Here is a 114,276-nt window from a genome sequence, read left to right on the forward strand (position 1 = left end):
GATGCCGAACGAGAGCAGCAGTGAAGCCCCGATGACGAGGATCGCGCGCCGCAGCGCGGGCCGGTCGGTGGCGAGAAGAAACTCGTTGACCACTGTCGCGGCCAGGAACACCAGGACACCGATGACGGCGATTTTCGTGTACCGGGCCGGATCCAGAGGATGGTGGACCACGGCGCCGCTGATGAGGCCCGCCCCGACGAAGTACAGCACGTATCCGATGTAACGGCCCGCGAGCGGTGCGGGCTTGCGGGCGCGCCGCCGTCCGCGAGCGCGGCGAGCGGCCGCTCGGCCCCCTGAGGGGGGCGGCTGAGGTGCGGAGCGTACGGGGTGTGCGGGGCGATCGGTGACAAGAGACAAGGCAGGGCCTTTCGGCGACTCGTAGTACACGAAGTTCGGGAAGGAGGTGATCGCAGGCAGAAGCGCCACGGCAGCGCTCAGCCGCAGTCGAAGGGGCGCGGGTGCGTCGCTGCTTGGCTGTGTCAGGACGTGCGAAGCCCTTCACGGAGCTGGAACGTGCGCTCGTGAACAGCGGTCAGGGCGGGGTGCGCCCCGTCTGTCTAAATGCGCAATACGGACGTTGCGGTCACGGAATCGGTGACCAGGTCCGCGACGCCGGTCCTCGTGCCGGAGTGCGGCAACAGGCGGCAGAGTGCGGTCACTTCGAGTGGTGAGTTGCCGGGCGGAGGCACATCGAGGGCCTCATTCGGCTGGCTCGGGGCGCAGTTGTGCGCGGAGTCCGCGAACTCGCCGTCCTCGTGCTGACGGTCCTCGTCGTCGGCCGGAGGCTCCGGTTCATCCACGGGAAGTGACGCGGTGACGCCCGCTGCGAGGTGCCCGGCGGCACTCTCTCCATGCAGTCCGTGAGCGAACAGCAGGCTGAACAGCAACATTGCGAGCCACAGCAGACGGGACAGCTGCGGAGCCCGCGTACGGGCTCGCGGCGGGGCTGCGGCCGTCCGTTCCGTGAGCACGGCGTGATCATAGCGAGTCCGGACGACGCTGCGCCGTCGACTTCAAGGTTGCTCGCTCGATGTGGCACTTCCTCCCAGTATCCCGGCTTCGGCACTCTTGGAGTTATACGCCGCGCCTCTAATGGAGACGCTCTGAATTTGGCAGAGACAGTGTGTCTCGATAAAGCTGGTCATTGTCATGAGGCCTCGGGCGGCGATCCGGAGCGCCCGACGCGACGGGAAGGACACCGGCATGGCCGGCTCACTCCATCACCCCCACCTCCAGCCCGGCTCCGGGGAACCGCTGGAGCCCGACGACCTGTACGCCGAGCCGCCGCCCTGGGACATTGGGCGACCGCAACCGGCATTCCTCGCCCTCGCCGAGGCGGGTGCCATCCGGGGCCGGGTGCTGGACGCCGGTTGCGGGACAGGCGAGCACGTGCTCATGTGCGCGGGCCGCGGTCTGGACGCCACCGGCGTCGACCTCGCCTCCCGGGCCCTGCGCGCCGCGGAGGGCAAGGCTCACGAGCGGGGCCGCACGGCGCGGTTCCTGCACTGGGACGCCCTGAAGCTGGCCGACCTGCACGAAACCTTCGACACCGTGCTCGACAGCGGCCTTTTCCACATCTTCGGCAGCGACGACCGCGCCACCTACGTCGACAGCCTGCGGGCCGCGATCCGGCCGGGCGGCCGCTACTTCATGCTGTGCTTCAGCGACCGGCAGCCCGGCGAGTGGGGACGGGTGCACAAGCTCACGCGAGCCGAGATCGAGGCCTCCTTCGCCGAAGGATGGCGCATCGACTCCATCGAGCCCAGCACCATCGCCATCACCACCGACCCGGACGGCATCCGGGCCTGGCTCGTCGCCCTCACCAGGATCTGAACCCGAGAATGGCCCGGAAAGGAACGCCATGCTGACCGCGGAAGCCCGCGTCGAGACCGAGCGCGCGAGCCGCTACTTCGACCAACTCTGCCGACACGCCGAGCAGATGGGCCGACACCCCCACTATCGGCAGGGCGCTCGCGGCGGCACAGACACGCACAGGCCCCCCGTGGTGCATCACGTCGAATGGACCGACACCGACGGGACGGTCCGCCTGAGCCTGGGCCGGTGGACCTTGCGGGCCACCCCGGACGCGCTGGTGATGCATGTTGAGGCCGCAACCGAGGAAGATCTGCAACGGATGCGGGATCTCATAGCCGCACGCGTCGAAAAGATCGGCAGGCGCGACCACCTGACAGTGACCTGGCGACAGCCTCCGGAAGCGCCCAGCGCTCTCCCCGGAACAGGCGACCAGGAAGACGCCCCGCACCCGATGGAGCACGGTCACGGAAGCGGCACGACCCGCCGGTGGACCGTCCGGGCAGTCATCGGTGCCGTGGCGCTGCTGGTCGTCGCGCATCTGGTGCTGGGCGGCTCCGTGCTGGCGGCTTCGCAGTGGCTGGGCTGGGGGGCCGGCGCCGTCGTCGTGGTGGTCGTCCTCGTGAAGGTCATCGGAATGGGCGGCTTCGTCGCCCACCACCGCCGCAGGCGCACCCGGTGACGCGGACGCGCAGATCGCAGCCGACCTCGCCCTCGGCGGCGTTGAGGTGACGTGGGTGACGCAGCGCCCGTCGTGGTTTCTGGCCGACGACGTCGACGGCCGCGTCCTGTCCGACGTCGCCACCGCTCGCCGCCGCGCGCTCGATGAGGCCCGCACCGACACCGGTGGCGTCGCCTCGCTCGGCGACATCGTGGCCGTCCCGCCGGTGCGCGCCGCCCGCGACGCCGGACTCCTCCACAGGACGGAGCATCCTGGCGGCCTGGCGCCGGGTGCGCTGAGCGGCCAGGATGCCGCCCTGACTGCCCTAGGCGGCCTTGGTGACCGTCAGCTCGCACCCGCAGTTCTCATCGGGGCAGCGATAGACCTCGCCCTCACGGAACGGCATCGCGCCCACGACCCTGTTTACGCGTTCGGTTCGTCGCGAGCGACGCTAGAACCTGGCCCCAGGGGCAAGGTCAACACTGGACGGGAGGAGGAGCGAGCATGGAGATGCCAGGGATGAGCATCGGGCAGGCGGCGCAAGCAGCCGGGCTCACGCCCAAGGCCGTCCGGATCTATGAGGCCAAGGGGCTGCTGCCGAAGGCGGAGCGCAGCGCGGCCGGCTATCGGCTGTACGGCTGGGATGACGTCGAGCTGCTGACATTCATCCGTCGGGCGCGTGCTCTGGGCCTGCACCTGGAGGACGTGCGTGAGGTGCCGAAGATCCGCCGCGGCGGCACACCGCCGTGCGACGGCGTCCGTGACCTGCTGGACGCGCGCATCGCCGAGATCGACGCAACCGTCACAGATCTCCTGGCACTGCGGCAGGCCCTGGTGGAGACCCGCCGGACCGCCGACGACCGGCCGCGGGGAGAGCTGGCCACGGTCTGCTCGATCATCGAGGACGTCTGAGTGACGCGCCCGGACATGGCCGCAGGCCGACGGCGCTCCGCCAGGTCCACGCCGCGTCACCGGCCGACGCTCCCGCGTGCCGACGCGGAAAAGAGCACGCCGCCCGGACGCTCGCTCTCGCGGCTGTCGCGCCAATCCTCCAGGACCGGCGCGCAGACGCGGTCGTTGCCAGAATGGGATGCACACCCTCTCGCCGGTGAGGAGGTCGCCATGGCAGACGAAGGCCCTGCGAGGCCGCAGCCCGGGACGGTGAGGATCGCCGAGGCTGACGGGAAGCGCGTCGTCCTGGCCTTCTCAGGTGTCCTGGACGCACACGTGCTGCGCGAGCTGGAGGAACGTCTCCGCGACCAGCGCCTGCGGCAGGCAGGCGCCTGGGTGCTGGAGATGAGCGACCTCGAACGGCTGGACCTCGCGTGCGCCTACGCTTTGCTCCGCGCGGTGACGAGCGCCCCGGAGCCGGCCGCCCTCACCGTCCGTGGGGCTCGCCGCAACGTGCAGCGGACCCTGCGGCATGCCGGCATCGATGTGGTGGCGACGATCGAGGAGTAGCCGACGACACCCACGCACGCGAGGATCCCCTGGGTGAAGGTCAGGTTGCTGGGGCGGCTGTGGTCAGCAGCTTGTCCACCGAGAAGCGCGACAACCCGCTCGAACTCCAGGTCAAGGCCACCCTTGCTGAGCAGGACCTGACCCGCTGGTTCCCCCTCTGGGCCGCCCCCGGCCTGTGACCTGCCGCCCTCCGAGTCAACGGCTGACGACGTTGCGTCCGATCGGTCCGGTGGCCTGCCACTCGCGATCCAGGACATCGGTCATCGCCGATCGATGCTGCCCGGTGTGTCGCGATGCGTGGCGCCAGGAACCTGATGGCCGCGGCGCCGGGGCGGCGTGTTCCGCTGATTCGCGCGGCTCGGAGTGCTGACCACGGCATCAGCAATGTCCCGTCGATGACGGTGAAGGAGTATGCGGCTGCGCGGAGTTCACGGTCTGTTCCAAGCAGTGCTCTGTCCGGGGATCGGCGTGTGCGTGATCGTCGGCCTGCTGGGTGGCGAGGACGAGCACGGCGACCCGGTGGTCGGACTGGACCAGCGTCACGCGTAGCGGGGCTCCCGCCCCGTTCGTCAGGACGTATTCGTAGAGCGCGGGCGCCGTCGAGCCGTGGTCCTGCGTATCGGGACTTCGGGTCTGGTGCCAGCCGCACCTGTGCAGGGCTTCGGCCAGCTGTCTTACGGCTTGCTGGGCGGCGGAGTTGTCCGCGTACGCCGCGATGCGGTGCTGTGCCGTCGCTCCGCTGTCTCCTCTGTACGTACGAGCGATCTGGTCCTTGGTGCCGGTCCCGTCGAACCACTGCAGAGCGCAGTCACCCGCCCCGCCGGTGGGCAGGGGAGTGGTGGCACCGTTACCTGTGGTTGTGGTGCGCCAGTGATAGCCGGCGTTCCAGGGCAGCGCGGACGGGGACAACAAATCCGTACGCGGGAGACCACCACCGCTGTCCGGTGAGGGCAGGATCGAGGCGGCCGAGACCAGACCTGGGTTGGTCCGCTCGGGACGGTCGCCCGGCGCGCTGCCGGGCAGGGACGTCAGGCCCCAGAGGCCGAGGGAGAGCAGGGCGGCGCAGCCCGCCGTGGTGACCGCCAGTCGGCGGTGGGTCCGGTGGCGGCGCACCCGCTCGTGCACGTCGGTGACGCGCCCACTCACGGTGATCAGAGGCTCGGCGTCGTCGGCGTAGCCGTGGAGCAGCGTGCCGAGGTCGTCCTGCGGGGGACGGCGGGTGTCGTCACTCATGAGGGAGGACCTCCTGCCGGGGTTGTGCGGCGGTCGCTGTACGGCCTGTTCGTGCCGTCGGCGTGTCCGGCGAGTCGGTGAGATGGGCGCTGAGAACGCGGCGGGCCCGCATGAGCCGTGAGCGTACCGCCGTGCTGGTCGACCCGGTCTGGCGGGCGACCTCCTCCACCGGGAGGTCGAGGAGATGGTGCAGGACCACCGCGCGCCGCTGTTCGGGGTTGAGGCGACGCAGGGCGGCGACCAGGGCGACGTGGTCGGGTGCGAGGCCGGGTAGATCGGGCGGCGGACCGTGCCGGAAGTGAGCGAGGATCCGGTTGCGGGTCCTGCGCCAGGAGCTGACCGCCAGGCGCAGGGCGACCGTACGCACCCACGGCGTCGGATCCCCTTCCGCGACCAGCTGCTCCCACCGCGGCCAGGCCCTGGCGTACGCCTCCTGGACCGCGTCCTCCGCCTCGCCGAGGTCGCCCGTCACCGCATACACGACGGTGACGAGCCGCTTCACGCTCTCGGTGTAGAAGCGCTCGAAGTCCCTACGTGCGTCCGGTGGTTGCCCCTGGCTCTCCGTCATCGCCCCCTCCTGTGACGGCCACTCGCTCCAAAACGGCGGGTCAGCGGAGCAACGAGCTCGCCGACCTCGGGGATGCGCAGCGGACGCGCCAACACCACGACCGACAGGCCGATGACGGCGGCGCCGAGCACTAGGCCCGAGGCGTCCCCCGTGAGACCGCCGCCCAGCCGGTCCGTGAGCCAGCCGCTCACCGCGTACGCCAGGGCGGCGCCTGGCAGGCAGGCGACGCCGAGGCGCAGGTGCGTGCCGAGTGCCCTGTCCAGGGGACGGCCCAGCCTGCGGCGCAGCACGAGCGCGGTGCAGCACAGGCCCGCCGTACAGGCGATCGCATAAGCGGCCGCGATGCCGGTGACCGCCCAGCGCGCGGGCAGCAGGACGTACGAGGCCGCGGACAGTCCCGCGTTGACGGCGGCGATGACGAAGGTCAGCAGGAACGGCGTACGGGTGTCGCCGAGTGCGTAGAAGCCGCGCGAGAGCACGTACTGCGCGGAGAAGGCCGCCAGCCCAGGCGCGAACGCCGCCAGCACCCAGCCGATCGCCCGGGCATCGGCGTCGCTGACCTGCCCGTACTGGTAGGCGAGCCCGGCGAGTTGAGGCGCGAGCACCAGGAAGAGGAACACGGCGGGCACGATCGCCACCGCTGTCGTGCGCAGGGTCCGGGACAGGCCGGCGCTCACCTGCGTCAGGTCCCCGTCGGCGGCGGCCCGGCTCATCCGTGGCAGCAGCACGGTGACCAGGGAGACGGTGACGATGCCCTGCGGCACCACCCACAGCTGATAGGCGCTGCTGTACGCGGTGTAACCGACGCCCTCCGTGACGCCCTCGGCGACGGCACGCACCCCGGCGGACGTGGACAGCCGGGTCACCACCCAGTACGCGACCTGGTTCACCAGGACCAGCAGCAGAGTCCACACGGCGGCCCGCACCGGCCGCCCGAGCCCCGATCCGCGCCAGTCGAACCGCGGCCGCCACCGGAACCCGGCCGCCCGCAGCGACGGCAGCAGCGCCAGCGCCTGGACGGCGATGCCCGCCGTACTGCCCAGGCCGAGCAGGAGCAGCTGGCCGTCCGTGACCTCGCCCGCCGTGCTCGCGGTACGGGCGATCACCAGGTACAGCCCGAACACCGCGATCACGATGACGTTGTTGAGCACCGGGGTCCACATCATCGCCCCGAACCGGTCGCGGGCGTTGAGGACCTGGCCGAGCACGGTGAACACGCCGTAGAAGAGGATCTGCGGCAGGCAGTAGCGGGCGAGCGCGACGGTGAGGTCGCGCTGGGCGCCCGTGTAGTCGGTGTACGCCGAGACGATCCACGGCGCGGCGAGAACGGCTGCGGTGGTGATCGCGGTCAGGGCGGTCAGGCAGAGCGTGAGCAGCCGGGCGGTGTACGCGGCCCCGCCGTCCGCGTGCTCCTTCGCCGCCCGCACCAGCTCCGGCACGAACACCGAGTTCAGCGCTCCGCCGATCAGCAGGATGTAGACGATGTTGGGCACGGTGTTGGCGACGTTGTAGGCGTCGCCGAGCAGCGCCGTGCCCAGTGCGGCGACCACGACCGCGCCGCGGACGAACCCGGTGGCCCGCGACGCCAGGGAACCCAGCATCATCACCGCCCCGCCGCGCAGCCGGGGTGTCGAACGGGACTTCGGAACCGACCCGGTGGCGGCTTCCACCTGTTCCTGAGCCGTCACGCCGCGTGTCCTCCCCGCCGGTCGGGCAGCTCGGTGAAATTCCCCGCCACAGGCCGGGGCCGCCAGGCGTGCAAGAGACAGGCGGGTCTGTCCCGCCGCCCTCCCGGCGGAGGAGTACGGAACAGATCGAGGAGACCTGCCACATGGCCGTGACAGAGGCGCAGATGTCCGAAGCCACACACACCCGCAGCTACGAGGTGCTCACCACGACCGCCGAACAGCACCTGGGATATCTGGACTCTCTCCCCGGACAGGCGAGCTTCCTGCAGTACCCGTCCTGGGCTGCGGTGAAGGCAGGCTGGAAGGCGGAACGGCTCGGCTGGTTCGACGGCTCCGGACGCCAGTGCGGTGCGGCCCAGGTGCTGTACCGGCAACTGCCCAGAACGCGCCGGTACTTCGCCTACCTGCCGGAAGGGCCGGTGGTGGACTGGGCGGACCCGCGGCTGCCGCATCTGCTTCAGCCGCTGCTGGACCATCTCCGGTCGGCCGGCGCCTTCGCGGTGCGGATGGGGCCGCCGCTGCCGTACCGCCGCTGGAATGCCGCGACGCTCAAGGAGGCGGTCGGTCCCGGCCGCCGTGTCGGGGACGTACTGCCGGACCTCGTCGACCCGGTCGGCGCGGCCGTCGCGGACCGGCTGCGGGCGGCCGGCTGGCGGCGCTGCGGAGAGGAAGGGGACTCCGGCGACGCACAGCCCCGCTACCTCTTCGAGGTGCCGCTCGCCGGCCGCGGCCTCGACGACCTGTGGGCGGGGCTGAACCAGGAGTGGCGGCGCAACATAAAGAAGGCGGCGAAGGCCGACGTCGAGCCCTGCGTCGGTACGGCCGACTATCTGCCGGAGTTCTACCGGCTGCTGCAGCTCACCGAGCGGCGCGACGGTTTCCGGCTCGGACGCTCGCTGGACTACTTCCAGCGCCAGTATCAGGAGCTCAACACGGAGGAGCCCGGCCGCATGCGGCTGTACCTGGCGTGGCACGACGGGGAGGTGCTCGCCGCGCACACGCTGATCGTGGCGGGGCGCCGGGCCTGGTACCAGACGGGAGCGTCCGCGGACCACCGCCGCGAGGTGCGGCCGAGCAACGCCCTGCAGTGGCGGATGCTCCGCGACGCGCACGCGCTGGGTGCCGAGGTGTACGACATGCGGGGCGTGCCCGATGTACTCGATCCGCAGGAGCGGTCGTTCGGCCTGATGCGCTGGAAGCTCGGAACGGGAGGCCAGGTCGTCGAGACGCTCGGTGAATGGGAGCTGGCGCTTGAGGGCGCTGTCAACAAGACCCTGCACCGTGCCATGCAGAGGTATCTGGCACGGCGCTGAGGGCAGCCCCGGGGCGTGCGGATCGGTCATGGGGCAACAGTAGCCGCGAAGTGCTAAGTAATTTAGTACTGGGTTCCGCTCTGCTGAGTGAATGGGAGCCCCGGGGCGCGGGAGGTCATGCGTGTGATCAGCTAGGACGGCGGCTTGGACCGCGAACTCGTACTCGTGGACGGGTTGAGCCCTGTGGACGTAGCGCTTGTTCATCGCGAGGCGCTTCGGGTCCTGCGCTCCGGCATCGAGGTGGCCCACCTCGACGCCTACTGCGACGACGCCTGGCCACCAGCAGTGGTGCACTTGTACGAACGCGCGCTGTCCCTGGCCCGGCAGGCGGTGGCGGACGGCAGTCGCTCGCGGCGCGCCGATCCTGGGATGGGGATCGACATCGACGTCCGCGACGACGCGCAGTTCGAGCTGCTGTCGGATCTGGCGCCCCACACGATCAACGCCGAAGGCTGGCGTGGGGACCGGCTGGTCTTCAGCGCCAGTGACTCGGGAACCACCCTGTGGATCGCCGTGACACAGGAGCAGGAGGCAGAACTCCTGTCCCGACTGGACACACTGGGGATCCCACCAACCGCGCTTCTCGTCCAGCCACGCGGCCACTGAGGCGCAATCACGATGCGGGCTCGCGAGCCACAGGATCGGGTCGGCGCCGCCGGTACGCGGCAAGTTGGACTCCGGGCCGGTAGCGTGCCGCGAGCTTGTCGAAGTAGTTGGCGGTGTTCGACCACGTTCCGGCCGTTCGGGGATCGTCGCGCGGTACCGCGCCGTCGGCACGGGCACGGGTCGCTCGCGAGCCCGTTGATCACCTGTCGGTGATCCCATCAAGGGCGTCCACGCCCGTTCACGCCAGGGAGCGGCGACTGCGCTGCTGCTCGCAGTGATGAGAGCCGGCGCCTTGTAGCCGGGGCGCGAGCCCAGCGTGGTCCGATCCCTGACAGGGTCGACGCTGTTCTATGGCTCGCGCTCCGGCGCATATGTCATTTCGCGCCGAGGGCCTTCTGCAGCGCGGTGAGGTTGGCTTCCATGACCTCGACGTAGTTGTCCCCGCGGGACTGCTCGGTGATCCCTTCGACGGGGTCGAGGAGATCTGTCTTCAGGCCGGTGTCCTTGGCGAGCGTCTTCGCGGTCTCGTCACTGGCCAGGGTCTCGAAGAAGACCGTTGTGACCTTGTCCCGCTTGGCGATCTCTTGGAGTTCCTTGATCCGAGCGGGGCTGGGCTCGGACTCCGGATCCAGTCCGGCGATGCCCTGCTGTTCCAGGCCGTACCGCTGGGCGAGGTAGCCGAACGCGGTGTGGGAGGTGATGAAGACCTTGCTCGTGGAATTCTTCAGACCGTCGGTGAACTTGGTGTTGAGGTCGTCGAGCTTGTTGACCAGCGCGTCGGTGTTCTTCCTGTAGTCGGCGGCGTTGTCCGGGTCGGCCTTCTCCAGGGCTGTGCCGACGCCCTTGGCGACCTCGGCGTACTTCACCGGGTCCAGCCAGACGTGCGGGTCGAGTGACGTTCCCGTGCCGCCCTCCTCCTCGTCCTCGGTGTTCGCTGTGCCGAGGTCCTCCAGGGTGGTGAGGGTCGTGGCATCAACGGCGCGCTTCACACCGGACTGGGCGACGGCCTCGTCGACGGCGGGCTGGAGGTCCTTGAGGTAGAGGGTGAGGTCGGCCTCGCCGAGTTGGGCGGTCTGCTGCGGGGTGAGTTCCAGGTCGTGGGGCTCGACGCCGGGCCTGGTGAGAGTGGTGACGGAGACATGGTCGCCCCCGATCTCCTCGGCGAGGTACTGCATGGGGTAGAAGGACGCCACCACGTTGACCTTGCCGCCATCCTCGCGGCTGGCGGCAGCGGTGTCGGAGGTGCTACAGGCGGACAGGCCGACGAGAGCGAGCGCTGTGACTCCGGTGACGGCAGCGGCGGGTATGGGGAGGAGTCGTACGGTCATGGCACCCAACACTCAAGGAAAATGGCAACCATTGTCAACGAGTTCCCCGCCGTGGCGATGTAGTCTGTAGGAACCTACTAAGCCTTTTCGTAGACTGGTCCCTTCTTCCCGCGCGCCCGCAAGCCTGCGACAGGAAGCGGAGTGCTCGGTGTCGGGTCGCGCGGCGGTGGTTTCCGCTGGCCCAGGGCCCGGCTGAAGCGCGATGCGGAAGGTTGCGTGCACGGTATTTCCTGTGTGTGTGGGGGGGTGCTGCGGGTTGAGCGGTTGCTGGTGGCCGTCTGGGCCCGGAGGGCCGGGCGCGTCCGTGGGCTGCCGTCGAGCCAGTGCGCCACTCGGGCGTTAGCCGGAACGCGGCGTCGGGGAGGCAATGAGGACCTGTCTGTCGATCGCCAATGTGCCGCGCCCAGGCTGCTGAATCTTGAGGATGTGCGCCATGACGTGAGGAGATGAAGTGCCTGGAGGTCGCGCTGCCGAAATTCGGCAGTCTGGACCGCGTTCCTATCCACGAAAGTACTTAGGAGTCATGCGCACTTTGCTGGGCATCACGGATGGCCATGTCGATGAACGCGAGCGCCTCGGAGCGGCGTTCGAAGGGGCTGCGGTACAGCGACTTCTCGGGCGTGGCGCACCTGATGCGCAGGCACTCCTCGACGATGCGCTCCCAGGCGTCGTCGAACCGTGTGAGCGCGTACTCTCCGGCCCCCCGCTTGGAGGTGATCCGGCCGGTGGTCAGGGTGTAGTGCAGGCGGCTGACGCCGAGGACACCCCAGGCCGGTCCCCAACTGCCCAGACAGGCAAGGCCCAGTGGAGAGGGAAGCCGTGACGCACGTCGCCACCAGGGATCCCAGTAGTCAGCAAGGTTCCCGCGCGTCCATCCGGCGAGGCCGGCGTGGTCGGTATGGATGTGGATGTCGCCCGGGAGCGGCCCGCGCAGGGCGGTGCCGTGGTCGGCCAAGGTGTGCCAGGTCACGGGGTGGCGGTCACCGCGGGACGTGCGGCTGAACCTGTGCTCGTGGACGTGTGGACCGGGTACAGCCAGCAGCGGGTCCGAGGCGAGCTCGTCCCAGGTGACGTACGAGCCGTCGAAGTAGGGGCGGGGATACGCGTCCGCCACATGTGCGTGAAGCCGCTCCAGAGTGGCGATTTGGCGGTCGTCCGGGGGAGTCGCCGAGACGGCCACGAAGTCGATGTAGCTGGCCCCGGGATGGAAGTCGTGCAGAGCCACGGAGCCCACGAGGTAGAGGCCTTGGACGAACCCCGGGAGCGCCGTGTCAACGGCGTGCACGTAGGTCTGGACGACCACGTAGACGGAAGGATCCAGGATCATAGGGGCAGAGGGTGCGCCTCAGTCGTCGTCGGCGCCAGTGTGCATTCCCCGTCCCGTGCGGAGTCGATCAGTCCTCTTCTGAGATGCGGGGCCTGAGTGCCCACTTCTCCTCGATGCGGCCGTAACGCCAGATCAGCAAAGCGGCGGCCCAGGTGACGACGAAGAGGAGGACGACGGCGTACCCGACGCTGTTGAGGTCGATGCGGCCGATCCACTCCCAGAACGCGCCGTGCAGAGAAAGCTTCTCTGCGGCGATCGAGAGCAGCTCGACGGTGCCGATGATGAGCGCGGCGGCGACCGACAGGCCGGTGATGGTGATGTTGTAGAAGACCTTGCGGACCGGGTTGGAGAAAGCCCAGGAGTACGCGAAATTCATGAACGAGCCGTCGATCGTGTCGAGCAGGCTCATCCCGGCCGCGAACAGCACCGGCAGGCAGAGGATCGCGTACCAGGGAATGCCTGCGCCTGCCGCGCCCGCCGCCAGGAAGAGGAGTGAGACCTCGGTGGCGGTGTCGAAGCCGAGGCCGAAGAGGAAGCCGAGCGGGTACATGTGCCAGGGCTTGCCGACGGCTCGCGTCGCACGACCCAGGATGCGGCTCATCAGCCCGCCGCCGGCGGTGAGCTGTGCCTCCAGGTCGGCCTCGGTGTGGCGACCGGCCCGCATCCGGCGGAAGACACGCAGGATGCCGATCAGTGCAACGAGGTTGAAGGCCGCGATGACGTAGAGGAAGAGGCCGGAGACCGAGGTGCCGATGAGGCCGAGCGTCTGCTGCAGCGCGGAGCCGTCGTCCTGCACCGGACCGGCGAGGGAGCGCACCCCGAGCGCGAAGAGCAGGGCGAGCAGGAAGACGACAGTCGAGTGCCCGAGGGAGAACCAGAAGCCCACGGACAGTGGGCGCTGGCCGTCGGAGATCAGCTTGCGGGTGGTGTTGTCGATCGCGGCGATGTGGTCCGCGTCGAAGGCGTGCCGCATGCCGAGGATGTATGCGGTGACGCCGAGGCCGACGCCGAACGCCCCCTCGCTGCCCAGGTCGAAGTGCTGCGGGACGACGACGAACAGCAGCGTGCCCCAGCCGATGACGTGCAGGGCGAGGATCGCGGCGGCCAGTACGCCGGCCCGGGCCCATTCACGCGGGGTGAGTGCTTCGCGCACGCGCCGGACGAGGCCCGGCTGGGGGTGGGGTGCAACGGTCATAGTGGTGTCCTTGATCCGGGTCGTGCTTACATCGCACTCCATTCTCTATGGCGCTTAGTAGTTAGGTGCAAAGGGATTGCAATAACTTGGACGAGGGTGCTGCTCAGGCTGATGCGGGGTCGTGGGACGAGGGAGCGAGTCAGTGGCCTGAGTGCCCTACGCGGCGGCCATGGTGCTCTTGCCGGCTCGCCGAACTCTGGTTATCCGGCGTGAGGTGCCCCTCGCGCAGCCCGGACAGGGTCACCGTGACGAGCCGGTCGGCCGCCGCTTCGGAAGGCAGGGCGGCAGCGGCCGTGAGGGCGTGGAGGCAGTACGTCGCCAGCTCGTCGGGTGCGATGTCGTCACGGAAGGCGCCGGTCTGCGCACCCTCGGCCAGGAGGTCCCGGATCATGCCGTGGAGCTGCTGCTGCGCTCGGACGACGCGCTCGTCCCGGTGAAGGAGCGCGGAGAGTTCGGTGCCGTGGTGCCCGCGGGACTGGCGTGAGATGTGAGCGAACGCCCTCAGGACCGCCTCGAGTTGTTCGCCGGCTCCATCGGTCTGATCGCGGACCTCGGCGAGCTGTCCCAGGTGTTCGGTGATCTGGCGGTCGTGCCAGGCGAGCAGGATCGCCTCGACGTCCGGGAAGTACTTGTACAGCGTGGCCCGGCCGATGCCGGCGTTCTCGGCGATCTGCGACATCGTCACCGACCGAAGGCCGTGCTCGGCGGCCAGCTCGGCGGTGCTGTTCAGGATCGCGTCGCGTACGGCGCGGCGGTGCGCGTCGATCGTCTCGTTCCACAGCTTCGGCACTGGGTCAGTGTACGTGGCGGCGATGTCGATACGCTCTGGTTGACATCGTAGACATCGTGTCTCGTAAACTGCGGCTGCCGCGAACCGTATGACATCCACGCACTGTGAGGAACACGCACATGGCTGACTCACCTTCTCGCCCCGACGCCGCCGGTCATGGGCCTGGTCCCGCGGCGCATCCCGGCATGCCGCGCTGGGCGAAGACGCTGGCGATAGCCGCCGGAGCCGCCCTGCTCGTGGCGTTCGTGCTCATGCACACGCTCGGTGGCAGCATGGGGAACCACTGATCGCGATGACCATGAACCCTCGCCTTCGCAAGTTCGCGCTCACCGCGCACGTCACTTCGTCGGTCGGCTGGCTCGGTGCCGTCGCCGTCTTCCTCGCCCTCGCCGTCGTGGGGCTGACCAGTCAGAACGCCCAGACCGTTCGCGGAGCCTATCTCGCGATGGAGCTGACCGGCTGGCTCGTCCTGGTCCCGTTGAGTCTCGCCTCGCTGCTCACCGGGGTTGTCCAGGCCCTGGGTACCTCGTGGGGTCTGTTCCGCCACTACTGGGTCCTGTTCAAGCTGCTGATCACCGTTGTTGCGACCGTTCTTCTGCTGGTGCACATGCAGGTGGTCGGCCACGTCGCCGATGTCGCGGCCGGGACGAACCTGTCCAGCGGCGATCTCGTCGGGATGAGGATCCAGTTGCTCGCCGACGCCGCCGCTGCCCTGCTGGTACTGCTCGTGGCGGTCACGCTGTCGGTGTACAAGCCGAGGGGCCTGACACGTTACGGATGGCGCAAGCAGCACGAGCCGCGAGTCCAGCAGCGGCCCGCAGCCCGAGGCGACCAAGCAGCAGGGCTGCCCGTCTCCTGAAGCGGTACGAGGAATACGAGGAAGTGGTGGGCAGGGTCAGGCAGATGCCGCTTCGATAGGTGAGCGGCGCTCATCGGATTGAGCAGGCACGATCGCTATCCCTGTTCTGCGGGGGTTTCGCGAGCCTCGACCGTGTGTCCCACGTGCTGTTTCTTCCCGAGCAAAGTGGCCACGAGGCCGGCGCCGAGCATAAGGAGGGCTGCGGCGACGGTGAGCGCCAACGAGAAGCCTTCCGTCGCGGCGCGCTGCGGGGTGGCGGAGTCGGCCAGGTCGTTGCTGCGGTGTGCTGCCAGGGTGACCAGCGCTGCCAACCCCACGGCGCCGCCGACTTGTTGCACCGAGCTCAGGACCGCCGAGCCGAGGCCGGCGTTCTCCCCAGTGGTGCCGGTGAGTGCGGCCATCGTCAGGGCGGGCAGGCTCAGTCCGCATCCGAGGCTCGTGACGAGCATGCCGGGCAGCACTCCGGACGCGTAGCCGTCGCCAGCTGCCACGCCGGACAACAGGAGCAGTCCGGCTGAGCTGGTCACAAACCCTGTGACGAGCGTCAGGCGTATCCCGAGCCTGACCACCGCACGGGAGGAGAGCCACATGCCGGCGAGGATGCCGCCGCCGTAGGGCAGGTAGGCGACGCTGGCCGTGAGCGGACCGTAGTGAAGAACGGTCTGCAGGTGCAGCATCAGTAGGAAGGCCATCGCATAGAAGGCGGCTGAGAACAGCAGGGTCGTGCCGTTGGCGACGGCGCGGATCCGCGAGGCCAGGAAGCCCAGCGGTACGAGGGGCTCGGCGGTACGTGTCTCGACCGCAAGGAACGAGACCGCCAGGACGACGGCAAGGACCAGGGGGACGACGGAGGCCGCGTGACCCCAGCCCGACTCCCCGGTCTCGAGCAGGCCGTAGACCAGGGATATGAGCGCGCCGGTGCCCAGCACCGCACCGGGTACGTCGATGCGTGCCCGGTGGCTGGCCCGGCTCTCGGCGACCAGGCGGGGAAGCAGTGCGAGGGCGAAGAGGGCCACTGGCAGGTTGATGAGGAAGATCCAGCGCCAGGACGCCAGACCGGTCAGCGCGCCGGAGATCACCAGGCCCAGCGTGCCACCCAGACCCGCGATGCCGCCCCAGACGCCGAGCGCCTTGGCGCGCTCATCAGGGCCGGGGAACAGGAGTGTGATCAGTGCCAGCGCGGCGGGGCTGGCCATGGCCGCGCCCGCACCCTGGACGAACCGTCCGGCCACGAGCTGCCAGGGTTCTTGTGCGAGCCCGCAGGCCAGGCTTGCCGCACCGAACAGCGCGACACCGGCCAGGAAGACACGTCGGCGGCCCAGCAGATCGGCCGCGCGGCCGGACAGCAGCAGCAGTCCGCCGAAGGCGAGGAAGTAGGCGTTGACGACCCAGGCCAGACCTGCGGTGCTGAAGCCGAGATCGTCCTGGATGCTGGGGAGCGCGACGCTCACCACCGTGTCGTCCAGGACGAGCATGAACTGCACGAAGCACAGGACGATCAGCGCGGGGAGACGGCGGTTGGCGCCTGAGGCCGGGGCCGGTGCCGAGGTCATGCCGGGTATCCGGTCGTTGACCTGTCCAGCGCGTTCGTACGGCGATGGCGGCGCCCGTGGCGCTGATGAGTGATCGGCATAGGGCGAGGCTATGTACCGGCCCCATGTGGCTGCGATGCGCTACGAGGCCAGGTCGTATCGTGTTGAGGACATACGCTGGGACGCATGGATGAGGCTGTCGCGTGTGCGGCCCCAACTGGGGTAGGGGCGATCGTCGTTGGGAGCTTCCCGCTGTCGTCGGGGCAGTGGTTCGATTCGCACAGCCATCCGCAGCACCAGTTGGCCTGGACTCGACGTGGTGTGCTCGGTGTCGCCGTCGGCGACGCCTACTGGATCCTGCCGCCCACCCGGGCGTTGTGGTTGCCCGCGGGGGTCGTTCACCGGACCGGTGCGACCCGCGACGCCGTCCTGTGCAGCCTCTATCTCGAACCGGACCGCTGCGGCCTGGACTGGGCCGAGCCCACGCCGGTTGGTGTAGACGGGCTGCTGGCCCACCTGATCGCTTACCTTGCCCGTGAGGATCTCGCCGATGACGCGCGGCGGCGGGCCGAGGCGGTCGTGTTGGACCTGTTGCGCCCGCTGCCCACCACGCCCATCGACGTGCCGTATCCCGTCGACGACCGCCTGCGTGCCGTGGCCGACACACTTCTCGCCGACCCTGCGGACCCGCGTCGCCTAGATGCGCACGCCCGGGCCGTCGGAGTGAGCCGCCGCACCCTGACACGGTTGTTCGTGGACGACACCGGCATGAACTTCGATCGCTGGCGGACTCATGTGCGGCTGCGTGCCGCGCTGTCTCTCCTCGCCGAAGGCCAGCCTGTGTCCCGTGTTGCACACACCGTGGGGTACGCGACTGCGAGCGCCTTCCTTGCGGCGTTCCGGCGAACTGTGGGTACCTCCCCGGGTCGCTATCTCAACGGCGACGCCATGTTTGGGGCGCCCGAGGAGAGCCCCGACTCCGACGGATGACACCGCGCGCCCGATCTGTCGCACCGCGACCTGGAGCGCCCGGCGGCGTAGGAGTGGCCGCAGATGCGTGCTTCTGATGAGGATGTGTCTGTCGGCTTTGCGAAGCCGGGTCAAGAAGCAAGCGGCGCCAGCTCGGAGAAGGTCTTGCCGCCGTCCCGCGACTCGTACACACCCGTCATCGTCGCCGCGAGGACGTGGTCGGCGTTCACTGCGGTCAGTGCCTGGGGCTGCCCGCCGGGCACGGTCGTGAGCTCCTTCCACGTCTTACCGCCGTCCGCGCTGCTGCTCAGCTTCCCGGACGTGCCGATGCCGAAGAGGGACTTCTCCGCGGGCCAGGACACAAACGCCTGCACCGGCTCGGCACCCTTACCGAAGGTACGGCCGCCATCCGTGCTGGCGACGACACCCTCCGCCGTGGTGGCCAGCAGCTTGTCCCCGGAGAGGCTCACCGCGAGGTCGAGGGCCTCCAGCGTCGCCCGGTCGTCCCAGCTCTTGAGGTCGCTGCTGACCCGGATCCGGCCGCCCTCGTATCCGTAGACGGTGCCCTTGGCCGAGTCCAGGGAGTGGAAGTCGGCCTCCCCGGACAGGGACTGGGACGTCCAGGTGCGGCCCGAGTCCTTGGTCTCGATCAGGCCGACGTTGCCGGGACGGTCGCTCCCCGGGGCGCCGTGTCCGCTGGCGATGAAGGTGTTCTCGCCGGTGATGGTGAAGCCCATGAAGTCGTCCTTGCGGTCGCCGACGAGCTTCGGCTCCTGTCCCTTGGCCACGGTGTAGAGGCCGCTGTGGGTGGCGACGTAGACGCGTCCGTCAGCGGGATCGACGCCCAAGCCGTGCACGTGGGACAGCGGCCCCGACGAGTCGGATGCGTCTGCTGCCGTCTCCGCGTCGGGAGAACCGCCTCCGCAGGCGGCGAGGACCAAGGCGGCGATCGAGGTGCCGGCGGTGGCGAGCAGGGGGCGGCGGACAGGCGGGTGCGCGGTCACGGTGGTTCCTCGGGTGGTGGTACGGGGGTTGGTGCTCAGGGCCTGCTCGCGGCGAAGAACGGCATGGAGTCCAACGGGACGATCTCCACGTTCTTGCCCGTGCGCGGCGCGTGGATGGCCTTGCCGTTCCCGACGTACATACCGTTGTGCTGGTTGTCGTTGTACCAGTAAATGATGTCACCCGGCTGCAGATCGGACTTGGCCACCTTCCGGCCGGCGTCGTACTGCTGCTTCACGGTGCGCGGCAGCGAGACGCCCGCCGCACGCCAGGAGGCGCCGGTCAGGCCCGAGCAGTCGTAGGAGTTGGGACCGGTGGAGCCCCACTCGTAAGGCTTGCCGAGCTGCGCGTACGCGAAGTCCAGCGCGACCTTGCCGCGGCCGCTGGCCGGGCCGTTGTAGGTGGTCGGCGCGTCGCTGGCGCCCGCGGCGGCGTCCTCACGCTCCTGGTCGGCTTCCATCTTGGCGCGCTGGGCAGCGGTCAGGCTGTTGAGGAGCTTGCGCGCCTTCGCCAGCTTGTCCTGGACCTCGGCCTTCTTCTCGCCGGCCTTGGTGCGCGTCTCCTCCAGAGCCTTCAGACGCGTCTGGGCGGCCAGGCGTTCCTGCGTGAGTTCGCGCTGCTTGCCCTGCATCGCGCTCAGGGCCTCGGCCTGCCGGTTGCTCGTACGGTCGAGCATCTGGGCCTTGTCGAGGTAGTCGTCCGGGTCGCCGGACAGGAAGAGCTGCACGCTCGGATCGATGCCGCCGCTGCGGTACTGCGCGGCCGCCAGCGGGCCTATCTTCTCGCGCAGCTCGTTGATCTCCTGCTGCTTGCGGGCCAGCCGGTCCCGTGCGCCTTCCACCTCGCCCTGCAGCTTCTTCTGCTTCTCGCTGATGGCGTTGTACTCCTCGGTGGGAGCCTCAGCCTCCTCGTAGAGCCGCTCCACCTCCTTGCGCACCTCATCCACGGTGGGGTTGGGGGCCGCCTGGCTCTGCGTCGGCAGGAGGCTGACGGCGCCGGCGGCCATGCCGAGCGTGGCGATCCGGGCGCGGCTGGGCGGTTTCGGCCGACGGTGCGTTCCCATCGTGGAGTGACTCCTCTGCGCGTCTGTGGACCGAGCGACGGGCTCTGGTCGTCGGGCGACGCCAGTCAGCTTCGGCACTGTTCCCGTGGACCCGACGGTGGGCGCGGGTTGAACTCGCCCGCGCCCAGCGCCGCATCATCGAGCGGGTTAGAACTTAGTAGCTTCGTATTACGCATCGCAAGTGAGTCCGAGTCACAGCAGCCTCACGCGGAGCTGGAATGCCCCGGCGTCAGCCGAGACCTGGCGGGCAGGCGACCAGCAGTGGCAGCAGCGGCACTGCCACGACCGCGGCGGCCGCCGAACCCCACAGGGCGGGGTGCGGGGCCTTGCGGGGGCCGAGGACTCGCTTCAGGCGGATCAGGACGTTCTGGCCGCCCGCGGCCAAGGCGCCCTTCGGCGTGCGGGCCGAGGCCATCTCGTACATCGCCGTTGCCAGCACCTCGTGGGAGTGGCTTCGCAGTGCGCGGTCGTCCGCGATCATCTCCAGCAGGAGCGCCGTCTGCTCCCGGGCATGGCGGGCCAGCGGCAGCCACCGGAACACGGAGTAGAACGCTTCCACGGCGGCCAGGAACAGGTGGTGGCGACCCGCGATGTGGGCCTGTTCGTGCTCCAGTACGGCGGCGAGCTGCTCGGGCGTCAGTTCGCGTACGGCCGCGTCGCTGATCACGATCCGGGGATCACGGCCGGGCAGACAGTAGGCGGCGGGCACGTCGTACGGCAGGACGGTGGCGCTGAGCCGGGCCGAGTGGCGGCCCACCAGGTCGACGGCATCCCGGTGCTCTGTCCGCACCCGACGGGCTCGTACGACATGGAAGACGAAGCTCGCCACCAGGGCGATCCCGATCGCGGCGGGGACACCGACGGCAAGCCGGTCTGCGGTGTTCGGATCGGGCTGAGCCGTGCCCACGTCCAGTCCGCAGGTGTGCAGCAGGCCCACGAGGCCCGCGTGCAGGTGCTCGGCCGGCATGGCCAGGCTGTACGCGGCGAGCGCGGCCCCGATCGAGAAGGAGACCGCCAGGGCGTGCCACACCGCTGCTGCCAGCGCGGGGGCCCGGTGCTGCCAGCTGCCGCGCAGCATGAGGCGCGGGGCGATGAAGCCCACCGCTGCGGTGTAGCCGACCAGGGCCGGGGCCGCGTTCACGACTCGGCCTTGTCCTGTCGTCCCACGTTCCGCAGGGCCTTGCGCAGGGCGGACTGTTCTTCCTCGGACATGTTCTCGACGAAGTGGACCAGAGCTGTCCGGCGGTCCTTGCTCTCTCCCAAACCGTCCTCCATGAGCGCGGCGGAGTACGCCTCGCGGCTGCGCACAGGTGTGTACAGCCAGGCGCGACCCTGCTTGCCCCGCAGCAGCCAGCCCTTGGAATACAGGATGTTGGTCACGGTCATCACCGTGGTGTACGCGACGGGACGGGTCTTGTTGATGTCATCGACTATGTCGCGCACGGTCGCCGGACGGTTCCACGTCCAGAGACGATCCATGATCTCTGCCTCGAGATCCCCCAGCCGTCGCATCGCCCTGACTTCCTTTCGCCACCGTGTACGCAAGGCCATAGTAGACGGCCGCTCGGTCGGGCTTACGGCGCAAGGTGAAACGTCACGCCCGCCCTGTGAGTGCGTAACCCGCCTCGTCGATCGCCTCGCGCACCCGAGTGTCGTCGAGTGGGGTGGTGGACGTCACGGTGACGCGGCCCGTGGGGGCGTCGACCTGTACGTCGACGACGGTGTCGAGCGCCGAGACCTCTTCCTTGACGGCATTCTCGCAGTGGCTGCACGTCATGCCGGACACGGAATACTCGGTCGTCAGTACGTCGGACATAGTTCCTCCCGGCGAGATCTGTAATACCCTGGGTGGGTATCACGTCTCCGTGTCTACTCTCGTGGCCTCCGGGATGCAAGAGGCTGCTGATCTATGCCTACGATGAGGCCGTGACCCGCTTCGGACAGCTCGCTCGACCGCACTCGACGGTGCGGTCCGGTGGGCTGCTCGTGTGCGCGCTGCTGCTGGGCCTGCTCGGCATGCACGGACTCGGGCCGGTTCCGGAGGTCACCGCTGCCTCGGGGCACGACCGGATGGTGTCGGTCGCGCACACGGACGTCATGGCGTCAATGCCGGGCGAGTGCGATCACGGCGAGGGCGGCTGTTCGGGCCACACGGACCATGCCGATCCGACCTGTGCTTCAGCGTCCGTCGCCGGAGGTCCCGTGGTGGCACCGGTGCTCCTGCCCGATGTGGCGGCCTGCGTCGGCGCGGTGGACGTGCCTGCCTCTTCGGTCGGCAGTGATCCCGACGGCGGTCGCGCTCCGCCCTCACTCTCCGAACTCCAGCTCCTGCGGATATAGAGCGACCCGCGCGACGCCGTACGCCCACAGGGCGGGCGCCGCGTCTCGGCATGCCCTACACAGATCCGAACGCAGGAGTTCACTTCATGACCGCACACCGCAAGCTCATCCGCCGTACCGCTCTCGCCGCCACCGCGGGGGTGGCAGCCCTCGTGCTCTCCGCCTGTGGCGGCGGGGGGCACGACATGGGGTCCATGGGCTCCGACTCTGCCAGCCCGTCCGTCTCCGCCTCGGCAGAGGCCGGCAAGCACAACGACGCCGACGTCTCCTTCGCCACGGAGATGATCCAGCACCACCGTCAGGCCGTCGAGATGGCGGACCTGGCCGCCGACCGCGCCTCTTCGCAGGAGGTCAAGGACCTCGCCACGAAGATCAAGGGAGCGCAGGACCCGGAGATCAAGACCATGTCCGGCTGGCTCACCTCGTGGGGCGAGGAGGTCCCCGCCGACATGTCCGGCATGGAGGGCCACGACATGGGTGGCATGTCGTCCATGCCCGGCATGATGAGCAGCGAGGACATGGACAAGCTGGAGAAGGCATCCGGCGCCGAGTTCGACAACATGTTCCTCGAGATGATGGTCAAGCACCACGAGGGCGCCGTCACCATGGCCAAGACGGAGAAGGCCAACGGCGAGTACGGTCCCGCCGTGAAGCTCGCGGACGACGTGATCACGGCCCAGACCGCCGAGATCGAGCAGATGAACAAGATGCTCGGCAAGAGCTGACCCGGCGACAGAAGCGGCGCGGCCGGGCGGTGCATACCGCCGTCCGGTCGCGCCGTTTTCTGTTCTCGACGGCCGTCGCACGGGGTCAAACGAGACGTTTGCGAACGATGAAGTCCCCAGCTGTTCGGTGCGGTTGGTCCTTCCAGGTGACCCTGGCGCCGTCATGTGGCTGGGTTCACGCGATGTTCTCCTGAGACGGCGTGCCGGGGCATCGCGAGCAGGTTAGGATCACGGCATGATTACGGCCTGGTGTCCTTCCCGTATGCCGAGGAGCCGCTCATCAGCGGCTCTGTGGCGTGCGCTGGGGCTGGGCCTGTTCCTCTTCGGTCTGCTGTATACGCATGCCGTCAGCCCTGACGCGACGGTGAGTCACCTCGCCTCCGATAAGGGAGTCTCGGCGTCGGGCGTTCATTTCGAGCCAATTGCCGAACATGAAAACGTTGCGAGTGCCACGTCGATGCAGGTGGCGGATGAGCAGTCTGAGGGCCATCACGACGGCCACGGACAGCAGCACGCCGGTGAGACCTGTGCGGTCGGGCAGCCTTCCCAGGGTCCCGCTGTGGCTGTGCCCTGCCTGTCTCCGCTGAGCTCGGAGAGCGGCGACGAGGCACTCGGCTCCGCGCCGGCCCGTCACGCCACCACGGCACGGGACTTCGGGGCCCCGAGAACCCAAGCGGCGGACTCTGCGGTTCTTCGTATCTAGATCAGCGCCTTCCGAACCGGTCGACATTTCCCGGGATTTCTGGACTAGGCCCAAGGCCGCGTCACGTCTTCTCCTGGCGACCGGTCCATGGCGTCTGACCTCCTGCGCACAGCGCCCCACAGCGTGGCGTGGGGACGGTCGACGGCTCTCTTCCCTCACCCCCCACCGATCCCTGCCTTGACCGGGAGAGTTCCCGTAGGGCAGTGACCGCCGCGCGGAGGACCAGTGCCGCCCACCCCTGCCCTTTCCCGTGCCGATGCCTCATGTGTACGTCCGCTCCGGAGGAGCCGGCTCGTCCGGAGCACGCTGTACGCCCTGCTGTGCATGCTGCTGGTGTGCCTCGGCGATCAACTCCATGCGCCGGAGTCGCCCGCTCGTTCAGCCGCGGCGTCAAGTGAAGCCCCGCTGCCCGCGGAGGGTTCCGACGGCGAGAATCTCGACCCGTCCGGGTCTCCCGACCGTTGCCACGGTCCCCGCCTCACGCAGGCCGTCTCCCCACAGTCGTCCCCGCGGGTCCCGCCGCCCGCCGTCGCCGCGCTGTCGCTGACAGACGCCACAGCAACTCCCGTGCGCCAGCCCGCTGGCGCCGTGCGAAGACTGCTGCCCAGCGGCGGCCGGTCCGCCCTCACCGCCATCTGCCGGTGGCGCATATAGGAGCCCCCCGCGGGTCGGCCCCGGTCGCCCCGCCGCGCGGCGCGCCTCGGCCGTCGCGCGAGACGAGCATCCGCACGCGTCCATACCGATATGAGAGCGAAAACAACATGCACTCCATGACCAAGAGTGACCTCACTCCCGCCGGCTCCGGCTCTGGCTCCGCCCTACGGGGGCTTGTCGGCAACACCCCGCTACTGCGCGTCTCCCAGCCCTTCACCGAGCCGGACCGCGGCTTCTGGGCGAAGCTGGAAGGCTTCAACCCCGGCGGCATCAAGGACCGTCCGGGCCTGCACATGGTCGAGCGTGCCCGCGCCCGTGGCGAACTCCAGCCGGGCGCCAGGATCATCGAGTCGACCAGCGGCACCCTCGGTCTGGGACTCGCCCTGGCCGGAATGGTTTACGGACACCCGGTCACGCTGGTCACCGACCCGGGGCTGGAGATGTCCATGACCCGGCTGCTGACCGCGTACGGGGCTCAGGTCAATCTCGTCTCCGAACCGCACCCCACCGGGGGCTGGCAGCAGGCCCGCCGCGACCGGGTCGCCAAGCTGATGGAGCAGCACCCCGGCTCGTGGTGCCCTGATCAGTACAACAACCCTGACAACACCACCGCGTACACCCCGCTCGCCCTCGAACTGGCCACGGAACTCGGCCATATCGACGTGCTGGTGTGCAGCGTGGGCACCGGCGGACACTCCGCCGGAGTCTCCCGCGTACTCCAGCAGCTCTACCCGGACCTCAAACTGGTCGGAGTCGACACCATCGGGTCGACCATCTTCGGGCAGCCCGCCCGGCCCCGGCTCATGCGGGGCCTCGGCTCCAGCATCTACCCGCGCAATGTCGCCTACGACAACTTCAGCGAGGTGCACTGGGTCGCCCCGGCGGAGGCGGTGTGGAGCTGCCGCCAACTGGCCGCCTCCCACTACGCCACCGGCGGCTGGAGCGTCGGCGCGGTGGCGATGGTCGCCGGCTGGCTGGCCCGCACCCTGCCCGCGGACGCCCGGATCGCGGCGATCTTCCCGGACGGCCCGCAGCGCTACCTCGGCACGGTCTACGACGACGACTACTGCGCCGCCCACGGCCTGCTCGACTCCCCGCCCGCGCCCGAACCGGAGGTGATCGGCCGCCTGGACGAGAAGGAGGTCACCCGCTGGACGCGGTGCGAAAGCGTCATGGACCCGCTCACGCTGGCCGACTCGGAGCCGCGGTCCGACATGGCCGGTCCGCTCGACGCATCCGAGGCGGAAGCCGGGGTGTCCGTGGACAGCGCCGCCGCCGAACAGCTTGACGGCGGCGACGCGCTTGCGGAGGGGAACCGGTGAGGTCGACCATCGCGCAGGTTCGTTCCTACGAACGCAGTGTCCAGTTGTTGATGGTGAATCAGTTCACCATCAACCTCGGCTTCTACATGCTGATGCCGTACCTGGCCGCGTATCTGGCAGGCCCGCTGGGCCTGGCGGGCTGGCTGGTCGGGCTGATCCTCGGCGTACGCAACTTCAGCCAGCAGGGCATGTTCCTGCTCGGCGGAACGCTGGCCGACCGGCTCGGCTACAAGCCCATGATCATCGCCGGGCTGGTGCTGCGCATCGTCGGTTTCGCGACCCTCGGACTCGTGGAGTCCGTACCCGCCCTGCTGGCCGCTTCGGCGGCGACGGGCCTGGCCGGGGCGCTGTTCAACCCGGCCGTACGAGCCTATGTGGCGGCGGACGCGGGTGAGCGGCGGGTCGAGGCATTCGCGCTGTTCAACGTCTTCTACCAGGCCGGGATCCTGCTCGGCCCGCTGGTGGGCATGCTGCTGACCGGCGTGAGCTTCCGCGTCACGTGCCTTACCGCGGCCGGGATCTTCGCTCTGCTGAGCATCGTCCAGATCCGGGCCCTGCCCGCTCGCCGGGGCGACGACGCCAAGCGCGGACAGGACCAGGAAGGCGTGCTGACCCAGTGGCGCGGCATCGTGGCCAACCGGCCGTTCCTGCTGTTCTCGGTTGCCATGATCGGCTTCTACGTCATGCAGTTTCAGGTCTATCTCGCCCTGCCGCTGGAGGTACGCCGCCTGGGCGGTGACGGGACTTTCGGCACGGGGGCGGTGGCGGTGCTGTTCGCCGTGTCGGGCCTGAGCACCATCCTCTTCCAGACCAAGGTGACCGCCTGGTGCAAAGCCCGCATGGAACCGGGCCGCGCCCTGACCTGGGGCCTGCTGACCATGGGGCTGGGGTTTGTTCCGCTGCTGGTGGCCACCGCGATCCCGGTACCGGACGGCGGCGTGGGGCTGTGGCTGCTCGCGGCCGTGCCGCCGGCGCTCTCCGCGCTGCTCCTCGCGATCGGCACGATGATCGCGTACCCCTTCGAGATGGACACCATCGTCCGTCTCTCCGGCAACCGCCTCGTCGCCACCCACTACGGCCTGTACAACACCATCTGCGGTATCGGCATCACCCTCGGAAACCTGCTGACGGGTGCCGCGCTCGACGCCGCCCGGGCCGCAGGGATGTCCGCGCTGCCGTGGGTGGCGCTGTTCGCAGTCGGCCTCGCCTGCGCGGCCGCCCTCTACGGGCTGCATCGCACGGGCCGCCTGGCACCACCGGTGCGCGAGGCACAGCCAGAGCCCGCGAACGCATAACACGACGTCCTGTGCTGGAGGGGGCGGACGAGTTCGCTTCCGTCCCCTCCGGCCGGCCACGCCCACGTCGATCGTTGGGCGCGTCGGCCGGCGTGTGCGCCCACGGACACCAGCACCGCCAGGCGCTCGCCCGCCCGTGCCACGACCACCTGGCCCGGCACGTCATCTGCCCTCAGGACGTACTCGCGCATCACGCCGCCGTCGCCCCGTGCGCGGGCGCGGCACGTTACGTCTCTATGCCGGCCGCACTCCTCCAGCATCCGCAGAACCACATCGCAAGCCGCCACCACCTTCGGCCGCCGAGACGGCCGTCCGCGAAGCAATAGGTAAGGACTGAAGACCACCGTGAGCCCGAAACCTGCCGTACTGATCGCTGAAGAGCTGTCGCCCGCCACCGTTGACGCACTCGGGCCGGACTTTGAGATCCGGCACTGCAACGGCGCCGACCGAGCCGAACTCATCCCGGCGATTGCCGACGTCGACGCGATCCTCGTGCGCAGCGCGACCAAGGTCGACGCCGAGGCCATCGCCGCGGCCAGGAAACTGAAAGTCGTCGCCCGCGCCGGTGTCGGCCTCGACAACGTCGACGTATCCGCCGCCACCCAGGCCGGCGTGATGGTCGTCAACGCCCCCACGTCCAACATCGTCACGGCCGCCGAGCTCGCCTGCGGCCTGCTGATCGCCACGGCACGCAACATCCCGCAGGCTGACACCGCCCTGAAGAACGGCGAGTGGAAGCGCAGCAAGTACACGGGTGTGGAGCTGAGTGAGAAGACCCTCGGCGTCGTCGGCCTCGGCCGCATCGGTGTCCTGGTCGCCCAGCGGATGTCCGCCTTCGGCATGAAGATCGTCGCGTACGACCCGTACGTACGGCCCGCGCTGGCCGCGCAGATGGGCGTCAAGCTGCTCACACTGGACGAGCTGCTCGAAGTCTCGGACTTCATCACCGTGCACCTGCCGAAGACCCCCGAGACGCTGGGCCTGATCGGCGAGGAAGCGCTGCACAAGGTCCAGCCGCACGTCCGGATCGTCAACGCCGCGCGCGGCGGGATCGTCGACGAGCAGGCGCTGTCCAACGCCCTGAAGGAGGGCCGGGTCGCGGGCGCGGGCCTGGACGTGTACGCGCAGGAGCCCTGCACGGACTCCCCGCTCTTCCAATTCGACCAGGTGGTGTGCACCCCGCACCTCGGCGCCTCCACGGACGAGGCCCAGGAGAAGGCGGGCATCGCCGTCGCCAGCTCCGTCCGGCTCGCGCTCGCGGGCGAGTTGGTCCCCGACGCGGTCAACGTGCAAAGCGGCGTCATCGCGGAAGACGTACGGCCCTGGCTGCCGCTCGCCGAGAAACTCGGCCGGATCTTCACTGCCCTGGCGGGCGAGGTCGCCGTCCGGCTCGACGTCGAGGTGTACGGCGAGATCATCCAGCACGACGTCAAGGTCCTCGAACTCTCCGCGCTCAAGGGCGCCTTCCAGGACGTCGTCGACGAGACCGTGTCCTATGTGAACGCCCCACTCTTCGCGCAGGAGCGCGGCGTCGAGGTCCACCTGACCACCAGCTCCAAGTCCCCGGACCACCGCAACATGCTGACCGTCCGTGGCACACTCGCAGATGGTGAGGAGGTCTCGGTCTCCGGCACCCTCGTCGGCCCCAAGCACATCCAGAAGATCGTGTCGGTGGGTAAGTACGACATCGACCTGGCGATGGCCAGCCACTTGGTCTTCCTGCGTTACGCCGACCGCCCGGGCGTCGTCGGTACCGTCGGCCGGATCCTCGGCGAGTCCGGCCTCAATATCGCCGGGATGCAGGTCTCCCGCCTGGATGAGGGCGGCGAGGCGCTGTTCGTGCTGACCATCGACAACGACGTCCCGACCGACGTCCTCAGTGAAATCGTCCAGGAGATCGGCGCCACCTCAGCCCGCTCGGTCAACCTCGACTGACCGACAGGCACCCGCTGAGCGGCGCGGAGCGCCGTTCAGCGGGCAACCGGGTACTTGGCGCTCGTATGGTCGCCCGGCGCACCTGCTCGATCTGCACCCCTTCTTGTCCGGGCTCGACCTGTATGTGCTTTCCCTGCAGCTGATCGCACTGGGCGGCCCATTGGACATCGGTTGCCTCCCGCACGTGATCCGGGACGAGGTTGAACCACCCGGTGCGGACGTATGGAGCCTTCGGCCGGTTGAGGCCAGGGGCTCGGAGAGTTTATGGAGGCCGGGCTGGTCTAGTACCAGTTGTTGGCCTGCCAGAACTGCCAGGCGCCGCAGGGGCTGTCGTAGCGGTCGTTCATGTAGTTCAGGCCCCACTTGATCTGGGTGGCCGGGTTGGTCTGCCAGTCGGCGCCGGCGGAGGACATTTTGGAGCCGGGCAGCGCCTGCATGAGGCCGTAGGCGTCGGACGTGGGGTTGTCCGCCTGGTAGTTCCAGCTGGACTCGCGCTCCACGATGTCGCTGAAGCACTGGAATTGGTCGGCGGGCACCATCTGGCGCGCGATCGCCTGCACCTCTGCGGCGGTGTACGCGCTCTGGACCGGGAAGGAGGAGGAGCCACGGGTCGAGCGGCTGGCGGCCTCCTGTTGGGCTTCCTCCCGCTCCTTCGCGAGTTTCTCCGCTGCGGCTTTCTTCTCCGCCTCGGCCTTCTTCTCCGCAGCTTCTTTCTTGGCCGCCGCATCCTCGGCCGCCTGCTTACGCGCCGCCTCTTCGGCGGACTTCTTCGTGGCGGCGTCCGCCGCGATGGCCTGGGAGTCGGCCTGCTGAGCCATGCCCTGGACCTGGGCCTGCTGGCCCGCGGGTATGTCCGCGAGAAGGGTCGCGTCGGCCGCGGTCGCATCGAAGTCGTTCGATGACTGTGCGGTGTTGCCCGGGGCAACACCCGCGACGGCGCCAACAGTCGTGACCGCAGTGGCGGAGGCCACGGCGAATCCCCGGATCCGGCTCACACGGTGTCCTTCCATCATCGCCCGCTCCAGGTTGGGTGACCTAGCGGGCGCGATTGAGCCCCCTGGCGCTGGCCTCCGTTGCTGACAGGTCACGGGAGGCACGGGCCCGGTGCGCAACTCCCTTGCGGGGAGTGTCGCGTGGTGATCTCGGGCGGCATGCGGCGACTCGCGATGTTGTTCCGGAGAAGTTCTGGGGTCGTGTGTCGTCACGGGTTGCTGTGTCGCATGCGGGGCCTGACGAAACCCAGACTCTGCCGGATCGGGACGCCGCGAGGCAATCCTGAGTTGCATGGGAAACGTCACACCCCTTTTGCCCTGACGCCTGGGTGCACATCGGTCGGATCCAGGCCCTTCTTGCGGTCATCCACTCCGCGAGCGGGAAGCGGCCTACGGCCGTGTCCCGTTTTCTGGTGTGCCGGGGCGCCGCCGTGTCCACCGGTCGGGGTTCATCGGTGGTGTTCGCCGCTGGTTTCGATGATGCGGCAGACGACAACGGTGTCGCCGTCGCCCCCGCGTGCCGGGGCGGCGGTGTGGTGGGCGCTGACCAGGGACTGCCTCGGCTTGCAGCTCCGGCGCTCCGCAAGACCGGCGGCTGCGGGCCGTGGCCGACGGCGCCTAGCGGCTATGCCCATCTGCGTAGCGCGCGTCACATTCCAGGGCTATCGGATCTCGCCGTCCGGTGATGTGCCACACAGGCGTTTTGTCCCTTACTAGGCGGAATAGTGGCGAGGATTGCCATGAATCGAGGTGCTTTCAGCCCATGGCTTGGCGGCGGTTTGGGTGTCAGGGGCCGGAGCGGCAGAAAGGCGACCTGATGGGTGCTATGTGCCGCTTGTGTAGTGCGGGTAAACCTCTCCGCCGAAGGTGGGCGGATGGTGTTTTGGGATGATTTATTCGCTGAGTCATAGGTGCCGAAGGGGTGGGGATTCGAGCGCCCGGCTACGGTCCCGATTAGTAGAACCGCCCTTTGAGTAATGGAGGGAGCGCGGGTACCAAGGGGTGGCCCGCCCGGCATGTGGCTTGTGTGCCGGGTCCATTCATGCCCGGAGGTAATCCCGAATGTCCCAGCGCACTCGCTCCCGCAATCCCGGCTCGTCCCTGCTCCGTACCCGGGCGGCCGTCATAGCCGTTGGTCTCGGAGCGTCGGCTGTGCTGGGCGTGGGCACCGCGGTGGCTGCGCAAACCGGCAAGACCGCCTCCGCGCTGCCCGGCTCGGTCACCGCCCAGGCCGCTGAGAAGGCCGCGAAGAAGGCGCCCTCATGGGTCGCCCCGGTCAAGAAGTACAAACTCTCCGCGGGCTATGCTCAGGCGGGGAATATGTGGTCGTCGACCCACTCCGGCCAGGACTTCGCCGTGCCCCTCGGTACCCCGGTCGGCGCTGTGCGCGGCGGCACCGTCGTCAAGGCCGGACCGAACGGCGGCGGGGACGGACCGGCGTACGGCAATGCCGTAGTGATCAAGCACGGCAACGGGACGTACTCGCAGTACGCGCACCTGTCCCGGATCGATGTGAAGGCCGGGCAGGCCGTGAAGACCGGGCAGACCATCGCCCAGTCCGGCAACACCGGCAACTCCAGTGGCCCGCACCTGCATCTCGAGATACGTACAAGCCCGAACTACGGCACCGCGATCAACCCCGTCGCCTTCCTGCGCTCGCAGGGCGTCACCGTCTGACGCGCGGTCGGAGACTCAGTCCGGGGCATGGGCCAGGTGCTCGCGCGCGTCAGGACGCTGCTGCCAGGCGTCCGCGTGTGCCCGGGGCGTGCGGGCGTACGCGGCCATGTCGTCGTCGATGACCTGGGGCCGCCGGTGGTGGGACCGCGCTCGCCGGCGTATGCCTGGCCTTCGAGAGTTCTCGCGGATGTACGCGTGGACTTGGCCATGCCGGTGAAGAACGCGAAAGGGGTGGCGTGGTGCCCGGAGGTGCGAGGTCGCGGGTCTCATGCGCAGGCGGTCCGCCAACAGGTGAACCGCCTGCGTGGTCGGCCCAACTCGTGGAGGCCTGGTCCTGATCCCTGTAGCGGCGAATTCGTCTGGATCGGCGGGTTCCCCGTGTGGTGCCGCGGTACGACTGGTGCTCACCACCTTCGACCTGGACGAGTACGCCCACGCCGCACTGCGCGCCGGAGCCAGCGGCTTCCTCCTCAAGGACGCCCTCCCGGGCGAGTTACTCGCCGGGATCCGTGCTGTCGCCTGCGGCAACGCGGTCATCGCCCCCCCGTCTGGCCCCTCGTTTCCTGGACACCTACGCCCACAAACTGCCGGGGCATGCCGGCGGCCGGACAACCGACGACGACCCCGGGGCGCTCACTACCGAGCGGGAGCGCGAGATCCTGGTAGCCATCGGCCGAGGCTGGATGGTGAAGGCCCAAGTCGGACCGAAGATCGGCGCCAGGGACCGGATCCAGGCCGTGATCCTTGCCTGCGACCTGGGACTGACCCGGACCAACACCCCCGGCTGCCCCTTGGTCCGGCCGCCTCAGGAAGCCGCGCAGCAAGGCGGAAGGCCCCTACTCGCCGCGGCCGTTTGATCCAGGCGTGGAGGCCGACGTCGCCGCTGTTAGCCGTCCGCGGGAACGGAAGCCGCCGAAGGGGCGGGCGCGCGGCAGCAGTGAGACCCCGAACGGCGACCCAACCATCTGCGCCCCCCTTTCGCGATCACCGGCGATCGTGACCGAGGTTACCGCTATCCAACTAACTGACTTAGTTACCTAGGAGATAAGGTGTGTGCCTACCAGTCGAGGAAAATCGGCGCGGCGGAGAGACGAAACGGCACCGCCGCTCTCGGGTACTGCGGAGAACAGGAGCTGTCGTGTCCATCGCGCAGTGCTCGGCTCGCCCCGCGCCGTGTCGCCGCCCGTTTCGGTCGCCCAGGGAGTGCCTTCCCCGGCTCGGCCACTGGAGGCGGGTAGCGGCGGACCGGCCGGACTGGCACCCAGGAGCCTGGGCCGGGTCGACGCGCACGGGCAGCCCGCAGCGGTCGACCCCTCACGGCCCCGCGGCGGCTGTTCGTCGGCACTCGGGACTCCCGGCGAGATTCTCCGCCGGTGCAGGAGGAGCCGTTGCGCCGGTGCGGGACCGGATCGGGAGTGCTGTCGTCGGCGCTCCGCCGTCCTCGGCCCGGCTCCGGCGGTCAGGTCAGGGGTCTCCGCTCGGCGAACCGGCGGCCGGGCCTGTCCACCAGTGCACCAAGGCCCTGCCCGCAGGGAACCAACGCCCCGACGGGGCGGCAGACGGCGGCTCCTGAGCGGGCCGGTGACAGGGCTTGTGGTATCACCGCAAACCTCTTCTTATCGGCACTCGGCAAGCAGCCCCCGTGCGGGTTCTGCCCGCGGCACGCGACAGTCACATACGAGGAGAACTAGTGAGTCGCTCATCCCTACTCGACCCGCCCGCCGACGCCACGTCGGCCGGTCGTCGCCGAATAGGCCGTCGTGTCGCGCTCGTGGCCGGGGCGGTGGTTGTCGGTTTCGGTGGGCTGTATCTGGTGGGCCTGCTGGTGTCCGGTGACGACGTTCCCGCGGGCACCCGGGTGAGCGGTGTGGATATCGGAGGGCTGAGCAGCTCGCAGGCGCGGGAGAAGCTGGACAACAGCCTGGGCGGGGCCTGGTCGGAGCCGGTGAAGGTGCGCCTCGCCGACAGTGTCGGCACCGTCGACGTGGACGGCATCTCTCTGGACAGTGAGGAGACGGTCACCCAGGCCGCGCAAGCGGGATCCGACCCGTTCACCGTGATCGGCCGCCTGTTCACGAGCGATGGCCGTGAGGTCGAACCGGTGATCCGCGTGGACGAGGCGAAAGCCCGCGCGTCACTGGCCGAGGAGGCGAAGACGTACGACCGGAAGGCCCGGGAGGGTGCCGTCACCTTCCACGCGGGCGAGCCGGTGCCGACGCGGCCGGTCACCGGGCGGTCCCTGGACGTGAACGGCGCGGTCGACGCTCTGGCTGCGGTGGTCCCGGGCCAGGCGAAGGAGCAAGTGCGGCTGCCAGTACGCACGACCGAACCCAGGATCGGCGCGGCGGAAGTGAACCGCGCGATGAAGGAGTTCGCCACCCCTGCGATGTCGGCGCCGGTCACGCTCAACGTGGGTGGCCGGGAGATCGAGATCAGCGCGGCGACGCTCGGCGAGCACCTCACCATGAAGCCGGAGGGGGACAAGAGGTTGACCTCCGTACTGGACGGCAAGGAGCTCTTGGCCGATCCGGCGGTGTCCAGCCCGCTCGCAGAGGCCGGCGGCGAGGCGGTCGACGCGAAACTGCGCCTGGACGGCGGGCGAGTGGTGGTGGCCTCGGACGGCAAGAGCGGGCAGGAGGTGACGGCCGAGGCGCTCAGGAAAGCCGTACTGCCGCTGCTGACCGAGACCGGGGCGGCCCGCACCGGGGCGGTGGCCACCGAGAAGGTGGACCCCAAGCTGACCCGGGGCAACGTCGGCCGCCTCGGTATCAAGGAGGAGATGTCGACCTTCACGGTCAACTTCGAGCCCGCGCCGTATCGCGTCACGAACATCGGCCGTGCCGCGGAGCTGATCAACGGGTCGGTCGTGCTGCCCGACGAGACCTGGAGCTTCAACCGCACCGTGGGTGAGCGGACCGAGGAGAACGGGTTCGTCGAGGGCATCATCATCAACAACGACCAGTTCGAGAAGGCGGCCGGCGGCGGTGTGTCCGCGGTGGCCACCACGGTCTTCAACGCCGTCTTCTTCGCTGGCGTGAAGCCGGTGGAGTACGGCGCGCACTCCTTCTACATCGAGCGTTACCCGGAGGGCCGGGAGGCGACGGTGGCCTGGGGCAGCCTCGACCTGAAGTTCAAAAACGACTCGGGCAACGCCATCTACATCGACGCGCGCGCCACGGACACGTCCATCACGATCACCTTCCTCGGCACCAAGAAGTACGACACTGTCGAAGCGGTCAAGGGCCCGCGCACCGACGTGAAGCAGCCGGCAACCCGCGAGGGAGCATCCGGAGAGAAGTGCGTGCCGCAGACCCCGCTCGAAGGCTTCAACGTCGCGGTCGACCGGGTCTTCAAGGACGGCGGCAAGGAGGTCGAGCGGGAGACCTTCAAGACGCGGTACGTGCCCCGCGACGAAGTCACCTGCGACTGAGCGACGGCCGGGTGAGTGCGTCGGACCCGGCGGCGCACTCACGGGCCGGAGCCGGCCGACAGGGCCTCGCACCGTGGTCGGCCGCGTGAGCGGCCCAGAAGAGTCGCGCGAGGACCTTCGGCCGAAAGCGCGGGGATGAAGCATTCCCGCGCACCACGTGCCGACTCGTTCTCCTCAGCCCGGAAGTGCGCTGTTCACCGCCAGCCGCGTGATGTGGAGCAGCGATAACGGCTCCGGCGTGCGCCCGAGCCGCAGGATCATGCCGGGATTTGACCAGGCTGGCCACCGTGGTGACGGCCAGCACCCCGCCGATGACCGCCAGCGACAGGGGTGTAGGGATCTCGGGAACCTCCTCATCACAAGGTCCCCGGCCGCGGCCCGGCGCCCCTCCGGCACATCTACCGCCGGTGGGCAGGCTGCAGGCTGAGTTGCTGCCGCGGCGCGGCAGCAATGAGCAAATCGCGCTGCTGCAGGCGTGCCAGAACGGGACTACCGACCTGTCTCGCCGTAGGTCAAACTGGCTCGACGGCCTTCGGCGGAGTGCCCTTGCGCCGCGCCCGCCGCGCGATGGCGAGGGTGAGCACCATCATGATGGCGATGGCAGCGATCGAGAAAAGAAAGGCCGGCGAAGCGGGGGATGAGGCCGTGGCTCCGGCGATCACGTATGCGGCGGTGCCGGGCAGGACACCGAGCGCGGTCGCGGCCGTGAAGGACCACGGGCGCACTCCGGAGAAGGCGGCCGCGAAGTTGACCCCTTGGAACGGCACGCCGGGCACGATGCGGAGGAGCAGCACGCTGACGAAGCCCTGATCGGTGAGGCGGCGGTCGAGGGTGGCGAGGATCTTCCTCTTCAACAGTGGCTGAAGCGCCTCCCGGCCGAGGCTGCGGCCGAGCCTGAAGGCGAGCACCGCGCCGAGGGTGGTCCCGATCACGGCCAGCGCCAGCCCTTCGGGGATACCGAAAATCGCCCCGGCGGTGACATTGAGCACCGGCTTCGGAAAGAAGGCGAGGGTGCTCAGCGCGAAAACTACGGCGAAGCCCGGTCCCGCCCAGATCCCGGGCACCACGGATGTGAAGCCTTGGGAGAGCAGCCGGTCCGGGTTCCATACCAACAGGGAGCCGGCAGCAGCCAGGAGCAGCCCGACGAGCAGTGCGAGGCGGGCCTTTGGGTGCAGCTTCGGTATTTTCTTCATCTTCCTTGTCCGGTACGGGCTGGCATGGCATGCGGTGACGGAGGCGGCCGGCTGTTCGGGGCCTCTGCGCGGAAGGCCCGGAACGGCACGGGCGTGACCGACGGGATCGGAGTCGGTCGAGCATGCCCTGCATCTGCTTGACCTCGGTGGACTGGTTCTTCACCACATCGTCGGCGAGCTTCTTGTCAAATATTACGGCCGTTCTTCTGCTCGTCCTCGCCATCTCGATCACACCGCTACGAGGCTCGATCATCATTTCCGCGAACCTGCGGTGGAAGTCCGTGCACTTGGCGGCCAGGCCATGACGTCCTTCCTTTCCTGCTCAGAAGCCGCATACGGCCGACGTGCCAGCCGAACTGGGACTCCCGGTCTACCCTCTCGGGCCGCAATGGGTTCGCGGTTCACACGGCAAGCCCCGCCCCGACCAGGGTACTGAACTACTAAGTTTCTACGCAGTGTAGTAATTTCTGCTATGTGGACGCCGACATGCGCTCAGCCGCACACCCGAGCCCTGCCCGACTCGCCCCGGACCAGATCCCCGCTGGGCCTCCGAGTCCGGTGACGAGAGACGCCCGCCCCGCGGCGCACGGCGGCCTTCGAATACGGTCCATGGACCCTGACGACATCCCGTTCGTGGTCGCCGAGCACCTGAGGTACTTTCCGGACAGCTTCTTCGCCCGCCTCGGGCCGAAGTTCCTGACCGCGTACAACGGGACCTACCTCACCGGTCCGGACGCGCGCGCCTACATCGCGGAGATGGGCGGGCAGCCGGTGGGCTTCCTCATCGGTGCGACCGACCCGGCGGCGCACCGCCGCCATGTGCTGCGCGACTACGGGCGCGGACTGCTGTTCCGAGCCCTGGGCGGCCTGTGTCTGCGGCCCCGCCTCGCGCTGCACTTCCTGCGTACTCGGCTGGTGCGCTACGGCCGCAAGCTGATACCGAACCGGGCGGCCCGGCAGACTCCCGCCGTCGGTCACTCTGGCGTCACCGCTGTTCTGGACTACGTCGTCGTGGCCGAGCACGCCCGTTGCCGCGGCATAGGGGCTCGGTTGATCGCGCGGTTCGTGAAGGACGCCACCGACGTGGGCTGCGCGCGTGTCACTCTCGTCACCGCCGCCGAGGGCGGGGCCGGACCGTATTACGACCGGCTCGGCTGGCGGCGTCAGGGAGAGATCCGCACGCCCGAGGGCCGCCGCCTCCTCACGTACGACCTCCCGCTGAACGACGGCCCGACGCCAGAGCGACACTGAGGCACCGGTCCTGGCCGACCAGTCCCGACCAATCAGACCATCCCCGTACCGGGATCGCGGCCGTGCCCGGCACGGGTGCCCCGGAAGCACTCCAGGAGATTTTGCTTGACCAGCCATGCACCGCAGACGGAGCGCATGCGCGACGCGGCCCACCTCCATCACCCGAGCAGGGACACGGCACTATCGGCCCGCGAGCGTGGTCGGCGCCGGAAGCTTGCCCTCGGCAGCCTTGCACTGCTTTCCGCGACGGCACTTCTGGCCGGCGGCTGCTCGTCTTCGTCGGCGTCGGGGGGCACCCCGTCCACGGCGGGTGCCGGCAGCTCCGACGGGACCTTGGCACGGCCCTCCGCGACTCCCAGCGCGATCCCCACCCCATCTCCCACCCCTTCCCCCACAGCGTCCCTGGACGCCGCGGTCAAAGTGATCACGGACGCCCAGTGGTCCCGCATGGTGGCGGCGGGGCTGTGGCGCAAGGGCTGTCCCGACGTCCGCGACCAGCTGCGCCGCGTGGAGATGAACTACGTGGGCTTCGACGGCGAGGTGCACCGCGGCGTCCTCGTGGTCAACGCCGATGTGACGGCCAGCGTCGTCCGCATCTTCACGCGACTGTTCGAGGAAGGATTCCCCATCCGCCGTATGGAGCCGATGGAGGCCTACGACGGAGACCTGAACGTCAGCCTGCGCGCCGACAACACCTCCGCTTTCAACTGCCGTCGCCCCGACCAGATCAACGCCCCGTTCAGGGAGTCCCCGCACGCCAACGGACGCGCCATCGACATCAACCCGCTCGAGAACCCGTGGAAGGACCTGCGCAGCAAGCGCTGGTCGCCGAGCGCCAAGTTCGCCGCGCGCACCGAGGGGAAGGGCAAGATCCTCAAGGAGGGCCTGGTCTGGCGGGCGTTCATGGAGGAGGGCTGGGTCTGGCAGGACATCAAGGTGCCCGATTACATGCACTTCGACACCGGGTACCCGTCCAAGCCCTTCAAGGGCCCGTCGGCCACCCCCTCCAGCTCCACGGCCGAGGAGTCAACCCCCGCGGCGTGAGTGGGGGAGACCGGTCGGCGGCGTGAGGGCGTACGCCCCGGACGCCGCCGACGTTGCCGTCCGTACCCGCTGGGCCGTGACGCGGGCTGCGCCGACCGTTGGACCTGGTCGGGCCTGCCAGCGGGTTGTCACTCAGAGACGACACAGTCAACGACCTTGTCGATCAGCGCTCGACGGAGGCTCCTGGGCGCGGGTCGTTGGCGTCCGTCACGTCCCGCGCCGCCACAGTCGTATACCTCATGAGGAGGTCAGCCCGCCGGCGCAGGTGGCGCCCGGCTCGGGAGTTTGCGCGCCCTGGACGTACTTGGTGAGGAACTGCTCGACCCTGGGGTCGGACGCCTTGCTGACGCTGAGCTGGCGGCCCCAGGCCGACAGCGTGATCGTTCCTGACTGGTCCTCGTCCGGACTCATCAGGGTGTAGGGCGTCTTGGAGACCTTGTCGCTCAGCGCCTTGATGTCGGCGTCGGTGGCCTTGTCGTTGTACGTCACCCAGACCGCGCCGTGCTCGAGGGAGTGGACGGCGTTCTCGTTGGCGATGGCCTTGGTGTAGACGGTGCCGTCGCAGGTCATCCACGCCTTGTTGTGGTCGCCGCCGACGGGCGGCTTCGTCGAGTAGTCGACGGTGCCCTGGACATGTTTCTGCGTGAGCTTCTTCGCGTCCCAGGTCTTCTCGCCGCTTACGGGCTTCTTCGCTGCGGCGGCCTTCTGGTCCTCCTTCTCGTTGGCGCTGTTGATGGCGTACGCGCCCCAGCCGACCAGCCCGGCGACAATGACCGTGCTGAGTGTGATGGTGATGATCCGGTTTCGGCGATCGCGGGCCTGTTCGGCGCGGCGCATCTCCTCTACCTTGGCCCGCCGTGCCTCGGCGGTCGCCTTCTTGCTGGACTTGCTCATGGCTGTGTGTTCCTCGTCTCCGCCGCGCGGTGTCGTCGGGCGGCGGTGGGTGCAGGTGCGTTGGATGGCGAAAGTCGGCTGGCCGTGCGCGCGGGCGCACGGTGCCGTGGCATCCGTCTAGGTCCGTTGCACCTGGAGGACGTGGAGATCGGGAGCGCGGCAGGTCGGCGCGGGGTCGGCGAAGCGTGACGGGGTGTCCAGCTGCTTCGGGATGTCCGGCATACGGGGCAGGACCGCTGGGAGGGGTTGGGCGGGAGCGGCGGGCACGGCTCGTACGCCGTCGGCAGCCGGGCTGCAGCACACGTCGTCGGGAAGGCAGCCGGACGGGTGTGAGGCTGTCGTCGCGTGGTGTTCGACTGGGGTGCCGGTTGGGATCGCCGTGGCGGACATAGAGGTCGTAGAGGCGGTGACCGGGGCGTCGCTCTGGCCGTGGGCCAGGAACCCCAGGCAGATCACCAGTGCGGCGAGCAGCACGGCCAGAGCAGGGCAGAGCGCCGCGATCCGTGTGGTCCACTGCGTTCCGCGGGCCGTGTGCTGTCTCCGGCTCCCCATCACAGTTGATATTAGGCAGGTCCTGCGGGCGAGCCGACGGTTTTGCCCCGGGGGCTCAGTGGTCATGGCCGTCCTCGTCCGTCTCTGGGTAGACGAAGGTGCGGGTGACGAGGTGGTTGGGGGCGGTCAGGGTTTCGTGGAGGATGCGGCCAGTCTCGTCGAGGGTGAGGTCGAGCTGGGTGTGCTCGGCGGGGTAGGCGAGGGCCAGGCGGCGGTGGCCGTTCTCGTCCGGCAGGCGGGTGATCACGGGGGCGGTGCCGCTGCCGTACGGTTCGGAGGCGAGGAACTCCGTGCCCGTTATGGGGAGTTGCTTGAGGTCGCCGAGACCGCGCGCGGTGTTGCTGGTGACCAGCTCGTGGAGGGTGAAGCGAGGGGTCTTCTTCATGGCGGCGACCGTCTCGCCCAGCAGGGCCGTGTCCGGGCGGGGCGGCCAGGTGACGGCGAGGCCCGCGCGGCCGCCGGCCCATTCCTCACCCGCTGACGCCGTGAGGGTGAGGCGGCTGGTGCCCACGCGCCAGGTGACCGGGGTGTAGAAGCAGCCGGTGCCGCAGCCGCGAAGCTTCAGGGCCCGGCGGGTGCCGCGCGGGTCGGCGAGGGTGGCCTTCAGGCCGTACGACTGCTTCTCATTGCCGCCGATCTGGGGCGCGGTGAGGTCGATGACGAGCCGGCCGGTCGCGGCGCGGGCGCTGATGCCGATCTCCCCGGCGCGGGTGCCGGCGGGCACGACCGGGCCGTCGAGCGGCGGGGCGAAGGGGAGGGAGCGGTTGGCGTCGGCGGGGACGGACAGCACGGTGAGTGTGGCGGAGAACGCGAGGACGACGGCGAGCACGCCGGTCTCGGCCCGAGCCGGGCGCTGGGGTGACCCCGCCCCGGTGCGGCGCAGGCGACGGCGAGCGGCGAGGGCCAGACCCCCGACCACCGTGATCAGGGCGATCTTGACGAGCAGGACCTGCCCGTACGTGGTGGTGGCGAGGTCGCGGAGCGGGACGAGGAGCAGCGCGGAGATCAGCCCGGTGACGACGACGGCGGCGAACAGCCAGGCGGCGAGCCGTGCGTAGGAGAACAGCAGGGCGCGGACGGGGGAGCGTTCGCCGCGCCACGCGGCCAGGGTGTGCAGCACGTGCAGCAGCGTTCCGGTCCACAGGACGGCGGCCGTGAGGTGTACGAACGTGAGCACCGGGCCCGCGACGGCTTGCTCGGCCTGCGGGTGGGCGCGCAGAGCCTCGGCGACCAGGACGGCGGTGAGCGGGACAACCGCCCAGGTGCGGCGGCGTACCAGCACCGCCAGGGCGACGAGAGCGAAGCCCGCGACTTCGACCAGGGACAGGACTCCGGGCCTGGTGCCGGTCAGGGAGGAGAACGAGCCGTCCCCGAGTTGCAGGGCGGCCAGTATGAGTGCGGCGGTGGCGCCGATGAGCGAGGCAGGCAGGGCCCAGGAGCGTGGGCGCCGGGTCGGGGTGTCGGGGACGCGGGCGGTGAGGCGTCGGCCGGCCGCCTCACCAAGCATGACGGCGAGGGCCGCGAACAACAGCCAGCGCAGGATCGTGGTGGGGGTGGCGTCCTTGGCAGCGGTGGTCTGGCCGGAGGCGAGGGCGATGGTGCGAGGGCCGACGGCGAAGCGGTAGCTCCCGGTCATGACGTCGCCGTCGCGGGCGGTGACCTGCCAGTTGATGGCGCGCACGCCCTCGGCAAGGGGGGAGCGGACGGGGACGGTGACCTCTTGGTTGCCCTGGCTGAGCGTGGCGGTGCCCAGGCGGGCCGAGGGCTCGACGCGTACGGAGGTTCCGCTCAGGCTGACCGGCTGGTCGAAGACCAGGACGAGCGACTTCGGCGAGTCGGCCACCGTCGCGTCCGCGGCCGGGCTGGTGAACAGCAGGGTGGCGTGCGCGGACGCGGGCGCGGCGGTGCCAAGCAGCAGGACCAGGACGAGCGAGACGAGCGGGACGATCGTGACGACGGAGCGCCGGACCGTTGGTACGGAAGAGGTCACTTGTCGAGGATCTCCGGTCCCTTGGAGGGGGCGGCAGGCGGGGCGGCCTGTTCGCGCAGTTGCCGCACTTCCTCGCGGGCGCGCCGCAGCTCTTCCTGGAGCTCGGGATCGTCCGCGCCGGCCTGAGCGGCGTGGCAGGCGCGGTCCTTGGCCATGGGGCGTATACAGCACCACCAGGTGAGAGCTGCGGCGAGTGCGGTCGCCACCAGCGGGAGCCAGACGCCCGTCATGCCGGGCGGTCCTGCGGGGTGGTTTCCCGGGACGCCTGCTCGCTGCGCAGGGCGTCGATCTCCTTGCGCAGGCGGGTCAGCTCCTGTCGGTCCGCAGTGGGGCCGGCCTGGGCGCCGTGCTTGGGGCGCATCATGAACCACATCATCAGGCCCATACCGACTGGGCAGGCGAGCACGGGGAGGAGGTAGAGCAGGTTTTCCATGGCGCGACTCCTTGTCCGTTCAGGTCTGGGGGAGGCGGTTCAGCTCACGTCGTAGCGGGCGGGCGGCAACGCACCCGTCCGCGATGAGCCGGTCGTCGCCGAGGAGGCCGGGTGCGAACAACAGCCGATGGGCGGCGGAAGCCGGTGGCCAAAGACGTGGGCACATCACGGCCACGCGGCAGGACGCGAGCAGCGCGCCGCGACGTTTCCGAGGTACGACGCCAGCAGCGTCGTACCGAACAGAAGCTCTCCCATGCGGACGACGCCTTCCGTATTTACCCGTGACCTTAGCTCCTAAGGAGGTTAGGTCAATGTGAATGGCGGCGTCCAGCCGGGAGCGTGCAGTGCCCCTCGACCGGGGTTGCGGGGAGGGTCAGCGCATGGTCGTGACCTGGGCGGCCGGGGTGCCGTCCGGGCAGTAGTTCAGCTGGGTCGCGGCCGCCGCAGGGCCGCCGACGACCAGCAGCGGCACGGCGAGCGCGACTGCCGCTGTCAGTGAACCGGCCACGATGCGTGTGCGGCTGAGCGGGCGGTGCGGCTCGATGAGGCGGCGTACCCGGCGGGCGGCGGTCGAGCCGCTTGCCGAGAGGGCCACGGCCGGGGCGCGCCCGCCGGCGACCGCGAGGAGGGCGGCCGCGGTGGTCAGCCGCCCGGAGCGGGCAGCCGCGACATCGTCGGCGCGCATCTCCACCAGCCGCGCGATCTCCGCCTCGGCGATACGGAACAGAGGGATGCGCGGGAAGGCATTGGCCAGCACCTGCGCCCAGGCCAGTACGGCGTCGTGCCGCTCGGCCTGGTGGGCGCGCTCATGGGCGAGAACGGCTTCGAGCTGGTCGTCGTCGAGGGCGCGCAGGGCTCCGGTGGTGATCACGGTGCGGCGGTGGCGCCCGGGCAGGCAGTACGCGGCGGGCTCGTCGTGATCGAGGACGACCACGCCACGGGCCGTGTCCGGCCGCCCGACCATGTCGAGGACTTCGCGGTGCTCGCGCCGCTCGCGGCGGATCCGCACGATCGCCTGCCCGGCGCACCAGAGAGTGCGTCCCAGCACCGCGAGGGCGAGCACGGCTCCGGCCGCGCCAGCAGCCGCACCGCCCGGCGAGGCGTACTGCTCGGTCAGCGCCATCACGCACGCCTGCAGCAGCTCGGCGAGGTCGGCGCTGACGCGGACCGTGGGCACGGTCAGGGCGAGACCGGCCAGGACAGCGGCGGTGAGCGCCGAGGCGCCGAGCGCCTGCCAGACCACGATGCCCAGCCGGGGCGCCCGCTCGGCCCAGTGCGCACCGCGCAGCAGCCGCGGCGCCAGGGTGCTGAGTAGGGCTGCGTACGCGAACAGGACGGCGGCGACGATCACTTCGGCGCCTCCCTGGCTTCGCGGGCCACCGCCTGGCCGAGCAGGCGGTGCAGTTCCTCGGCCTCGCCGGGCTGCATCTGCTGCACGAAGCGGGCCAGCGTCGCGGTACGGTCCTCGGCCACGGCGAGTGCCTCGCCCATCAGGCCGGCGACGTACTCTTCGCGGCTCGTGGTGGCGCCGTACCTGTAGGCCCGGCCGTCCTTCTTCTTCGACAGCCAGCCCTTGCGGTGGAGAATTTCGGTGACCGTGTGGACGGTGTTGTAGGCGGGCTCGGGGTCCCGGTCGAGGTGTTCGAGGATCTCGCGGACGCGCAGCGGTTGGCCCGCGGCCCACACCGCGTCCATGATCGCGGCCTCAAGTTCGCCGAACTGCGCCATGCGTCCTCCTCCCGGACCGGAAGGCCCTGCAGACATCCTAAGCGGCCTAGGTGGACGGCCGGGCGGTGCCGATGATCGACGGGGAGGCGGGGTTGGCCCGGCCGTTGATCAGGAAGTAGAAGCGGCGGATGTCCTTCACGGTGAAGCCCGCCTCCTGGATGGCACGTTCGGTGTCGCGGGTGAGGTGGCAGCCGCCGCCGGGCAGCCGCCACAGCGGGGCCAGGACCTGCTGGACCCGCCGGAAGCCGGGCCGCTCGGAGCGTACGTGCTCGTAGAAGCGCAGCTCACCGCCCGGCTTCAGCACCCGCCGGGCCTCGGCCAGCGCACCGGGCACGTCCGCGATGGTGCACAGCACCAGCGAGCACACCGCCACGTCGAAGCCGTCGTCCTCCAGCGGCAGCTCCTCCGCCAGCCCGGCCACCACCTCCACCGGCACGGGTGCCTCCGTCGCCGCCTTCTCGGCTAGCGCCCGCAGCCTCGGCTCCGGCTCCACCGCCATGACCTGAGTCACTTCAGGCTGATAATGCCGGAAGTTCGAGCCCGTACCCGCCCCGATCTCCACCACCCGCCCACGCACGCCCGCCAGCATCTCCTGGCGGTGCTCGATCGAGCCGTGCGCGTCGGCGAAGGCGGCGATGCGCGGATAGACACGGGCGAAGACCGGATGCGACAACGCTTTGGCCATGACGTCCTCCTTGGTGGCGGTGGAGGCAGGCACCCCCCTGACCCTTCTCCTAAGGAGGTTGGGAGTATGTTCGCTCGGGTGGTCCGACGGGGCGCGCGTTCCTCTTCCACCCTGCCCTGGAGGCCGTCCTTGAGCCAAGGCGTATCCGACCTCGTCTCCAGCGGCCCGCTGCTGCCGGCGGCGCCGCTCGTTCTCCTCGGGGGGCGGGGTGTCGTTCTTCTTCACCGTGCTGTCTGCCGTTTGTACCCGGCTACGTCGCGTACGCGACCGGCATATCAGCGGCCGACGTACAGGCGGGGCGGGATGGCCGGGCGTCCTGGTAGCCGGGTTGGTGCCTTCACCCTCGGCTTCTCCGCCCTGTTGTCGGCGCCGCCGCCCCGGCCGCTGCTCGCCTTCGTCTACGGCGTCGGCCTGGGCCCTGCCCTTCCTCATCGCCGCTCTGGGCTTCCGCCGTGCGTTGCGGCGCGTTCGGGTCAGCGCGCCGCAACGCACGTACGGTGATGCGATTCGGCGGGGCGCTGCAGGTTATAAGCAGGTCAGCTGCGCATGGGGGCATCTGACCGGGATGCTGCGCTCCTGGGTCGCGGACTGCCAGCCGGCGCTGTGAATCACGGAATGGCGAGGCTGGGGGGCGCGGGCTAGCATCCCGTGCCATGGCCAGGACACGCATGCGGCTGTCCCCAGCCCGGCGGTGTGCCGGGCTGCTGGCCGTGCTCGCCCTGGTCCTGTGCGCCACGGGGCTCATTCAGCCCGCCACGGCGACCTCGATGGAGATGACGTCCGCAGTCTCGTTAACGTCCACGGCCTCGATGACGTCATCATCCTCGGCGCAGTCCGACGGAGCGAACGTCCGGGCAAGGGCCGCGTCGTCGTGCCCCATGGACGCCATGGTCATGGACTGCCAGCCCTTCGCCCATCAAAGGCCGTCCAGTGCCCCGCCCTCGCTCGCGGCGCACGCAGCGTCTCCGGCCGGGCGGGAAATCGCCGGTCTGGCCGATGTCCAGCGGGCACCTCCGTCTCCCGCTTCCCGTGAGGGGCCCGATACCCACAGGCTGTGTATAAGTCGGACCTGATCGTGCACGCCCGCCAGACCGTACGGCCCGGCGGGCTCCGCTGCCCGATCCGATCCGGCATGCCGCCATGCGCGCGTGCCGTCCTCTGCCACCACGGAGTTTTTCAGGCATGACCTCGACACTCACTCTGTTCGTCACCAGCGTCGGTACCGGCCTGCTCGCCGGGGGCGCCTCCTGCGCCGCCGTGCAGGGCGGCCTGTTGGCTGGCGCGGTCACCCGCCGCAGTCCCGCCGCCGTACCGTCCCCGGCTCTGGCCGGGGCGCGCCGTACGTCCGGCGTTGCCGTGAAGGACCGTCGCCCGGGCCGGTCACCGGTCGCCGATGCGCCTGCAGAACCGAAGGCGCTGGTACCGGTCGGCGCGTTCCTCGCGGGCAAGCTCGTCTCCCACACCATGCTCGGCGCGCTGCTCGGCGTCTTCGGCGACGCGCTGCAGCCCAGCCCGCGAGCCCGAGCCGTGATGCTCATCGCGGCCGGAGCCTTGATGGTGCTGTTCGCCCTGGACCTGTTCGGGGTCAAGGCGGTCGCCCGGTGGGTGCCGAGGCCTCCGGCGCCGTTCGGGCGGCTGCTGCGTCGCAGCGCCAAGGCCGACTCGGTCGCCACCCCGGCGTTGATCGGGCTGGCGACGGTGCTGGTGCCCTGCGGGGTGACGCTGTCGGTCGAGCTGATCGCCGTCACTTCCGGTTCGCCGCTGGCCGGGGCCGCCGTGATGGCGGGGTTCGTGCTCGGCACCGCCCCGCTGTTCGCTGTCCTCGGCTATCTGTTCCGCCGTACCAGCCGGGCGCTGTCCGGGAGGCTCGCGGTCCTCACCGGTGTGGTGGTGCTCGCCGTCGCCGCCTGGACGGTGGCCTCCGGCGTCCAGGCCGGTGGCTGGGCCACCCTCAACCTCAGCGGCTCACCCGAAGCGGCCTCCGTCGCCTCGCCGTCGACCTCCGCCGAGGCCACGCTGGGCAGTGAGCAGAAGAAGCCAGTCACCAGCGGGCCGGTCCGCATGGACGCCTCCGGCACGCAGATCGTCACCCTGACGGTCACGGACTTCTACGTGCCCACCGAGTTCACCGCACAGGCGGGCGTGCCCACCACGCTGGTGCTGCGCGGCAAGGACTCCGGCGGCTGCGCCCGCGCCTTCACCATCCCCGAACTAGGAGTCCAGGAGATCGTCAAGCGCAACGGCGACACCGAGATCGACCTCGGCACCCGTAAGGCCGGCGCGCTGCGCTTCTCCTGCGCCATGGGCATGCAGACCGGCACCATCACCTTCCAGGAAGGCGCGTAATGGCACTGTTCCGTCGTAAGGAGGAAACGGAGACCGGACCGGCGGTCGTTCTCAAGGTGGAGGGCATGCACTGCAGCAGCTGCGGCCTCTCCATCGACGACGAGTTGGAGGAGGTGCCCGGTGTCCGCTCGGCCCGCACCGACGTGCGCAGGGGACGTTCCGCCATCCGCCTGGTGGAGGGCGCCACCGTGGACACCGACGCCCTCGTCGTCGCGGTGCGACGCGCGGGTGACTACGAGGCGTGGCCGGTCGACTGACCGGCAGAGCGGCACGATGAACACGGCGCGGCCCGCCAGGGCATTCCGTCCGGGCCGCGCCGTCGCTACGGGCCGACGTCCCTCGTAGTCGCTGCGGCGGCTGCTCGTCGGCCGGGAACGGCGCGATCAGGACTGAGCCCGGGGTCGTCTACAACCGCGCCTGGTCAGCGCATAATCGCACCAAAGTGATGAACCGGTCGGTGTGGCACTCACCGACCTGCCGACCAGAGGCGTGGAGGACTCGCACATGGCCAGGGCTTGGCTGCTCGTCATCGCCGCCGGGCTGTTCGAGACCGGCTTCGCGGTGAGCCTCAAGCTGTCCGACGGCTTCACCCGGCTCTGGCCGACCATCGGGTTCTGTGTTTTCGCGCTGGCCAGCTTCGGTCTGCTGACGCTCTCACTGAAGAAGCTGGACGTCGGGCCCGCATACGCCGTGTGGACCGGAATCGGCGCGTCGGGCACCGCGATCTACGGCATGGCCTTCCTCGGCGACGTGGTGTCCACTCTCAAGATCGTCTCGATCACGTTGGTGATCGTGGGGGTCGTCGGGCTCCAGCTGTCCGGTTCCTCCGGTGAGGCCCGGGCCCGTCGGCCGCAGCCCTGAGCAGCTGGTCGAGGCCGCAGACATGTGCGGGTTCAAAGGTCTACGAGAGTGCTGGCCTCCGCCGATCGACAGTGGTGTGCCGCTTCGGCATCCTTGACGAGCGCCGGTTCATCACGGTCGGTGCGCCGGTGTCACCCACGAACTGCGCACGCTGTCTGCCGTATTGCGCAAGCGCGCAGCCGCACGACAACCGGTGGCCATCGTGTCCACGGCTGCCTTCATCGTGCCGGGCACCGGGTACTGCCGGGGCCGGCGCTGAGAGGAGGCGTCGGTCTGTTGTCATGGATGCGCTTCGAGTGAGAGAGGAGGGCGGCTCCCGCGGGGCGGCGTCAGGCGCCCGGGCGGCTCCGATCACGGCGATGGTGAGGGAGACCGCGGCGCCGGCAGCGAGGACGGCGGTGGTGAGCTTCATGCTTCAACGGTCCTTTCGATCAACGGGTTTGTCGTCGGGCGTTGAGTTGGTGGAGTCTGTGGACCGTTGCGTCATGCGGCCCCCGCGAGCACGACGGTTGGGAGGCGTGCGAGCGTGACGGGCAGCTGTGCGGGCCGGCACCCCAGGCGAGAAGGGCGCGCACGGTCTTAGCTGCTGAGTACGGCTTCCCGGGCTGCTCGGGACCAGATGGATTGCTGTCGGAGTGCGAAGCCCATTCGGTTCCAGTGGAAGATGACGTGCCGAGCGAGGATGCCTCGCTTGCCGAGGCTGAGCGTGCCGCTCTCCGCCGCGTCCGCCAGAGCCCGCCCGTCCCGCTCCAGTCCCTCGACCCACGGGCGCATGGGAGCAAGGCCCTCACCGTCAAGAAGGGGGCGAGCGTCGGAAAGAAGGAGGCGACGCAGAGGTTCGACCATGGTGCTCACCTGTTCCGGAGGCACATCGTCGGCCAATGGCCGATGCTGTTCGACCCGTCCCCATACGTCACCCTGCTCGCCGAACTCCAGGCCGGCGGCGCGCATCATCAGCGTCATGACCAGGAGAGACGTCGCCTTGGAGTCCAGCGCCTTCAGCTGGCCGTTGGCTGCGGCATGGAGGTAGTCGATCACGCCGGTGCTGTCGGTGTGGAACAGCGTGTGCGCGAGCGCCATCCCGGCCGGGCCGCCGAAGGCGGTGGTCTCCGGTTCGTACGGGATGGAGGTCCAGTTGGTGGTCACGCCCCAGGAGACGGAGCTGTCGAGCGCTTCGCTGATGTGACGGACGGCGTCCTCGGGGGAGGCGTCCGGGGCGGGGTAGTAGCGCAGGCGCCAGTGCGGGTGCTTCCGGACGAACCACCAGGTGCCGACGGGGCCGCCGCGGAGGGCGGGCGCGAGGTATGCGCGGAAGGCTTGGGCGGCGGTTGGGTAGTCGGCGAAGCGGATGTTGGCCTGGTGCCAGCCGGACGGCTCGGCTTCGAGCGCCGCCCGGCCGGCGGCCTGGTATCTCTCGATCGCCTCGGACAGGGCGGCGGGCTCGGTGCCTGCCGCGCGGGCGGCTTCTTCGGCGGGCGCGCCGCCGAGGACGGCCAGGACGGCGTCCTCGATACGGTCCGTGTCGTGCACGGCGGCTCCTCTCACGTCAGCAGGAGGCAGCCGTCCCACTGCCCTTGGGGCGTGGTGCCCGACTCGGCGTCCTGGAAAGCGAGGGATGCGCCGGCTTTCCCGGTGAGGAACCCCGTCTCCTCGGGGGCGTCCGCCGTCAGGACCCTGCTCGTAATGAGCCTGATCCGGTCACCGAAGATGGCTGGGGCTTCGGCCTCCTGGGCGACGCGCTGCACGGTGCGGAGGAGACCGCCGAACCCGTGACACAGGCCGCGGTCGGCAACCTTGTCGAGCTGGGCCGGGTCGCTCAGGCAGTGCAGAAGAGCACGCTCGGCCATCCGCTTGCGGTCGCCGTCTTCGAGGGCGATGCTGGCGAGCTGCTGGGCACGGGCCAGGCCCGGGGTGCCGTAGCACCACGATGGGGTGGCCGGCTGCGCGGGCGCGGGTCCTCGGTGGCTGATCCAGCGCGGCCAGCGCGTTCCGCGGTAGTCGCTCTGCCGTATCTGATCGAGCCACCGGCAGATGCGGCGGATGGCGACTTCGTGTCCGTCCACGGTGACGCCCGCGCGCAGGGCCAGGGAGAGGAGGGCGAGCGGGCCGCCGATGCCGTGTGCCAGCCCGGCGTTCGCGTGACCTCCGGGGGTGGCCGTCTTGTCGCTGGCCGGGGCGTGGCCGACCCACCAGCCGGGCAGTGTCTCGCCCGGCTGGTGGGTGACCGGCTCGGTCAGGCGCACCAGGTACTCGAGGACGCCCTTCAGTTCGGCCCCGTGGGGCTGACGGCGCAGAAGCAGCGCACCGATGCCGGTGAGGCCGCGGAACAGGTCGTACTCGGCGAAGGTGGCGTGGCGGCCGGCGTCGATCCGGGCGTGCGCAGTGGTCAGGCGCTGCCGGGCGTGTGCGGCCACGACGCCGTCGAGCGTGTGCAGCGCGCCCGCGTAGCGGTCGGTACCGTCGGCGGCCAGGTGCAGGACGAGGGCCATCGCGGGGGCGCCGAGGAAGAGGTTGGCGTCCCGCCCGTCGATCAGGGGCCCGATCCCCGCGAGGGCGCGGTGCACCTCGCTCCAGTCTCCGGTGCCGCGGCGGGCCCGCTCGACGTGCAGCAGAGCGATGCCGAGGGGACCGTGGGCGAGGGATTGGTGCGTGGAGGTGTCGGTGGTCAGCAGGGCGGTGGTCACGCCTCGTCTCCTTCGGGGATGAGTGTCCAGGACAGGGATGCGGCTCTGGTTATCCGGCGACAGGCGGCCTCTGCGGTGCGGTCGGTGCCCGCGACGCGGTTGTGGTGCATGTGCAGCAGGGACGGCAGCACGGACTCGGGGGCGTCGTCGGCGAGCGCCAGCCGGTAGCGGGCGAGTGCGCGCCTGCGCTCCTCCCAGGCGTCGGCCACAGCGTCTCCGCCGTCGATGTCGGTGAGGACGCCCGGCGCGGCCGGTTCCGACAGCCGCAGAGCGAGGGCCTGCACGTTGCGGGGGACGCTTTCGCCGTCGCCGCGCAGCAGGTGTTGGATCAGCCAGGTGCAGGCATCCTTGCGGGTGCCGAGGAGCCCTGTGGCGATGTCCACGAAGGATGCGGCGGTGACAGCCGGCCGGAGTTCGGCCGGTACCGCCAGGGCTAGTTGCGCGACGGCGGCCGTGGAATCGGCCACGAAGTAGTCCTCCGCCGCTTCCAATGTGGGGCCGGTGCCGTAGCGGCCGGTCTCAGGGTGGTCGGTGTCCCACTGCACCCGCTGGATCAGGCCCTCGCGGCGCAGTTCGGCGGCCCACCGGGCGACGGCCTGCGCCGTGGCGCCGAACGCGTCCGGCCCTGGAAGACGCAGCCGAAGACGGAGGTGGGGGTCGGGGTCGGCGTAGCGGATGAACCAGGCGGGCGGCGGGGTGGCCCATTCGTCGTGCAGGAGGCGCGGGAGGTGAGCGGTCAGCACCTCGGGGACGCGCGCGGTGCTGCCGTACAGCTTCAAGAACACCCAGTCCGAGGCGCCCGGCAGCCGGGCGGTATCGCGACTGGCGGATGCCCGGACCACGGGTGCGGCGGTGGGCTTCTGGTCCGAGGCGAACGTCATGGCGACCTCGTGAGCGCGGTCGATCCAGCCGTACGCGCTTTCCTCGGGGGCTTCGTGCAGGACGGCCACGGTGTGTCGCCGCAGCTCTGCACGGAGAAGTTCTTGGTGGACTGGCTCATCGAGGTCGAGGCGGAGGCGCTGATCGCTGGCGCCGAGGAACACGGTGCGCGGCAGGCCGTACTTGCTGCGCCAGTTACTGAACCGCTCTGGCCAGTCGTCTCCGTCTCCGAGGTCGCGCCGCCGCAGCCGCCACAGGGCCGCGGAAAGAACTGTGCGCCCTACGCGGACTTCGGGCAGGAACGGCAGCCGGGTCGCGGCGCCCCAGAAGAACGGCAGCAGGACGGCGGTGTGGGAGCGGTGAAGTTCGCAGACGAAGCGGATCAGGGGGTGGGTGCTGTTCGACAGTTCGACGGCGTTCATCACCGTCGGCTCCATGATCCGGCCGGTGGACAGCGTCACGAGGTAGAAGCGGCCTGCGTCGGCGAGGACACCGAGGTCGTCCAGGTCCAAGGTGGCGTTGGGATTGTGTTCGCCGACGGACAACAGCTCCGGCGAGAGGGCGAGCGAGCGGCTGACGTTGTTGATCGGCACTTTCAGCGGCGGCCCCGAAACCTGCCCGCGGACCGCGCGGTCGGTCAGAGTGGGCAGAGAAGTGTGGACAGCGGTGATCCGGTCGAGATCTGCGGCTTCGAGGGTGGGGAGGAAACGCCCTGTCGTGATGCCGGCCGCGAGCGACAGGCCGACCGTGGAGAGCGTGAAACGGCCTTCGTTCAGGGCGCGTTGAGACTGTGCGAGCACGGTGAAGGTGAACTCGATGTGCGCGGGGACTTGGGTGGGCGTACCGGTGGACAGGGCCTCGATGTCGCCCTCGGTGAGCACGATCTCGTGCCGGTCGGTCAGGGCGGCCTCCTGTGTGAGCGCGAGGAGGTGTTCGTCGCGAGCTGTCGTTGCCAGGACGGGACGGGGAAGCACGGTGCCCCGGTAGCCGACGGGGAAGCCGAGGCCGGTGTCCGGATCGGTGAGTTCCCGCACCGGCACGACGGTGCCCATGCTGTAGCGCTCCAGGAACCGGGTGAGGTAGTCGCGCCAGGCCGGGGAACCATTCGGGTACGGGGTGACGCGTGCGATCACGTCCAGCGCCCGGCTTGCCTCTTCGGCGACCTCTTGCGGGAGGGTGATGTCGCAGTCCGGACGCAGGTTCACCGCGAGACTGCGGTCAGCGACCCCGGTGAGACGGTTCATGGTGGCAGTGGCCTGCGCCCGGAGGTCACGCTGTTCGTCCGGGTGGGCGCGGTCGTGCCGGTGGAGGAGCTGGTGAACGCGGCGCAGGTTCTCCACCTTCGCCTGCATCGCGGAGCCCGGGGCTCCGGCGCGCAATGTCCGGTCGAGCTGATCGACGAGGTGGCCAAGAGCGTCGTCACAGGTCATCGGGGCATGGAGGCTGGTGAGCAGGACGCGGTGGGCGACCAGGTTGCGCACCATGTCCTCGATCTTCTGGACCGGGGTGTCGGGGTAATTGGCCTGGAGCTTGGCCACCAGTTCGCCGAAGGTCGTGGGCGACTGTGCCAGGGACAGTGCCAACTCTGATGCCCGGGTGCGGCGGAGGGTCGTTTCGGTGGGCCCCTTGTCGCCGGGCTGGTGGGGCACGGAGATCTGCGCGCCGCGCACGGTGTATGTACGGTCGGCGACGACGTGCAGGTGATGGAGAACGTCCGGGTCCTGCTCCAGGGTGGTGATGATGTCGTGCAGCCAGGTGGCATCGGCCCTGGCGAACGCCGTGTGCTGCGTCCCCCAGCGGACGACACTGCTCGGGCCAATGCGTACCGGTGCAGGCCCGGCGAACGTTCCGAAGGGCGTCGCGCGGAACTGCATCCGCAGGAGATAGCGGGTCAGGGAGAGTGTGATTCGCCGGATTCGGGAGCGGCGGGCCTCGCCGTTGATGGCTTTGCGGATGCTGGCGGCCAGGACCGGCGCGGCGAGTTCGATGGCGCTCGCACGGTCGTTGTCGCTCCAGACCTGCTTGATCCACCGGCGGCAGTTCTCCGCGTCCACGGCAGGGTCGGCGGCGGGAGCGGGGCAGGAGGGCAGCGAGGCCACCAGCGGAAACACCGATGCCCTGATCATGCCCGCGTCAACTGCTTCATACATGGCCGTTCCTCCTTCGCGGGTGCGGTACCCGGGGCGGGCTGCCCGGTCTCCCGGCCGGCCCGCCCCGGAGGGGTGGTGCTGGTCAGCCGCAGGTGCTGTTCGAGCAGGCGGACTGGCAGGTGGAGGTGCAGCCGTCGCCGGTGTCGTTCAGGAGGGCACCGACCACGGGCAGCGCCGAGACGGTCTCGATGTTCAGGTCGAAGTCCGACCCGGTGTCGGCGGTGAACGGCGTTCCGGTCTGCGGCTTGGTGCTGATCTGCGGTGCCATCGCGTGTCTCCTCGTTGAGGGGTCAGTTGACTGTGCGGGTCGTGCTGGTCGTGCTGGTGGTGCCACCTGGTAGCGACGCCGGTGGCGTCACGGCCAGGAGATGGTGACCCGCGTGTGCGGCCGGTCGATGACCCGACCTGCGGGAAGTCGGTCGTCGGGCGTGCCCGCCGGGTAGACCTCGATGTGCGCGCGGTCGCCGCGGTGCCCGTCGTTCCACGCCTGGATCTCCTCGACCAGGCGCTCGGCGACCTTCCGGCCGTTGGGACCGTGACCGATGGCGCCCAGCTCGTAGCGGTCCTCCTGGTCGGTGGCGCGAGTCGTGCGGTACGCGAAGCTGTCGCCGTCCACGAGCGCCGGGAGTCCAATCGGTGAGGCCACGGCGACGACGCCGCGCTGCCGGGCCGCGGCCTTGGCCGCCATGATGGGAAGGTTGTCCAAGACGGTCGTGAGCCACAGGTCCAGGTGCTCCTTCGACTCCTCACCGCCGACCGTCACCCCGGACCACACCTCCGCCCGAGGGGAACGCAGCGCGGCCCGAAGCGCCTCGGTGTCCGGATCGGGGTGGTCAGAGTCCAGTCGGAGGGCGACCTCGGCGCCTTCCTCGTCGTGGAGGACGGCCAGGCTCATCCGGTTCTCGCCGTCACCGCGCATCGGTACGAAGCCGCACTGCTCGAACCCATCGCTGACCAGTTGGTCGCCGTCGCGGACGAACGCCACGGTGCGGGTCATGCCGCGCATCCGCAGCGGCACGACGAGCCGGCCGCCGTCCTTGAGCTGTTCGATCCAGGCCGGCGGGATGTCTGCGGCCTGCACGGTGACGACGATGCGGTCGTACGGTGCGTGCTCCGGTACGCCGTGCTCGGCGTCGCCCGTGACTACGGTGATGTTCCGGTAGCCGGTGGCCTCCACGAACCGTTCGGCGCGTGCGGTGACATCGGCGTCGATGTCCTCGGTAATGACTCGCCCCTCGGGGCCGACCATCTCGGCGAGGTACGTGGCGTTCGGCCCGCCGGAGCCGATCTCCAGCACCGTCATCCCGGGCTGGATGTCGGCCTGCTCGATCTGCATGGCCTGAATCCGCGGCGCCGACACGGAGCTGATGTCCACGCCGCTCTCGTCGGTCTTGGTAATGGTGGCTGTCTCAACCTCGTACGCCTTGGCGGGGTCCACCTCCGGGGTGGCCAGGTGCCGGGGAACGGCACGGAAGGCGGCCACGACACGGGGGTCTCGGGCGGCCCCGACCTCGATGAGCTGCCGCACCATCTTGTCGCGCAACTGCTGTTCCGTAACTGCCTCTGCTTCGGTGTTCGTCGTCATGTCGGGGACGTTATCCACGCGGCTTCTCCTCCTCGGCGAGTTCGCGCCGAGCCTGGTTGAGCGGACTTACGGGTACCGGCGCGGGGCCGCGAGGGCTCGCACATCAGGGACGAGACGACGGCTCCGCGCCGGGGTGGTGACCGCCCGACGACCCGGCCCGTCACATCCGGGTGGCCGGACGGCTGTCTACGCGCCGGGCGTCAGGTCGCCACCGCGAGAGGCCGGCGGGGTGCGACGATCCGTCCGTCCGGCAGCAGCTCACCGGTGTCCTCGAAAGTGAGGACGCCGTTGCACAGCAGGCTCCACCCCTGTTCCGGGTGGTGCGCGATGGGCCGCGCGGCCTCCCTGTCGGGAGCCTCTGCCGTGGGACACGGCGGGGTGTGCGCGCACATGGTGCTCGTCCTCTCGGGGCGCGGGCGGGAAGTTGGGCCCTCTTCAGCGGGCTACGAGGCCGTGGGGGAACGGTTCGGAGGTGGCCGAAGAGGGGGTCTGTGGGTGTCGCCGCACGAACGCGGCGATGGCGGCCTCGCTGTAGCCGTAGAAGCGGCCGAAGACCGCGTCGTCCTCCCACCAATCGGGAGCGGGATCGCCCCACTCGACCGTGTGGCAGGTGTCGCGGTACGGCGACCAGCGGACGCGGAGGTTCGGGAAGCCGGGCTGGGTAATCGAGCAGACCGCGGGTCGCCATGGCCAGCGACAGAAGGTCGAAGGACATGTACCCGCCGCGGCGCGAGCCGCCGACCGGTACGGCGAGCAGCGGCGCCCGGAACACGCGGACGGCGACCGCGCTGGCGAGGATCGCGGGCTCTGCGAGGCGGTCACGGAAGTACTCGAAGTCGTACGCTTCTGCGGCCGGACGGAGGGCGACGGAGCGCGCCGGCACTGTGGCGGTGGTCAGCATTCGATCAACCCCCGGACGATGCCGGTCTCCTCCAGCCGCTCGGCGAGATCCAGGGTGGCTCGGCCCAGCTTTCGTAGGAGCGCGAGGGCCTGTAGCTCATCGCCAGGAAGTTCCTCGGAGCGCACCGCACGGGCCTTTTCGATCAGGTCCCCGATGTCCGGGTACTTCTTGGTGGCATCGTCGCGCAAACCTCGGTTCACGAGCTGCATCAGGGCCCCGCGGAATCGCTGGGCGAGTTCGTCGGCTTCGTCGTACGAGGGCACGGCGGCCCCGGGACGGCCTGCTCGCGCGCCCGCGGCATGGTGACTGACCTCTTCGTTCAGGACCATGTCCAGATCGTCGAACACTGCGTCCCAGTCCACCGGCTCCCATGCGCGCACCGCATTCAGTAGGTCGCGGAGGCCCGGTCTGTCGAGCGGCGGCGACCAGGGGTTCGTCGGGACCGTCGGGTCTTTGACGCGGACCGGCACCGCTTCGGGGCCCGCGTGCGCGCCTCGTACTGCGGTGCTCGCCATCAGCTTGCCGCCAATCTCAGCTCGCACCATGTGGTGGTGCCGGCGTCCTCAACACCCCAGGAACCTCGTCCCTCTTCGGCGAGCGACTGGACGAGCACCAGGCCGCGGCCGTTCTCGTCTGCGTCACGGGGTGCCTTGGGTCGGGCGTGGAAGCTGGGGACACCGTCGCGTACGTCGATACGCAGGAACCCGGAGCGGAGCGAGAGCGTCACCGTGATCTCCCGGCCGCCGCTGTGCACGATGGCGTTGGTGACCAGCTCGGAGACGATCAGGACCGCCTCGTCGGCGACGTAGGCCAGCCCGCGGGCGCTCAGGCGCTGTCGAGTCCGGCGCCGCATGACGCCGACCTTCTCGCCGTCCTCGGGCGGCGGAGGCTCGCCCGGTGGCCGCTGCTTGATCTCGAACGTGGCGCTCATGAGGTCGCCGTCGCGGTGGGGGGCGCGGCGTGGCCGAGCGGCAGTCGTTGTCATCACGTCCTCTGGGGGGCTCGGAGGACCGCCCGGACCGCGGATACCGCCCTGCTAAGAGGGCTCCGCTCGTCGTCGGGGGCGAGGAGGGAACGTGCTTCGGCAAGGCAGCGGACCAGTTGCACCGGAGCGGTGAGCAGAGGGGCGTCACCTATGGCCGACTCGGTGCTGGGCGCTTCCAGCCACTCCACCGGTACGCCCTGCGCCGATGGCGCGAGCCCGGGGATACGAACCGCGTGGCCGGCACCGAGGCACATCGGAACGGCACTACGGTCGAGCCAGGAGGCCCCGGCAACCAGCCTGCCCCAGCGGGCTGCGGTGCCGGGCGGCACGAGGACGGCCGCCGTGGTCAGGTTCGTGAAGCGGACAGCCGGCCCGACGGTCTGTTCGTACCGGCGCAGGATGTCGTACGCCAACTCAACGAGAGGGCGGTGCGCCAGTACGACATCGAAGGTGATGCCGGTCGGCAGCCGCCGGGGGAAGTCGGGCGTACGGCGCCAGGCGCTAATGGACTCCGCCGGCGAGGGAGTGGCCGCGGCGAACCACGCGGACAGGCGCTCGGGCTCGCCAGTCACGGTGCAGGTCTCCATGGGCCCCTCCCAGGTCGACATCCGATCTGTCAGCACGCACAGTGCGTCCGCCGTCACCTAGTGCATCGGAAGGCCCGGGGCGGTGAACAGGTCTTTTCACCGGAACCCTGGTCGCCTCCCACTCGCCCTTCACCCGCCCTTTTGACCCCCATTTCCGTCTCACCAGCGCTTTCGCTGACGACACCTCACGCAGCTCGCGAGATGACCGCTACGGTGAGCTGACACCAGTCGGTAAAGGGGGTGTCCGGTGAGCCGCAGTCCGATGAGAGCGTTACGCGAGAGCCGAAACCGGACCCAGGCGAAGGCGGTTGACGAACTCAACTCCCTGGCGGAACGGCTTGCTGCCGAAGGGCGGGTCTCGAAGCGCCCGACCTTCACCGTCCGCCAGATGTCGAAGTGGGAGAGCGAGACCAGGCCGCGCCCATACCCGCACCCGGACACACGGGTGGTCCTTGAGCTGTACTTCCAGCGGTCAGTTGAGGAGCTGGGGCTCCGCCCGGGTGCCGGAGACGGCACTCCCGACACTTCCGCTGTGCCCGTCGTGACGCCGGTCCCGCTCATCGAGCAGTCGGCCGCCACGGTCCCGCTTTTCTCCGGAGGCGACCAGGACCCGCCGCCGTGGCTGGCTCAGACGACGACCGATGTGGCCAGCTCCGAGGACTGGAAGATCGCCGAGGACGAGGTCGAGCTTCTCCGCGAGGCTGCGGACGACATGGACGCACAGGACCAGCAGTTCGGCGGCAACCGGCTCTGGCGGCCGACGCGTGCTCACCTGCTCTGGGTGCACCACATGATCGACCGCGGTATCTACGACGAGCAGCTTGGCCAGCAACTGCACGCTCTCGCAGGGAAGTTCACTACCAGCCTTGGCTGGTTCTCTTACGACGCCGGGCTCCACGCCCAGGCTCGGCAGTACTTCTCCGAGGCCCTGAACGCCGCGATGCTGACCGGCGACGATGTGCTCTCCAGCCGCACGCTGAGCAACATGGCCCGCCAAGCCGTGGACCTGAACAAAGGACGGGAAGCGATCCGCTTCGCCCGGCTCGCCCAGACGCACGCCGAGATGTGGAGCGCACCGACGCGGGTCACGGCGCTCCTGGCGATCCGCGAGGCCCAGGGGCACGCCCGGGTTGGCGACCGCTTCAACTGCGAGTCCGCGATCAAGAGGGCCTGGAAGGAATGGGAGCGCGGGACGGATGACCGCGACCCCGATTGGACGACGTTCCTCAACCAGGCCGAATTGGTGTGCCTGGAAGGGATGTGCCGCCTCGACCTCGGCCAGACTGCTCGCGCCCAGAACCTCCTGGCGCAGTCGGAGAAGCTACAGGACGTGGCGCACTCGCGGAACAGAGGCATGTGCCTCGGCCGCCTTGCGACCGCGGCCATCGGCGCAGGGGACATCGACCACAGCGTCGATGCCACGAGGAAGGCCATCGGGTTGATCCGGACGGCGGGAATGTCTTCCGCTCGGGCAGTCCAGCAACTGAAGATCGTCCACGACGGACTGGCCCCTCATCACCGCGCCCGCGGAGTAGGGGACCTGCTTGAAGAGATCCGCGCAGTCGTCGCGTGATTCAGCAAAAGGAGAGATGCAACCAGTGGATGCGGAGTACCAGCGGTACGACGGGGCGTCGGTCAAGGCCATCACCGACGAGCTGGTCGAGGTGTACGCCCGGGTGTACGACACGCCCCCGTACATCGGCGATCCGTTCTTCTCCGTCGCCTCCTTCCGGGAGCGGCTGGAGGCTGCCTTCGGCAGCGAGGGCTTCGAGACGGTGACCGCCCGCCGGGACGGGCAGATCATCGGTTACGTGCACGGCGCCACGCTGCCCGCCGAAAAGCCATGGTGGATCTCGCTCGGCAATCGGAGGCCGGCGCAGCTCCAGACCCTCGCGGATGCCGGGCAGGTCTTCTGGCTCCGAGAGCTGATGGTCCTCCCCGAGTACCAGAGCCAGGGACTCGGCAGAAAGATCCACGACACCGTGATCTCGGGACGTGCGGAGAGCGCCACCACCTTGACCTGCATCATCGATAATCAGCCGGCGCACGACGCCTATCTTCGGTGGGGGTACACGGTGATGGGGGAGATCAAGCATGCCCCCGAGTCGCCGACCTACGACGCCATGTACCTGCCCAGCTCGTGATGACCGGAACGATCATGCACAACGCAACCGCACAGCCCTTCCCGGTCCCGACGGCTGCCGGTCGCCGGGACCGACTCTCGCCGGATGCCGCGCTCCTGTTCGCGTACGGGACGCTCCAGTTCGATGCCGTCCTCGAGGCGCTGATCGGCCGGATACCGCAGCGCGTATCGGCCAGCGCGCCCGGCTGGCGCGCGGCGTCCCTGGAGGGGCGCGTCTACCCGGGACTCGTGGCGGCGCCCAGCTCTGCGGCGCCCGGAGTGCTGCTCACCGACCTCAGCCGGAGAGAGTGGACGATCCTCGACGCTTTCGAGGACGACCGCTACGACCTGCGCGAGGTGACGCTGACCTCCGGCGGGCGCGGGCTCGCGTACATCTGGCCAGACGGCGAGGTCCGCGACGAGGATTGGGACGCCGAGCAGTTCAGGGCCCGACACCTCCAGGAGTACGCCGCTCGATGCGCACGGATCGCTCCGGGATTGGCCGCCGAAGCTGGCCAGTGAACCGGCCGGCGTACGTACGAGCGCAACGAAAAGGAGAAAGACGAGCGGCGACTGAACGCTGTCCTTGCGGCAGCGCGAGGACTTGTCCGAGGGCGGCCCCTGGTGTGAACCAGGGGCCCCGCTTTGTTGGTCGACGAAGGTATGAGACGGGTTTACGGTGCCTGCGAATGGCTCCTTTCGTCCCATCAAGGTCAAGGTCAGCGATTCCTCGGCGTTGACCGTGGGCATTCGCTCACGGCAGACGGGAAAGAACTCCAAAAGACTGGATACCTCCGCCGGGACTATGTCAACGTACAACGTCCCGGAAAAACACCAGGTCAGACGGCGGGGCTACTCGGCAGGGTGGCGAACAACTCTGCGACCCAACCGCGTGAGGTTGCCGCGCTGGCATGGTCCGTACTTGGGAGGCATATCTGTCTGAATCCGCTATCCGATCCGCCCGCTTCACGTCACCCGCACTCTTTGCCCTCGGCGGACTGAACGCCTGGGTCGGCCAGACGGCGGGTGACTACCTTGCCGTATCCACCGGGCTCTGCGTCTGTGTCTGCGCGGCCGGCCTGTTCGGCGAGGATCTCTTGCAACGGGGCTATCGCGCAGATCGTGCTGTCCTCGCGTATGTCGCGGCGCATCCCGGAGCCACAACACGGCAAGTGGCACAGGCGATTGGGACTCCCGAGCGCCTCGCTGCGCAAAACCTCGACCGACTTACGGATGACGCCCTGCTGACGGTCACCACGGATGGCGTTCCCCGGGTCCTGCTGCGCTCCTATCGACTGGCCCTCGCCGACGGCGAGCTTACGGAGGCGTCGGGTTCGTGATGCGGCGCGCAACATAGACCACGATCGCCGGTTAGCCAAACCGGCGATTCTCACGACCATTGAGGAGTTCGCGGCAGCTGCGCTTGGCGGTGGAGTTGCTGTGGACGCCGTGGCGGCACCGGAACTCGGTGGTCGAAGAGCAGGGTGCTGTCCTCGGCTGCACACATGACCGCGGTGCCCGTCGCGCAATCGCTACGGCACCTCGCCGAGGGAGATGCGCAGTGGCTGTCTGGCCGAAGAATGCCGGTGGAGCGACCGAGGGCGTGACGACTTGACCGCCGGCGGGAGCAATCGCTTGCTGACCCCGGAAGAGGTAGCCGCCTGGCTCAAGGTGAGCGAAATCACCGTGAAGAACAAGTATCGGACGTGGGGGATCAAGGCCCAGAAGGTCGGCCGTCTCCTGCGATTCCGGGAACGCGACATCGTCGCCTACCTAGAAGAAAACTATGGGTGAGGCTGTTTGGCCATGCCTCGGTATATGAAAGGGGCCGCGTGGCTACCGTTTTCCAGCGCTGCAAGACCGACAAGCGGAACAAGAACTATCCGTGCGAGAAGGTGCGATGCGGGCATGACTGGACCGTTCGCTTCCGCGAGCCAGGTGGTCGAACTGGCCGACAGCGCGAGGAAAGCTTCCCGAAGAAGACTCAGGCCGAGGCTTACGGCAACAAGATGGAAGCCGACAAGGACCAAGGCGTCTACATTGACCCGAGCGCCGGAAAGATCAGTCTGCGGGTGTACGCAGATGACTGGCTGCAGCGCCGGAGTGTCGGTGAATCTACGGCTTCGAACTATCAGGGTTTCCTCGATAATCACCTCATACCGCACCTTGGGGCGAAGACGCTTGTCTCGATCACAAAGCGGGATATTGAGCACTTCAAGGCGGCGATCCTCAAAGTCCTCGCTGAAAGCACCGTGCATGACCGCATGAAGATGGTGAAGCACATCTTCTGGTCGGCCAAAGAGGAAAAGCTGATCCAAGAGGATCCGACCAGGGGTGTCGACACCAAACCCACAAACGTCGCGGTCGATGAGGACGAGATCCCGACGCTGGTCGAGGTGAACCTCATCCACAAGCACATCTCCCCCCAGTACAAGCTGACGGTCCCCCTCCAAGCCGGAGCGGGCCTGCGCATCAGCGAGGCGCTGGCGTTCCACACCGGCTGCCTGCGTGACGACTTCATCCGAGTTCGCTGGCAGATCAGCGCGAAGGCCAACCGCGAGGACTGCAAGACGAGGCTCGTTCCGCTCAAGCACCGACAGGAGGGCGAGTACCGCGATGTGCCGGTGGCGCCGTTCATCCTCGATGAATGTCATGAGCATGAGGTCTTGTGGCGTCCGATCCCCCTTGAGTTTCAGGACAAGGCCGGACGGCCGCGGGTGGTCGAGGTCTTCTTCGCGCCGCGTGATCGGGGGAAGGGCGTCATGCCCACGGCTACCACCTACGCGTACCACTTCCGGAAGGCGCAGATCGCGGCTGGCCTCACCAAGCCCGATGGGACCGCGAAGTACACCCCGCACTCGCTGCGGCACTTCTTCGCCTCGACCGCATTGGCAAACGGCGTGCCGATCCACGAGGTCTCACGCTGGCTCGGCCACAAGTCGATCAAGACCACCGTGGACATCTACGGTCACCTGGTCCCCGAGGCGTGGGACCGTTGTCGAGACGTCATGCAGAACGCCATGCGTCCAGCGGTGACAGACTCGGACGAGTCCGCCTCCGCAGCGTGACGTGCTGGATGTGCTGGATGAGTCCCGACGGTGCTGGATCGGTGCTGGATACGATCAGCTTGACGGACGTTTTCGCAGGTGGGAGCGCTGCACTGAACGTTCCGCTTCAACGTCTGAGCGGATGACATGACACCGCGCCGCTGATGCGGCGGACACGCAGGTCAGAAGGGGTCGGGCTCTGGGGAGCCCGGCCCCTTCTGCGCATGTCCGGAGCGGCGGGCGCGTCGGGTCGGCCGACTCCTCCGGTGTGGCGCGGCGGTCCCGTAGGGCAGGGATAGCCGGTTCGGTTCGGGCGGATAGAGGGGGGCGCAAGAGTGTTTCTCGTCAAGCCACCCCCCACCGGATCGTGAGGACCTGAAGATGACCGAAACCCAACTCCGCCCGGCGACGGGGGAGGTGACGTCACCGGATGCCGCCGTGCTCAGCTCGGTCGTGAAGCGGTTCGCCAATGCCAAGGGCGAGGAGTTCACCGCCGTCGACGGGCTGGACCTGCGGATACGGCGCGGCGAGGTCGTGGCGTTTCTCGGACCGAATGGCGCGGGCAAGACGACCACGATCGACATGCTCCTGGGCCTCACCCGGCCCGACGCGGGGCAGGTGTAGCTGTTCGGCGGGGCGGCGCAGCAGGCGGTGCGCGCCGGCCGGGTGGCGGCGGTCCTCCAGAGCGGCGGACTCCTGCCCGACCTGACCGTCGAGGCGACCGTACGGATGCTGGGCTCGCTGCACCCCGGCGCCGACCCGGAGACCGTGATGAGCAGGGCCGGCGTCACCAGGCTGCGGGACCGCCGGGTCGCCGAGTGCTCCGGCGGGGAGCAGCAGCGGCTGCGGTTCGCGATCGCGCTGCTGTCGGACCCGGAGTTCCTGGTGCTGGACGAGCCGACCGCCGGGATGGACGTGGCGGCCCGCCGCGAGTTCTGGGCCACCGTCCGCGAGGACGCCCGGCACGGCATGACGGTCCTGTTCGCCACGCACTACATGGAGGAGGCAGATCGGTTCGCCGACCGGGTGGTGATGGTCGACCGGGGGAGGGCCGTCGCCGACGGGTCCGCCTCCTCGATCCGTGCCCGTATCAGCGGCCGTACCGTCTCCGCGCTGATCAGCCCGCAGGACGCGGCTTCCGTGGCCGGCTCGTCGTCCGTGCGGTCCGTCGCGGTCCGCGGCGACCGGCACTTCTTCGACACCACCGACTCCGACGCGCTGCTGCGGCTGCTCGTCAGCCGGACCTCCGCCACCGAGATCGAGGTCGCCCCCCGAAGCCTCGAAGAGGCCTTCATGGCCATCACCCGAGCCGGCCGCACGAATCGCACCGGCCGCACCGGCCAGGAGGGCCCGCGATGACCACCCTGACCGCGCCGCCCGCCCGCCCCCGGACCTCGTCGTTCAGCGGAGTCAACCCCACCTTCGTCCGCTACGAGCTGGCCCGCCGCTTCAACCGTCAGACCACGATCTTCACCCTCCTCCTGCCGGCCGTCCTCTACCTCGCCCTGTTCCGTACCGCGCCCGCCCACGGCACCCTGCCGCACGGCAACTTCGCCGCCTGGATGATGATCGGCCTCGCCGTGTACGGGGCCGCGATGGCCGCCACCAGTTCCGCGGCCACCATCTCGGTCGAGAAGTCGGCCGGCTGGATGCGCACGATCGCGCTGAGCCCCCTCGCCCCGCCCGGATACCTGCTCGTCAAGGTCCTGTGCTCGGTGGTCATGGCCGCCGTGCCGGTGGCCATCGTCGGAGTGCTGGGCTTCGTCACCGGTGCGCACGCCGACGCCGAGGTGTGGGTGACGTCCCTGATCGTCGCCTGGCTCGGGGCCGCGGTCTTCGCCGCGCTCGGCATCTCGCTGGGCCTGGCGCTCAAGCCCGACGTCGTGATGCACATGCCGGGCCTGACGATGACCGCGCTGGCCTTCCTCGGCAACCTGTTCATCCCGCTCAGCGGCACCATGCTCGAGATCTCGCGGTACGGCTCCGCGACCGTCCGGCGTGGGCGGTCGCCGACCTCGTCGAGCGCCTCGCGCACCCGGCGCGGCGGGCCCGCTGTCTGCGCACCGCGGAGCGCGACCTGATGGCCGTGCTGCGGGTGTCCTACGACCATCTGAGCGCGCCCGAGAGGCAGTTCAGCAGGCTCATCAGCCTCCAGCCGGCCGCCTCCTACGACGTCGCCGACGCGGCGCTCGTCACGGGTCTGCCGGCCGGGGAGGTGGAACACCACTTCGACGCGCTGATCGAGAACAACCTGATCCGGGAGGACACCCCGGCCCGGTTCTCCTTCCACGGCCTGATCCGGGACTGCACGCGGGCACTGCTCGCCGAGGAGGCGGGCGCGGCCGCCTGAACCGAATCTCCGTTCCGCCCCAGGTGGTGGCGCGCTTACGATGCGCGCAGTCGTACACCTGCCTGAACCGTCCGAACCAGGAGCACGGTACTCGTGTCCATACCCCCGCCGCCCGGGCCGCACCAGCCCCAGGACCCGTACCAGCCTCCGCAGCCGCAGAGCCCGTACCCCCAGGACCCCTTCGCCCCACCCCCGCAGACCCCGACGGGACAGACCCCGACGGGTCCGGGTCCGTACCCGCAGGCCCCTTACCCGCAGGCCCCGTACCCGCAGCCGCCGTACGGCGGGGTGCCCTATCCCGTCTGGGGGCAGGGCTACAGCCCCTACGGCCGGCCCTCGCCCGTCAACGGCGTGGCCATCGCCGCCCTCGTCCTCGGCCTCCTGTGCTTCCTGCCGGGGGTCGGGCTGCTCCTCGGGATCATCGCGCTGGTGCAGATCAAGAAGCGGGGGGAGCGCGGCAAGGCGATGGCGGTGGTGGGCACGGTCCTGTCCTCGGTCGGACTCGCGGTGTGGGTCCTCGCGCTGTCCACGGGCGGCGCCTCCGACTTCTGGGACGGCTTCAAGGAGGGCGTGACCACCGACTCCAGTTTCACGCTCGCCAAGGGCGACTGCTTCGACGTGCCGGGGGAGACCTTCGACGAGGACGTGTACGACGTCGACGAGGTGGCCTGCGCCGGTGAGCACGACGCCGAGGTGTTCGCCACGGTCCCGCTGTCCGGCGACAGCTTCCCGGGCGAAGACCACGTCACCGACGTGGCCGACGACAAGTGCTACACGCTCCAGGACGCCTACGCGATGGACCCCTGGGCGATCACCGACGAGGTCGACATCTACTACCTCACGCCGACCGCCGACAGCTGGAGCTGGGGCGACCGTGAGATCACCTGCGTCTTCGCCAACGTGGACGAGAGGGGCACGCTGACCGGTTCGCTGCGCGCCGACGCGACGACGCTCGACCCCGACCAGTTCGAGTTCCTCAAGGCGATGGCCGCCGTCGACGACGCCCTCTTCGACGAGCCGGAGGAGTACGCCGAGGAGGATCTCGCGAGCAACCGCACCTGGGCCGGTGACACCGGCGAGGTGACCGGCAATCAGGCGGACCAGCTGGGCAGCCACCTCTGGGGGCCGGACCTGGACGCGCCCCTGGCCGCCCTGGTGAAGGACATGCGGACCGCGAGCAAGGAGTGGGCCGCGGCGGCCAAGGCCACCGACGCCGACGCCTTCTACGAGCACTACGACAAGGCCTACAAGTACGTCGACGGCGCCACCACCGTCACCGCCCGCAAGGCTCTGGGCCTGGCCACCACCGTGCCCTCCTACGACGAGGACTCCGACAGCGGGAGCGCCGGCACGGGCGGGGGCGACAGCGACAGCGGTCTGGATGTGTGATCGCGTCCGCAGCGGGGAGAAAGTGCCTGGGTGGAGGGTTACCCCGGCACATGTCATCACATCGAGTGATTCTCTGGCCTTTGCTTGCACGGTACAACCCACGGTTGCCAGGCTGTAGCTGTCTGTACAACCTGATGGGAGTGGCCAGTGACATTCGGTGAGCAGCCGGCGTACCTGCGTGTCGCGGGTGATCTCCGCAAGAAGATCACCGACGGGTCGCTGCCACCGCACACCCGGCTGCCTTCGCAGGCGAGAATCCGGGAGGAGTACGGGGTCTCCGACACCGTCGCCCTCGAGGCGCGCAAGGTGCTGATGGCCGAGGGGCTGGTGGAGGGCCGCTCCGGTTCCGGCACGTATGTGCGCGAGCGCCCCGTGCCGCGCCGCATCGCCCGCTCCGGCTACCGCCCCGTGAGCGGCGCCACGCCGTTCCGGCAGGAGCAGGCCGAGGGGCACACGCGGGGGACGTGGGAGTCCCGCAGCGAGCAGGCCGAGGCGGGCGTCTCCGTCGCCGAGCGGCTCGGGATCGCGTCCGGCGACCGCGTGATGTGCACCAGGTACGTCTTCCGGGAGGCCGGGGAGGCGATGATGCTCTCCACCTCCTGGGAGCCCCTCGCCGTCACCGGCCGCACCCCCGTCATGCTGCCCGAGGAGGGTCCCCTCGGCGGCATGGGGGTCGTCGAGCGGATGCGCGCCATCGACGTGATCGTCGACAACGTCACGGAGGAGGTCGGCGCCCGGCCCGGGCTCGCCGAGGAACTCCTCGCCCTCGGCGGCGTCCCGGGGCATGTCGTCCTGGTCGTCCAGCGCACGTACTACGCCTCTGGCCGCCCGGTCGAGACGGCCGACGTGGTGATCCCGGCCGACCGCTACCGGGTCGCCTACCACCTGCCGGTGAAGTAGCCGCCGGAGTGAGCCCGGAGCGTCCCCCGGCGCACTCCGCGGGAGCGGCCCGGGACGGCCCTCGCCGGTGGCGTGGGGGAGCGGTGGGGGCGGGGGCGGCGGCCGGGGCGGTAGCGCATGAGCTCGGGCGGCGCACACCCTTTCGGCAGTTGCCCCCGGTATCCGCCCGCCGTGAACCCGCCCGCGCGCCGTCGGAATCCGGTCGTTTCCGGTTGTTCCCGCAGGTCGCCCCGTAGGTGCCCGGAACCCCGCCGACCGGACGCATCGCGGCGCGCGGACGGCGCGTTCGGTCCCGTGCGCCCCCTGCGTCTTGGCTGGTTGCGTACCTCTTTGTGCAAAGTCGTGTTCGGTGCGTAAAGGTAAGGCGTACGCTCGGGCATATGCGGATTGCGGTTTCCTTGGCAGGCGGGGCGCGAGGCGTGCCGCGGACGGGATCCGGGCGGGTCGGGGCGAGAAGGGGGCGTGGGGGGCGATGAACGACAGCACCATCTCTCTGCCCTGGCTCGTCATACGGCAGGACGACAACGGCAATCGCTACCGCGTGGGCAGGTACGCGACCCGGGCCGAGGCCCAGAAGATCGCGGACAGCCTCGACAGCCGCGGCCACAAGCAGCTCTACTGGGTCGAGCGCATCGGGCAGACGCAGGGCCAGGCACAGACTCATGGCCAGGCCCAGGCCCAGGCCCAGAACGGTGACGGCACCCGGAACTGACGTTCCGTCCGGTCCCGTAGGCTCCGGCCCATGACCGAACGGATCGTGGTGGTGGGAGCCGCCCTGCTCGACGCCGGCCGCCTGCTCGCCGCGCGCCGCAGCGCACCCCCGGAACTCGCCGGGCGCTGGGAACTGCCCGGCGGAAAGGTCGAGGAGGGCGAGGCGCCCGAGGCGGCCCTCGTGCGGGAGCTGCGCGAAGAACTCGGCGTCGACACCGAGACCGTCGAGCGCGTCCCCGGGGAGTGGCCGCTCGGGCCGCCCTACGTCCTGCGGGTGTGGACCGCCCGGCTGCGCCCCGGTTCCGCCGCCCCCCGGCCCCTCCAGGACCACGACGAGCTGCGCTGGCTCACCCCGGCCCAGATCTGGGACGTCGACTGGCTGCCCCAGGACGTGCCCGCGGTCCGCGAGACCCTGTCGAGACTCGGCGGCGGAGCCCGCTGAACCGGAGGCCCGCTGAACCGGAGGCCGCTGAACCAGGGGGCCACCGAACCGAGAGCCCGCCGAACCGGATGCCGCTGGATCCGGGCCGGTCGGAGCGGAAGTCGCCGGTCCGGGGGCGCGTCGGACGGCGGTGGGTCCGGTGCGGGGGAGCCTCGTGCGGGCGCCGGGCCGTCGCGTACGCCGTTCGTGCCACAGTGCGCCCTGCTGTGCGGTACTGCCTCCCGTATATCGGGTATGTGGCCATTAACCCCACGAAAGCGGACATGGGTGTACTCGCTGGCCCGGGAAGTGATCGGCGTGATCGACACCGACGGAGAATGCGCCGAGTGGACGTTCCCCGCAGACCCCGGTGCGGTGCGCACCGCCCGGGGGGCCGTCCGCGGCCAGCTGCACCGCTGGGGTCTCGACAGCCTGAGCGACATCGCGGCGCTGCTGGTCAGCGAGCTGGTCACCAACGCCCTGCGGCACGCGACCGGCCCCATCGGCCTCCGTCTGGTCCGCCCCGCCGGACTCGCGGGCGTCCTGCTGGTCGAGGTCTCCGACCCGCTGCCGGAGCCGCCGCGCGAGCGGGTCGCCCGGCCCGAGGACGAGAGCGGGCGCGGACTCCAGTTGGTGGCCTCCTCCTCCCGCCGCTGGGGTACCCGGCCCGGCACCACCGGAAAGACGGTCTGGTTCGAACTGGCGGTGCCGGGTTGACGGGACGTCTCGCGGGGATGAGCCGGTGTACGGCGGGGCTCGCGACGTCGTCCGTTCGGTTCCGGTCTCCGACCGGTCCCGGAAGAGGTGGTTCGAGGGCGTGTCCGCTGGTTAGAAGACTGGAAGTGTTGTCATGGGGCGGTCTCAAAAACACCTGGACCGTGCTGTGATCGTGAACACCGTGTCGTGCGGACCCGTAGTGCTGGATACTGCGGGCAGCCGCCGTCGGTGACCGGTACCGGACGCGGTGAGCTGGAGGGGACGGTTCGCGTGAGCGAGATACCAGCGAAGGCCACGGAGTCCGAGGACCCGTCGGGCGGCGCGAGGGCGAAGGCCGCGGGTGCGCTCGCCGCCGACGCCCCGCACGGCCTCGCCGACGGCCGGGGCGAGGCGGCGGCGCCCGGTGACGCCATGTGGCAGAGCAGTCCGCCCGGCTCGATCTACGACTACATCAAGGTCGCCTCGTTCTCGATCGGCCCCGACGGGCTCGTCGACCAGTGGAGCCTGCGCGCCGAGCAGATCTTCGGCATCCCCGCCGACCGCGCCGTCGGCATGGACCCCATCGACGCGTTCATCGACCCCGACCTGCGCGAACGCGGCCAGCGCAAGATGGCCGAGATCCTCGACGGGCGGGAGTGGACCGGCGTCGTCCCGTTCCGGATGCCGGACCCGGTGACCGGCGGCGGACGCGGCGAGCGGGGCCTCGCCGAGGTCTACGTCATGCCGACGCGCAGCCTGGACGGCGAGAAGGCCGCTGTGTGCATCGTCGTCGACGTCCGCACGCTGCGCAGCATCGAGACCGACCTCGCCGCCTCGCAGGCCATTTTCGGCCAATCCCCGTTCGGCTTCCTGCTGATCGACCCCGACCTGCGCGTGCGCCGCGCCAACCACCGGTTCGCCTCCATCTTCGGCGGCACCCCCGACGACCACCGCGGCAAGGGCGTCCACGACTACCTGCCCCGGCCCGAGGCCGACCGGGTCAGCGCCACCCTGCGCAGGGTCCTGGAGACCGGCGACTCCATCACGGACATGCACGTCACCGGCTACGTGCCGGGCTCCGACGAGCGCCGGCACTGGTCGATCAACCTCTACCGCGTGCACAGCGGCACCGGCCGGCCCATCGGCGTCGCCTGGCTCGGCACCGACATCACCGCCCGCCGCGCCGCCGCCCGTGAGGCCGCCGCGGCCCGGCGCAATCTCGCCCTGCTGAACGAGGCGGGGGCCCGCATAGGGAACTCCCTCGACCTGGAGACGACCGCGCGCGAACTCCTCGACGTCGTCGTGCCCGGCTTCTGCGATCTCGCCACCGTGGACCTCTACCAAGGGCTCCTGGCCGGTGACGAGACCCCGCCCGGCCTCGCCGACGGCAGCGCCGAGCTGCGCCGGGTGGCCTTCTCCTCCGCCGTCTCCGACGCCCCCTTCGCCGGCGCCGGCGCGCCCGTCGCGGTCGGCGCGGTCCACCACTTCCCGTTCAACTCCCCCTGTGCGGACGCCCTGCGCACCGCCCGCCCGCAGGCCATCCCCGGCGAGGAGGGCGGCCTCGTGCAGTCCACCCTCGCCGTCCCGATGGTCGCCCACGACACCGTTGTCGGCCTCGCGCAGTTCTCCCGGACCAAGGGCAGCGAGCCCTTCGGCGACCGGGACCGCGATCTGGCCGTTGAGCTGGCGGCGCGGGCGGCGGTCTGTATCGACAACGCGCGGCTGTACCGGCGGGAGCACGAACGGGCGCTGATACTCCAGCGGTCGCTGCTGCCCCCCGGGGACCCGGTCGCCTCCGGCCTCGACATCGCCTGCCGCTACCTTCCGGGCAACGCCTCCACGGGCCGTCCGAGCGAGGTCGGCGGCGACTGGTTCGACGTCATCGAACTGCCCGGCCACCGCACGGCGCTGGTGGTGGGCGACGTCATGGGCCGCGGTCTGCGGGCGGCGGTCGCGATGGGCGAACTGCGCACGGCCGTCCGGACGCTGGCACTGCTGGACCTGGAACCGGCCGAGGTCCTCTCCGCGCTGGACGAGATCGCGCGCGGCCTCGGCACCCCGGGCGGCGTCCAGCAGGCCACCCGGGCCGCCCGCCGGCCCCGTGAGGCCGACCTGTCCGAGGTGTACCTCGCGACCTGCGTGTACGCGGTCTACGACTCGGTGACCCGGCGCTGCACCTTCGCCAACGCGGGCCATCTGCCCCCGGTGCTCGTCGAACCCGGTGAGCCGGCGCTGATGCTCGACGTGCCGCCCGGCATGCCGCTCGGCGTCGGCGGCGAGCCCTTCGAGGAGGTGGAGGTCGAACTTCCCGAGGGTGCCCTGCTGGCGCTCTACACGGATGGACTGGTCGAGTCGCGCGACCACCCGCTGGACGAGGGCCTCAACGCATTCGTGGGGGCGCTCACCGACCCCTCCGCCCCCCTGGAGGACGTCTGCGACCACGTCCTCAACACCCTCGACTCGCACCACGGCGAGGACGACATCGCCCTGCTGATGGCCCGCGTACAGGGTCTGCCCGTCGACTCGGTCGGCGACTGGACCCTGCCGCGCGAACCGCGCAGTGTGGGCCGGGCCCGGGAGTACGCCCGCGGCCAGTTGCTCTCCTGGGACCTCGAACCCCTCGTCGACACGACGGAACTGCTGGTCAGTGAGCTGGTCACCAACGCCCTGCGGTACGGCGAGGGTGAGATCAGGCTCCGGCTGCTGCTCGACCGCACGCTGGTGTGCGAGGTCTGGGACGCGGGCCTCGTCCAGCCGCGCCGCCGTCGCGCCCGGGACACCGACGAGGGCGGCCGGGGCCTCCAGCTCGTCGGCCTGCTGTCGGCTGCCTGGGGCTCGCGCCGCACCCCGCGCGGCAAGACGGTGTGGTTCGAACTTCCGCTGCCGGACGGCGAGACGGGCCTGGCGGACCCGGCGGAGGCACTGCTGAGCCTGTTCTGAACCCGCCGCGGGTTCGGCCCCCCACTACGAGGCAGCCGCGCGCCTACGAGGCAGGCGCGCGCCTTTGCGGCGGTCGGCCGACGTTCACCTGGGGTCGGGTCGGGTCCCGGTGGGCCGGGCCGGGCCGGCGAAGCCCGCGGGGGTGCCGTCCTCGGGGTCCTCGGCGGGGACGATGCCACCGAGTACGGCCCCGCCCGTGCCGGCCGTCACCCCGGCGCCCGCGGCTCCCACGTACGGGTTCCCGTGCGCTCGCACGTCGAGCTCGGCCAGTTCCCGGGCCTCCAGGGCGAGGACGTCGGCGGGCGGGCGGTCCGCCGGGTCGCCCGTCGCGAGGAGCCGTTCCGCCTCCGCCAGCCGGGTGCGCGCGGTGGCGCCGACCGCGCCCCGGTGCGTCGCGACGAAGTCGGCGGCGGCGGCGGTGGCGGTGCGGGCGGTGATCAGAGCGGCGGCCGGCAGCACCCCGGCCCGTCCCGAGGCGACGGGCGCGGTGGCCCGTACGATCCGGCGCAGCACTCCGACCGGATCTGCTGGCTGACCGCCGGTCAACTCCTGCCGTACGGAGCCGAGCACGGCGTCGACATGCAGCAGCCGCACGTGGAAGCCGGCCGGGGTCGCCCCCGGGGTCGTCCCGCCCGGCGTCGGTCCGGCCGCACCGGGCGGGGCGCTCGTGCCGGGGCCGGAGCCGGCCGCGGCCCGGGACGAGGAGGCCGCGGGCTGCGGTGCCGCCGGGTCCGTCCGCCGTCTGGCCCAGGCCAGCTCCGCCTCCGCGCCCGTGAGGGCGGCCGGGACGGTCCGCTCGGCCGCCCGCAGCTCCACGGCCAGCCGGTCCACACCGTCCACGAAGACGGCCGCCTGCGCCACGGCGCCCTCGGCGGCGCGCAATTGCCGGGCCGCCCGCTCCGGTCGCCCCGCATCGGCCGACTGCCGGGCCTGGTTGAGCCGGACGGTGGCGAACAGCAGCCGGTCCTTGGCCTGTTCGACGCTCCCGGTGACCGAGGCGGTGGCGGTCGGCGCGTAACGGTCCCGGAGCCCCGCGAGCACCGCTTCCGAGGCCCCCGCCCGTCCGGCCAGCTCCCGGAACCGGTCCTCCGCGGCCCCCAACGCCTCGCCCAGCCCCTGCTCCAGCCCCCGCAGCCGGGCGAACTCCCCGGCCAAGGAGTCCAGCCGCCGCCCGGCCTCCGCACACCGGCCGACGATCCCGGCGAGCGCGTGCTCCCGGGCCGCCGCCTCCGCCGGCACCCCCTCGTCGTACCGCTGCCGCATCCGGAACGCCGCGGCGAGTTCCGCCTCCGCCTCGCGGACCGCCCGGTGGAACGCCGCCGGTTCTCCCGCCGTGCACAGCATCTCGGCGAAGCCGAGCTCGGTGCGCGCCGCCCGCACCCGGTTGTCGGCCTCGACCAGCGCCGCGCAGGCCTGCTCGTCGAGGGCGGCGAGGGGCGGCGTCGACCGAGGCGACGGCGCGCCGCCGGTACCGCCGGGAGTCGTCCTGACGCGGGTGCGGCGGACGCGCCGCAGGTACCCGTACCCGGCGATCGCCCCGGCCGCGCCGACCGCCACGAGCGGCAGCACCAGATCGACGGTGGACCTCTCGTCGGCCTCGGCGGCGGCGCTGCTGACGCCGGGCGCCGGGTTCTTGATCGCAACCGGAGCGTCTCCACCGGACGTCATCCCTGGCAACACCAGCCACACGACCCCGACCGCACCGCCCAGCACGGCATGCGCCACCCGCACGGATATGTGCGACGTGGCACGCCGCGGCCGGCCCCGGAACAAGGAAGAGGTCACATTTGGGAGCGTATGGCCGCGATTACGGCCACGCGACCGGGATGCACCCGACACGGGGGCGGTGGGGCGGAACGACACGCGAGGGGGAACCGCGATGGAACGGCCACCGGGTCGGACGAGGACGCAACCGCTGACGGAACCGGATTCAGAACCGGAGACGGGGACGGAGCAGAAGAAGACGGAGACGGAGACGGAGACCGGGGAGGCGCGGGGCAGGCCCACGGCGGCCGAGAACGAAGGTGCCGCAGGCGGTTCCGGAGCCGGAGAAACCGGCGAAACAGGTGGCACCAACGGGACCGACGGTACCGAGGGGGCCGACGGTACCGAGGGGGTCGACGGCGCCGACGGGAACGGGACCGGTGGCGATCCGGGCGGTGGCCCCGGTGACGGTCCCGGTGACGGGAAGGGCCGTCGGCGTGGGCGCCGGGGACGGCTGGTGCGGCGTACCGCCCTCGCCCTGGTCCTCCTCTTCCTCCTCCCGGTGCTCGCCGCCGAGACCGCCCTGCGCGTGAACTACCTGGGCGACCCGGCCGACGGCACGCACACCCGCGGCAGGGACGCCATCTGGCTGGGCCATGCCTGGGTCGACGGCCGCAAGACCGACGCGGACGTCAAGGCCCTCGCCGACCGCCTCGGGAAGACCGGCATCCGCGACCTGTACGTCCACGCCGGCCCCCTGGAGCACAACGGCACGCTCCCCGCGTCCGCCTACGCGGGCGCGCCCCGCTTCATCGCCGCGATCCACCGGGAAGCACCCCGGCTCCGCGTCCAGGCCTGGCTCGGCGACGTCCTCGCCAGCGAGAGCCCGAACGGCATGCGGCTGGAGCGGGCCGAGACCCGCGCCGCGGTCGTGCGGTCCACCCGCGAGATCCTCGCCGCGGGCTTCCAGGGCGCCCACTTCGACCTCGAACCGCTGCACTCCGGCGACGGCGACTACCTGGGCCTCCTGGACGACCTGCGTGCGGTCACCAAGGCCCGGAACGCCCAACTCTCCGTCGCCGCCCACCAGATCGACCCGGTCCCCGGCTTCCACTCCTTCTGGGGCACGACCACCGGCCACCCCAAGTGGTGGTCGCAGAGGTTCTTCGGCCAGGTCGCCCGTCGCGTCGACCAGATCGCCGTGATGTCGTACGACACCATGCAGCCGCTGGAGAGCACGTACGGCGGTTACGTCGCCCAGCAGACCTCGCTCGCCCTGGAGGTCACCCCGGCCTCCACCGACCTCCTGATGGGCCTGCCCTTCTACCACGAGAACCGGTTCGGCCACTGGAATCACGCCGAGACCGTCGCCGCCGCCGTCCGGGGCGTCCGGCTGGGGCTGTCCCGTACGGACGCCGACCGTGCGAACTTCGGCGTCGCGGCGTACGTCGACTTCGCTGCCACCGAACAGGACTGGACGTCGTACGAGAAGGGCTGGGTCCGCTAGCCGCGGCGGGTCCGGCGGTTCCGGTGGACCCCTCCCCGCGTACCGGTCCAGGTGGGATCATGAGCGCATGCCGTACTGGACTCTGGTGGTCACGGCCGTCGTCTGTGTGACGCTCATGGCGGTGGTCGGTATCGCGGCGGTCGCGCGGGAGTGGGTGCCGCCGTTCGGCCGCAGGCGGGTGCTGCGGCCGCGACTGTGGGGTGCCGGAGCCCTGATGAGCGCCCTGGGCCTGGGCCTCTTCATGTTCCTGGGCCCGATGGCCTCCCACGACCTGGCCGTCGACCTGTACGTCCCGCCCGCCGGAATGGCCGTCAACCTCGCCGGGCTCGCCGTCCAGGCGCTCGCCCAGCGTCCCGGACGCACGCCCCGGCTGCCCCCGGCGACTACGAAGAGCGCCTCCTGATCTTCGATCCCAGCCATACCAGCGGGTCGTACTTGCGGTCGACCGCGCGTTCCTTGAGGGGGATCAGCGCGTTGTCCGTGATCTTGATGCCCTCAGGGCAGACCTCCGTGCAGCACTTGGTGATGTTGCAGTAGCCGAGGCCGTGTTCGTCCTGGGCCGTGCGCCCGCGGTCCAGGCCGGACTCCTCGGCCGCGTCCAGCGGGTGCATGTCCAGTTCGGCGACCCGCATGAGGAAGCGGGGGCCCGCGAACGCCGTCTTGTTCTCCTCGTGGTCCCGGACGACATGGCAGGTGTCCTGGCACAGGAAGCACTCGATGCACTTGCGGAACTCCTGCGACCGGTCCACGTCCTCCTGGAACATCCGGTACTCGCCCGGACCGACCCCCTCCGGTGGCACGAACGCCGGAATCTCCCACGCCTTGCGGTAGTTGAAGCCGACGTCGGTGACGAGATCCCGGATCACCGGGAAGGCGCGCAGCGGTGTGACGGTGATCGTCTCCTCGCGGTCGAACACCGACATGCGGGTCATGCACAGGAGCCGGGGCCGTCCGTTGATCTCCGCGGAGCACGAACCGCACTTGCCCGCCTTGCAGTTCCAGCGGACGGCGAGATCGGGCGCCTGGGTGGCCTGGAGGCGGTGGACGATGTCCAGGACCACCTCACCGTCGTTGACCTCGACCTCGAAGTCCTTCAGGCCGCCGCCCTCGATGTCGCCCCGCCACACCCGGAAGCGGGCCTCGTAGCTGCTCACTCGTAGAGCTCCTCTTCGGCGAGGTACTTGACCAGCTCTTCCTTCTCGAAGAGGGCGAGCAGGTCGGCGCGGATGGGTTCGGTGGTCTCGCGGGTGAGGGAGATCCGGCCGCGGGCGGGGTCCGTCGCCGCCAGGACCCCGGTGGGGTCGGCCGGTGCGCACAGCAGGTTGACGTTGCGCCACGCGCGCTCCATCGTCGGGTGGTCCTCGCGGGTGTGCCCGCCGCGCGACTCGGTGCGTTCCAGTGCCGCCCGGGCCACGCACTCGCTGACCAGCAGCATGTTCCGCAGGTCGAGCGCCAGGTGCCAGCCGGGGTTGAACTGCCGGTGCCCCTCGACCCCGGCCCGCTGCGCCCGCACCCGCAGCTCGGCGAGCTTCTCCAGGGCGTGCTCCATCTCGCCCTCGCGGCGGATGATGCCGACCAGGTCGTTCATGGTCTGCTGGAGCTCCTGGTGGAGGGTGTACGGGTTCTCCGGCGCGTGGCCCGCCGGGTCCTCGGGGCTCTCCGCGGAGAACGGCCGCAGCGCCTCCGCGGCCGCCGCGTCGACCTGGTCGTCGTCCACCGGGGGGCGCCCCGCGGCGAGGTCCGCGGTGTAGCGCGCCGCGTACAGTCCCGCCCGGCGGCCGAACACCAGCAGGTCGGAGAGCGAGTTGCCGCCGAGCCGGTTGGAGCCGTGCATCCCGCCGGCCACCTCGCCGGCCGCGAACAGCCCCGGCACCCCGCGGGCGGCCGCCGTCTCGGAGTCGACCGCGATACCGCCCATCACGTAGTGGCAGGTCGGCCCGACCTCCATGGCCTCCGCCGTGATGTCGACGTCGGCCAGCTCCTTGAACTGGTGGTACATGGAGGGCAGCCGGCGCTTGATGACCTCGGCGGGCATCCGCGTCGACACGTCCAGGAAGACCCCGCCGTGCGGGGAGCCGCGGCCCGCCTTCACCTCCGAGTTGATCGCGCGGGCCACCTCGTCCCGCGGGAGCAGCTCCGGCGGTCGCCGGTTGTGGTCCGGGTCCTCGTACCAGCGGTCGCCCTCCTCCTCCGACTCGGCGTACTTCTCCTTGAAGACGTCCGGGACGTAGTCGAACATGAACCGCTTGCCGTCGGAGTTCCTGAGCACCCCGCCGTCGCCGCGCACCGACTCGGTGACGAGGATGCCCTTCACCGACGGCGGCCAGACCATGCCCGTCGGGTGGAACTGCACGAACTCCATGTTGAGCAGCGGGGCACCCGCGAGCAGGGCCAGCGCGTGGCCGTCGCCCGTGTACTCCCACGAGTTCGACGTGACCTTGAAGGACTTGCCGATGCCTCCCGTGGCGATCACCACGGCGGGCGCCCGCAGGACGAAGAAGCGGCCGGTCTCGCGCTCGTAGGCGAAGACGCCGCTCACGCGTGAGCCGTCCTTGAGGACCCGGGTGACCGTGCACTCCTGGAAGACCTTCAGCCGGGACTCGTGGTCGCCGGTCTCGCGGTGGTCCTCCTGCTGGAGCGAGACGATCTTCTGCTGGAGCGTGCGGATCAGCTCCAGGCCCGTGCGGTCGCCGACGTGTGCGAGGCGCGGGTACTCGTGGCCGCCGAAGTTGCGCTGGGAGATCCTCCCGTCCTCGGTGCGGTCGAAGAGCGCGCCCCAGGTCTCCAGCTCCCACACCCGGTCCGGGGCCTCCTGGGCGTGCAGCTCGGCCATCCGCCACTGGTTGAGGAACTTGCCGCCGCGCAGGGTGTCGCGGAAGTGGACCTGCCAGTTGTCGTGTTCGTTGGCGTTGGCCATGGCCGCCGCGATGCCTCCCTCGGCCATCACCGTGTGCGCCTTGCCGAACAGCGACTTGCAGATGACGGCGGTGCGGGCGCCGCGTTCGCGCGCCTCGATGGCGGCGCGCAGTCCGGCGCCTCCCGCGCCGACCACGACGACGTCCCACTCCTGGCGGTCGACCACGGACATCAGCAGGCCCCACTCATCTAGAAAAACCTCGGATCGTCGAAGACACCGGACGCGACGAGATACACGTAGAAGTCGGCGAGCGACACGCTCACCAGCGACACCCACGCCAGCAGCATGTGATGGGCGTTGAGCTTCCCCACGAACCGCCAGGCCCGGTAGCGCACGGGGTGCCTGGAGAAGTGCTTCAGCTGGCCGCCGACGATGTGCCGGCAGGAGTGACAGGAGATGGTGTACGCCCAGATCAGCGCGATGTTGACCAGGAAGACCAGGGTTCCGAGACCCATGTGCCCCCACGCGTAGTGCTCGTCACGGAAGGCGAGCACGGTGTCGTAGGTGAGGATCCCGGCGACCAGGATCGCGGCGTAGAAGAAGTACCGGTGGATGTTCTGGAGGATCAGCGGGAAGCGGGTCTCGCCGGTGTACTTCCTGTGCGGCTCGGCCACCGCGCAGGCGGGCGGGGACGCCCAGAAGCCGCGGTAGTAGGCCTTGCGGTAGTAGTAGCAGGTCAGGCGGAAGCCGAGCGGGAAGATCAGGATGAGGATCGCGGGGGACAGGCCCCACCAGCCGCCGAACAGCTCCCAGTTGGGTCCGGAGCGCATGCTCTGGCAGTTCTCCGCCAGGCACGGGGAGAAGAAGGGCGAGACGTACGGCGCCGCGTAGTAGTCCGCGTTCGCGAAGGCCCGCCAGGTCGAGTAGACGATGAACGCCAGCAGGCCGGCGGCGGTGGCCGCGGGAGCCAGCCACCAGCGGTCGGTCCGCAGATGAGGAGCGGCGATCGCGGCGCGTCCCGCGCCGCGTACGCCGCTCGGGGGACGGTGGTCCGTGGGTGAGGGTTCCGTACCAGTGGCCAACTCAGGACTCCGGTCGGGTCAGGGGGCGTGCCGGCCCCGGGCGCCGAGTCCCTCGTCGTCCGTGTCGATCCACAGGGAGTCGTCGTACGGGGTGTCGGGGATGGTGACGAGCTCGGGCCTGCGCGGCGAGCCGGGCTGGGAGGCGGCCTCGCGCAGCAGCGCGACGCTCTCCCTGAGATGCTCGGCGTCGGTACGCACCCGGCGCATTTCCAGGCCGCCGCTGCCGAGCTGCTGTTCCAGGCGACCGACGGACCGGGAGAGGTCGTCGAGGCAGCGCTGAGCCGTCGTCAGATCGTCGTGCACGGACATGAGCAGTCCTCGCTTCCGTGTGGGCCGGGCCCTGGACGGCAACGTTCATGCGCCTGCGAGTGTTGCGCGTCACACCGGTCGATGTGAAGGCGTGTGCAGCGATTGGCGGGTGCGTTGCTCCGCACGAGTGGCCTTGGCGGGCCGCGCCGCCGTGTCGCCCACGGCAGGCGAACCCTTTCCTCTTCAGTGAGCAATAGATCTGATCAACTCCAAAATACCGCCAAACGTGATCAAAACGCACCCACGTCGACGTATGCGCGTCCAGGTTTCCGGGGTGTTCGGGTCACCGGCGGCAGCGGCTCACCGGAGGTACCAGAGATGTCCCACGACGGCGTCGGCCCGCGCGCGGTGATGCGCTCGGTCGCCTTCCTCACCGCGGGCGCGCTCGCGGTGCCCCTGCTGTCCGGCTGTGGCTCCGCGGACGAGGCGGGCAAGCCCCTGGCCCGCCAGGACATCGCCCCGGCCGGCCGCGCCCGGGTCGCCGAGGGCGGCACCCTGCGCTGGGCGGTGGACGCGGTCCCGGAGACCTTCAACACCTTCCAGTCGGACGCCGACGCCACGACCACGCGGGTCGCCCAGGCCGTCCTGCCCTCGATGTACCGGCTCGACGCGACGGGGCGCCCGCAGCGCGACTCCGACTACCTGGAGTCCGCCAAGGTCGTCGACACCGAGCCCAAGCAGGTCGTGCTGTACAAGCTGAACCAGCAGGCCGTCTGGAGCGACGGCCGGGAGATCGGCGCCGCCGACTTCGCCGCCCAGTGGCGGGCCCTGGCGGGCAAGGACAGCGCCTACTGGACCGCCCGCAACGCCGGCTACGAGCGCATCGAGAAGATCGAGCGCGGGGCCAACGACCTCGAGGTCCGGGTCACCTTCAAGCGGACCTACGCCGACTGGCGGTCGCTGTTCTCCCCGCTGTACCCCAAGGACGTCATGGGCACGCCCGACGCGTTCAACGACGCCGCGCGCCGCAAGCTGAAGGTGACCGCAGGGCCGTTCGTGGTGAAGAAGGTCGACCGCAAGAAGAAGCAGGTCCAGCTCACCCGCAACGCCCGCTGGTGGGGCCGGCCGGCCAAGCTCACCGAGATCGTGCTGACGGCCGTCCCGCGGGACGAGCGGGCGTCCGCGCTGGCCGCCGGGAAGATCGATCTGGCCGAGATCGACCCTGCCGCCGCTCAGCGCATCGACGGCGCCGCGAACGGCACGGCCGGACCGCTCGCCGGGCCCGGCTCCGGGCGCACCGCCGCCAAGGCGCTGCGTTCCTGGGCGCTCGCCCACGGCTCGGACGAGGACACGGCCGAGGACGAGGTCGAGGCCCGCAGCGAGCTGACCGAGGCGATCGCGAAGTGGGAGCAGCAGCAGAAGGCGCTGCGCGACTACGAGGTGCGCAGATCGCTGGAGCCGGCGTACACACAGCTGGCGCTGAACGGCGCGGACGGCCCGCTGGCGGACGAGCGGGTGCGGAGGGCCGTCGCCCGCGCGCTGGACCGCAAGGCGCTGGCGAAGGTCGTGCTGAAGCCGCTGGGGCTGCCCGCGGAGCCCGTCGGCAGCCACCTGGCGCTGGCCGGGCAGGACGCGTACGCCGACAACAGCGGGGCGCTCGGCGGCCAGGACACCACCGAGGCGCAGGCGCTGCTCGCGGACGCCGGATGGGTGCCCGGTGGCCCGGTCGAGAAGCAGGAGAAGGGCGAGAAGGCGGCGGGGTCGGAGGGGAAGAAGGCGGGCTCGGGCGGCAAGGGCAAGGAGAAGGACTCCGACGACGACTCCGCGGACGGCGACGACACGTACATCGTCGGTGCCGACGACAAGGCGCGGGGTACGGCGGTCCGCGAGGAGAGGCCGCGGCTCATCGAAGGGGAGAGCGCGCGCAGGAGCGAGGACGGCGGACGGCAGCTCGCCCAGGACGGCAAGCAGTTCAAGCAGGTGCGCCAGGGCGGCGCCCAAGGCGCCTACGCCCCGAAGGGCACCGCGGCGCCGGCCGCGGCCCCCGCCAAGGCGCTGGCCAAGGACGGCAAGGCGCTCAGCCTGCGGTTCGTGCTGCCGTCCGGCCCGGGGTCGGAGCCGCTGGCGGCGGTCGCCGAGCGGATCACGAGGATGCTGGCGAAGGTCGGCATCGGCACGGAGATCACCAAGGTCCCGGACGAGAGCTACTTCAAGGACCACATCGCCTCCGGTCAGTACGACCTCGCGCTGTACTCCTGGCCCGGGTCCGCCTTCCCCGCCACCGACGCCCGGCCGATCTACGCCAAGCCGGTGCCGGCCGCCGACGGCTCGCTGAGCGTCGAGCAGAACTACACCCGGGTCGGCACCGATCAGGTCGATCAACTGTTCGAACAGGCTGTCTCGACGCTGGACGAGGAAGAGAAGCGGTCCCTGATCCGCAAGGCCGACTCCCGCATCTGGGCGGCTGCCGGATCGATTCCTCTCTACCAGCGCCCCCAGCTCACCGCGGTACGGAAGAACGTGGTCAACGCGGGTGCGTTCGGCTTCCAGACCCCTGTCTACGAGGACATGGGCTTCCTGAAGAAGGGCGCGCGGACGGGCGCGAAGGCCTCCGCGAGCCCCTCCCGGAAGTGAGTTCGCGATGAGCTGGAAGTGAGCCGAGTGGCCCTGCGGGGGCCGTCCCCCGCCGGGCCACGTACCATGGGGTGAGGCCGTGGCGTGTCAAGCCCGGCAGGGCCCGCGTAACACGTACGCAGCAGGGTCGCCCTCACACTCCGGGAGAACGCCGCTTTATGGCCACGCGCCACGACATCCGCAACGTAGCCATCGTCGCCCACGTCGACCACGGCAAGACGACTCTCGTCGACGCCATGCTCAAGCAGGCCGGCGCCTTCGCCGCGCACGCAGCAGAGTCGCTCGACGACCGCATGATGGACTCGAACGACCTGGAGCGTGAGAAGGGCATCACGATCCTCGCCAAGAACACGGCGGTGAAGTACCACCCCAAGGACGGGGGGGACGTCATCACCATCAACATCATCGACACCCCCGGTCACGCCGACTTCGGCGGCGAGGTGGAGCGCGGCCTGTCGATGGTCGACGCCGTCGTGCTGCTGGTGGACGCCTCCGAGGGTCCGCTGCCGCAGACCCGCTTCGTGCTGCGCAAGGCCCTCCAGGCCCGCCTGCCCGTCATCCTGTGCATCAACAAGACGGACCGGCCGGACTCGCGCATCGACGAGGTCGTCAACGAGGCCTACGACCTCTTCCTCGACCTCGACGCCGACGAGGACCAGATCGAGTTCCCGATCGTCTACGCCTGCGCGCGGGACGGCGTCGCCTCGCTGACCAAGCCGGAGGACGGCACGGTCCCGCAGGACAGCGACAGCCTGGAGCCCTTCTTCTCCACCATCCTGTCCCACGTCCCGGCTCCGGAGTTCGACGAGGCGGCCCCGCTCCAGGCGCACGTCACCAACCTGGACGCCGACAACTTCCTCGGCCGGATCGCGCTGCTGCGCGTCGAGCAGGGCGAGCTGCGCAAGGGCCAGACCGTCACGTGGATCAAGCGCGACGGCACCATGTCCAACGTGCGCATCACCGAGCTGCTGATGACCGAGGCGCTCACCCGCAAGCCGGCCGAGAAGGCGGGCCCCGGTGACATCTGCGCCGTCGCCGGTATCCCGGAGATCATGATCGGCGAGACCCTCGCCGACCCCGAGAACCCGATCGCGCTGCCGCTCATCACGGTCGACGAGCCGGCCATCTCGATGACCATCGGCACCAACACCTCGCCGCTGGTCGGCCGGGGCGGCACCGGCAAGGGCGCGGAGAACAAGGCCGCGGTCAAGGACCGCAAGGTCACCGCCCGCCAGGTCAAGGACCGCCTCGACCGCGAGCTGGTCGGTAACGTCTCGCTCCGCGTCCTGGACACCGAGCGCCCCGACGCCTGGGAGGTGCAGGGCCGCGGCGAGCTGGCGCTGGCCATCCTGGTCGAGCAGATGCGCCGCGAGGGCTTCGAGCTGACCATCGGCAAGCCGCAGGTCGTCACGAAGGACGTCGACGGCAAGGTCTACGAGCCCGTCGAGCGCATGACGATCGACGTGCCCGAGGAGCACATGGGCGCGGTCACGCAGCTCATGGGCGTCCGCAAGGGCCGGATGGACAACATGTCCAACCACGGCTCGGGCTGGGTCCGCATGGAGTTCGTCGTGCCCTCCCGCGGTCTCATCGGCTTCCGTACCGAGTTCCTGACCGGTACGCGCGGCACGGGTATCGCCCACTCCATCCACGAGGGTCACGAGCCCTGGTTCGGCACGCTGACGACCCGTAACAACGGTTCGCTGGTCGCCGACCGCTCGGGTGCCGTCACCGCGTTCGCGATGACGAACCTCCAGGAGCGCGGCGTGCTGTTCACCGACCCCGGCACCGAGGTGTACGAGGGCATGATCGTCGGCGAGAACTCGCGCTCCGACGACATGGACGTGAACATCACCAAGGAGAAGAAGCTCACGAACATGCGGTCCTCGTCGGCCGACTCGTTCGAGGCGATCGTGCCGCCGCGCAAGCTGTCGCTGGAGCAGTCGCTGGAGTTCTGCCGCGACGACGAGTGCGTCGAGGTGACCCCGGAGGCGGTTCGCATCCGCAAGGTCGTGCTCGACCAGCGTGACCGCGCCCGCACCGCGAGCCGCGCCAAGCACGGCTGATCCGCGGGTAGCTCACCGCCGCAGCACACTTCGAAGCCCGGGTGTCCCCATCGTGGGGATGCCCGGGCTTTTCGCAACCCGTTTTCCGGAGTCCTCGCGGTGACGTCTGTCCGCAATGCGGAGATCGTCGCCCGATAGCCATGTAACAAGTCCGTTTCGCGGCCTTCTCGCGCCAGAGGCTTTGTCCGGATTTTGGAAGATCTAGGCGTCAGCTGTGACTGAATTGAGATTTAAAGACAGTGGTCGGCACATGGCGCATGCCAGATAGTTAGCCGCGTAACGCTCGGGTCAATGGGTCTCGCGCTGTGGGGACAGCGCCGACTCGCGAGCACCAGGGGGTGTCTGACCCTCCGTCAGGGGTGTCGGAGGTCGGACGAACGCCCCCTCCTGTCGGTGAACACGTGGAGTCACAAGGAGGATCCCCATGCCAGTCAACCGGCCCATGCGGTCCATCACCGGTCTGTCCCTGCCCGCCCGCGGCGACTGTCACTGACCTGAAACTCCGGCCGCTCATCGCGGCCGTCCGGCTACGCGCGTCCGGCTGCGGCTTCTTCCGAGCCGTCCGTGCGGCGCGTTCCGGCGTCCCTTCATGCACCGATCGGCGATCACGTGGCGGCAGCCCGCGTCCGTCGCCGGCTCGGCACACCCACACCCGTGAAGTGAAATGGGCGAACTGTGACAAGTCCTACCGACATCGAGGGCGGCGGTACGTCGGTCGTGGTCGACGGCGACCAGGAGCCGGCGGCGGTGCCCGAGGCCGAGGTGCCCGTGGGCCGGTCCCCCGGTCAGCTCATGTGGCTCCGCTTCAAGCGGGACCGCACGGGCGTGATCTCCGCCTACGTCGTGCTGTTGTTCTTCCTGGTGGGCCTGCTCGCCCCGCTGATCGCGAAGCTCTACGGCAACAACCCGTACACCGTGTACGCGGACGAACGGCCGGAGTTGTTCGACAGCGCGGGTGTGCCGGTACAGCCCAACGGTGGGATCAGCGGCGAGTTCTGGTTCGGCCTGGAACCGGGCAACGGCTACGACGTCTTCACCAAGCTGCTCTACGGAATCCGCAACTCCCTGGGCATCTCCCTCGCGGTCACCCTCGCCACCGTGCTGACCGGCATCGTCCTCGGGGTCGCCGCCGGATATCTCGGCGGCAGGACGGACTTCCTGATCAGCCGGGTGATCGACTTCCTGCTCGCCATCCCGGCCCAGCTGTTCTTCATCGCGAGCATGCCGGTCGTGGTCTCCCTGTTCGTCAGCCCGCGCGACGAGACGCCCGTCTACGTCCGGGTCGTCGCCCTGATCTCGGTGCAGTGGTTCCTCGGCTGGATGAGCCTCGGCCGCATCCTGCGCGGCACCAGCCTCGCCCTGCGGGAACGGGAGTTCATCGAGGCCGCGAAGGTGAGCGGGGCGCCACCGGGGCGGATCATCCGCAAGGAGATCCTGCCCAACGTGGTCACGCCGATCCTGGTGCAGGCCACGTACATGCTGCCGAACTTCGTGACCGCCGAGGCCGGACTGTCCTTCCTCGGCGTGGGACTGGTCGAACCGACGCCGGACTGGGGCCAGATGTTCTCCAAGGCGGCGACCGAACTCGTGATGCAGAACGACATCACCTACATGTTCTTCCCCGGTGTCTCGATGATCATCTTCATCGTGGCGTTCAACCTGCTCGGGGACTCGGTCAGAGACGCCTTCGACCCCAAGACGGCGCGCTGATCCGCACATCACGTCTTCTCGATTCACAGACTGCTGGACTCAAAGAGATGGGTGGGAAACGAGTGATGGGTAAGGGTGGACGCCGCGCGTACGCCGCGCTCTCGCTGGTCGCCGCCGGAGCGCTCGTGCTCTCCGGTTGCAGCGAGGGCGGCAGCAAGGAAGGCAGCAACAAGGACGACAAGGAGAACGCCCAACGGCAGCAGTCCTCCATCGACTTCGGCGACGCGAAGGCCTCGACCGGACCGGCCGCCGAGGTCCCCGGCGCCAAACCCGGAGGCACGGTCACCGTTCTCCAGAGAGACAGCTACGCGCACCTCGACCCCGGACAGATCTACGTCTCCGACGAGATGGCGCTGTCGCAGCTCATCCACCGCGGTCTGACCGGATACAAGGCGACCAGCGAGGACGGCAAGAAGCACGAGGTCGTCGGCGACCTGGCCACCGACAGCGGCACCACCACCGACGGCGGCAAGACCTGGAAGTACACGCTGAAGGACGGGGTGAAGTGGGCCGACGGCTCCGCGATCACCGCCACCGACGTGCGCCACACCTTCGAGCGGCTGTTCGCGCCGTTCGTCGCCAACGGCCCGACCTTCATCCAGCAGTGGCTCGCCGACACGCCGGGCACCGGCTACCGCGACCTGCTCAAGGGCGGCCCGTACGGCGGCAAGCACCTGCCGGACACCATCCTGGAGACGCCGGACGCGAAGACGATCGTCTTCAAGTTCAAGAAGGCCAAGCCCGACCTGCCGTACGCGCTGGCCATGGCCGGCTACTCGCTCGTCTCCAAGGCGAAGGACACCAAGGAGAAGTACGACAAGGCCCCGATGACCGCGGGCCCGTACAAGATCCAGGACTTCAAGTCCGGCAAGTCGATGGTCCTGGTGAAGAACACCAACTGGGACCCGAAGACCGACCCGATCCGGCACCAGTACATCGACCGGTTCACCTTCGCGTTCAACAAGCAGTACGAGGACTCCACCAAGGCCATCCTCGACGACTCCGGGGCCAACGCCACCGCGGTCAGCTTCAACAACGAGGTCGACGCGGGCAACCTGTCCAAGGTCCTCGCCGACGCGACGCTGAAGTCCCGCACCGTCGCCGGCTACCAGCCGTACGTGGGTCAGATCGACATCAACCTGTCCCAGAAGGAGATGCAGGACAAGACGGTCCGTGAGGCCATCGCCTACGCCCTGCCGATCACCCCGTTCGTGCGCGCCTTCGGCGGTACCGCGGCCCGCGAGGTCGCCGGCGGTCTGATCAGCCCGACCGTCTCCGGCTACAACCCGAACTTCGACCCGTTCGGCAAGAAGAAGAAGCCCGCCGGTGACCCGGCCAAGGCCAAGGAACTCCTGGAGAAGGCCGGCAAGGTCGGTCTGAAGCTGACCTTCGGCTACATCAACACCCCCGAGGGCCAGCAGTACTCCACCGCCATGGCCGCGGGTCTGGAGAAGGCCGGCTTCGACGTCCAGCGCCAGGAGATCCCGGCCGAGACGTACTACGACCAGGTCGGCAAGGTGAAGAACAACTTCGACATCTACCACACCGCGTGGGGCGCCGACTGGCCGAGCGCGTCGACCGTCATCCCGCCGCTGTACGACGGACGCCAGATCCAGGACGGCGCCGCGAACTACTCGCACATCAACGACCCGAAGGTGAACGCCGACATCGACAAGGCGAGCACCATCACCGACCCGGTCAAGGCCGCCGAGGCCTGGAACAAGATCAACGAGTACATCGTGAAGGACGTCGTCTCCAACATCCCGACGGCGTACTACAAGCAGACCCAGATCGCCGGTTCGAAGATCGGCGGCCTCGTGTACGACGACGTCATCGGCGGCATCGACCCGCGCAGGCTGTTTGTGAAGTAACCCCTTCCCGAGCGCGGCGCCCGGTGCGTCCCGTCCCGTGTCAGCGACGGGGCGCACCGGCCCGCACGGCCCTTTGAGCCGGCTCCACGAGCCGGCCTCACGAGCCCGAAAGCTGCCACTGAGATGCTGCGCTTCCTCCTTCGCCGGACCCTCGGATCGCTGGTGATCCTGGTCCTGCTGACCGTCGTCGCCTTCCTGCTGTTCTTCGGCATGCCCCGGGACCCGGCGCTGCTGATGTGCGGCAAGACGTGCACGCCCGACGCGCTGGCGAACATCCACCGCACGCTCGGCATCGACAAGTCGATCCCCGAGCAGTTCTGGATCTTCCTCCAGGGGCTGGTCGCGGGCCGGGACGACTTCGCCCAGGGGCCCTGCCCCGCCCCCTGTTTCGGCTACTCGTACCACACCAACGAGCAGGTCTGGTCGACCCTGATGGACCGGCTGCCGCTCACCGTCTCGCTCGCGCTCGGCGCCACCGTCGTCTTCCTGTTCGTCGGACTCGGCACCGGCATGCTGGCCGCCTGGCGGCGCGGCACGCTCATCGACAAGTCGTTCACCGCGGGCTCCATGGTGCTCAGCTCGATGCAGATCTACTTCCTGGGCCCGCTGGCCCTCGCCGTGCTGGTGTACCAGACCCATCTGTTCGACGAACCCCGGTACACCGAGCTCACCCAGGATCCCGTGGCCTGGTTCACCGGGCTGATGATCCCCTGGGTCGTGCTGTCCACGATCTTCGCCGCGCAGTACACCCGTATGGCGCGCTCGTCGATGATCGAGCAGCTCCAGGAGGAGCACATCCGCACCGCCCGCGCCAAGGGGATGAGCCGGCGGTACGTCTTCTTCCGGTACGCCTGGCGGGGCTCCCTCATCCCGATCGTCACCATCCTCGGCATCGACCTCTCCTCGATGCTCGGCGGCGCGATCATCACCGAGTACACCTTCGGACTGCCCGGCCTCGGGCATCTCGCGGTGGAGTCCGTGCAGTTCAGCGACCTTCCGCTGCTGCTGGGCGTGATGCTCTTCGCCGCCGCCGTGATCCTGCTGTGCAACATCGTCGTCGACGCCTGTTACGCCTTCATCGACCCGCGCGTACGGCTGTCCTAGGCCGTTTCCCGGCCTGTCGTCAGGAGCTTTGTCGTGACCACTGTGACCAAGGAGGCCGGGGCGCCCGTCCCGGCCGACGCGGGCGCGTTCCTCTCGGTGCGGGACCTGCACGTCAGTTTCGCCACCGAGGACGGCGCCGTCCGGGCCGTCGACGGGCTCTCCTTCGACCTCGAACGGGGCCGCACGCTCGGCATCGTCGGCGAGTCCGGATCCGGGAAGTCCGTCACCAACCTCACCGTCCTCGGGCTGCACAACCCGATGTTCACCACCGTCGAGGGCGAGATCCTGCTGGAGGGCCAGGAGCTGACCACGGCCCGGGAGTCGGAACTGGAGCGACTGCGCGGCAACAAGGTCGCGATGATCTTCCAGGACCCGCTCACCGCGCTCTCCCCGTACTACACCGTCGGCCGGCAGATCGCCGAGCCGTACATGAAGCACCGGGGCGCCTCGAAGAAGGCCGCCTGGGAGCGCACGGTGGAGATGCTCGGCAAGGTCGGCATCCCCAACCCCCGGGAACGGGCGAAGGACTACCCCCACCAGTTCTCCGGCGGTATGCGCCAGCGCGCGATGATCGCGATGGCGCTGGTCTGCGACCCCGACCTGCTGATCGCCGACGAGCCGACCACCGCGCTGGACGTCACCGTCCAGGCGCAGATCCTCGACCTGCTCAAGGACCTCCAGCGGGAGTTCGGCACCGCGATCATCTTCATCACGCACGACCTGGGCGTCATCGCCGACATGGCCGACGACATCATGGTGATGTACGCGGGCAGCGCGGTCGAGCGCGGGACGACCGAACAGGTGCTGCGCTCGCCGCAACACCCCTACACCTGGGGCCTGCTGAACTCCATGCCCCGGCTGGACTCGGACCTGGGCACGCCGCTCGCCCCGATCCCCGGCGCCCCGCCGTCGCTGCTGAACCCGCCCTCCGGCTGCCGGTTCCACCCCCGCTGCACCTTCCGGGACCGGGTCGGCGGCGACCGCTGTGTCACCGAACGTCCCCTGCTGGCCCCGGACCGCGCCGCCGCCTGCCATCTCACGGCGGAACAGAAGCGGTCCATCTTCGTGGACGAGATCAGGCCCCGGCTGGGGTAGGGGCAGGACCCCGAGGAGAAGGCAGAGGAGCAGGTACGTGAAGAAGGGCCAGGAGGAGCACGTGAAGGAAGAGGAACTCGTACTCCCCGCCCCGCGCGCGGCGGACGCCGGCGGCGAGGGCGACGGCGAGGATCTGCTCGTCGTGACGGGGCTCACCAAGCACTTCCCGGTCAAGGGCGGCTTCCCGATCCGGCGCACGGTCGGTCAGGTGCAGGCCGTGGACGGCATCGACCTGAGCGTGCGGGCCGGCGAGAGCTTCGGCCTGGTGGGGGAGTCGGGGTGCGGCAAGTCCACCACCGGGCGGCTGATCACGCGGCTCCTGGAGCCCACGGCCGGGACGATCACGTATCGCGGGCAGGACATCTCGCACGCCTCGCGCCGGCAGCTGGCGCCGATCCGGTCCGAGATCCAGATGATCTTCCAGGACCCCTACTCCTCCCTCAACCCCCGGCAGACCGTCGGCAAGATCATCTCCGGGCCGATGGAGGTCAACGGGATCGAGCCCGAGGGCGGCCGGGAGAAGCGGGTGCGCGAGCTGCTGGAGATCGTGGGTCTCAACCCCGAGCACTACAACCGCTTCCCGCACGAATTCTCCGGCGGCCAGCGGCAACGGATCGGGGTCGCCCGGGCGCTGGCGCTCGAGCCGAAGCTGATCGTGGCCGACGAGCCGGTCTCCGCGCTGGACGTGTCGATCCAGGCGCAGGTGGTCAACCTGCTCCAGCAGGTGCGGCAGGAACTCGGCATCGCGTTCCTGTTCATCGCCCACGACCTGGCCGTCGTGCGGCACTTCTCGCAGCGGGTGGCCGTCATGTACCTCGGGAAGATCATCGAGGTCGGCGACCGTGACTCCATCTACACCCGGCCGCGGCACCCGTACACCCACGCGCTGCTCTCCGCGGTGCCCGAGGTGAACGTGGCCGGCGGGGAGACGGTCGCACGGGAGCGGATCCGGCTCGCCGGGGACGTGCCGTCGCCCATCGCCCCGCCCTCGGGCTGCCGGTTCCGGACCAGGTGCTGGAAGGCGCAGGACAAGTGCGCGGCCGAGGAGCCGCCGCTGGTGCGGATCTCCGGGAACCACGAGGGGCATCTGACGGCCTGCCACTTTCCGGAGGAGCCGACGATCGAGGGGCGTGAGGAGGACATCGTGCTGGATCCGGCGCTGGCCGCGCTGGAGGAAGGGGCGGGGTGAGGGGCCGTCCCGGCGGGGGGTGAGGTTGGGGTTGGCTGCGGGGTGTTGTGGCTGGGTGCGCGGTTCCCCGCGCCCCCGGGGGTGGTTGCGGTGTGTGTCGGGTGCGGGTGGGTGGGGCTTCTCGCGCGGTTCCCCGCGCCCCTATGGTGCGCAGTTCCCCGCACCCCTATGGTGCGCAGTTCCCCGCACCCCTATGGTGCGCGGTTCCCCGCGGCCCTGGGGTGCGCGGTTTCCTGTGCTGCTGGGGCGCGGGTCTCCGGGGGCTGTGGGGCTGCTCGGGGTCAGCGGGTCGGGGTGGCCACGGTGATGATCTCCGGGCTGGTTCGGGTCAGGGGGGCTCGGTTCCAGTTTCCGTACTGCCGGTCCACTCGCAGGCCCGCCTCCGCCAGGAAACCGGTCAGGCTCCCCGGGGTGAGGAAGCGGAGGGTGGCGCGGCCGGCGTGGGGGCGGGGCCAGCCGGGGGAGTCGAAGGTCTCCGTGAACGTGACGCGGTCGCCCGAGGGTTCGCCCTGCACCTCGTGCCAGACCCGTACGACCCGGCCGTCCGGGCCGGTGACCTCGCGGACGTGGTCCGGGGTCCAGCTCTCCCAGGGCCGCGCGGCCGGATTGCGGGTCTCGAACACGAACCGTCCGCCGTCGCCCAGGGCGGACCGTACGGCGCGCAGCGCGGTGCGCAGTTCCTCGTCGCCGAGCAGTACCTGGAAGGCGTGGCCCGTCATGATCACGAGGTCGTACTCGCCCTGCCACAGCCGGATGCCGAGGTCCCCGAGCAGCCACTCCACCGCGGGCGCCCGGCGCCGGGCCTGTACGAGCATCGCGGCCGCCGGGTCGAGGCCGGTGAGCCGCCCCGGGTGTCCGTCCGACGCGGCCCGCGCGAGCAGCCGGCCGGTACCGCAGCCGACGTCGAGCACCGCGTCGGCGGATCGGACCAGGTTCAGGTAGAAGTCGTCGTCCGGCCCCCACGGATTGATGCTGTCGTACAGCGCGGCGAGTGTCAGATCCGCGAACGAATGATCGACCACCGCGGCAGTGTGCCACACCTCGGTGCGCACAGGGCAAGATCCAGAACATCGCAATCCCGCTCGACAGGCGGGCCGGGGGCCGGACATGCTCTGCGCGATGACGAGAACAGACGACATGCCTCCCGGGTGGGACGAGCGCACCCAGCTCACCACCTTCCTCGACTACGCCCGCGACACCGCGCGCGCCAAGTGCGAGGACCTCTCCGACGCGGACGCCCGCCGAGCGCCCCTGCCGGGTTCGCCGCTGATGACCCCGAGCGGCCTGGTCAACCATCTGCGCTGGGTCGAGTACTACTGGTTCCGGGTCGTGTTCCTCGGTGAGGAGGACGAGGGTCCGTGGACCGACGAGGACCCCGACCGGGAGATGCGCATCGCCGTCGACCTCCCGCTCGCGCAGGTGCTCGACGAGTACGCCGAGCACGCCGCGCGGCACCGCGAACTGGTCGCCGGGCACGACCTCGACACCACGGCGCAGCGGCCGGCGCGTGACGGCCGTCATGTGGACCTGCGCTGGATCCTTCTGCACCTGATCGAGGAGACGGCCCGGCACAACGGCCACCTCGACATCCTGCGCGAGCTGATCGACGGCCGCACCGGCGTCTAGGGGGTGTCGGGCTTTGTGCCGTACTCCCCCTGGGGCCTGTTCCCGTTGCGAGCGGGTTTCCGCTGGTCGGGCCCGGGGCGAAAGGCGCGTGAAAGATCCTCGAAGGGCTTCGGAAAGACGGCTCGGAGAGACTCCTGTACGGGGCGGGCGACCGACGGGGGACACGCGGCGCCCGCCCCGCCCCCACCGCGGCCGCCCCACCTCGTACGGCACCCGGCCGCCGCCCGGGCCCGGTCCACGGGATTGGCCGGATCTCGATGTCCGGGGTCCCGATGCCTCCCGACGGCGCAGGTCGGCGTTGCCCGGCAGTCGGCCCTGGACTACGTTCTGTGAATGCTCACCCCACGGCCCCGGTTCCGCCTGCTCGGACCGCTGGACGTCGAGATCGACGGACGGGCCGTCGTCCTCACCGGCCGGCAACGCGCGCTGTGCGCCGTGCTCCTGCTGCACGCCAACCACGTGGTCTCCGTCGACCGGCTGATTCAGTGCCTGTGGGACGACCGGCCGCCCGGCGCGGGCGCGGCCCGGGTACGGGCCCTCGTCGCGGAGGTCCGGCGCGCCCTCGGCCCGGCGGGGCCCGAGCTGCTGACCACCCGGCGGCCCGGCTACGTGCTGCACGTGGGCCCGGACGACCTCGATCTGCTGGCCTTCGAGAACCTCATCAGGGACGCCTCGCGGGCCGCGGCCGACGGCGACTGGCGAACGGCCCGGCGCAGCGGTGAACAGGCCCTCGCGCTCTGGCGGGACGATCCGCTGCCCGACCTGTCGGAGGTCGCGGTGCGCGAGGCCGAACGCCAACGCCTCGCCGAACTGCACCTCGTGGCCCGCGAGGCAGTGGCCGAGGCCGGGATCGAGACCGGCCGGCACCGTGAGGCCATCGCCGAACTCCTCCGGCTGACCGCCGCCCACCCGCTGCGCGAGCGGCCGCACGGCCTGCTGATGCGTGCCCTGCACCAGGACGGCCGCAGCGCCGAGGCCCTGGAGCTGTACACCGCGCTGCGCCGGCGGCTGGTGGACGAACTCGGCATGGAGCCCTCGGCCGACCTCAGGGACCTGCACCAACGGCTGCTGCGCGGCGGGGGCGGCGCCGCCGTCACCGCGCCCGAGCGGCCCGGTCCGGCGTCCGACCGTCCCGTGCCCCGTCAACTCCCGCCCACGCCACGCCGGTTCGTCGGCCGCGACGCCGAACTCGGCCGCCTCGACTCCTGTCTGCGCACCTCGGAGCCGCTCGCCCTGATCGTGGGGCCGGCGGGCGTCGGCAAGAGCGCGCTGGCGCTGAACTGGGCCCACCGGGTGGCCGACCGCTTCCCCGACGGCCAGCTCTTCCTCGACATGCGGGGCTTCGACAACGCCGAGCCGATGACGCCCGGCGAGGCCCTGCCGCTGCTCCTCCAGGGCCTGGGCTGCGCGCCGCGCGACATCCCGCTGGGCGCCGAGGCACAGACCGCGCTGTACCGGACGCTGCTCGCGGACCGCAGGGTGCTGGTGGTCCTCGACGACGTGGCCGACGCGTCATACGTACGCAGGCTGCTGCCCGCCTCGGCGGGCTCGTTGACGCTGGTGACGAGCCGCGACAAGCTCAGCGGCCTGGTCACCCTGGACGGTGCCTACCGGGTGTCCTGCGACGTCCTGGACAACGCCGCCGCGCTGGAGCTGATCAGCGGCGCGGTCGGCGCGGAGGCCGTCGCCGCCGATCCGGAGGCCGCCGCCCGGCTCGTCGAGCTCTGCGACCACCTGCCGCTCGCCCTGTGCGTCGCGGGCTCCTGGATCGGCGACCGGCCGGGCAGCATCCGGGCGTACGTCCGTGACCTGGCGGACCGGGGGCGACTGGCCCGGCTGCATGTCGAGGGCGAGGAGTCCGTCGCCGTACGGGCCGCGCTCGACCTGTCGTACGGGGTGCTGTCGGCGCAGGCCCGGCAGGCCTTCCGCTCGCTGGGCGTGCTGCCGGGCACCGGCCGGTCGGTCCCGGCGGCCGCCGCGGCCGCCGGGACCGACGAACATCGCCTGGCCGACCTGTTGCGGCTGGCCCAGCGGGTCCATCTGCTGCGCGACGTCGAACACGGCCGTCCGGCCTGGCACGACCTCGTGCACGAGTACGCCCGTGACCGGACGGCCGCCGAGGACTCCGCCGAGGAGCGGGCCGCCGCCGTCACCCGGGTCCTCGACCACTACCTCCAGAGCGTCGTCAACGCGGCCGCCGCGGCCGGTCTGTACGTCATGCGCAACCGCCCGTCCGCCGTCGAGGGCTCCCTGCCGCGGGAGTTCGCGGGCGCCGACGAGGCGTACACCTGGTTCGACGGCGAGTGGGACGACATCGCGGCCGCGATCGGACACGCCGCCGAGCACGGTCCCGTGCGGTACGTGTGGTGGCTGGTGGACGCGCTCCAGGACCTCTTCCACCACCGCAGGCCGCTCTCCGACTGGATGCGGCTGGCCACCCTCGCCCGGGAGGTGGCCGCGCGCGACGGGGACGAGGTCGGCCAGGCCTCCATGTGCCTGTCCCTGGGCAGCGCCCGCTGGCGCAACGGGGATCTGCGGGGCGCCCTGAAGGAGTACGAGGAGGCGGAGGAACTGGCCCGCCGGGCCGGCTGGGCGTACGGCGAGGCCGGCAGCCTCCAGGGCAAGGGCGTCACCCTCAAGCTGCTGGGCGAGCTGCGCCGCGCGCTGCCCTGCTACGACCGTGCCCTCGCGCTCTACCGCACCCTGGACAACGTCAAGAACGTGGAGATCATGCTGATCAACACGGCATCCCTGAATCTCGCCCTGGGCCGGCTCGAGGCGGCCGAGCAGGCGGCGTGCGCGGCCCTCGACCTGATCGGCGACACGGTCCACCACAACCGTGCGATGGCCCTCGTCAACCTCGCCCTGGTCCGGCAGAAACAGGCCCGGTTCGACGAGGCGGCGGCGGCACTGCGCAGCTGCTTCCTGGTCTCCCGTGACTCCGGCTCCACCTACACGGAGGCGGTGGCCCTGGAGGCACTGGGCCGGGTCCGCGCCGACGCCGGCCGCGACGACCTCGCGCTGCTCGCCTACGAGGACGCCCTCGCCGTCTCCCGGCGGGTGGAGAACCGCAACTGCCAGGTCGACAGCCTGGTCGGGCTCGCCTTGGTGAAGCTGCGTGCGGGCCGTGCCGAGGAGACGGCCGAACACCTCGACGCCGCGTTCGAGATCGCCGAGCGCACCGGTCACCGGGCGGGTCTCGTCGAGGTCCTGCTGGCCCGCGCCGACCTGGCCCGCGTCCAGGGCCGTCCGGCCGACGCCCTGGACCACCTGGGGCGCGCCGAACGCCTCGCGGCCGACGGCAACCCCCTCACCCTCCCGCGCGTCCACCTCACCACCGCCCTCGCGCTCCTCGACATGGCCCCCGATCCCGGTACCGCCCCAGAACCCGGTACCGCCCCCGTTCCCGGTACCGCCCCCGTTCCCGGTACCGCCCCCGATCTCGCTACCGCCCCCGCGCGGGCCCGGGACGCGGCGGCGCTGGCCGCGGAGCTCGCCCGGGAATCCGGCCAGCGTCTTCTGCACGCCCGTGCCACGGCGGCCCTGGCCTCCGCCCACGAGGCCCGGACCGACCCCGGCCCGGCGCAAGCGGCAAGGACACAGGCGGCAGCCCTGTACGCGACGCTGGGTGTCCGGCGTCCCCCGGGGACGCCCGCCGCGCACCGCCCGCCGCCCCACCACCGTCACCGTGAACTGCCCCCGGACGCCGAGTCCCGCCTCACCCTCTACCTGACCGAGCACTTCGACGGCTGAGCCGGCTCACACGGAGGTGGCGTACGCGCTGCCGAGCCGGAGCCGGGGGTCGCGGGCGAGGATCCGCTCGTGCAGGGACCGCAGTTCCGGGCCCGGTTCGCAGCCCAGGAGGTCGATCATCCGCAGGCGCAGCAACTGGAAGCAGTCCAGCGCGTCCGCCTGGCGGCCCCCGCGGTGCAGGGCGAGCATCAGCAGACCGGTGACCTTCTCGTCGAAGGGGTGCATCTCGGCCAGCCAGTGCAGCTGCGGCAGGCACTCCTCGTGCCGCCCCACGCGCAGATGCAGCTCGGTGCTGCCCACCAGCGCCTCCCGGTGCTCGCGCCGCAGCGTCACCCGCGTCGACTCCGCCCAGGCCGTGCGCACATCGGACAGCGGCTCGCCGCGCCACAGCTCCAGGGCCCGCGCGTAGAGGCCGAGAGCCGTCTCGGTGTCCCCGGTGCGGGCCTCCAGCTGCGCCTGCCGGACCAGGGTGCGGAACCGGGCGGTGTCGACGCAGGTCTCGTCGAGCGCGAGGACGTATCCGCCGCGCTTGCGGATCAGTTCGAAGCCCTCGGTGAGCCGCCCGTCGGCCCGCAGCGCCTTCCGCAGCCGGGTGGCCTGGATGTACAGGGCGTCGCGCGGGCGCTGGGGGCGGCGCTCCTGCCACACGCGCTCGATCAGCGACTCGTCGGCGACGAACGCGCCGGGGGTCCAGGCCAGCGCCGCCAGCAGCAGTTTGGTGCCGTGCGGGAGCGGCAGTTTGTCGCCGGAGCGGGCCCGTGCCTCGACGCAGCCCAGCAGCTGGATTTCCATGTACCCCCCGTAACTCGAACCACTCGAGTCACCACTGTGCGCGCGGGGTGTTCGGCTGGCGCATGGATGCTGCACGGCTCCCGCCGGCTTGCTGGTGCCGGCCTGTTGTCGGCCGCTCGGTGTTGCCGGGCGCGGTGGGGTGCGGGCGGGGTCGCGGTGCGTCGGCGGGTGCGGGCGCGTCGTGGCCGGTCGCGCGGTTCCCCGCGCCCCTGGCGGGCCCTGCGGGCCCGTCGGAATGAGTGAAGGCCCGCGCTGGGTGAGCGCGGGCCTTCGTCCCCTGGACCGGACTTTCGTGGGCTCGGGTCAATGGGCCGAGAACGTCCGCTCCGCAAGGGGGCGGCTGACGAAAAGGGGTGTGTCAGGCCGCCGCCTCGGGGTCCTTGGCGAGACGGGGAGCCGGCACGGTGGCCGGGACGTCCGCCGTCTCCGGGTAGTGGCACGCCGTCAGGTGGCCCGGCTTGTTGCCCTCGACCTGCACCAGCGGCGGCGCCTCGGTCGCGCACTTCTCCGTCGCCTTCCAGCAGCGGGTGCGGAAGCGGCAGCCGGAGGGCGGGTTGATGGGCGAGGGTACGTCACCGACGAGACGGATGCGCTCGGGGCCCGCCTCTCCCTCGTCCCGCACGGTGGCCTCGGGCACGGCGGACAGCAGCGCCCGGGTGTACGGGTGACGCGGGTTGCCGTACAGGTCGTCGCGGTCGGCGATCTCGACGATCCGGCCGAGGTACATGACGGCCACGCGCTGCGAGAAGTGCCGTACGACGGCCAGGTCGTGGGCGATGAAGACGAACGCGATGCCCAGGTCCCGCTGGACCTTCTGGAGCAGGTTGACGACCTGCGCCTGGATCGACACGTCGAGCGCGGAGACCGGCTCGTCGGCCACGATCAGCTTCGGCTCCAGGGCCAGCGCGCGGGCGACGCCGATGCGCTGGCGCTGGCCGCCGGAGAACTCGTGCGGGAAGCGGTTGTAGTGCTCGGGGTTGAGACCCACGATCTCCAGCAGCTCCCGCACGCGCGCCTCGCGCCCGCCGGCCGGGTTGATGTCGTTGATCTCCATGGGCCCGGAGATGATCTTGCCGACCGTCTGGCGCGGGTTCAGCGACGCGTAGGGGTCCTGGAAGATCATCTGGATCTCGGACCGGATCGGGGCGAGCTGCTTGCGGCCCGCGTGCGTGATGTCCTGGCCGCGGTAGGAGATCCGGCCGCCCGTCGGCTCCAGCAGCCGGGTGATCAGCCGGCCCGTCGTCGACTTGCCGCAGCCGGACTCGCCGACCAGGCCCAGGCTCTCGCCCTCGGCGACCTGGAAGTCCAGCCCGTCGACGGCCTGCACGGCGCCGATCGTACGCCGGATCGGGAAGCCGCCCTTGATCGGGAAGTGCTTGGTGAGCCCGGAGACGTCCAGGAGGGGAGTGGTGCTGCTCATGGTGGTGAAATCCCGTCTCTTGTACGTCAGTTCGCGGCGCTGCCGGCGAGGTCGGAGAAGTACTCGGCGCGCTGGTCGGCGGTCAGGTGGCAGGCGGAACCCCGGCCGTTCGTGACCTCCAGCGGCGGCTGCTCCGTGGAGCACAGGCCCCCTTCGACCTTCTCGGCGAAGGTGCAGCGGGGGTGGAAGCGGCAGCCCGTGGGCGGGTTCAGCAGCGAGGGCGGCGAACCGGGGATCGGGTTGAGCGGGACGTCCACCGGGTGGTCCAGGCTCGGCATCGAGCTCAGCAGGCCCAGCGTGTAGGGGTGCTGCGGGCTCCGCAGCACCTCCTTCTTGGTGCCCCGCTCCACGCACCGGCCGCCGTACATCACCAGTACGTCGTCGGCGATGTCGGCGATGACGCCCAGGTCGTGCGTGATGAAGATGATCGCCGTGCCGAACTCCTGCTGGAGGTCCTTCAGCAGGTCCATGATCTGGGCCTGCACGGTCACGTCCAGGGCCGTGGTCGGCTCGTCGGCGATCAGCAGTTCCGGGTCGCAGACCAGTGCCATCGCGATCATCGCGCGCTGGCGCATACCGCCGGAGAACTGGTGCGGGTAGTCGTCCACCCGGACCTCCGGCTGGGGGATGCCCACCCGCCGCAGCATCTCGATCGCCCGGGCACGCGCCTGGCTCTTGGAGGCGCCGGTGTGCTTGCGGTACGTCTCGCTGATCTGCTTGCCGATCGTGTGGTACGGCGACAGCGAGGCCAGCGCGTCCTGGAAGATCATCGACATCTTGTTGCCGCGCAGCCGCTCCAGCTCCCGCTCGGAGGCGGTCAGCAGCTCCTTGTCGTCCAGCACGACCTCACCCTCGATGGCGGTGCGGTCGCGGTCGTGCAGACCCAGGATGGCCAGGTTGGTGACCGACTTGCCGGAACCCGACTCGCCCACGATGCCGAGCGTCTTGCCCTTCAGCAGGTCGAAGGAGAGCCCGTCGACGGCCTTGACGATGCCGTCCTCGGTGGAGAAATGGACTTTCAGGTCCCTGACGGAGAGGAAGGGCTGCTGATCGGTGCTCGTCACGGGGACGCTCCTGGGGGGTGATGCGAGAGGTAGGGGGCTTGGCGGAGGTCAGGCGAGCCGGATCCGCGGGTCGATGAGAGCGTAGACGGCATCGACGATGATGTTGAAGAACACGATCGCGCCCGCGGCCAGGATGGTCACACCCAGCAGCATGGGCAGGTCGCTCTGGTCCACGGACTTCACCGCGAGCCGGCCGATCCCCGGGAGGCTGAAGGTCTGCTCGGTGATGATGGCGCCGCCGATCAGCGTGCCGAGGTCGATGCCGAACACCGTGACGATGGGGCCCATCGCGCCGCGCCAGGCGAACCGGAAGAACACGTTCGCCCGGGACAGGCCCTTGGCGCGGGCGGTACGGACGTAGTCCTCGCTCAGTTGCTCCACGAGCTGGGAGCGGGTCATACGGGTGTAGTTGGCGGTGAAGATGATCGCCAGGACCAGCCAGGGCAGCAGCAGTCCCGAGAACCAGGCGACCGGGTCGTCGGTGAAGGGGGTCCACGAGGGCTGGTCGAGCCATCCCAGCTGTGCCACGAAGTAGTACATCGCGATGTAGCCGACGAAGTAGATCTGGAGCGAGGAACCGAGCAGCGACGCGGAGCTGGCCGCCTTGTCCAGGAACTTGCCCTGCTTGAGGGCCGCGAGCATGCCCGCGCCGACACCGAGCACCAGGAAGACGGCGGCCGCGCCGAAGGCGAGCGAGAGCGTCGTCGGCAGGCGGTCCATGATCGTGTCGAAGACCGGCACGTTGTTGGCGAAGGAGTATCCGAAGCAGGGCGCGTCGCAGTACCCGTAACCGGCGTAGTCGCGACCGGCGAATACGCCCTTCAGCCAGTACCAGTACTGCACCGGGATGGAGTGGTCGATGCCCAGGTTCTTCCGGATCTGCGCGAGGTTCTCCGGCGTGCAGTTCTTGCCGCAGGACATCATGGCGGGGTCACGCGGGACGGCGTAGAAGAGCCAGAAGGTGATGGCGCTGATGATCAGGAGGATGACCAGCGCGCCGGTGACCCGGCGGACAAGGAAGCGGAACATGAGGCGTGACTTTCCGGACGGGGCGCCGTCGCCGCGGTAAGGAGAGGGGGGTGGACCGCAGGGGGTGGCCGCGGTGACGGCCACCCCCGGGGGGCGTGCGCTTACTTCTTGGCGTAGAGCTTGCAGAGTGCGACGCAGGTGTTGGCGTTGTCCCACAGGACGTTGCCGACCTTGGAGCCGTACAGGTAGTTACGGATCTTGTGGTAGTCCGGGACGACCGCCGCCAGCTCCATGATCATCTTGTCGATGTTGCCCCAGGCCTTGTTGGCCTCCTCGACGTCCGCGATCTGGGAGGCCGCGTCGATGGCCTTGTTGACGCTCGGGTCGTTCAGCTGGGCGTAGTTGCTGCGGCCGTCGCCGATGTTCTTGCCGCTCCAGCAGGGGTAGAACTGGGAGTAGCCGTTCGGCCAGTCCGGGCTCCAGCCGGCCGCGAACAGGTCGAAGTCGTTGTCGATCTTGCCGATCTGGGTGTAGAAGGTCGACTTGTCGACCTGCTTGTTGACGACCGTGAAGCCGGCCTCTTCCAGCGCGTTCTTGATGGCGACGGCGGTCTTCACCGCGGTGTCCGACTGCTGGTAGGCGATGACCAGCTTCTGGCCGACCTTGCCGGCCTCCTTCAGCAGGGCCTTGGCCTTCTCGGGGTTGCCGCCCGGCTTCTTGTCCACGCCGTACAGGTCGAACTTGGTGTAGCCGGGGGTCACCGGGGCGAAGATCGTGGTGGCGATCTCCTGGCTGTAGGCGCCGCCGCCGATGGTCTGGAGCTGCTGGTGCGGCCAGGCGTAGTTGATGGCCTGGCGGACCTTGAGGTCCGTGATGCGGGTCATGTTGATCGGCCAGTAGTAGGTGACCGTGTCGACCGCGGTGAGGACGCGCTTCTTCAGCTCGGCGTTGGTGAGGACCTGGGCGATGCGCTCGGGCGCGACCTCGTTGAAGATCGGCACGGCGTACTGGTCGGTGCCCTTGTCCGCGATCCAGCGGTCGGTCGAGGCGACCAGCTCGTAGCCCATCTGGAAGAGGTACTTGTCCGGGTACGCGTTGCGGATCGCGTCCGTCTTCGGGTCCCAGTGCTCGTTGCGCACGAAGGTCATCGACTTGCCGATGTTACGGCTCTCGATCTTGTACGGGCCGCAGGAGATCGGCTGCTTGTCGTACTTCTCCTTGGTGTCGTGCTTCTTCGGCACCAGGGAGTAAGCACGCATCGCGAGCGTGAAGTTGAAGTCGGCGCGGGCTTCCTTGAGACGGAAGGTGATGGTCTTCCCGTCGACCTCGATGGAGTCGAGGCTCTTGCCCTCGTACGGGCCCTTGTACTTGTCGCCACCGACCAGGAAGTCCTGGACGTAGCGCGGACCCTCGGTGACGAAGGTGGCGAAGAGGCGCTCGAAGGTGTGACGGAGGTCGTCCGAGGAGACCTCGACGCCGTCCTCCCACTTCAGACCGTCCTTCAGCGTGAAGGTCCAGGTCTTGCCGCCGTCCTTCATGGTGCCGGCGTCGGTCGCGGCGTCGCCGACCAGGGTGGCGTTGCCCTTGGCGTCCAGCTTGTAACCGGTCAGACCACGCATGATCGGCACGGTGATGGCGGCCTCGGTCGAGACGTAGATCTGCGCCGGGTCCATGTGGTCCATGTCGAACTGCTGGAGCGAGTAGATCGTCCCGCCCTTGACCGCGCCCGTGACCTCGGGGGCCGGACCGGTGGAGTCGGCCTTGGTGCCGACCGGGATCTCGACGGTCTTGGCCCCGGTGACCTTGGGGGCCTTGTCCTGCGAGGAGCCCCCCTCGCTGCCGCTGCTGCACGCGCTCAGCACCGACGTCGACGCCGCGGCAACGCCGGTGGCGATGAGGAAGTTTCTGCGCGAGAAGGACATGCTGCCTGCCTTGAAGTGGGAGTGATGAGAAAGGTCCGGCGTTCCGGCGTCCTTGCCGTGGTCCTCGAGAGGGCCGGAGCTAGCGCTTGGACTTGGGGTCGAGTGCGTCACGCACCGAGTCGCCGAGCAGGTTGAAGGCGAGGACGAAGATCACCATCGACAGGCCCGGGAAGAGCATGAAGGTGAGGTCCTCGGTGTAGAAACTTGCACCCCGCGCGATCATGACGCCCCAGTCCGGGGTCGGGTCGATCATGCCGACCCCGAGGAAGGCCAGACCCGCTTCAGCGGTGACGTACGCCGGGAGCATCAGCGTGGTCTGGATGATGATGGGCGTCCACAGGTTGGGCAGCAGCTCCTTGAAGACGATACGCCCCGGTGACGCGCCCGTGACCTTCGCGGCCTCGACGAACTCCCGTTCCCGCAGGCCCAGTACCTGGCCGCGCAGCAGCCGGGCGATGGACGCCCACCCGAACGCGGAGAGGACGATGATCAGGGCCGTGGCCCGCAGCCAGGTGGGGATCTCCTCGTCGGGAGCGACGAAGAGCCCGAACACGACCGGCATGAAGGCGATGAAGAAGAGCGTGGACGGGAACGACAGCAGGATGTCGATGACCCGGCCCACGAGATAGTCCGTCTTGCCGCCGAGGTAGCCCGCGGTGGTGCCGATGACCACACCGAGAACCACGGTGAGCACGGTGGCGGCGAGCGCGATGCCCAGCGAGTTGCGGATCGCGTAGAGCAGGAACGTGAAGACGTCCCGGCCGAGCTGGGGCTCGATGCCGAACCAGAACTCGGAGCTCATGCCGCCGTTCGGGCCGGACGGGTACGCGAACGGGTTCAGCAGCTCGGGACGCTGGCTGGCGTACGTCGTGTAGGGGTCCTTGCCGTACAGCTTGGCGATCAGCGGAGCGGCGAGCGCGATCACGAAGAAGGAGATCACGACATAGGCGGATATGACACCGGTGCGGTCGCGCTTGAAACGCTTCCATGCCAGTCGACCGGGAGAGCGGCCTTCATTGGCCTTCGGGGCGACGGAAGTGGCCGACTTCTCGACGCTCTCGTCGGTCACCTCAAGCGGGGCAGCCGCTGATGGAGTTGGGGGGGTCATGGTGCTCCTGGCCCAAGGGAGGGTCTGATGACTCCGCAGGGCACTCCCTACGGGCTACGCCGGACTTTTTCAACGCAATTCGTTCAAGGTCAATAAATTCTGGTCTCCCTTGGTTTTCTCTTTACTTTCTTTACCTGGACTTGACCATATCGTAGCTACGCGTGTAGCACGCCGTAATCGTTCCGTGTCTGAATTCGGACCAACTGCGCGAAACGGGCAAGGAGTTCGATATTCGGACGCCGGGGTGTCGGAATGCGTACATCCCGGGGTCACAATCCAACGGTTCGGCATCGGATGGCGAAGATCCGTTGCGCAGACACCGAAGATCCATTGCGACCTGCGAAGAAGATCCTTTTCGACCCCCGGCCGGGGGTCCCGCCGCCGCCCGGTGAGCGGGCCGTGTCCCCCGAATAGCCCCGCGATGACCTCCCGTTGGGCGCGGCCCGTGTGCGTCATGCACCTTTTAAGTTGATATTTACCGGTAATGGATCAGTGCTTCGGTGCTGACGGCAGAGCGCTCGGGTAAAGCGCGGTCAATGAGGAGGCATCCATGCGTGGAGCCACGCACGCCAAGTGGGCCGCATGCGCGGCGGCGGCAGCACTCGCGGCGACGGCGTGCGGGGGCGGGGGGAGCGACAGCGGCGGCGACGGCGGCGCGGTGCTCAGCTCCTCGTGGGGCGACCCGCAGAACCCGCTGGAGCCCGCCAACACCAACGAGGTGCAGGGCGGCAAGGTCCTCGACATGATCTTCCGCAGCCTGAAGAAGTACAACCCGGAGACCGGCGCGGCCGAGGACATGCTGGCCGAGAAGATCGAGACCACGGACTCGCAGAACTTCACGATCACCGTCAAGGACGGCTGGACGTTCAGCAATGGCGAAAAAGTGACGTCGAAATCCTTCGTCACCGCCTGGAACTTCGCCGCGAGTCTGAAGAACAACCAGAAGAACGCCTACTTCTTCGAGTACATCGACGGCTACACCGCGGCCCACCCCGCCAGTGGCTCCCAGACCACCGACGTCCTGTCCGGGCTCAAGGTCATCAACGACAGGACCTTCACCGTCAAGCTCAAGCAGAAGTTCTCCACCTTCCCCGACACCCTGGGCTACCCCGCCTACGCCCCGCTGCCGCAGGCCTTCTTCACCGACCACGCGAACTGGGTGAAGAAACCCATCGGAAACGGGCCGTACACGATCGACTCCTACACCAAGGGCTCCCAGATGGTCCTGAAGAAGTGGGACGGCTACCCCGGTGACGACAAGGCGGAGAACGGCGGCGTGACCCTGAAGGTCTACACCGACAACAACACCGCCTACACCGACCTGCTGGCCGGCAACCTCGACCTCGTCGACGACGTGCCCGCGGCCCAGCTGAAGAACGTCAAGAACGACCTCGGCGACCGCTATCTCAACACCCCGGCCGGCATCATCCAGACCCTGGCCTTCCCCTTCTACGACAAGAAGTGGAACGCCCCGGGCTCGGACAAGGTCCGTACCGGCCTCTCCCGCGCGATCGACCGCAAGCAGATCACCGAGACGATCTTCCAGAACACCCGCACCCCCGCCACCGACTGGACCTCCCCGGTGCTCGGCGAGGAGGGCGGCTTCAAGGAAGGCCTGTGCGGGGACGCCTGCGACTACGACCCCGCCGCGGCGAAGAAGCTCATCCAGGAGGGCGGCGGCCTGCCCGGCGGTCAGGTGAAGATCACATACAACGCGGACACCGGATCCCACAAACAGTGGGTCGACGCGGTCTGCAACTCGATCAACAACGCCCTCGACAACGACAAGGCCTGCGTCGGCAACCCGGTCGGCACCTTCGCGGACTTCCGCACCCAGATCGGCGACCGGAAGATGACCGGCCCCTTCCGGGCGGGGTGGCAGATGGACTACCCCCTCATCCAGAACTTCCTCCAGCCGCTCTACTACACGAACGCCTCCTCCAACGACGGCAAGTGGTCCAACAAGGACTTCGACTCGCTCGTCGACAAGGCCAACGCCGAGACCGACACCGCCAAGGCCGTGGAGACCTTCCAGCAGGCCGAGGAGGTCGTGCGCGACAACATGGCCGCCATCCCGCTCTGGTACCAGAACGGCAGCGCCGGCTACTCGGAGCGGCTCTCGAACGTCAAGCTCAACCCGTTCTCCGTGCCGGTCTACAACGAGATCAAGGTCAGCTGACCCGCCATGGGCCGGTATGTGATCCGGCGTCTGCTCCAGATGATCCCGGTGTTCATCGGTGCCACGCTGTTGATCTTCCTGATGGTGAACGTGATGGGCGACCCCATCGCGGGCCTGTGCGGTGACCGGGAGTGCGACCCGGCCACCGCCGCCCAGCTGAAGAAGGAGTTCGGCCTCGACAAGCCGGTCTGGCAGCAGTACCTGACCTACATGGGGAACGTCTTCACCGGAGACTTCGGTACGGCGTTCAACGGCCAGCCGGTCACCGAGCTGATGGCGACGGCCTTCCCGGTCACCATCCGGCTGACGATCGTCGCGATCCTCTTCGAGATCGTCATCGGCATCACCCTCGGCGTGGTGACGGGGCTGCGCCGCGGCCGGCCGGTCGACACCGGGGTCCTGCTCCTCACCCTCGTCGTGATCTCGGTCCCCACCTTCGTCACCGGCCTGCTGCTCCAGTTGCTGCTCGGCGTCGAATGGGGCTGGATCAAACCGTCGGTCTCCTCGGAGGCCACCTTCGGCGAGCTGATCGTGCCCGGCCTGGTGCTCGCCTCCGTCTCGCTGGCGTACGTCACCCGGCTGACCCGCACCTCGATCGCGGAGAACAAGCGGTCCGACTACGTCCGGACGGCCGTCGCCAAGGGACTGCCCCGCCGCCGGGTCGTCACCCGGCACTTGCTGCGCAACTCCCTCATCCCCGTGGTCACCTTCATCGGCACCGACATCGGGGCCCTGATGGGCGGCGCGATCGTCACCGAGCGCATCTTCAACATCCACGGCGTCGGCTTCCAGCTCTACCAGGGGATCCTCCGCCAGAACACCCAGACCGTCGTCGGCTTCGTGACCGTCCTCGTGCTGGTCTTCCTGGTGGCCAACCTGCTCGTCGACCTCCTGTACGCCGTACTCGACCCGAGGATCCGCTATGCCTGAGCCGACACCGGAGCACCACCTGCCGGGCGCCGGACGCACGCCGGAGGAGGGAGCCATCGCCGACACCGGCATGGGCGGCGCGATGGACCTGGCCACGGCCGAGGGCGAGACGCTGGAGAAGACACCCGGCGGGCCGCAGGGGACCGGGCCGTCCGAGAAGGCCCGGTCCCTGTGGTCCGACGCGTGGCGGGACCTGCGCCGCAACCCGGTCTTCATCATCTCCGGCCTGGTCATCCTCTTCCTGGTCTTCATCTCGCTGTGGCCCGGCTCCATCACCTGGCTGAGCCCCCTCAAGTGCGACCTCGCCAAGGCCCAGGAGGGCTCCCAGCCCGGCCACCCGTTCGGCTTCGACGGCCAGGGCTGCGACGTCTACACGCGCGTCGTCTACGGCGCCCGTACGTCGGTCACGGTCGGTGTCCTGGCCACGCTCGGCGTCGCCCTGCTCGGCAGCGTGCTGGGCGGTCTCGCCGGGTTCTTCGGCGGGGCGGGGGACTCGATCCTGTCCCGGATCACCGACATCTTCTTCGCCATCCCGGTCGTCCTCGGCGGCCTGGTCCTCCTCTCCGTCGTGACCAGCAATACGGTCTGGCCGGTCATCGGGTTCATGGTGCTGCTCGGCTGGCCCCAGATCTCCCGGATCGCCCGCGGCTCGGTGATCACCGTCAAGCAGAACGACTTCGTCCAGGCGGCCCGGGCCCTGGGCGCCTCCCACTCCCGGCTGCTGCTGCGGCACATCGCGCCGAACGCGGTCGCGCCGGTGATCGTCGTGGCGACCATCGCGCTCGGCACGTTCATCTCGCTGGAGGCGACCCTGTCCTACCTCGGCGTCGGACTGAAGCCGCCGACCGTCTCCTGGGGCATCGACATCTCCGCCGCCTCGCCCTACATCCGCAACGCCCCGCACGCCCTGCTGTGGCCCTCGGGCGCCCTGGCCCTCACCGTCCTGGCGTTCATCATGCTCGGCGACGCGGTGCGCGACGCCCTCGACCCGAAGCTGAGGTGACGGCCGGATGCTGCTCGAAGTACGCGACCTGCACGTGGAGTTCCGCACCCGGGACGGGATCGCCCGAGCCGTCAACGGCGTCAGCTACGGCGTGGACGCGGGCGAGACCCTCGCCGTGCTCGGCGAGTCCGGCTCCGGCAAGTCCGTCACCGCCCAGGCGATCATGGGGATCCTGGACATGCCGCCCGGCCGGATCACCGGCGGCGAGATCCTCTTCCGCGGCCAGGACCTGCTGCGCTTCAAGGAGGAGGAACGCCGCAAGGTCCGCGGCGCCGAGATGGCGATGATCTTCCAGGACGCCCTGTCGTCCCTGAACCCCGTGCTCTCGGTGGGCGACCAGCTCGGCGAGATGTTCGTCGTGCACCGGGGGATGTCCAGGAAGGACGCGCGGACCAAGGCCGTGGAGCTGATGGACCGGGTCCGTATCCCGGGCGCCCGGGAGCGGGTCAAGGACTACCCGCACCAGTTCTCCGGCGGTATGCGCCAGCGCATCATGATCGCCATGGCGATGGCCCTGGAACCGGCGCTCATCATCGCCGACGAGCCCACCACCGCCCTCGATGTCACCGTCCAGGCCCAGGTCATGGACCTGCTCGCGGAACTCCAGCGCGAGTTCCACATGGGCCTGATCCTCATCACCCACGACCTGGGCGTGGTCGCGGACGTCGCCGACCGGATCGCGGTGATGTACGCGGGCCGGATCGTCGAGTCGGCCCCGGTCCACGACATCTACAAGGCCCCGGCCCACCCGTACACCCGAGGCCTGCTCGACTCCATCCCGCGCCTGGACCAGAAGGGCCAGGAGCTCTACGCCATCAAGGGCCTGCCGCCCAACCTCATGCACATCCCGCCCGGCTGCGCCTTCAACCCGCGCTGTCCGATGGCCCAGGACATGTGCCGTACGGACGTGCCCCCGCTGTACGCGGTCACCGGGACCGACGCGGTCACCGAGGTCGACGAGTCCCCGGGGAACCGCACGAGCGCGTGCCACTTCTGGAGGGAGTGCCTGCATGGCTAGTTCCGTATCGGCCGAGCCGATCCTTGAGGTGAGCGGGCTGGTCAAGCACTATCCGCTCACCCAGGGCATCCTGTTCAAGAAGCAGGTCGGCGCGGTGAAGGCCGTCGACGGCGTCGACTTCACCCTGCACCGCGGCGAGACCCTGGGCATCGTCGGGGAGTCCGGCTGCGGCAAGTCCACGGTCGCCAAGATGCTGGTCAACCTGGAGAAGCCGACGGCGGGCGAGATCCGCTACAAGGGCGAGGACGTCACCGGCCTGTCGGGCAGGGCGCTGCGGGCGGTGCGGCGCAACATCCAGATGGTCTTCCAGGATCCGTACACCTCGCTCAACCCGCGCATGACCGTCGGCGACATCATCGGGGAGCCGTACGAGATCCACCCCGAGGTGGCGCCCAAGGGCGACCGGCGCAGGAAGGTCCAGGATCTGCTGGACGTCGTCGGGCTCAACCCGGAGTACATCAACCGCTATCCGCACCAGTTCTCCGGCGGCCAGCGGCAGCGCATCGGCATCGCGCGGGGGCTGGCGCTGCGCCCGGAGGTGATCGTCGCCGACGAGCCGGTGTCGGCGCTGGACGTGTCGGTCCAGGCGCAGGTGATCAACCTGCTGGACCGGCTCCAGAGCGAGTTCGAACTCTCCTACCTCTTCATCGCCCACGACCTCTCGATCGTCCGCCACATCTCGGACCGGGTGGGGGTGATGTACCTGGGCCGGATCGTGGAGATCGGCCGCGACGCCGAGATCTACGACCACCCGACGCACCCCTACACCCAGGCCCTGCTGTCCGCCGTCCCGGTACCGGACCCGGAGGCGCGGGAGCACCGGGAGCGGATCATCCTGGCGGGGGACGTGCCGTCGCCGACGAACATCCCCTCCGGCTGCCGTTTCCGCACCCGCTGCTGGAAGGCGGCGCAGCGGTGCGAGCTGGAGGTGCCGGCGCTGGCGGTCCCGGCGCAGTTCCGGCTCGAGACCGGCCCCGCGGCCCACGACTCGGCCTGTCACTTCGCGGAGGAGAAGCAGGTGGTCCCACCGGAGGAACCACCGGATGATCACACCAACGGCGGTGTATAGCAGCACATTTGCTGAGCAACCGCGTTAACACGCAGGCAACTTGACCGACCCGGTTCCGATATACGGACGGGCCACTCTGAACAGCGTACGGCCGTGCGGGTGCCGTAAACGGGCCGGGAGCGCCATGTCTCCCGGCCCGTTGCCGTGTCACGGCGTCACGCCGGCCCGAGGGAACGCTTCAGGAAGTCCGCCTGGAGCAGCAGCAGGTTCTCCGCGACCGTCTCCTGCGGGGTCATGTGCGTCACGCCGGACAGCGGGAGCACCTCGTGCGGGCGGCCGGCGGCCAGCAGGGCCGAGGAGAGCCGCAGCGAGTGGGCGACCACCACGTTGTCGTCCGCCAGCCCGTGCACGATCATCATCGGACGGTGCGGTCCGACGGCGTCGACCAGACCCTCGTCGTCGATCACCGAGTTGCGGCGGTAGACCTCGGGCTGCTCGGCCGGGTGGCCGACGTAGCGTTCCTGGTAGTGGGTGTCGTAGAGGCGCAGATCGGTGACCGGGGCGCCCACCACGGCCGCGTGGAAGACGTCCGGCCGGCGCAGTACCGCGAGGGCCGCCAGGTAGCCGCCGAAGGACCAGCCGCGGATGGCGACCCGGTTCAGGTCGAGCGGGAAGTCGGCGGCGAGCGCGTGCAGCGCGTCGACCTGGTCCTGCACGACGACCGCCGCGATCTCGTCGCGCACCGCCTTCTCCCAGGCGGGGGAGCGGCCCGGGGTGCCCCGCCCGTCGGCGACGACGACCGCGAAGCCCTGGTCGGCGAACCACTGCGAGGTCAGGTGCGCGTTGTGCGCGGCGACCACCCGCTGTCCGTGCGGGCCGCCGTACGGGTCCAGCAGAACCGGCAGGGGGGTGTCACCGGCGTAGTCCCGTGGCAAGAGCAGGGCGCATGGGATTTTCCGTGCGCCCCCCTCGGTGAGCACCACGCGCGGGGACAAACCCGGGTCTTCGGCGTATGACGTGACAATCGGCGCCTTCCCCCAGCCTCCGGCCGGGGGGACCCCCACCTCCCTTCGGTCGCCGTCGCGCAGCACCCGTGCCCGGGTGCCCGGCCGGTCGAGCGCCGCCGACACCAGGACGGTCACGTTCCCCGAGCGCACCGCCGAGTGCACCCCGGGTTCCTGGGAGAGGCGTTCGACGCCGAGTTCGTTGACGCGGTAGACGTGCACCTCGCCGGTCTCCGGCGCCGCCGCGTCCGCCCCGGCCGACGCGGCGACCAGCACGTCGTCGGACGTGACGTCCAGTACCGCACGCACGTGCAACTGGGCTCCCGTCAACGGGCGTTCCCCCACCGCCAGCACCCGGGCACCGCCCTCGTCGGCGATCCGGACCAACTGTCCCGACGGGCTCCAGCACGGCACCCCAGGGAAAAGATCGAGCCAAATCGGATCTTCGTCGGCGTGCACCATCCGGGTCGCCCCGGAGCCGGTGTCCACCGCGAGGAACAGCTGGCTGCGCTGGTCGCGCGCCTGAACGAGCAGCAGCGGCGCTCCCGCCCCTGACCAGTGCACTCGCGCCAGATACGGGTAGCGCGCCCGGTCCCAGACGACCTCCGTGCGCACCCCGTCGAGCCCGAACACGAACAGCCGCACCTCGGCGTTGGCCGTCCCGGCAGCCGGATAGGGCACGTGTTGTGGGTCACGTTTCGGCTGGGCCGGATCAGAGATCCACCACCGCTCCACCGGCGTGTCGTCCACCCGCGCGACCAGCAGCCGGTCCGACTCCGGAGCCCACCAGAACCCCCGCGAACGGCCCATCTCCTCGGCCGCGATGAACTCGGCCAATCCATAGGAAACCGTGTCCGATTCGGGCTCCGCCAGCGCCCGGTCGCCGTCGCCCTCGGCGCCCACCACCCGCAGGGCGCCCCCGACGACGTACGCGACGAGCCGCCCGTCGGGGGACGGACGGGGGTCGATCACCGGCCCAGGGACCGCGAGTTCGGTCGCCGTGCCGGCCCGCAGCTCCGCCGTGAAAAGCCGCCCTGACAAGGCGAAAGACGCCAGCTCGACGGCCTCGTCGGTGGCATAGCCGACGATCCCGGCGCCCCCCTCACGGCTGCGCTCGCGGCGGGCGCGCTCCTGCGGCGAGAGGTCCTCCGCGGCGCCGCCGAGGAGGGCGTAGGGATCGGCGGCCGGGCGCTCCGAGCCGTCCGCCGGGTCGAGGACCCACAGCGCGCCCGCGCGGTCCGTGCCGGAGCCTGAGCGCAGGAACACGACCCGGGAGCTGTCGGGGGCCACCGTGAAGGAACGCGGCGCGCCGAGGGTGAAACGCTGGGTGCGGGCGTGTCTGCGGGGGAAGGAGTCGGACTCGGTCGTCATCCCCCGACCATATTGGCCATGCGACCCCCTTGTGCGGCTGTGCGCCGCGAGATGCGCACCCACACATAGTTATGATCACTAGCGCAGTGTGGGTATGAACCTGCTGGCTGATGTATGGATTTACCCGTTCCCCTGGTCTGCTCTTGCCCCCACGTTTCCCGGGTCCTTGGAGGTGAACCGCCGTGGCACTCTCGATTTCGGCGGTGGTGCTGCTGGCGATCGTCGTCTTCTTGCTGGTCAAGAAGTCGGGACTGAAGGGCGGTCACGCGGTTGTCTGCATCCTGCTCGGCTTCTATCTCGCGTCCTCGACGATCGCGCCGACGATCAGCGACCTGACGACGAGCGTGGCGAGCATGATCGGCAGCATCAAGTTCTGACGGGTCCCGACCCTGCGTCTGCCCCTGCGCGGGAGATGTAGTCCTGCCTCGTAGGGTTGGCCCCATGACGGAACTCCCCGCCCCCGACCCCCGGCCGGGGGGAGCCCCGGCTCACGCCGCCCGGCGTCTGCTGCTGGTGCACGCGCACCCGGACGACGAGTCGATCAACAACGGCGCGACGATGGCCAGGTACGCGGCCGAGGGCGCGCGGGTGACGCTGGTCACCTGCACCCTCGGTGAGCGCGGCGAGGTCATCCCGCCAGAGCTGCGGCACCTGACCGGTGCCGCGCTGGGGGAGCACCGGCGCGGTGAGCTCGCCGCCGCCATGGCCGAACTCGGCGTCGACGACTTCCGCCTGCTCGGTGGGCCCGGCCGCTACGGCGACTCGGGAATGATGGGCCTCTCCGACAACGACGATCCCGCCTGCTTCTGGCGGGCCGACGTCGACGAGGCCGCCGCCTCCCTCGTCCAGGTCATCCTCGAGGTACGTCCCCAGGTCCTGGTCACCTACGACGACGACGGCGGCTACGGCCACCCCGACCACATCCAGGCCCACCGCGTCGCCATGCGGGCCGCGGAGCTGGCCGAGGACGCCGGGTGGCGCATCCCCAAGGTCTACTGGAACCGCGTCCCGCGCTCCGTCGCCGAGGCCGCCTTCGGCCGGCTCCGGGAGGAGCTGCCGGGGCTGCCCTTCGACAGGAGCGCCGACGTGTCCGACGTGCCGGGCGTGGTGGACGACGACCGGATCACCGCGGAGATCGACGGCGGCCCGGCGTACACCGCCGCCAAGGCCGCGGCGATGCGCGCGCACGCCACCCAGGTGGAAGTCGCGCCCGGCGAGCGGTACTTCGCCCTCTCCAACGAACTCGCCCAGCCCCTGTTCGCGACCGAGTACTACGAACTCGTCCGCGGGGAACCCGCCGGGAAGAGGGAGAACGACCTGTTCGCCGGTACCGGCGACGCGGCGGAGGTGGCGTGATGTCCGACCGTGGTTCGATGCTCGCGCAGCCGCTGCGGATGCCCCCCGCCGGACGGGCCGCCGCGTACGTGGGGCTGCTGCTGCTCGGTGCCGTCACCGGCCTCGCCGGGGCGCTCGTGCAGGCCGGCTGGTTCCCGGGCGGGCTGCTCCTGGCGCTCGCCGGGGCGGTCGGGCTCTTCCTCGGCGGAGCGCGGGCCCTGTCCAGCCGTGCCGGGGCCGTCGCGCCCGCGGCGGGCTGGATGATCTCCGTCATCCTGTGCACGGCGGGCCGTCCCGAGGGTGACTTCCTGTTCGGCGCGGGAGGCGGTTCCTACCTCTTCCTGCTCGGTGGCATGGCACTTGCTGTGATCTGCGCCACCATTGGTTTGGGGCGGCAACCGGTCGGCGGCGACGTCCGACTTGGCAAGTGACGTACCACTTCACCGTGGCGCGCCCGTGGGAGTCCCGTGGGGGTTTCCCAGGCGGTCGTGGGATACGGGCCAGAAGTGGCCAGTATGGTGGTGCGCGCCGCCGAGCTGCCCGTGAGGCCGTGCGGGCGGCGGAGCCAACCTGGAGAACCTGCCTTGAGTCGTGAAACTGACAGTCCGTCCTCCGGGCCCAACGGGCGCGGCGGAGCCGCATACCCCTCGGGCACGCCGCCGTACGGCACCCCCGTGGTGTCCGACGGTGGCGCGGACGCGGGCCGTTCGTCCGCGCAGCCGGAGGAACGCAAGACCGAGACCACGCTGACGACCCGGATCCGCATCAACATCCCGGGTTCGCGGCCGATTCCGCCGGTCGTGGTGCGCACACCCGTCGCCGACACGGACAACACGGGCGGCGACAGCGCCGACGGCAACGCGCCCGCCGGTGCCGAGCCGCAGTCGGCCGCGCCCGCGGC

At 69.9% G+C, this 114,276-nt stretch carries 105 protein-coding genes and 6 pseudogenes (2 of these 111 cut by a window edge); 60 read left to right on the plus strand and 51 right to left on the minus strand.

What is annotated here, in order from left to right:
- Positions 1–210 carry the start of a hypothetical protein gene (locus AOQ37_RS04035; RefSeq protein ID WP_062641118.1) on the minus strand. The gene continues 381 nt to the left of window position 1, outside the view, so only the first 210 of its 591 coding nucleotides appear in the window; it begins with the start codon at positions 208–210; its stop codon lies off the left edge, out of view.
- 347 nt (positions 211–557) lie between these two features.
- Entirely contained in the window at positions 558–890 is a 333-nt protein-coding gene (locus AOQ37_RS04040; protein ID WP_062641119.1) for a hypothetical protein, read from the minus strand.
- 313 nt (positions 891–1,203) lie between these two features.
- Here AOQ37_RS04040 and AOQ37_RS04045 point away from each other — a divergent pair, with 313 nt between their 5' ends.
- The 6 genes and pseudogenes from AOQ37_RS04045 to pspAB all read left to right on the plus strand — a co-directional run.
- Positions 1,204–1,833, plus strand: coding sequence for a class I SAM-dependent methyltransferase (locus tag AOQ37_RS04045; RefSeq protein WP_062641121.1), 630 nt, complete (start codon positions 1,204–1,206; stop codon positions 1,831–1,833).
- Between the two features lie 28 nt (positions 1,834–1,861).
- Positions 1,862–2,494 (plus strand): DUF2218 domain-containing protein, encoded by a 633-nt coding sequence (locus tag AOQ37_RS04050; protein WP_062641123.1) that lies wholly within the window; start codon positions 1,862–1,864, stop codon positions 2,492–2,494.
- Positions 2,490–2,729 (plus strand): annotated as a pseudogene (locus tag AOQ37_RS38325) (pyridine nucleotide-disulfide oxidoreductase); the annotation flags it as partial. The gene AOQ37_RS04050 and the pseudogene AOQ37_RS38325, both read left to right, overlap by 5 nt.
- 263 nt (positions 2,730–2,992) lie before the next feature.
- Positions 2,993–3,385: a MerR family transcriptional regulator gene (locus AOQ37_RS04060; protein ID WP_062641127.1), complete on the plus strand. Its 393-nt coding sequence runs from the start codon at positions 2,993–2,995 to the stop codon at positions 3,383–3,385.
- 210 nt (positions 3,386–3,595) lie between these two features.
- Entirely contained in the window at positions 3,596–3,934 is a 339-nt protein-coding gene (locus AOQ37_RS04065; protein ID WP_062641129.1) for an STAS domain-containing protein, read from the plus strand.
- 77 nt (positions 3,935–4,011) lie between these two features.
- Positions 4,012–4,113: pseudogene (gene pspAB / locus AOQ37_RS42260) on the plus strand (PspA-associated protein PspAB); the annotation flags it as partial.
- 199 nt (positions 4,114–4,312) lie between these two features.
- Here pspAB and AOQ37_RS04070 read toward each other — a convergent pair.
- The 3 genes from AOQ37_RS04070 to murJ are packed head-to-tail and all read right to left on the minus strand — an operon-like array spanning position 4,313 to position 7,423.
- Positions 4,313–5,167: a hypothetical protein gene (locus tag AOQ37_RS04070; RefSeq protein WP_062641130.1), complete on the minus strand. Its 855-nt coding sequence runs from the start codon at positions 5,165–5,167 to the stop codon at positions 4,313–4,315.
- Complete coding sequence (locus tag AOQ37_RS04075; protein WP_062641132.1) at positions 5,160–5,735, minus strand: SigE family RNA polymerase sigma factor; 576 nt, start codon at positions 5,733–5,735, stop codon at positions 5,160–5,162. The genes AOQ37_RS04070 and AOQ37_RS04075 overlap by 8 nt, the downstream gene beginning before the upstream one ends.
- On the minus strand, positions 5,732–7,423 hold the full coding sequence (murJ, locus tag AOQ37_RS04080) for a murein biosynthesis integral membrane protein MurJ (protein ID WP_107085093.1): 1,692 nt from the start codon (positions 7,421–7,423) through the stop codon (positions 5,732–5,734). The genes AOQ37_RS04075 and murJ overlap by 4 nt, the downstream gene beginning before the upstream one ends.
- Positions 7,424–7,566: 143 nt before the next feature.
- Between murJ and AOQ37_RS04085 the strand changes: the two genes are divergently transcribed.
- Positions 7,567–8,736, plus strand: coding sequence for a lipid II:glycine glycyltransferase FemX (locus tag AOQ37_RS04085; protein WP_304956776.1), 1,170 nt, complete (start codon positions 7,567–7,569; stop codon positions 8,734–8,736).
- 144 nt (positions 8,737–8,880) lie between these two features.
- A complete protein-coding gene (locus tag AOQ37_RS04090; RefSeq protein ID WP_062641134.1) occupies positions 8,881–9,342 on the plus strand; it encodes a hypothetical protein in 462 nt (153 codons plus the stop codon).
- Positions 9,343–9,716: 374 nt separating this feature from the next.
- Here AOQ37_RS04090 and AOQ37_RS04095 read toward each other — a convergent pair whose 3' ends face one another.
- The 4 genes from AOQ37_RS04095 to AOQ37_RS04110 form a co-directional block, all read right to left on the minus strand.
- Entirely contained in the window at positions 9,717–10,670 is a 954-nt protein-coding gene (locus tag AOQ37_RS04095; protein WP_062641136.1) for a metal ABC transporter substrate-binding protein, read from the minus strand.
- A 514-nt stretch (positions 10,671–11,184) separates the two neighbouring features.
- Positions 11,185–11,997, minus strand: a complete 813-nt coding sequence (locus AOQ37_RS04100; RefSeq protein ID WP_062641138.1) for an aminoglycoside adenylyltransferase domain-containing protein — start codon at positions 11,995–11,997, stop codon at positions 11,185–11,187.
- A gap of 67 nt (positions 11,998–12,064) precedes the next feature.
- Entirely contained in the window at positions 12,065–13,192 is a 1,128-nt protein-coding gene (gene nicT, locus AOQ37_RS04105; RefSeq protein WP_062641140.1) for a Nickel transporter NicT, read from the minus strand.
- Between the two features lie 139 nt (positions 13,193–13,331).
- Positions 13,332–13,982 (minus strand): TetR/AcrR family transcriptional regulator, encoded by a 651-nt coding sequence (locus AOQ37_RS04110; RefSeq protein ID WP_062641142.1) that lies wholly within the window; start codon positions 13,980–13,982, stop codon positions 13,332–13,334.
- A 119-nt stretch (positions 13,983–14,101) separates the two neighbouring features.
- Here AOQ37_RS04110 and AOQ37_RS40315 point away from each other — a divergent pair, with 119 nt between their 5' ends.
- Positions 14,102–14,269, plus strand: a complete 168-nt coding sequence (locus tag AOQ37_RS40315; RefSeq protein WP_159401298.1) for a hypothetical protein — start codon at positions 14,102–14,104, stop codon at positions 14,267–14,269.
- 11 nt (positions 14,270–14,280) lie between these two features.
- Positions 14,281–14,841: a hypothetical protein gene (locus AOQ37_RS04115; RefSeq protein WP_062641463.1), complete on the plus strand. Its 561-nt coding sequence runs from the start codon at positions 14,281–14,283 to the stop codon at positions 14,839–14,841.
- Positions 14,842–14,936: 95 nt separating this feature from the next.
- On the opposite strand, the gene AOQ37_RS04120 is transcribed toward AOQ37_RS04115, so the two are convergent.
- Positions 14,937–16,394 (minus strand): MFS transporter, encoded by a 1,458-nt coding sequence (locus AOQ37_RS04120; protein WP_062641144.1) that lies wholly within the window; start codon positions 16,392–16,394, stop codon positions 14,937–14,939.
- 165 nt (positions 16,395–16,559) lie between these two features.
- Between AOQ37_RS04120 and AOQ37_RS04125 the strand changes: the two genes are divergently transcribed.
- Positions 16,560–17,363 (plus strand): AraC family transcriptional regulator, encoded by an 804-nt coding sequence (locus tag AOQ37_RS04125; RefSeq protein WP_062641147.1) that lies wholly within the window; start codon positions 16,560–16,562, stop codon positions 17,361–17,363.
- 110 nt (positions 17,364–17,473) lie between these two features.
- On the opposite strand, the gene AOQ37_RS04130 is transcribed toward AOQ37_RS04125, so the two are convergent.
- The 5 genes from AOQ37_RS04130 to AOQ37_RS04150 form a co-directional block, all read right to left on the minus strand.
- Complete coding sequence (locus AOQ37_RS04130; RefSeq protein WP_062641149.1) at positions 17,474–18,346, minus strand: F510_1955 family glycosylhydrolase; 873 nt, start codon at positions 18,344–18,346, stop codon at positions 17,474–17,476.
- A gap of 35 nt (positions 18,347–18,381) precedes the next feature.
- Positions 18,382–19,407, minus strand: a complete 1,026-nt coding sequence (locus AOQ37_RS04135) for a C40 family peptidase (RefSeq protein ID WP_062641152.1) — start codon at positions 19,405–19,407, stop codon at positions 18,382–18,384.
- Between the two features lie 229 nt (positions 19,408–19,636).
- Positions 19,637–20,548 carry a M56 family metallopeptidase gene (locus AOQ37_RS04140; RefSeq protein ID WP_062641154.1) on the minus strand — a complete coding sequence of 304 codons (912 nt, stop codon included), beginning with the start codon at positions 20,546–20,548 and terminating at the stop codon, positions 19,637–19,639.
- Positions 20,545–20,919 carry a BlaI/MecI/CopY family transcriptional regulator gene (locus tag AOQ37_RS04145; protein WP_062641156.1) on the minus strand — a complete coding sequence of 125 codons (375 nt, stop codon included), beginning with the start codon at positions 20,917–20,919 and terminating at the stop codon, positions 20,545–20,547. The genes AOQ37_RS04140 and AOQ37_RS04145 overlap by 4 nt, the downstream gene beginning before the upstream one ends.
- 82 nt (positions 20,920–21,001) lie before the next feature.
- The gene (locus AOQ37_RS04150) at positions 21,002–21,223 is read right to left on the minus strand and encodes a heavy-metal-associated domain-containing protein (protein WP_062641158.1); all 222 of its coding nucleotides are present in this window, start codon (positions 21,221–21,223) and stop codon (positions 21,002–21,004) included.
- Between the two features lie 110 nt (positions 21,224–21,333).
- Between AOQ37_RS04150 and AOQ37_RS04155 the strand changes: the two genes are divergently transcribed.
- The 6 genes from AOQ37_RS04155 to serA all read left to right on the plus strand — a co-directional run bounded on the left by AOQ37_RS04155 (position 21,334) and on the right by serA (position 28,381).
- The gene (locus AOQ37_RS04155; RefSeq protein ID WP_234436787.1) at positions 21,334–21,747 is read left to right on the plus strand and encodes a DUF6153 family protein; all 414 of its coding nucleotides are present in this window, start codon (positions 21,334–21,336) and stop codon (positions 21,745–21,747) included.
- Between the two features lie 86 nt (positions 21,748–21,833).
- Positions 21,834–22,472 carry a DUF305 domain-containing protein gene (locus AOQ37_RS04160; protein ID WP_062641160.1) on the plus strand — a complete coding sequence of 213 codons (639 nt, stop codon included), beginning with the start codon at positions 21,834–21,836 and terminating at the stop codon, positions 22,470–22,472.
- Between the two features lie 262 nt (positions 22,473–22,734).
- The gene (locus tag AOQ37_RS42075) at positions 22,735–23,175 is read left to right on the plus strand and encodes a DUF6153 family protein (protein WP_062641162.1); all 441 of its coding nucleotides are present in this window, start codon (positions 22,735–22,737) and stop codon (positions 23,173–23,175) included.
- A gap of 761 nt (positions 23,176–23,936) precedes the next feature.
- Positions 23,937–25,151 (plus strand): PLP-dependent cysteine synthase family protein, encoded by a 1,215-nt coding sequence (locus AOQ37_RS04170; protein WP_062641164.1) that lies wholly within the window; start codon positions 23,937–23,939, stop codon positions 25,149–25,151.
- A complete protein-coding gene (locus tag AOQ37_RS04175) occupies positions 25,148–26,446 on the plus strand; it encodes an MDR family MFS transporter (protein ID WP_062641166.1) in 1,299 nt (432 codons plus the stop codon). Before AOQ37_RS04170 ends, AOQ37_RS04175 begins: the two co-directional genes overlap by 4 nt.
- A gap of 345 nt (positions 26,447–26,791) precedes the next feature.
- Positions 26,792–28,381, plus strand: a complete 1,590-nt coding sequence (gene serA / locus AOQ37_RS04180; RefSeq protein WP_062641168.1) for a phosphoglycerate dehydrogenase — start codon at positions 26,792–26,794, stop codon at positions 28,379–28,381.
- A gap of 281 nt (positions 28,382–28,662) precedes the next feature.
- On the opposite strand, the gene AOQ37_RS04185 is transcribed toward serA, so the two are convergent.
- The gene (locus AOQ37_RS04185) at positions 28,663–29,376 is read right to left on the minus strand and encodes an aggregation-promoting factor C-terminal-like domain-containing protein (RefSeq protein WP_450622025.1); all 714 of its coding nucleotides are present in this window, start codon (positions 29,374–29,376) and stop codon (positions 28,663–28,665) included.
- A 1,059-nt stretch (positions 29,377–30,435) separates the two neighbouring features.
- On the opposite strand from AOQ37_RS04185, the gene AOQ37_RS04190 reads away from it, so the two are divergent.
- The 3 genes and pseudogenes from AOQ37_RS04190 (at position 30,436) to AOQ37_RS04200 (ending at position 34,480) form a co-directional block, all read left to right on the plus strand.
- Entirely contained in the window at positions 30,436–31,050 is a 615-nt protein-coding gene (locus AOQ37_RS04190) for a M23 family metallopeptidase (RefSeq protein ID WP_062641177.1), read from the plus strand.
- A gap of 397 nt (positions 31,051–31,447) precedes the next feature.
- Positions 31,448–31,826: pseudogene (locus AOQ37_RS41085) on the plus strand (DNA-binding response regulator); the annotation flags it as partial.
- A gap of 974 nt (positions 31,827–32,800) precedes the next feature.
- Entirely contained in the window at positions 32,801–34,480 is a 1,680-nt protein-coding gene (locus AOQ37_RS04200) for a VanW family protein (protein ID WP_445406706.1), read from the plus strand.
- Between the two features lie 512 nt (positions 34,481–34,992).
- Here AOQ37_RS04200 and AOQ37_RS04205 read toward each other — a convergent pair.
- Together AOQ37_RS04205 and AOQ37_RS42080 are read right to left on the minus strand one after the other, a co-directional pair.
- On the minus strand, positions 34,993–35,547 hold the full coding sequence (locus tag AOQ37_RS04205) for a TVP38/TMEM64 family protein (protein WP_234436789.1): 555 nt from the start codon (positions 35,545–35,547) through the stop codon (positions 34,993–34,995).
- A gap of 256 nt (positions 35,548–35,803) precedes the next feature.
- Positions 35,804–35,971 (minus strand): annotated as a pseudogene (locus AOQ37_RS42080) (DUF305 domain-containing protein); the annotation flags it as partial.
- A gap of 311 nt (positions 35,972–36,282) precedes the next feature.
- Here AOQ37_RS42080 and AOQ37_RS04215 point away from each other — a divergent pair.
- Positions 36,283–36,924, plus strand: coding sequence for a GNAT family N-acetyltransferase (locus tag AOQ37_RS04215; protein WP_062641186.1), 642 nt, complete (start codon positions 36,283–36,285; stop codon positions 36,922–36,924).
- Between the two features lie 420 nt (positions 36,925–37,344).
- Positions 37,345–37,968: a M15 family metallopeptidase gene (locus AOQ37_RS04220; RefSeq protein ID WP_234436790.1), complete on the plus strand. Its 624-nt coding sequence runs from the start codon at positions 37,345–37,347 to the stop codon at positions 37,966–37,968.
- Positions 37,969–38,205: 237 nt separating this feature from the next.
- Here the strand turns inward: AOQ37_RS04220 and AOQ37_RS04225 are convergent, their stop codons facing one another.
- The 9 genes from AOQ37_RS04225 to AOQ37_RS41750 form a co-directional block, all read right to left on the minus strand.
- Positions 38,206–38,862 (minus strand): thioredoxin-like domain-containing protein, encoded by a 657-nt coding sequence (locus AOQ37_RS04225; RefSeq protein WP_062641187.1) that lies wholly within the window; start codon positions 38,860–38,862, stop codon positions 38,206–38,208.
- 117 nt (positions 38,863–38,979) lie between these two features.
- Complete coding sequence (locus AOQ37_RS04230; RefSeq protein ID WP_063781122.1) at positions 38,980–39,414, minus strand: hypothetical protein; 435 nt, start codon at positions 39,412–39,414, stop codon at positions 38,980–38,982.
- Positions 39,415–39,469: 55 nt separating this feature from the next.
- Positions 39,470–41,404 (minus strand): copper resistance CopC/CopD family protein, encoded by a 1,935-nt coding sequence (locus AOQ37_RS04235; protein ID WP_062641191.1) that lies wholly within the window; start codon positions 41,402–41,404, stop codon positions 39,470–39,472.
- Entirely contained in the window at positions 41,401–41,634 is a 234-nt protein-coding gene (locus tag AOQ37_RS04240; protein WP_062641194.1) for a hypothetical protein, read from the minus strand. The genes AOQ37_RS04235 and AOQ37_RS04240 overlap by 4 nt, the downstream gene beginning before the upstream one ends.
- Positions 41,631–41,837 (minus strand): hypothetical protein, encoded by a 207-nt coding sequence (locus AOQ37_RS04245; RefSeq protein ID WP_062641195.1) that lies wholly within the window; start codon positions 41,835–41,837, stop codon positions 41,631–41,633. Before AOQ37_RS04245 ends, AOQ37_RS04240 begins: the two co-directional genes overlap by 4 nt.
- A 373-nt stretch (positions 41,838–42,210) precedes the next feature.
- On the minus strand, positions 42,211–43,188 hold the full coding sequence (locus tag AOQ37_RS04250) for a M56 family metallopeptidase (protein WP_062641197.1): 978 nt from the start codon (positions 43,186–43,188) through the stop codon (positions 42,211–42,213).
- Positions 43,185–43,565: a BlaI/MecI/CopY family transcriptional regulator gene (locus AOQ37_RS04255; RefSeq protein WP_062641199.1), complete on the minus strand. Its 381-nt coding sequence runs from the start codon at positions 43,563–43,565 to the stop codon at positions 43,185–43,187. Before AOQ37_RS04255 ends, AOQ37_RS04250 begins: the two co-directional genes overlap by 4 nt.
- Positions 43,566–43,611: 46 nt before the next feature.
- The gene (locus tag AOQ37_RS04260) at positions 43,612–44,250 is read right to left on the minus strand and encodes a class I SAM-dependent methyltransferase (protein ID WP_062641473.1); all 639 of its coding nucleotides are present in this window, start codon (positions 44,248–44,250) and stop codon (positions 43,612–43,614) included.
- Between the two features lie 745 nt (positions 44,251–44,995).
- The gene (locus AOQ37_RS41750) at positions 44,996–45,130 is read right to left on the minus strand and encodes a hypothetical protein (RefSeq protein WP_267887998.1); all 135 of its coding nucleotides are present in this window, start codon (positions 45,128–45,130) and stop codon (positions 44,996–44,998) included.
- Between the two features lie 302 nt (positions 45,131–45,432).
- Between AOQ37_RS41750 and AOQ37_RS04265 the strand changes: the two genes are divergently transcribed.
- The 3 genes from AOQ37_RS04265 (at position 45,433) to AOQ37_RS04275 (ending at position 47,457) form a co-directional block, all read left to right on the plus strand.
- The gene (locus tag AOQ37_RS04265; protein WP_062641201.1) at positions 45,433–46,596 is read left to right on the plus strand and encodes an urease accessory protein UreH domain-containing protein; all 1,164 of its coding nucleotides are present in this window, start codon (positions 45,433–45,435) and stop codon (positions 46,594–46,596) included.
- Positions 46,596–46,853, plus strand: a complete 258-nt coding sequence (locus AOQ37_RS04270; protein ID WP_062641203.1) for a heavy-metal-associated domain-containing protein — start codon at positions 46,596–46,598, stop codon at positions 46,851–46,853. The genes AOQ37_RS04265 and AOQ37_RS04270 overlap by 1 nt, the downstream gene beginning before the upstream one ends.
- 247 nt (positions 46,854–47,100) lie before the next feature.
- Complete coding sequence (locus AOQ37_RS04275; protein ID WP_062641475.1) at positions 47,101–47,457, plus strand: DMT family transporter; 357 nt, start codon at positions 47,101–47,103, stop codon at positions 47,455–47,457.
- Positions 47,458–48,036: 579 nt separating this feature from the next.
- Here the strand turns inward: AOQ37_RS04275 and AOQ37_RS04280 are convergent.
- The 11 genes and pseudogenes from AOQ37_RS04280 to AOQ37_RS04320 form a co-directional block, all read right to left on the minus strand.
- The gene (locus AOQ37_RS04280; protein ID WP_062641205.1) at positions 48,037–48,987 is read right to left on the minus strand and encodes a thiopeptide-type bacteriocin biosynthesis protein; all 951 of its coding nucleotides are present in this window, start codon (positions 48,985–48,987) and stop codon (positions 48,037–48,039) included.
- Positions 48,988–48,998: 11 nt separating this feature from the next.
- A complete protein-coding gene (locus tag AOQ37_RS04285) occupies positions 48,999–50,141 on the minus strand; it encodes a lanthionine synthetase C family protein (protein ID WP_062641207.1) in 1,143 nt (380 codons plus the stop codon).
- A complete protein-coding gene (locus tag AOQ37_RS04290) occupies positions 50,138–53,170 on the minus strand; it encodes a lantibiotic dehydratase (protein ID WP_234436792.1) in 3,033 nt (1,010 codons plus the stop codon). The genes AOQ37_RS04285 and AOQ37_RS04290 overlap by 4 nt, the downstream gene beginning before the upstream one ends.
- An 82-nt stretch (positions 53,171–53,252) precedes the next feature.
- Positions 53,253–53,438, minus strand: a complete 186-nt coding sequence (locus AOQ37_RS04295) for an FxLD family lanthipeptide (protein WP_062641210.1) — start codon at positions 53,436–53,438, stop codon at positions 53,253–53,255.
- 87 nt (positions 53,439–53,525) lie between these two features.
- Positions 53,526–54,755, minus strand: coding sequence for a methyltransferase, FxLD system (gene fxlM / locus AOQ37_RS04300; protein WP_062641211.1), 1,230 nt, complete (start codon positions 54,753–54,755; stop codon positions 53,526–53,528).
- A gap of 200 nt (positions 54,756–54,955) precedes the next feature.
- Entirely contained in the window at positions 54,956–55,147 is a 192-nt protein-coding gene (locus AOQ37_RS04305; RefSeq protein WP_062641213.1) for a DUF5999 family protein, read from the minus strand.
- Positions 55,148–55,190: 43 nt separating this feature from the next.
- Positions 55,191–55,421 (minus strand): DUF6302 family protein, encoded by a 231-nt coding sequence (locus tag AOQ37_RS41755; RefSeq protein WP_267887999.1) that lies wholly within the window; start codon positions 55,419–55,421, stop codon positions 55,191–55,193.
- A gap of 58 nt (positions 55,422–55,479) precedes the next feature.
- Positions 55,480–55,656, minus strand: a pseudogene (locus AOQ37_RS41760) (DUF6302 family protein); the annotation flags it as partial.
- Positions 55,650–56,201 carry a DUF6415 family natural product biosynthesis protein gene (locus AOQ37_RS04310; protein ID WP_159401299.1) on the minus strand — a complete coding sequence of 184 codons (552 nt, stop codon included), beginning with the start codon at positions 56,199–56,201 and terminating at the stop codon, positions 55,650–55,652. The gene AOQ37_RS04310 and the pseudogene AOQ37_RS41760, both read right to left, overlap by 7 nt.
- A complete protein-coding gene (locus tag AOQ37_RS04315) occupies positions 56,171–56,587 on the minus strand; it encodes an ATP-binding protein (protein ID WP_063781109.1) in 417 nt (138 codons plus the stop codon). The genes AOQ37_RS04310 and AOQ37_RS04315 overlap by 31 nt, the downstream gene beginning before the upstream one ends.
- A 53-nt stretch (positions 56,588–56,640) precedes the next feature.
- Positions 56,641–57,213: a hypothetical protein gene (locus AOQ37_RS04320; RefSeq protein ID WP_159401300.1), complete on the minus strand. Its 573-nt coding sequence runs from the start codon at positions 57,211–57,213 to the stop codon at positions 56,641–56,643.
- Between the two features lie 277 nt (positions 57,214–57,490).
- On the opposite strand from AOQ37_RS04320, the gene AOQ37_RS04325 reads away from it, so the two are divergent.
- The 15 genes and pseudogenes from AOQ37_RS04325 to AOQ37_RS04395 all read left to right on the plus strand — a co-directional run bounded on the left by AOQ37_RS04325 (position 57,491) and on the right by AOQ37_RS04395 (position 71,804).
- Positions 57,491–58,801, plus strand: a complete 1,311-nt coding sequence (locus tag AOQ37_RS04325; RefSeq protein ID WP_062641219.1) for an NsdA family TPR-like regulatory protein — start codon at positions 57,491–57,493, stop codon at positions 58,799–58,801.
- A gap of 16 nt (positions 58,802–58,817) precedes the next feature.
- Entirely contained in the window at positions 58,818–59,372 is a 555-nt protein-coding gene (locus AOQ37_RS04330; RefSeq protein ID WP_078889979.1) for a GNAT family N-acetyltransferase, read from the plus strand.
- A 14-nt stretch (positions 59,373–59,386) separates the two neighbouring features.
- Positions 59,387–59,872 carry a gamma-glutamylcyclotransferase family protein gene (locus AOQ37_RS04335; RefSeq protein WP_078890004.1) on the plus strand — a complete coding sequence of 162 codons (486 nt, stop codon included), beginning with the start codon at positions 59,387–59,389 and terminating at the stop codon, positions 59,870–59,872.
- A 389-nt stretch (positions 59,873–60,261) separates the two neighbouring features.
- Positions 60,262–60,690: a MarR family transcriptional regulator gene (locus tag AOQ37_RS04340; RefSeq protein ID WP_234436793.1), complete on the plus strand. Its 429-nt coding sequence runs from the start codon at positions 60,262–60,264 to the stop codon at positions 60,688–60,690.
- A 295-nt stretch (positions 60,691–60,985) separates the two neighbouring features.
- Positions 60,986–61,144 (plus strand): helix-turn-helix domain-containing protein, encoded by a 159-nt coding sequence (locus AOQ37_RS04345; RefSeq protein WP_234436794.1) that lies wholly within the window; start codon positions 60,986–60,988, stop codon positions 61,142–61,144.
- Positions 61,145–61,182: 38 nt separating this feature from the next.
- Positions 61,183–62,418 (plus strand): tyrosine-type recombinase/integrase, encoded by a 1,236-nt coding sequence (locus tag AOQ37_RS38345; RefSeq protein ID WP_078889980.1) that lies wholly within the window; start codon positions 61,183–61,185, stop codon positions 62,416–62,418.
- Positions 62,419–62,778: 360 nt separating this feature from the next.
- Positions 62,779–63,756 (plus strand): annotated as a pseudogene (locus tag AOQ37_RS04355) (ABC transporter ATP-binding protein).
- Positions 63,753–64,478: an ABC transporter permease gene (locus AOQ37_RS04360; RefSeq protein WP_234436795.1), complete on the plus strand. Its 726-nt coding sequence runs from the start codon at positions 63,753–63,755 to the stop codon at positions 64,476–64,478. The pseudogene AOQ37_RS04355 and the gene AOQ37_RS04360 overlap by 4 nt, the downstream one beginning before the upstream one ends.
- On the plus strand, positions 64,478–64,747 hold the full coding sequence (locus tag AOQ37_RS04365) for a hypothetical protein (protein WP_062641222.1): 270 nt from the start codon (positions 64,478–64,480) through the stop codon (positions 64,745–64,747). The genes AOQ37_RS04360 and AOQ37_RS04365 overlap by 1 nt, the downstream gene beginning before the upstream one ends.
- 93 nt (positions 64,748–64,840) lie before the next feature.
- Positions 64,841–66,136 carry a DUF4190 domain-containing protein gene (locus AOQ37_RS04370; protein ID WP_062641224.1) on the plus strand — a complete coding sequence of 432 codons (1,296 nt, stop codon included), beginning with the start codon at positions 64,841–64,843 and terminating at the stop codon, positions 66,134–66,136.
- Positions 66,137–66,283: 147 nt separating this feature from the next.
- Positions 66,284–67,036, plus strand: coding sequence for a GntR family transcriptional regulator (locus AOQ37_RS04375; RefSeq protein WP_062641225.1), 753 nt, complete (start codon positions 66,284–66,286; stop codon positions 67,034–67,036).
- A gap of 472 nt (positions 67,037–67,508) precedes the next feature.
- Positions 67,509–67,748: an SPOR domain-containing protein gene (locus AOQ37_RS04380; protein WP_062641227.1), complete on the plus strand. Its 240-nt coding sequence runs from the start codon at positions 67,509–67,511 to the stop codon at positions 67,746–67,748.
- 30 nt (positions 67,749–67,778) lie between these two features.
- Positions 67,779–68,189 carry a (deoxy)nucleoside triphosphate pyrophosphohydrolase gene (locus AOQ37_RS04385; protein WP_062641229.1) on the plus strand — a complete coding sequence of 137 codons (411 nt, stop codon included), beginning with the start codon at positions 67,779–67,781 and terminating at the stop codon, positions 68,187–68,189.
- 267 nt (positions 68,190–68,456) lie between these two features.
- Positions 68,457–68,885, plus strand: a complete 429-nt coding sequence (locus AOQ37_RS04390; RefSeq protein WP_062641231.1) for an ATP-binding protein — start codon at positions 68,457–68,459, stop codon at positions 68,883–68,885.
- Between the two features lie 270 nt (positions 68,886–69,155).
- Positions 69,156–71,804: a SpoIIE family protein phosphatase gene (locus tag AOQ37_RS04395; RefSeq protein WP_062641233.1), complete on the plus strand. Its 2,649-nt coding sequence runs from the start codon at positions 69,156–69,158 to the stop codon at positions 71,802–71,804.
- 84 nt (positions 71,805–71,888) lie between these two features.
- Here the strand turns inward: AOQ37_RS04395 and AOQ37_RS04400 are convergent, their stop codons facing one another.
- Positions 71,889–73,589 (minus strand): hypothetical protein, encoded by a 1,701-nt coding sequence (locus AOQ37_RS04400; protein ID WP_062641235.1) that lies wholly within the window; start codon positions 73,587–73,589, stop codon positions 71,889–71,891.
- Between the two features lie 130 nt (positions 73,590–73,719).
- Between AOQ37_RS04400 and AOQ37_RS04405 the strand changes: the two genes are divergently transcribed.
- Positions 73,720–75,015: a glycoside hydrolase family 18 protein gene (locus tag AOQ37_RS04405; protein WP_062641490.1), complete on the plus strand. Its 1,296-nt coding sequence runs from the start codon at positions 73,720–73,722 to the stop codon at positions 75,013–75,015.
- Between the two features lie 67 nt (positions 75,016–75,082).
- Entirely contained in the window at positions 75,083–75,418 is a 336-nt protein-coding gene (locus tag AOQ37_RS04410; protein WP_062641237.1) for a hypothetical protein, read from the plus strand.
- Here the strand turns inward: AOQ37_RS04410 and AOQ37_RS04415 are convergent.
- From AOQ37_RS04415 to AOQ37_RS04430, 4 genes are read right to left on the minus strand one after another with little or no spacing between them, the layout of a single operon-like run.
- A complete protein-coding gene (locus AOQ37_RS04415) occupies positions 75,399–76,169 on the minus strand; it encodes a succinate dehydrogenase/fumarate reductase iron-sulfur subunit (protein WP_062641239.1) in 771 nt (256 codons plus the stop codon). The two genes, AOQ37_RS04410 and AOQ37_RS04415, sit on opposite strands and share 20 nt — an antisense overlap.
- Positions 76,166–78,103: a fumarate reductase/succinate dehydrogenase flavoprotein subunit gene (locus AOQ37_RS04420; RefSeq protein ID WP_062641241.1), complete on the minus strand. Its 1,938-nt coding sequence runs from the start codon at positions 78,101–78,103 to the stop codon at positions 76,166–76,168. The genes AOQ37_RS04415 and AOQ37_RS04420 overlap by 4 nt, the downstream gene beginning before the upstream one ends.
- Positions 78,104–78,120: 17 nt before the next feature.
- Positions 78,121–78,954: a succinate dehydrogenase subunit SdhC gene (gene sdhC, locus AOQ37_RS04425; RefSeq protein WP_062641243.1), complete on the minus strand. Its 834-nt coding sequence runs from the start codon at positions 78,952–78,954 to the stop codon at positions 78,121–78,123.
- 18 nt (positions 78,955–78,972) lie between these two features.
- Positions 78,973–79,263 (minus strand): Rv0250c family protein, encoded by a 291-nt coding sequence (locus AOQ37_RS04430; protein ID WP_062641244.1) that lies wholly within the window; start codon positions 79,261–79,263, stop codon positions 78,973–78,975.
- 318 nt (positions 79,264–79,581) lie between these two features.
- On the opposite strand from AOQ37_RS04430, the gene AOQ37_RS04435 reads away from it, so the two are divergent.
- From AOQ37_RS04435 to AOQ37_RS04465, 7 genes are all read left to right on the plus strand, one after another.
- A complete protein-coding gene (locus AOQ37_RS04435; protein WP_062641247.1) occupies positions 79,582–81,837 on the plus strand; it encodes an ABC transporter family substrate-binding protein in 2,256 nt (751 codons plus the stop codon).
- 158 nt (positions 81,838–81,995) lie between these two features.
- Complete coding sequence (gene typA / locus AOQ37_RS04440) at positions 81,996–83,903, plus strand: translational GTPase TypA (RefSeq protein ID WP_062641249.1); 1,908 nt, start codon at positions 81,996–81,998, stop codon at positions 83,901–83,903.
- Between the two features lie 675 nt (positions 83,904–84,578).
- Positions 84,579–85,613, plus strand: coding sequence for an ABC transporter permease (locus tag AOQ37_RS04445; protein WP_062641250.1), 1,035 nt, complete (start codon positions 84,579–84,581; stop codon positions 85,611–85,613).
- A 65-nt stretch (positions 85,614–85,678) separates the two neighbouring features.
- Positions 85,679–87,484: an ABC transporter substrate-binding protein gene (locus AOQ37_RS04450; protein ID WP_062641251.1), complete on the plus strand. Its 1,806-nt coding sequence runs from the start codon at positions 85,679–85,681 to the stop codon at positions 87,482–87,484.
- A 123-nt stretch (positions 87,485–87,607) separates the two neighbouring features.
- Positions 87,608–88,588 (plus strand): ABC transporter permease, encoded by a 981-nt coding sequence (locus AOQ37_RS04455; RefSeq protein ID WP_062641253.1) that lies wholly within the window; start codon positions 87,608–87,610, stop codon positions 88,586–88,588.
- Between the two features lie 33 nt (positions 88,589–88,621).
- Positions 88,622–89,683 carry an ABC transporter ATP-binding protein gene (locus AOQ37_RS04460; protein ID WP_062641255.1) on the plus strand — a complete coding sequence of 354 codons (1,062 nt, stop codon included), beginning with the start codon at positions 88,622–88,624 and terminating at the stop codon, positions 89,681–89,683.
- 61 nt (positions 89,684–89,744) lie between these two features.
- Positions 89,745–90,872: an ABC transporter ATP-binding protein gene (locus AOQ37_RS04465; RefSeq protein ID WP_062641491.1), complete on the plus strand. Its 1,128-nt coding sequence runs from the start codon at positions 89,745–89,747 to the stop codon at positions 90,870–90,872.
- A 281-nt stretch (positions 90,873–91,153) separates the two neighbouring features.
- Here AOQ37_RS04465 and AOQ37_RS04470 read toward each other — a convergent pair whose 3' ends face one another.
- A complete protein-coding gene (locus tag AOQ37_RS04470) occupies positions 91,154–91,894 on the minus strand; it encodes a class I SAM-dependent methyltransferase (protein ID WP_062641493.1) in 741 nt (246 codons plus the stop codon).
- Positions 91,895–91,991: 97 nt separating this feature from the next.
- Between AOQ37_RS04470 and AOQ37_RS04475 the strand changes: the two genes are divergently transcribed.
- Together AOQ37_RS04475 and AOQ37_RS04480 are read left to right on the plus strand one after the other, a co-directional pair.
- Positions 91,992–92,498, plus strand: coding sequence for a DinB family protein (locus tag AOQ37_RS04475; RefSeq protein WP_062641256.1), 507 nt, complete (start codon positions 91,992–91,994; stop codon positions 92,496–92,498).
- A gap of 333 nt (positions 92,499–92,831) precedes the next feature.
- Entirely contained in the window at positions 92,832–96,251 is a 3,420-nt protein-coding gene (locus AOQ37_RS04480) for an AfsR/SARP family transcriptional regulator (RefSeq protein ID WP_062641258.1), read from the plus strand.
- 6 nt (positions 96,252–96,257) lie between these two features.
- On the opposite strand, the gene AOQ37_RS04485 is transcribed toward AOQ37_RS04480, so the two are convergent.
- The 6 genes from AOQ37_RS04485 to AOQ37_RS04510 all read right to left on the minus strand — a co-directional run bounded on the left by AOQ37_RS04485 (position 96,258) and on the right by AOQ37_RS04510 (position 103,487).
- A complete protein-coding gene (locus tag AOQ37_RS04485) occupies positions 96,258–97,043 on the minus strand; it encodes an AfsR/SARP family transcriptional regulator (protein ID WP_078889981.1) in 786 nt (261 codons plus the stop codon).
- 358 nt (positions 97,044–97,401) lie between these two features.
- Positions 97,402–98,463 (minus strand): ABC transporter ATP-binding protein, encoded by a 1,062-nt coding sequence (locus tag AOQ37_RS04490; RefSeq protein WP_062641260.1) that lies wholly within the window; start codon positions 98,461–98,463, stop codon positions 97,402–97,404.
- A 26-nt stretch (positions 98,464–98,489) separates the two neighbouring features.
- A complete protein-coding gene (locus AOQ37_RS04495) occupies positions 98,490–99,527 on the minus strand; it encodes an ABC transporter ATP-binding protein (RefSeq protein ID WP_062641261.1) in 1,038 nt (345 codons plus the stop codon).
- A gap of 48 nt (positions 99,528–99,575) precedes the next feature.
- Positions 99,576–100,556: an ABC transporter permease gene (locus AOQ37_RS04500; protein ID WP_062641263.1), complete on the minus strand. Its 981-nt coding sequence runs from the start codon at positions 100,554–100,556 to the stop codon at positions 99,576–99,578.
- A 101-nt stretch (positions 100,557–100,657) separates the two neighbouring features.
- Complete coding sequence (locus AOQ37_RS04505; protein ID WP_062641265.1) at positions 100,658–102,418, minus strand: ABC transporter substrate-binding protein; 1,761 nt, start codon at positions 102,416–102,418, stop codon at positions 100,658–100,660.
- Between the two features lie 79 nt (positions 102,419–102,497).
- Positions 102,498–103,487: an ABC transporter permease gene (locus AOQ37_RS04510; protein WP_062641267.1), complete on the minus strand. Its 990-nt coding sequence runs from the start codon at positions 103,485–103,487 to the stop codon at positions 102,498–102,500.
- Between the two features lie 589 nt (positions 103,488–104,076).
- Here AOQ37_RS04510 and AOQ37_RS04515 point away from each other — a divergent pair.
- From AOQ37_RS04515 to AOQ37_RS04535, 5 genes are read left to right on the plus strand one after another with little or no spacing between them, the layout of a single operon-like run.
- Entirely contained in the window at positions 104,077–105,705 is a 1,629-nt protein-coding gene (locus AOQ37_RS04515; RefSeq protein ID WP_062641268.1) for a peptide ABC transporter substrate-binding protein, read from the plus strand.
- Positions 105,706–105,711: 6 nt separating this feature from the next.
- Complete coding sequence (locus AOQ37_RS04520) at positions 105,712–106,635, plus strand: ABC transporter permease (RefSeq protein ID WP_062641271.1); 924 nt, start codon at positions 105,712–105,714, stop codon at positions 106,633–106,635.
- A complete protein-coding gene (locus tag AOQ37_RS04525) occupies positions 106,628–107,638 on the plus strand; it encodes an ABC transporter permease (protein ID WP_062641273.1) in 1,011 nt (336 codons plus the stop codon). The genes AOQ37_RS04520 and AOQ37_RS04525 overlap by 8 nt, the downstream gene beginning before the upstream one ends.
- A 7-nt stretch (positions 107,639–107,645) precedes the next feature.
- Complete coding sequence (locus AOQ37_RS04530) at positions 107,646–108,656, plus strand: ABC transporter ATP-binding protein (protein ID WP_062641274.1); 1,011 nt, start codon at positions 107,646–107,648, stop codon at positions 108,654–108,656.
- Entirely contained in the window at positions 108,649–109,725 is a 1,077-nt protein-coding gene (locus AOQ37_RS04535) for an ABC transporter ATP-binding protein (RefSeq protein ID WP_062641277.1), read from the plus strand. The genes AOQ37_RS04530 and AOQ37_RS04535 overlap by 8 nt, the downstream gene beginning before the upstream one ends.
- A 155-nt stretch (positions 109,726–109,880) precedes the next feature.
- Here AOQ37_RS04535 and AOQ37_RS04540 read toward each other — a convergent pair whose 3' ends face one another.
- A complete protein-coding gene (locus AOQ37_RS04540) occupies positions 109,881–112,040 on the minus strand; it encodes a S9 family peptidase (protein ID WP_062641279.1) in 2,160 nt (719 codons plus the stop codon).
- Between the two features lie 182 nt (positions 112,041–112,222).
- Here AOQ37_RS04540 and AOQ37_RS04545 point away from each other — a divergent pair, with 182 nt between their 5' ends.
- The 4 genes from AOQ37_RS04545 to AOQ37_RS40320 form a co-directional block, all read left to right on the plus strand.
- Positions 112,223–112,417 carry a hypothetical protein gene (locus AOQ37_RS04545; RefSeq protein ID WP_062641281.1) on the plus strand — a complete coding sequence of 65 codons (195 nt, stop codon included), beginning with the start codon at positions 112,223–112,225 and terminating at the stop codon, positions 112,415–112,417.
- A 64-nt stretch (positions 112,418–112,481) separates the two neighbouring features.
- Entirely contained in the window at positions 112,482–113,396 is a 915-nt protein-coding gene (gene mshB, locus AOQ37_RS04550; RefSeq protein WP_062641283.1) for an N-acetyl-1-D-myo-inositol-2-amino-2-deoxy-alpha-D-glucopyranoside deacetylase, read from the plus strand.
- Positions 113,396–113,806 carry a DUF6113 family protein gene (locus AOQ37_RS04555; protein ID WP_062641285.1) on the plus strand — a complete coding sequence of 137 codons (411 nt, stop codon included), beginning with the start codon at positions 113,396–113,398 and terminating at the stop codon, positions 113,804–113,806. The genes mshB and AOQ37_RS04555 overlap by 1 nt, the downstream gene beginning before the upstream one ends.
- Positions 113,807–113,959: 153 nt before the next feature.
- Positions 113,960–114,276 carry the beginning of a hypothetical protein gene (locus tag AOQ37_RS40320; protein ID WP_062641287.1) on the plus strand. 2,215 nt of this gene lie beyond the right edge of the window, so 317 of the gene's 2,532 nt are visible here — the first part of the coding sequence; the start codon lies at positions 113,960–113,962; the stop codon falls past the right edge of the window.

The organism is Streptomyces maremycinicus (assembly GCF_001184025.1).
Classification (GTDB): domain Bacteria; phylum Actinomycetota; class Actinomycetes; order Streptomycetales; family Streptomycetaceae; genus Streptomyces; species Streptomyces maremycinicus.

Coding starts and splice junctions, on each gene's coding strand:
- AOQ37_RS04260 (WP_062641473.1), bottom strand. CDS start 44,250: ATGGCCAAAGCGTTGTCGCATCCGGTCTTCGCCCGTGTCTATCCGCGC.
- typA (WP_062641249.1), top strand. CDS start 81,996: ATGGCCACGCGCCACGACATCCGCAACGTAGCCATCGTCGCCCACGTC.
- AOQ37_RS04085 (WP_304956776.1), top strand. CDS start 7,567: ATGGCCGTGACAGAGGCGCAGATGTCCGAAGCCACACACACCCGCAGC.
- AOQ37_RS04325 (WP_062641219.1), top strand. CDS start 57,491: ATGAGAGCGTTACGCGAGAGCCGAAACCGGACCCAGGCGAAGGCGGTT.
- fxlM (WP_062641211.1), bottom strand. CDS start 54,755: ATGACGACGAACACCGAAGCAGAGGCAGTTACGGAACAGCAGTTGCGC.
- AOQ37_RS04075 (WP_062641132.1), bottom strand. CDS start 5,735: ATGACGGAGAGCCAGGGGCAACCACCGGACGCACGTAGGGACTTCGAG.
- AOQ37_RS04060 (WP_062641127.1), top strand. CDS start 2,993: ATGAGCATCGGGCAGGCGGCGCAAGCAGCCGGGCTCACGCCCAAGGCC.
- AOQ37_RS04480 (WP_062641258.1), top strand. CDS start 92,832: ATGCTCACCCCACGGCCCCGGTTCCGCCTGCTCGGACCGCTGGACGTC.
- AOQ37_RS04530 (WP_062641274.1), top strand. CDS start 107,646: ATGCTGCTCGAAGTACGCGACCTGCACGTGGAGTTCCGCACCCGGGAC.
- mshB (WP_062641283.1), top strand. CDS start 112,482: ATGACGGAACTCCCCGCCCCCGACCCCCGGCCGGGGGGAGCCCCGGCT.
- AOQ37_RS04365 (WP_062641222.1), top strand. CDS start 64,478: ATGGCCGTGCTGCGGGTGTCCTACGACCATCTGAGCGCGCCCGAGAGG.
- AOQ37_RS04135 (WP_062641152.1), bottom strand. CDS start 19,407: ATGGGAACGCACCGTCGGCCGAAACCGCCCAGCCGCGCCCGGATCGCC.
- AOQ37_RS04255 (WP_062641199.1), bottom strand. CDS start 43,565: ATGGCGCAGTTCGGCGAACTTGAGGCCGCGATCATGGACGCGGTGTGG.
- AOQ37_RS04315 (WP_063781109.1), bottom strand. CDS start 56,587: ATGAGCGCCACGTTCGAGATCAAGCAGCGGCCACCGGGCGAGCCTCCG.
- AOQ37_RS04305 (WP_062641213.1), bottom strand. CDS start 55,147: ATGTGCGCGCACACCCCGCCGTGTCCCACGGCAGAGGCTCCCGACAGG.
- AOQ37_RS04160 (WP_062641160.1), top strand. CDS start 21,834: ATGACCGCACACCGCAAGCTCATCCGCCGTACCGCTCTCGCCGCCACC.
- AOQ37_RS04380 (WP_062641227.1), top strand. CDS start 67,509: ATGAACGACAGCACCATCTCTCTGCCCTGGCTCGTCATACGGCAGGAC.
- AOQ37_RS04145 (WP_062641156.1), bottom strand. CDS start 20,919: ATGCGACGGCTGGGGGATCTCGAGGCAGAGATCATGGATCGTCTCTGG.
- AOQ37_RS04190 (WP_062641177.1), top strand. CDS start 30,436: ATGTCCCAGCGCACTCGCTCCCGCAATCCCGGCTCGTCCCTGCTCCGT.
- AOQ37_RS40315 (WP_159401298.1), top strand. CDS start 14,102: ATGGCTGACTCACCTTCTCGCCCCGACGCCGCCGGTCATGGGCCTGGT.
- nicT (WP_062641140.1), bottom strand. CDS start 13,192: ATGACCGTTGCACCCCACCCCCAGCCGGGCCTCGTCCGGCGCGTGCGC.
- AOQ37_RS04410 (WP_062641237.1), top strand. CDS start 75,083: ATGCCGTACTGGACTCTGGTGGTCACGGCCGTCGTCTGTGTGACGCTC.
- AOQ37_RS04385 (WP_062641229.1), top strand. CDS start 67,779: ATGACCGAACGGATCGTGGTGGTGGGAGCCGCCCTGCTCGACGCCGGC.
- AOQ37_RS04125 (WP_062641147.1), top strand. CDS start 16,560: ATGGATGAGGCTGTCGCGTGTGCGGCCCCAACTGGGGTAGGGGCGATC.
- AOQ37_RS04430 (WP_062641244.1), bottom strand. CDS start 79,263: ATGTCCGTGCACGACGATCTGACGACGGCTCAGCGCTGCCTCGACGAC.
- AOQ37_RS04485 (WP_078889981.1), bottom strand. CDS start 97,043: ATGGAAATCCAGCTGCTGGGCTGCGTCGAGGCACGGGCCCGCTCCGGC.
- AOQ37_RS04100 (WP_062641138.1), bottom strand. CDS start 11,997: ATGATCCTGGATCCTTCCGTCTACGTGGTCGTCCAGACCTACGTGCAC.
- AOQ37_RS04120 (WP_062641144.1), bottom strand. CDS start 16,394: ATGACCTCGGCACCGGCCCCGGCCTCAGGCGCCAACCGCCGTCTCCCC.
- AOQ37_RS04420 (WP_062641241.1), bottom strand. CDS start 78,103: ATGTCCGTGGTCGACCGCCAGGAGTGGGACGTCGTCGTGGTCGGCGCG.
- AOQ37_RS04335 (WP_078890004.1), top strand. CDS start 59,387: ATGCACAACGCAACCGCACAGCCCTTCCCGGTCCCGACGGCTGCCGGT.
- AOQ37_RS04295 (WP_062641210.1), bottom strand. CDS start 53,438: ATGGCACCGCAGATCAGCACCAAGCCGCAGACCGGAACGCCGTTCACC.
- AOQ37_RS04540 (WP_062641279.1), bottom strand. CDS start 112,040: ATGACGACCGAGTCCGACTCCTTCCCCCGCAGACACGCCCGCACCCAG.
- AOQ37_RS04070 (WP_062641130.1), bottom strand. CDS start 5,167: ATGAGTGACGACACCCGCCGTCCCCCGCAGGACGACCTCGGCACGCTG.
- AOQ37_RS04265 (WP_062641201.1), top strand. CDS start 45,433: ATGACCTCGACACTCACTCTGTTCGTCACCAGCGTCGGTACCGGCCTG.
- AOQ37_RS04240 (WP_062641194.1), bottom strand. CDS start 41,634: ATGACGGGCGTCTGGCTCCCGCTGGTGGCGACCGCACTCGCCGCAGCT.
- AOQ37_RS04040 (WP_062641119.1), bottom strand. CDS start 890: ATGTTGCTGTTCAGCCTGCTGTTCGCTCACGGACTGCATGGAGAGAGT.
- AOQ37_RS04045 (WP_062641121.1), top strand. CDS start 1,204: ATGGCCGGCTCACTCCATCACCCCCACCTCCAGCCCGGCTCCGGGGAA.
- AOQ37_RS04330 (WP_078889979.1), top strand. CDS start 58,818: ATGCAACCAGTGGATGCGGAGTACCAGCGGTACGACGGGGCGTCGGTC.
- AOQ37_RS04455 (WP_062641253.1), top strand. CDS start 87,608: ATGCTGCGCTTCCTCCTTCGCCGGACCCTCGGATCGCTGGTGATCCTG.
- AOQ37_RS04215 (WP_062641186.1), top strand. CDS start 36,283: ATGGACCCTGACGACATCCCGTTCGTGGTCGCCGAGCACCTGAGGTAC.
- AOQ37_RS42075 (WP_062641162.1), top strand. CDS start 22,735: ATGCCGAGGAGCCGCTCATCAGCGGCTCTGTGGCGTGCGCTGGGGCTG.
- AOQ37_RS04270 (WP_062641203.1), top strand. CDS start 46,596: ATGGCACTGTTCCGTCGTAAGGAGGAAACGGAGACCGGACCGGCGGTC.
- AOQ37_RS04450 (WP_062641251.1), top strand. CDS start 85,679: ATGGGTAAGGGTGGACGCCGCGCGTACGCCGCGCTCTCGCTGGTCGCC.
- AOQ37_RS04525 (WP_062641273.1), top strand. CDS start 106,628: ATGCCTGAGCCGACACCGGAGCACCACCTGCCGGGCGCCGGACGCACG.
- AOQ37_RS04245 (WP_062641195.1), bottom strand. CDS start 41,837: ATGGAAAACCTGCTCTACCTCCTCCCCGTGCTCGCCTGCCCAGTCGGT.
- AOQ37_RS04535 (WP_062641277.1), top strand. CDS start 108,649: ATGGCTAGTTCCGTATCGGCCGAGCCGATCCTTGAGGTGAGCGGGCTG.
- AOQ37_RS04555 (WP_062641285.1), top strand. CDS start 113,396: ATGTCCGACCGTGGTTCGATGCTCGCGCAGCCGCTGCGGATGCCCCCC.
- AOQ37_RS04505 (WP_062641265.1), bottom strand. CDS start 102,418: ATGTCCTTCTCGCGCAGAAACTTCCTCATCGCCACCGGCGTTGCCGCG.
- AOQ37_RS04225 (WP_062641187.1), bottom strand. CDS start 38,862: ATGAGCAAGTCCAGCAAGAAGGCGACCGCCGAGGCACGGCGGGCCAAG.
- AOQ37_RS04095 (WP_062641136.1), bottom strand. CDS start 10,670: ATGACCGTACGACTCCTCCCCATACCCGCCGCTGCCGTCACCGGAGTC.
- AOQ37_RS04520 (WP_062641271.1), top strand. CDS start 105,712: ATGGGCCGGTATGTGATCCGGCGTCTGCTCCAGATGATCCCGGTGTTC.
- AOQ37_RS04115 (WP_062641463.1), top strand. CDS start 14,281: ATGAACCCTCGCCTTCGCAAGTTCGCGCTCACCGCGCACGTCACTTCG.
- AOQ37_RS04475 (WP_062641256.1), top strand. CDS start 91,992: ATGACGAGAACAGACGACATGCCTCCCGGGTGGGACGAGCGCACCCAG.
- AOQ37_RS04435 (WP_062641247.1), top strand. CDS start 79,582: ATGTCCCACGACGGCGTCGGCCCGCGCGCGGTGATGCGCTCGGTCGCC.
- AOQ37_RS04500 (WP_062641263.1), bottom strand. CDS start 100,556: ATGTTCCGCTTCCTTGTCCGCCGGGTCACCGGCGCGCTGGTCATCCTC.
- AOQ37_RS04515 (WP_062641268.1), top strand. CDS start 104,077: ATGCGTGGAGCCACGCACGCCAAGTGGGCCGCATGCGCGGCGGCGGCA.
- AOQ37_RS04290 (WP_234436792.1), bottom strand. CDS start 53,170: ATGTATGAAGCAGTTGACGCGGGCATGATCAGGGCATCGGTGTTTCCG.
- AOQ37_RS04490 (WP_062641260.1), bottom strand. CDS start 98,463: ATGAGCAGCACCACTCCCCTCCTGGACGTCTCCGGGCTCACCAAGCAC.
- AOQ37_RS04340 (WP_234436793.1), top strand. CDS start 60,262: ATGGTCCGTACTTGGGAGGCATATCTGTCTGAATCCGCTATCCGATCC.
- AOQ37_RS04150 (WP_062641158.1), bottom strand. CDS start 21,223: ATGTCCGACGTACTGACGACCGAGTATTCCGTGTCCGGCATGACGTGC.
- AOQ37_RS04065 (WP_062641129.1), top strand. CDS start 3,596: ATGGCAGACGAAGGCCCTGCGAGGCCGCAGCCCGGGACGGTGAGGATC.
- AOQ37_RS04360 (WP_234436795.1), top strand. CDS start 63,753: ATGACCACCCTGACCGCGCCGCCCGCCCGCCCCCGGACCTCGTCGTTC.
- AOQ37_RS04310 (WP_159401299.1), bottom strand. CDS start 56,201: ATGGTGCGAGCTGAGATTGGCGGCAAGCTGATGGCGAGCACCGCAGTA.
- AOQ37_RS41750 (WP_267887998.1), bottom strand. CDS start 45,130: ATGGGGCACGACGACGCGGCCCTTGCCCGGACGTTCGCTCCGTCGGAC.
- AOQ37_RS04230 (WP_063781122.1), bottom strand. CDS start 39,414: ATGGGGAGCCGGAGACAGCACACGGCCCGCGGAACGCAGTGGACCACA.
- AOQ37_RS04275 (WP_062641475.1), top strand. CDS start 47,101: ATGGCCAGGGCTTGGCTGCTCGTCATCGCCGCCGGGCTGTTCGAGACC.
- AOQ37_RS04050 (WP_062641123.1), top strand. CDS start 1,862: ATGCTGACCGCGGAAGCCCGCGTCGAGACCGAGCGCGCGAGCCGCTAC.
- AOQ37_RS04170 (WP_062641164.1), top strand. CDS start 23,937: ATGCACTCCATGACCAAGAGTGACCTCACTCCCGCCGGCTCCGGCTCT.